Source organism: uncultured Methylovirgula sp., from assembly GCF_947646745.1.
In the GTDB taxonomy this organism is placed as follows: Bacteria; Pseudomonadota; Alphaproteobacteria; order Rhizobiales; family Beijerinckiaceae; genus Methylovirgula.
Genome location: NZ_CANSHK010000003.1, coordinates 1 through 112,252 on the forward strand (window position 1 = coordinate 1; position 112,252 = coordinate 112,252).

Sequence of the window (112,252 nt, forward strand, 5' to 3'; positions counted from 1 at the left end):
CCGGCCGCGTCAGCGCTGTCACCGCCGCGCATGTGCGCGAAGATTTCGCGGGCAGGATCGATGCGATCATCGAAGGCGCGGTCGATGTCGGCGTCGAGTCGACGATCATTGGCTGCCTGATGGAGACGCCGGTGCTCTTGCGTCCGGGCGGCGTGCCGCGCGAGGCCATCGAAGCCGTGCTTGGCGCGAGGCTCGAAGACGTGGCGCCCGATGCCGCCATTCGCGCGCCGGGCATGCTTGCCGCCCATTACGCGCCGCGGGCGAGACTGCGGCTCAACGCGGCGCGGCGCGAGCCGGGCGAAGCCGGGCTCGATTTCGGCGGCCACTTCACGCCAGGCGCCGATGTCCTCGATCTGTCGCCGCGCGGCGACCTCGTCGAAGCGGCGGCGCATTTGTTCGCCTATCTGCGCCGGCTCGATGCGGATCATGCGGCAATCGCGGTCGCGCCGATTCCTGACGCCGGTCTTGGCGAAGCGATCAACGACCGCCTCAAGCGCGCGGCGGTACGCTAGAGCGTCGGACATTTAAATTGAGTCGCTCGGCGCCCATAAGTCTTTCTCATCGCATCGGATTTGGCCGAAACCCGCTTCGCACTTTTCGGTCGATGCGCTAGACGACTTTACCCGGGTTCAAGATATTTCTGGGGTCGAGCGTTTTCTTCAGCGTGCGCATGAGGTCGAGCGCCACGGGGTCCTTGACGCCCGGCAAGAGGTCGCGCTTCAGCCGGCCGATGCCATGCTCGGCCGAGATCGCCCCGTGATATTTTGCGACAATGCCGTGCACGATCGCATTGACCTCATGCCAGCGCGCCAGGAACGCGGCTTTGTCGGCGCCGACCGGCTGCGAGACGTTGCAATGGATATTGCCGTCGCCGAGGTGGCCGAAGGCGACGAGCCGCGCCCCCGGGATACGCGCCGTCACCGCGGCCTCAACCTCGCGCAAAAAAGCCGGCACCGCGGCGATCGGCACGGAAATGTCGTGTTTGATCGAGCCGCCTTCATGCACCTGGACGTCCGGGATTTTGAGCCGGATATGCCAGAGCGCTTTGCGCGCCTCGGGCGTCACGCCGATCTTCGCCTCTGCGCTGATCGCGCGCGCCGATGCGGCTTCAAGCAAGGTTTGAACACGGTCAGCCAAACCAAGACTTTGGCTCGAAAATTCCAGCAAAGCGTAAAAGGCATGCGGGGCATTGAGCGGATCCGCCGCCGTCGCGTCATGCTTCAGCACGAAATCGAAAGCGATACGCGGCAAAAGCTCGAAGGTCTTGAGCTCGGTATCGACCTCTTCTTGCGCGAAATTCAATAAGCGCAATGCGCGATCAAGGTCGGCCAATCCGATGAGGGCGGTCACGGTCGATTGCGGCTTCGGATAAAGCTTCAAAACCGCTGCGGTGATGATCCCGAGCGTGCCTTCCGAGCCGATGAACAGGTTTTTCAGATCGTAGCCGGTGTTGTTCTTCTTGAGCTTCGAGAGGTCGTCGAGGATGCGCCCGTCGGCGAGCACGACTTCGAGACCGAGCACCAGATCGCGGGCGACGCCATAGGCAATGGCGGCCGAGCCGCCGGCATTGGTGGCAAGATTGCCGCCGATGGTGCAGGCCGGCGCGGCATTCAGCGCCAGCGGAAAAATACGCCCGGCTGCTTCGGCGGCGGCGCGCACGTCTTTCAAGGTCATGCCCGCTTCGGCGATGATCGTGTTCGACACACTGTCGATCTCGCGGAGCCGGTTGAGCCGCAAGAGCGAGAGGACGATCTCATCGCCCGCCTCGGATGGCGTCTGGCCGCCGACAAGGCCGGTATTGCCGCCCTGCGGGACGATTTTCGTCTCGGTCTGATGGCAAAGCGCGACGATCGCCGCAAGCTCGGCCGTCGAGCCCGGCTGGACGATGGCGCGCGCGCGGCCATGATAAAGGCTGCGCGGCTCGCGCAGATAGGCGGCCATGCGCGCGGGATCGGTGATGACATGCGCAATGCCGGTAATGGCCGCGAAGCGCGCAATGAGATCATCCGCGGGGCGCGAAACGGGTTTCAGGTTCATGCGGCGCATTAAAGCAGACCCGCGCGCCATCCGACAGGATAATCAGCCCAGCAGCCGGCGCGCGCGGCGGCTCTTGGCAGGGCGACGGAAAATCCCGACGATTTCGAGATGCGGCGAATAGCGGAACTGGTCGAATGGCGTCGCGCTTTCGAACTGATAGGAACCGCCCGCCAGGAGCACCGCATCGCGGGCGAAGCTCTGGACATTGCACGAGACCGCAACGATCAAGGGTACGGACGAAGCCGCGAGAGCACGCGCCTGTGCCTCAGCGCCGGCGCGCGGCGGATCGAAAACGACCGCATCGAAGGGGACGAGTTCCGCAGCGCTCAGCGGGCGTTGAAACAGATCGCGTGTTTCGACTGCCACGGGCTGCAGGCCGGGCGTCGCGCGCGCCGCTTTGGCCAAAGCTTCGAGTGCCGCGCTTTCGCTATCGACGGCTTGGACGCGCATTTTTTCGGCAAGGCGCAGGCTGAACGTGCCGAGCCCGGCGAAAAGATCGGCGGCGTGCCGCGCGCCGTCAAGCGCCGCGCACACCTTGTCCACCAGGGCCGCTTCGCCGGCCTCGGTCGCCTGCAAAAATGCCCCGGGCGGCGGCGCGACATCGGCGCGGCCCATACGCAGAAGCGGCGAGCGCCGCTCGATGACACGCAACCCATGATTGGAAAGGCGCGCGAGGTCATGCGCCGCGGCGAGACGGATCAACGCTTGCGTTTCATGCGGGCTGAGCGTTCCGTGGCCGCGAAGATCGACATCGAGGCCGGAGAGGGTCGCGGTGACGGCGATGTCGAGCGGCTTGGGTGCGGTGGCGAGCGCTGCGGCGATGGCATGCGCGACGGCCGGCGCGGCTTGCAGAGACGGCGCCAGGACGGGGCAGGCATCGAGATCGATGATTTCATGCGCTCGCGCCTGCATGAAGCCGACGCGCGGCTTGCCGGATGCCGCATAGCGCGCGTGGAACGTCGCCCGGCGTCGCCCCGCGCCATGGGCATCGACGAGCGAATCGACGCGTGGATCGACCGGCGGATGAAACCCGGCGTGCCTTAACGCGTCGATCAAAAGGCCGCGCTTCCAATCGGCGTAGGCCTGCGGCGCAAGCGCTTGTACCGCGCAACCGCCGCAGACGCCATAATGCGGACAGAAGGCGTCGATCCGCGCCGGGCTCGGCACGAGGATTTCGATGAGCCGGCCGCGGTCGCCGGAAACCTCGGCCTGCACCGTCTCGCCGGCGAGCGCATAGGGGACATAGACGGGGCCCGCGGGCGTATGGGCAATGCCTTCGCCGCGCTGGCCGAGCCGTTCGATGTGTAACACCTGCATTACGACAGCATCGCGCCGATGAGGAATTCGCGATTGCCGTCGCCGCCTTCGATCGGCGACGGGATCAGTCCGGCAATCTGCCAGCCCGCGTTGCGGATCAGAGTCTCGACGGCGTCGCAGGCGCGCTGCTGCGCGGCTTCGTCTTTGACGCGGCCTTTGATGACGAAAGCGGGGCCGACCTCGAATTGCGGCTTGATCAGGCAGACAAGCCGGGCGGGGCGCGCGGCGAGCTCGAAGATATGAGGCAGAACAAGCGACAAGGAAATAAAGCTTAGATCGCAGGTGAGGAAATTCGGCGCCTCCAGGACGTCGCTTTTTCTTAGACGCCGCGCGTCGACACCTTCGCGCGAAACGACGCGCGGATCGTCGCGCAACCGTGGGTGCAATTGGCCGTGGCCGACATCGATGGCATAGACTTTCGTTGCGCCGTGCGTCAGCAGCACATCGGTGAAGCCGCCGGTCGAGGCCCCAACGTCAAGGCAGATCGCACCGGCCGGATCGAAGCCGAAAGCATCGAGTGCGGCGGCAAGCTTGACGCCGCCGCGCGACACCCAAGGATAAAGCGGCAGGGCTTCGATTTCGGCGCCTTCCGCGATGGGCTCGGAGGCTTTGCCGAGAACGCGGCCGTCGATCCTCACATGGCCGGCGGCGATCGCCTCCTGCGCCTTGGCGCGGCTGGCAAAAAAACCGCGTTCGACAAGAGCGAGATCGGCGCGTCGTGAACTCATGGGCGGCGTTATTATCACCACCCTGGTTGGCCGTCATCCAGCCGTCAGAGTGGGAAGCAGCGCCCGAAGGCGAGGAGTAGCCGCGGCGGCCCTTTGAGGCGGATGCGCCGGGCGATGAGGGCGAAGGGAAGCTTGGCCTCCTTGCGCAGAAAGCGCAGCCATGTCTCGCTGTCGGCGGTCACGCTCAGATCGGGCGTGCCTTCGTGGCCTTCGGTGACGCGCAACGTCTTGTCGGCGATCACCACCGTCGCCTTCACCTCCTCGCGGCCGGTGAAGGTGAAATGGTAGGTTGCCTTCAAATCCTTGGCGCGGCCGCGTTGGAAGACGAGCGGCAGGGCCTGCAGAAAACCGCGCACCGACGTCTGGCGCGGCAGACCGCTTGGGACGCGTTTCACCGTCTTGTGCGGGAAATGGCGCGGCACATAGGTCTCGGCGTCGGAGTTCGGCGCCACATAGATCGTCTCCTGCTTGGCCCGCAGCGGCTCGACCACCGTCTTGCTGAAGACAACGCGGTCGGCAAGATATGGCCCGATGACGTCCTCGCCGGCCGGGCAGACCGACAGGCAATACGCGGCTTTATAGTTGGCGCCGAATGAGAGGCTTTGCCACATCGAGATCGTTTCGGGATCGGACACCTTGCCGCGATAGTCCTTGGCGCTGCGCGCGTCTGCAACCGACTCGACCCAATCGCCGAAGCCGCCCATGAACTCGCGATAATTATGCGTGTAGCAGGCCTGGAAATTGAAGGCGCCATCGGGGCTGATGGCGCCGGTGGGGCAGGCGGCGACGCAGAGCTTGCACGAGAGGCAGGGGTTATAATCCAGCGGCGCGTTGTAGGCCGTAACCTCGGCATCGACGAGGACTGTGCCAAGCAAAATGAAATTGCCGAACTTCGGGTGGATGACATTGCGGTGGATGCCCATGCGGCCAAGTCCTGCCGCGACGGCGATCGGCTTGTGGGAGACGACCCACATTTGGCCGGCGCCCCAGCGATCGGCTTCCATCGGAAAGCCGACCGGCGCGCCGTTGCGTGCGGCGATGCCCGCCTCCTGAAGCATCGCGACGATGTGGCGGGCCGTGTCATTGATTTCATCGCCGCTGCGATGGAATTCGACATTGGCGACGGAGCGGGCAGGCGTGCGGATGTTCTCCCGGTTCATCCGGCAGACGAAACTGACCGCGGTTTTCGTTCGGCCGAAAGCCGCGAGAATTTCAGCCTTCTGCGCGGCGATATAGGGGCTCTCGACAGAGACGAAGCCGACATCGTCCGCACCCGCTTCAAGGCAAAGGTTTTTGAGCCAGGCGGCGTCGATGACGCCGGGGGCTTCGGGTAAGGTCCCGGCCGCGGCGCGGGCTCGCATCGTCTGCACAGTCGGATGGTCCGCGAACGCTGCCATACATGCCTCCACCCTTTTGAGAGTCCATTCATGCAGAATACATGTATATACAGCCAATAAGGCTGGTCGGTCAAGCCGAGATGCCGCGCATCTGGCATCACTGCATATGCAGTGATATGACTTGAGCGAGAGCCGGAAGAATCGAAGCAGACAATGAGCAAATCCCTGGCTGCTCAGGAGATCGCCAATTGCACCTGCCTACGCCTGCGCAGGATAGCGCGCCGTGTCACCCAAATATACGACCGGATGTTGGAGCCAGCGGGGCTGACGCTCGCGCAGTTCAGCTTGATCGCACATCTCTACGCGGGCGAGGGACTCTCGATCGGCGATTTGGCAGGAGCTTTGGACACCGACCCCACAACGCTGACGCGTAATCTCAAGCCGCTTATCGAACGTCAGCTTCTGAAAGTTCACCAGGACGCGGATGACCGTCGCCGTCGGGTGGTGGAGCTGACGCCGGCGGGCAAGGCCCTGTTGCCCATTGCCCATCCTTTGTGGCGCAAGGCGCAGGCACATGTGGCGAAACTCTTGGGGGAGAGCGAAACGGCGCGGCTCAATGCGGTGCTGGACCGATCGCTGGCGCGGTTGACGGAGGAGCTTTGATCGGCATCGTCGGCGCCAAATCGAAACGTTGACCCCGCACGCATTTTGCGGCTTGCTGTGTCCCGGCTAACCGATCGGCTTGAGAAATTATGCTCCTCGTCACCGGCACGATCCGCATTGCGCCCGAGCGTCTGGCCGAGGCGCAGCCTGCCATGCAGAAGGTGATCGCTGCGAGCCGCAAGGAAGAAGGCTGCCTCGAATATTCCTATGCCGAGGATATTCTGGAGCCTGGCCTCGTTCACATCACGGAGCGCTGGGTCAGCCAAGCGGCCTTCGACGAGCATTTTGCGTCGAGCCATATCGCCGAATGGTGCGGCTCCTGGAAGAATCTCGGCATTGCCGAGCGCAGGCTGTCGATCTTCCACGTCGACGAGCCGCAGGCGATTCCGCTCCGCGCGCAAATCAAAATCGCCTGATCCTTGGAAGCCGAGCCCGGGGTGGGCTCGGCGATGCGGATGGAATTAGGCGATCAACGCGCGCGCCGCGTCGTCTTCGCGGCCGAGCGTCTCAAGCACTTTGGCGACGATGCCCTTCGCGTCGAGATGCGATTCGGCATACATCTTTTCTGGTTTGTCGTGCTCGAGGAAAACATCGGGCAGCACCATCGAGCGCAGTTTTAGCGGCCGGCGGCCGTCGAGCAGGCCCTTTTCGAGCAAAGCCTGCGTCACGAAGGAGCCGAAACCGCCGACCGAACCTTCCTCGATCGTGATCAGGACCTCGTGGTTGCGGGCGAGCCGGGCGACGAGATCGATATCGAGCGGCTTGGCGAAGCGCGCGTCGGCGACCGTCGCCGAGATGCCGTAGGTGCTCAGATCTTCCGCCGCCTTGAGGGCTTCGCCGAGCCGCGTGCCGAGCGACAGGATCGCGACCTTGCTGCCTTCGCGGACGATGCGGCCCTTGCCGATCGTCAGGACCTCGGGCTGCTCCGGCAATTCGATGCCGACGCCTTCGCCGCGCGGATAGCGGAAGGCGATCGGGCCTTCGCTATAGGCGACTGCGGTATGTACCATATGCACGAGTTCGGCCTCGTTCGCCGCCGCCATGATGACCATGCCGGGCAGGATGCCGAGATAGGACACATCGAAGGAGCCGGCATGCGTCGCGCCGTCGGCGCCGACGAGGCCGGCACGGTCGATGGCGAAGCGCACCGGCAGCTTCTGGATCGCCACATCATGCACGACCTGATCATAGGCGCGCTGCAGGAAAGTCGAATAGATCGCACAGAAGGGCTTGAAGCCTTCGGTCGCGAGACCCGCGGCAAAAGTCACCGCATGCTGCTCGGCAATGCCGACATCGAAGGTCCGGTCGGGGAAGGCCTTTTCGAACACGTCGAGGCCGGTGCCCGACGGCATGGCGGCGGTGATGGCGACGATCTTATCGTCTTGCTGCGCCTCTTTCACCAGCGCATCGGCGAAGACGCGCGTATAAGACGGCGCATTGGCCTTCGGCTTCACCTGCGTGCCGGTCAGGACGTCGAACGTGTTGACGGCGTGGTGCTTGTCCTTGGCAGCCTCGGCCGGGCCATAGCCTTTACCCTTTTGCGTCACGACATGGACGAGCACCGGGCCGCCTTCGGTATCGCGGACGTTTTTGAGAATCGGAAGCAGGTGATCGAGATTATGTCCGTCGATCGGGCCGACATAATAAAGGCCGAGCTCCTCGAACATCGTGCCGCCGGCCCAGAAGTTGCGGGCGAATTCCTCGGTCTTGCGGGCGCGGTCGTAGATGAATTTCGGCAAATGCCGGCCGAGTTGCTTGGCCGCCTCGCGCACGGTGCGATAGGTGCCCCCCGAGACGAGCCGGGCAAGATAGGACGAAAGCGCGCCGGCGGGCGGGGCGATCGACATTTCATTGTCGTTGAGGATGATGATCAGCCGCGAATGCATCGCGCCGGCATTGTTCATCGCTTCATAGGCCATGCCCGCCGACATGGCGCCGTCGCCGATGACGGCGACCACATTGGTCGGCTTGTCGGCAAGGGTCGCGGCAACCGCCATGCCGAGGCCGGCGGAGATCGAGGTCGAGGAATGGCCGGCGCCGAACGGGTCGTAGGGGCTTTCCGCGCGCCGGGTGAAGCCCGACAGGCCGTCGCCCTTGCGCAGGGTGCGAATACGATCGCGCCGCTCGGTCAGGATCTTGTGCGGATAGGCCTGGTGGCCGACGTCCCAGATGATGCGGTCGCGCGGGGTGTCGAAGACATAATGCAGCGCCACGGTCAGTTCGACGACGCCGAGGCCCGCGCCGAGATGACCGCCGGTCACGGAGACGGCGTCGATCGTCTCGGTGCGCAGTTCGTCGGCGACCCGGGCGAGATCGGTTTCCGGAAGCCGCCGCAAATCCGCCGGCGATTTGATCGCGTCGAGAAGCGGAGTCTTCGAAGATGTTGTCACAGCTACCTCATCACAAATTGGGCATAACAGCTTAAGCGTGGCTGTTTATGGTCAGGCTGAACTTACATCGAAAAGGTGCGGAACAGCAATTTTGCAGAAAAACCGAACAATCCTTCTATTGATAACAGGATTAACGACTCCGACAACGTGAGCGCCGTGCGTGAAGCGCGCCAGCGGAGGGTTCTTAAGCTGCTTCTGTGCTGGCTGTGTCTTTCCGGTTACTAATCCCGCGGGCCTCAGCCATAATGGAAAGGCCGAATCATCGCGAGCTGGGCCATTTGTGCTGCAAAAAACTGGCCGGGCTTCGCTTCGCCCTGGAAAGATGGGTGTCTCTGCAATATTTGCTGGCGGGGAGTCAGCCATGAGCTTGCCGACGAAGATTGCGCCATTCTCGAGCCTGCCGGCGGCAGGCGGCTGTGTCGAACAGCTCCGCCACCGCTGGGGCTGGTTCGTGGCGCTCGGCGCGCTCGTTGCGGCGATGGGCATTGCCGCCCTCGTTCTGGTCGTTTCCGCCACCGTCGCCTCCGTCTATATTATCGCTTTGTTCATGATCATCGCCGGTGGTGGCGAGATCGCCTTCGCTTTTGGCGCGCGCTCCTGGGCGCGTTTCTTCCTCTGGGTCGTCGCCGGCCTCGCTTATATTGTGGTCGCCGCCTTCGCGCTCGCCCAGCCTCTCATGGCCGCGGCCGTGTTCACTTTGCTTCTCGGCATTGCAATGTTCGTGACCGGGCTCATCCGTATCTATGTCGGGACCCAGCTCAATAAAGATGTCCGGACTGTTGTTATTCTTGCCGGCATTGTCACGTCTCTGGTCGGACTTGTCGTCCTCATCGGTTGGCCGGCCAATAGTTTCGTGGTTCTCGGCGTCCTGCTCGGCCTCGACCTTCTGTTCTGGGGCGGCAGTTGGATTACGCTCGGCCTGCGGATGAAGGCGCGCCTCCTCTCTTTGCCGCGGCGCGCCTGACAGCTTAGACGAAAAACCACGTTTCTCCGGCGCGCGCGCTGATCTATGGATCATCGGCGCCTCGGGCCGCGCCGGCCCAATTCGGGGACCTCGATGACGAAGTGGGTCTATACGTTCGGCAACGGTAGCGCCGAAGGCGGCAGCCAGATGCGCGCGCTTCTTGGCGGCAAGGGAGCCAATCTGGCCGAGATGGCCAATCTCGGCCTGCCGGTCCCGCCAGGGTTCACCATCACCACCGAGGTCTGCGCCTATTTTTACGATCACGGACAGAGCTATCCGCCGGAGCTCAAGGCCGAGGTCGATTCAGCGCTGAAACGGATCGAGGCCATTGCCGGGCGCAGTTTCGGCGACGCGCAGCGCCCGCTGCTCGTCTCGGTTCGGTCCGGCTCGCGCGCCTCGATGCCGGGCATGATGGACACGGTGCTGAACATCGGTCTCAACGATGCGACCGTCGAGGCGCTCGCCGCTGATGCCGGCGATTCGCGCTTTGCCTACGATTCCTACCGCCGTTTCATCCAGATGTATTCGAGCATCGTGCTCGGCGTCGGACACCATTATTTCGAAGAGATCATCGAGGACTTCAAGGAGGCTAAGGGCCTCGCGCTCGATACCGATCTTTCCGCCGCCGATTGGCAGCAGGTCATCGCCGGCTTCAAGGCGAAGATCGCGGATGTGCATGGCACAGCGTTTCCGCAGGCGCCGCAGGAGCAGCTCTGGGGCGCGATCGGCGCGGTCTTCGGCTCGTGGAACAATCCGCGCGCCAAAATTTACCGGCAATTGCACAACATTCCGGAATCCTGGGGCACGGCCGTCAACGTCCAGGCGATGGTCTTCGGCAATATGGGCGAGACCTCGGCGACGGGCGTCGCCTTCACCCGCAACCCCTCGACCGGCGCCAAAGAGCTTTACGGCGAATTCCTGATCAATGCGCAGGGCGAGGATGTCGTCGCCGGGGTGCGCACGCCGCAAAATATCACCGAGGCGGCGCGGCTAGCCGCCGGATCGAGCCAGCCCTCGATGGAAAAGGCGCTGCCGGATGTCTTCCGGCAGTTCGTCGCGGTCGCCGACCGGCTCGAACGGCATTATCGCGACATTCAGGACGTCGAATTCACCGTCGAGCGCGGCAAGCTTTGGATGCTACAGACGCGCACCGGCAAGCGCACCGCCAAAGCCGCTTTGCGGTCGGCCGTCGAAATGGTGCGGGAAGGGCTGATCGGCGAGCGCGAGGCGGTGCTGCGCATCGAACCCGGTTCGCTCGATCAATTGCTGCATCCGACCATCGCGCCGGAGGCCGAGCGCGACGTCATCGCCAGCGGCCTGCCGGCCTCGCCGGGCGCCGCAAGCGGCGAGATTGTCTTCAACGCCGACGAGGCGGAGCAATTGCGCAGCGCCGGGCGCAAAGTGATTCTCGTCCGCGTCGAGACGAGTCCCGAGGACATTCACGGCATGCATGCCTCCGAAGGCATCCTCACGACGCGCGGTGGCATGACCTCGCATGCGGCGGTCGTCGCGCGCGGCATGGGCAAGCCGTGCGTTTCCGGCGTCGGCGCGCTTCGCATCGATTCCGAACGCGGCGTCTTATCGGCCGGCCCGGTGACGCTGCGGCGCGGCGATATCCTGACCATCGACGGCACGACCGGCAAGGTGATGCAGGGCGCGATCGAGATGCAGCAGCCGGAGCTTTCCGGCGAATTCGGCATCATCATGCAATGGGCCGACACGTTGCGGCGCATGGGCGTGCGCGCCAATGCCGAGACGCCGGCCGATGCCGAGGCGGCGCGCCGCTTCGGCGCCGAGGGGATCGGCCTTTGCCGCACCGAGCATATGTTCTTCGATGCCGGCCGCATCGCGGCCATGCGCGAAATGATCCTCGCCGACGACGAGAAGGGACGGCGCGCGGCGCTCGCCAAATTGCTGCCGTTTCAGCGCAGCGATTTCGCCCGGCTGTTCGAGATCATGGCGGGCTTTCCGGTGACGATCCGGCTGCTCGATCCGCCGCTGCATGAATTTCTGCCGCACAGCGCGGAGGAGATTGCCGAAGTTGCCGCCGCGACCGGCGTGACGCCCGAACATCTCGAACATCGCGCCGCGGAATTGAAAGAATTCAATCCGATGCTCGGCTTCCGCGGCTGCCGCCTGGCGATCGCGTTTCCCGAAATCGCCGAAATGCAGGCGCGCGCCATTTTCGAAGGCGCGGTCGAGGCCAAGCGCAACACCGGCCAAGCGCCGGCGCCGGAAATCATGGTGCCGCTCGTCGCCATCAAGTCCGAGCTCGATGCGGTGAAGGCGATCATCGACAGGATCGCGGCCGCCGTCGCGCGCGAGAGCGGCGAGAGGATCGCCTATAGCGTCGGGACGATGATCGAACTGCCGCGCGCGGCGCTGAAAGCCGGCGAGATCGCCGAGACGGCCGAATTCTTTTCCTTCGGCACCAACGACCTCACCCAGACGGCGCTCGGCATTTCGCGCGACGATGCCGGTACGTTCCTCGGGGTCTATATCTCCAAAGGCCTGCTTGAACGCGATCCCTTTGCGACGATCGACCAGCAGGGCGTCGGCGAATTGGTCGAGATCGCCGTCGAGCGCGGCCGCAAGGCGCGGGCGGGGATCAAGCTCGGCATCTGCGGCGAGCATGGCGGCGATCCGACCTCGATCGGCTTCTTCGACAAGGCGGGGCTGGATTACGTGTCCTGCTCGCCGTTTCGCGTGCCGATCGCGCGGCTTGCCGCGGCTCAGGCGGCGATCGGCGGACTTTCCAGCGGCGAAGGTTCGTGAAATCCCGTCCGCCAATCTGCCTTATATTCGGCGTGGCGGACACTTCAACGAACGTCAGATTCCACGGGAGATCAGCCGCTCACTCAAGGGCCGGCGCCTCGCCGGGATGCCGCCCCGCGCGCTGCGGCAAAGCAATGATGCAAACGATGATAAAGAGCGCCAAAATCGCGGACGCGAGCGGCCGGCTGACGTCGAGGCCACCATCCTTCAGCGGCTTGTCGAGAAAATCGCCGACCGTCGCACCGAGCGGGCGCGTCAGAATAAAAGCGGCCCAGAACAAGAAGACGCGCGACGTGTTCGTCCAGAAATAGAGCGCCGCGAGGACGGCAAGGCCAGCGCCGAAAGCGAGCGCTCCGTATTCATAGCCAAGGCCGAGACCGCCTCGATCCGTGTCGGCCATCCAATCGCCAAGCGCCGTCCCGAGCGTTTGGGAGAAGGTGATCGTCACCCAATAGAAGACTTCCACTTTCGGGGTCGAAACGGTCTGGACATTTACAGAGCCGAGGGTGAAGTACCAAATCGCGAGCGAAGCTAGAACGCACGCCAATAAGATCGACGCGCCACCCGTGTAGCCGATTCCCAAGGAGCGGTCGAAAAGATCGGCCATAGCCGTCCCGATGGTCGTTGAGGCCACGATCGCCAGCCAATAGAACCAAGGGTTGAACTTTTTGGCGGAGATTTGGACAATCACCGCCGCCACGAACACGGCAAGAAATATCCCGGTGCCGATCAGATATCCCCCGTTGTGGGGATGGGTGTCGGCGTGCAGCCACGTCATTGTCACCGCATCGCCCCCTGTTTCACCGAGGGTCGTCGCGGCGATTTTGATGATCCAGAAGATCAGTGTGACTTCGGGAACTTTGCTCATCGTCTGATTCATGAAGTTGGATCCTTGGAAGTTCACGATGCTTTCACTTATGTCGAGCGGACAACCGCTCTGGTTCACTCCGAAAATGGAGAAGCACCGCCAATCCCGGTTTAGCGTCTTGGATCTCGACGGTAATCTCGTGAAGTTCGGCAATTGCCTTGACGAGACTCAGACCCAATCCGCTACCGGGCATTGAACGGCTCCGCTCCAGTCGATAGAATCTCTGGAAGAGCTGATGGCGTTCGTTTTCGGGAACACCGGGGCCATTATCCGCCACGCTCACAATGAAATCGCCGCGGCTGCCATAAAGTTTCGTCGCGATCGTGGTGCCCGCCGGTGTATGGCGAATGGCGTTCTCGACCAAGTTGGCCATCATCTGCGTTAGCAGTTCACGATCGCCAAAAACATGGGCGTCATTCGATATGTCTAAGACAAGGTTTTGGCCGCGATCCTCAGCCACTGGCGCAAAAGCCTCGACTACGGTGCTCAAGATGCCGCTCAGGTCGACATCCCGGAACCCCGCGCGGCGCGTGCCCGCCTCGACTTGTGCTATGCGTAGAAGCGCGCTGAACGTCGCGAGGATTTCGTCCACATCGGTGACGGCGGCGTCGATCTCCACGTTGAAGCCACCGGCACTTTGAGCTGCGCGTTCCAACCGCTGACGCAGGCGAGCAAGCGGTGTCTTAAGGTCATGAGCGATATGGGTCGAAACCTGCCGCAGGCTTTCCAGAAGCCCGGCGATGCGGTCGAGCATGTGATTGAGCGTTTGCGATAAACGGTCGAGATCGTCGCCATTTCCGCGAAAAGGAATGCGTTTTGACAAATCGCCGTCGCTGATTGCTTCGGCCGCAAGCCTGATCGCCTCAACGCGTCGCAGAAGCACAAAGCTTAGGGCCACGCCGCCCACAGTTCCGAGCAAAACGACTGCGAAGAAGGCTGACAAAAAGGTGTTGGCAATCGCGTCCTTTGCATCCTCTATCTGTTCAAGGTCAGCGGCAACCGCAATGTGAAATCCTCCCACCAGAGGCTTGAAAAGAACGCGGAGGCTGCCAACATCGTTGTCGCTTTCGTTTTCGATATAATCCGAATAGGACCAGCCATCGCGCTTCGGGACGACGGGAAGTTGTCCAGCGAGTGTTGCGCCATTTTGGTCAAGAACCAGATATAAAAGCGCGTTGCCGTGATGATCTTTCAGGCGTGCGTTTACCGTCGCCAGAAGACGAGGTAGCCCGCCGGCTTCATAGTCGTTCCGAAGAACGATCGAAGCATCCTCTATGCGGGCATCGACTGTATGGAGAAGCGCTACCGAGGTCGCGAAATAGGTCAAGAGACCCAAAATCACGACAGAAAGGGCAAACAGCACGACATAGGTGCCGGCGAGACGAAAGATCGTAGATTGGAAAATCCTAATCTTGGGCACGAAGGACATATCCTGAGCCGCGGACCGTATGAATCAATTCATGGTCAAACCCCCGATCTATTTTGGCGCGCAGGCGGCTGATGTGCGTTTCAACGATGTTGGTCTTGGGGTCGAAATGAAATTGCCACACCATTTCGAGAAGCATGGTCCGGGTTATGACCTTCCCGGCGTGCCGCATCAGACACTCTAGCAAGGTAAATTCGCGTGGCTGCAATTCGATCAATCGCCCGCGCCGAGAGACTGTCCGCTTGAGTAAATCCATTTCCAAGTCGCCGCAGCGCAGGAGCGTTTCGGTCGCGCAGATCGCCGGGCGCCGGGCTAGGGCATTGACTCGGGCAAGGAGCTCCGAAAAAGCGAAGGGCTTTGTGAGATAATCGTCGCCACCGGCGTCGAGGCCTTCGACGCGATCATCGATGCCACCGAGATTGGTGAGAAACAGGACCGGAGTGCCGACGCCTTCGTCACGAAGCTTCTTCACGAGCGTGAGACCGTCGAGGCCCGGCAGCATGCGGTCAACGATCGCCACGTCATAATGGTTCGCGCCCGCGAGGAAAAAGCCGTCTCGGCCGTTTGGCGCATGATCGACAACATGACCAAGTTCGGCGAGGCCCTTAGCGATGTAAGAGGCAGTTTCCGCGTCGTCCTCGATGACGAGCAGTCTCATGATCCTTGTCCTGCAAATATCTGCTTGATGTAGGTGACCGGCGCCTGATTGCACCGGTCACCTCCCGGTTTTATGGACTTAATCGGCGGGATTAGCGCCTTCGGGGCTGTTTTCCAGCACGCGGCCAGTCATCGCGTCGACACCGACCTCGCGCCATGTCTTGCCTTGACGCATATCAAAGGAGTAGCGCAGGCCACTCCCGCCGCGCTCGCGCTCAAGCTCTGATTTGATGATTTTGGCCGGGAAAGCCTTAAGGGCAATGGCGCGTGCCTCGCCCATGCTGATCTTCGGCGCCGGACGTTCTCGCGCTGCGGCAGGCATCAGCGGCGCTCCTGCCGCCGCGAAGCCGATCGCGAGAGCACCAAACAGACGGACACGGTGATATTGATTATTCATTTTTTTCCGACTCCATAGGCCCAAGAGCTGGGCAAAAAGCAGCGTTTCAGCGCCACCAGGCCCCCGTGGAGCGACTATGTGACAAGCCGGTATGCGTGCGCATTTCCGCATCTATACAAATTCCCAATGATCGGCCGCCGCGCGGGGCGCTGAAAGCCGGCGAGATTGCGGTCGAGCGCGGCCGTAAGGCGCGGGCGGAGATCAAGCTCGGTATCTGTGGCGAGCATGGCGGCGATCCTCGCCGTTTCGCGTGCCGATCGCGCGGCTCGCCGCGGCCCGGGCGGCGATCCGCGGACTTTCGAGTGGCGAATAGACCTAAGCGCTTATGGGACTCCCTCGACAGCGGGTCGTCTGAACCCCATGGCCACCCACGCACCGAGCAGCTTCAGCAAGAATTTTCCGGAGAAGCCGGAATGGTTCGCCATATCGTCGGGAAAAATCACGCCGTCCGGCCGGTCGGCGGTCATCATCCGCATGCTGGCCGGCGGGATATCGCCGGGAAGGCGAGGGCGATAGATGGCGAGCCAATGCCCCTTGGTGAAGTCGAGGAACATGGCCGTGTTGCAGCAGCGCGCATACATTCGCCGCGTCGGCGAATCGGGTTTCGGCCGCCGCTCCTCCAAAAGGTCGCCGCCCTGAACGCAGCGCACGCGATCCTTGCGATAAAGCACGTAGTCCGTGCCGCCATCCTCCGCCAAAACAAGCTCGGTGCCGGGGAGTGCTTGATACCGGCGACCGGCCTCTTGGCAACTCGCGCAATAACAAAGGCTCCGCAAAATCGGAGCCCCTTCGATCTGGAGCTCGACTTTGCCGCAGCGGCAGGGTGCCGAGATGCGCTCAATCGTCATTCTGCGTCTCCTTCATGGTCAGGGCCGCAAGCGGTTCTATCGACTGCCCGACGCCGATGGCGAGCCGTTGATATCGTCAAGTATGCCCGTAGAGGAAGCAGGGTAGAGTGCGATCTCCGGTACAATTCCGCCGATAGAGCTGTAAAGAAAGCCGAACGCAAACAGTCTTAGCGCCTTACGGGGCATCGCGGCCGATGGCGCAAAAACCGCTGCGCCGCGCTTTTTCGCCCCGTCGATCAGGGGGACCGTGCCAAGCCACAGATCGTTGTTTCCGTCGATAGCAATGCTCTTGGACACCACGGTTCTCGAAGCATCGGTTATATCGATCGTCTGAACCGGTTGGGCGGCTCCTTGAGCGCCTGCGGCGAAGATCGCGATCGTCGAGGGCCCTTGCGGCGTGGTGGAACCGTTTCGATTTGTGACGAAGTGCGACGCCATATTGAAGACATAAATTCGGCCGGCGCCGTCGACGGAAATGGCATCCGGATCGCTGAGCGGCGGCCACGCTTGGTCGTTGCTGCCAATGATGGCTGCGGGCGACGTGTCGCCGTTGCTGTCGGGCGCAAACTCAAGGACTGAATACTTATAGCCTAGCGCTTCGTTCAGCACGTAAATGCGCCCATCGCGACCAACGGCGAACGAACTCGGCAGTTGCAGGCCGGTCTGCGGACCTTTGATCACCGCCTCAGGTGTCGCATTGGAGCTTCGCACCGGGCCGGCATATCGCTCGATCGATGACTGACCGCTCCAGCGCAAGCGCAGGACGTAGAGATCGTCATGAGGGCCGACAGCGAGCGGCACCCGCCTGGCAGAATCGAGCGGGGTTGCATTTGGCGGGTCGACTGTTTCGAATGTGCCGACGAGAGACGCTTCATAAGGTTGTACGCCGCTGCGCGGCACGCAGATGGCGATCCGGCCATCATCCGCGCCCGCGAAAATGGTTCCGTGACTGTCGATCGCAATGGATTGCAGCACAGAGCCTTGAAGGCGACAGTTTGTGCGATAGCCAAGCGGCTTCCCGCCGACATTCAGGCCGACGAAAACTGTGTCCGTCCCGTCAGTGAAGTAAATTTCTCCTGCTGAACCCGGATTGCCGGATGGGTGGATCGCCAGACTTGCCGGGACCCACGGCAAAGTCTTTAGAACCTCCTTTCCTTTTGCAATCGATTCTAAAGGATCGGTACTGTCCCAAAAGTCTTCTCTGTTAGCCCCTTGTCCGGGGATCAGTCTGGCAGATGATCCGAATGGCAAGTTTCCATCCTGGTCGTCAGCGACTGCCAACGACAGAGGCGGTCCCGAGCGTGACGCAAAGCCCTGCTCGATGGATTGATAAAGCGTAGGTCCGGGAGGTGTCGCCGCGCTGCCGCTTTGAACAGGCTTTGTGCCGCTGGCAGTTTGAACAGGCTTTGTGCTGCTGGCACTTTGCGCGGGTTTTGTAGCGCCGGCACTTTGAGCAGGTTTTATGCTGCTGATACTTTGGGCAGGTTCTGTGCCGTCGGTAACGACGAGACGGCCGAAAGCCCATTGCGCCGGGCCTTGGCTCGTCGCCTCGGCCAAAAGACCGATCATGCCGCCATTGGATGGGGGCGTGCCGTCAATTTTACCCACTTGCGTTCCGTTGACGAAGACGTGCGCGGTTGCTCCCTTGGTGGTTACCTGAAGCGTGTTCCAGACGCCCGCGCCGGTCTTCAGCGCGCCGTTTTTTGTCCAGGGCATGAGGAGTTTCATCTTGCCATTAGCCATCTGCATGACTGTCAAGGCGCCTATGCCCGTCACGGCAAAGAAGTAGTAGTTGTGATTGTCCGCCGCCCAGAATACCACCCCGGCCGGATCGCCGCCGTTGGCGGCTCGAACGACCGCGGCAAGTACACAGAGATCGAAGTCGTGATACCGGCCGAGGTCATTGAGCGAACCGGCCATGCCGGCAGCGCGGGCGGTAACGATCAGCATATTGCGCTCGACCCGGATAGCAGGATCGCTGGTCCAACCTTGAAGGTTATCGAAATTGTCGGCGCGTAGGGTTTTCCCGGTACATGCCAGCGCATTTTGAAGGCCTGCCATCACGAAGAGGAGGATGATCGCCAAAAAGGCCGGTGCTCGTCTCATCAGGATTTCCTTAGCTAATAGCTTGGAATGCTGACAAAATTTAAAGGTGATGAAGCTATTCGCCGGTCGCGTCTGTCCTTGGCGCCGCTGGTTTCGAACCGGCAGGACATTCTTCGTGCGTCGCAGAGCCGATGCGCAGATTGCGAAACGATCTTTTTCGCGTCAAGGTCGAAATGACGAGCAAGCCTGCGATCTCCTGCACGGTCGGGCCGGTCGATGACATCGCGACCGAGCAAGCGCGGAACGTCCTCGGCGAGCGGCACGAACCTGCGAAAAGCCATGCGTGCGCATCATCCGACACCGGGCTCGTGAAGGGCGGCGTCTAAGGAGTCTCACCTGACCACACGGCATGGGTCTCATGTTTCGCAGCACGCGCAGGTTCAAGGACGCCGATGGCTCATCGAGGTAAAGTGGCGCGCAGAGCCTCAACCCGCTCGGCATGTCGTAGCCGCGATCATGCGCCTCGGCGACATCGAGGCCGCCCGTCATCTCTATGCGTATTGAAATCACCGCCGATGAGCGATTCCCGTGTCGCTATAGCTTCGCATTGAATTACGGATTTCGATATGCGGCCATCGCCGTTCGGTTGACATATATTCAACCGAATAGTTTAATGTCTTCGAGAGACGTCATTCAGCGAAAGCTCCGAAAGAAGAGCATCGCGCGACGCTTGCGGAGGAAATGATGAACGAATTGCTTCAGCCGGACGTGTTTTTCGGCGCGTGCCCGCACGATTGCCCGGACACGTGTTCGATGTTGTTCGAAGTCCGCGGTGGTATTCTTCAAAACGTACGCGGCAACCCGGACCATCCGATGACGCGCGGCGGTCTCTGCGTGAAGCTGAAGGATTATGAAAAGCGTCACTACCATCCGGATCGGCTGCTTTATCCGATGCGTCGCGTCGGTCCTAAGGGCAGCAAGCAGTTCGAGCGGATCACTTGGGACGAAGCGCTGGACGAGATCGTCTCGCGCTGGAACGGCATCATCGCTCAGCACGGGCCGCAGGCGATCATTCCCTACAGCTATCTCGGTCATCAGGGGTTGGTTCATGGTCTCAACGGCGGCGATGCGTTCTTCAACAGACTGGGCGCCACGGTCTGCGAACGCACGTTCTGCGGCGAGGGCTCGTGCACCGCATGGCTTCTGACGGTCGGCCCGACGGCGGGTCTCGATCCGGAAAGCTACATTCATTCGAAATACATCGTGATTTGGGCGTGCAATAGCGTCAGCACCAATCTGCATCACTGGGCCATCGTGCGCGACGCGCAGAAGCTCGGCGCCAAGGTGGTCGTGATCGACGCTTACGCATCGCGGACGGCGAAGGCTGCCGATTGGCATATTTGCCCGAAGCCCGGGACCGATGGCGCCCTTGCTATGGCCTTGATCAACTCGATCATTGCGCAGGGACTTGTCGATCAAGATTATGTCGAACAATACACGGTCGGTTTCGACGACCTCAAACAGCGCGCGCAGGCCCGCACGCCGGAGTGGGCGGAAGCAATCACCGGCGTTCCGGCGGCCGACATCCGTAAGCTCGCCTATGAATTGGCGACGCAACAGCCCGCCGCAATTCGTCTCGGTGTCGCGCTTGAGCGGCACTACGGCGGCGGCCAGACGATCCGCGCGGTGACCTCAATTCCGGCTCTGACCGGGGCGTGGCGCCACGTCGGCGGCGGTGTGACGCAATTTCCTGTCTGGGAGCATCCTTACAAGTTTGACGTGATCTGCCGGCCGGATCTGATTCCGGAAGGAACGCGCGTCGTAAACAATCTTCAGATCGGCCGTGCTTTGACCGGCGAGATGGCGCTCGATCCGCCGATCATGTCGATGATGTGCTGGAACTCAAATCCGGTCACGCAGGCCCCGGAAACGGACAAGATCGTCGCTGGATTGATGCGGGAAGATTTGTTCCTGGTCTCGGCTGAGCACTTCATTTCCGACACGGCGTCCTATGCCGACATTCTCTTGCCGGCCGCGATGGGTGCGGAAATGGAAGATATGATCCTGTCGTGGGGCCACCTCTATCTGACCTATAATGCGAAATGCGCCGAATCGCCCGGCGAAGCGATCCCCAATAACGAGATCTTCCGCCGCCTGGCCGCCCGTCTCGGCTTCGAGGAAGAAAACTTCAAATGGACCGATTCCGAATGCCTAGAGCATTATGTCGACTGGAACGCTCCGGCTTGCGAGGGGATCGACCTCGACTATCTGCGCGAACACGGCTTCGCGCGGTTGAAGGTGGGGACGCCGGATGATCGCGCACCGCACCGGGAAGGCAATTTCCCGACGGCGACAGGCAAGTGCAATTTCAGAATCGACGGCGCCAAGAATTTCGTCGCCGGGCCTTTCCGGCAGATGTACGAAGCCTTTCAACCGGGCGAGGATTTGGATCCGCTGCCGGATTATGTCGGGGCGCGTGAGTCGGCGGCGAACAACCCGGAACTTGCCCGGCGCTATCCGCTCAACATCGTCTCGCCGAAGAGCCACGGCTTTCTGAACTCCTGCTACGCGAACATGGAAGAAAAGCTTCGGGGGCAGGGCGAGCAATTCGTCATGATCAGCCAAGCCGACGCGGACGCGCGCGGGATCATCGACGGTGACCGCGTTCAGGTGATGAACACGCGCGGCGCCTTCAAGGGGGTGGCGCGCATTACGGATGATGTCAAATGCGGCGTGGTGGTCGCCACCCTTGGCTACTGGCGTCAGCTTAACGAGGGGACAGTCAACAGCATCAGTTCGGCTGCCTTCACGGATATGGGGCACGCACCGTCGTTCTCGGATAATTTGGTCGAGGTGACGCGCGCCAATTAGCTTATCAAGAGCCTGATGGATTTTGGGTCCGGCGGCGTTAGGGTCGCCGGGCAGTGCAACATTCTCGATCACCATCGAATGGTTCAGCAGTGAAGCGCGGTATTGAACAGCGCTTCACTGCCGCGCATGTCACGGAGTCAATACTTCGCCGCAATCGCAGGTTCGGAGGCCGCTGCTGGCTGGTCGAGGTAGATCGGTGCGTAGAGCCTAATCCAGCCGCGCGTGTCGTAGCCGGGATAATGTGCCTCGACGACATCGCGTGTCACCATGGCTTGGACTTTGAAGCGATCGAACTTGACACCGAAGAGCCCGCCGACGGCGAACTGTCGTTGCCGCAAATAAGACCGCGATGGCGAGTTCAGATCGGTTGACCCAAAGGCAACGGCGCCGAGCTCGAATTGTCCGAACGTCTTTGTGGCTGTGAGATCGAGATTGAGCCAATCAGGGTAGCGCGTGTTGCTTCCGAAGTCGCCATTTATGAGATCGGCAGTCAAATCCCAGCCATCGGCCGTATAGCTGACGGCGAAGCGTTGTTCAAAGGATGACAGCTGAAACGCTTGCGGCGCGCCCACGCCGACTCGCAGACCCGCCATATAGCTCGCGCCGAAACCATTCCCGAATGTATGGGCAAGCTGACCCGCCAACAGCGTGCTGTTCAAGAAAAATACATTGTTGGCCGAATTGTTCGTATAATTATTGAAGACGCTCGGCTGAAGAAAGATAAATTGAAGCCGGGTATCGTCGAAATAGACGGGCGTCGCGAGAACGAGCGACGACAGGTTAACGTTTTGTCCCATGACGGTGCTTGTGCGCTGCCCGTAGGAAGACGTGTCAATAAAGTAAAGTCCTCCCGGCAGTGGTGCACCCGCCGGCACGCCAATGGTGGCGCCGGGCTGCAAGACGCTTCCGGCATAGGCCATCGGCGCGAACGCAGCGAGGCTCGCGGCGCCGGCGCAGATCGCGAAAATTCCGTGCTTCATTTGTGAGGAGATGGTGAACTTTAGGCGCAGCAATAGTCTATTCGCGTAGAACATGATGCAAGGCATGAGCGTGACTTACCGATTCAGTGCTGAGCACTGCCGGGCCCCCGGAGTCGCGAACCGCCATCAGCCCGCTATGGAAGAGATGAGAGAGCCTGGCCGCCTTTAGACAGGCTCTTTTTGCAGCGAAAATTCTCGTGCCTTGTGTTTTTGGCAAAACCTGTGCCAGCCAGATCCACCGTGAATCACGCGTGGCCCGAGCGGCGAGGAAACGCTCAGGCACTGATCACTTGACTCATAAATTGTGCAGCGGACGAGCGGCCGGCGCTATCTTGCAGCCTGTTCCGGCAGCTCCCAGGCCATGATCGAAACCGGGAAATTGAACCCGATCCCCGTTGGGCTGCGCCATGCGCCGATTCCGATGCGGTCCCGCCCGCTTTCGATATCCGCCTCGACGAGTCCGTCAGGGCGGCATGGTCTCTCTATCGGCAAGGGCGTCGAGTTGCGCCGCAAGCCGGTATTCATCGATCAAAACTTCGCTCAGTCCGGCGTCGCTGCCCATTTATCGTGATTCAATCAACGATAATGCGCTGGTGTGGGAAGGATCGCGCAACTCGCCGGGGAACAGCCGGCGCAGTTTCGACACCGACATGTGTCGGTGGCAAAACGGGACGCGCCGGCGATCAAACCGAGTCCGCTTTAGAGAGCGAGCATTCTCACAGGGGCGGTTTTACCGCGCTCGCCATTCGTCTGGCTTGCGGCGATGGAAGCGAAGGGACCCGCCTCGCTGTTCAGCGGGTCACTCGCCCTCCGGTGGCAAGACGACGACCGTAACGCGTCAGCGGCTGCGGCCGGCGTCCCTCTGGCCGGTACCCTCGGCGCGCGATCCGGCGGCAGGATTGCGCTTCATCGCCCGGCGGCGCGGTTTCTGCCGGGGACCGCGTTGCGCTGGTTTGTTGGCATCAGGATGGGCCGCCGCAGCGTGCTCGCCACGCTGGCTGCGCCGATCGACGACCGGCATGGACTGGCGGGTGAGCCGTTCGATGGCACGCAGCAGACCGTATTCCCCCGCCTCGCATAAGGATACCGCCGTGCCCTCGCGCCCGGCGCGCGCCGTGCGGCCGATGCGGTGGACATAGGCTTCCGCGACGTCGGGCAGTTCGTAATTGACGACATGCGTCACATCGTCGACATCGATGCCGCGCGCGGCGATATCGGTTGCGACCAGGACGCCGGCTCGTCCGGATTTGAAGGAATCAAGCGCGCGTTGGCGCTGCCCTTGGCTCTTGTTGCCGTGGATGACCGCGGCCGGAATGGCGTGGGCGGCGAGATGGGCGGTGACTCGGTCTGCGCCGCGCTTGGTGCGGGTGAAGACGATGGTGCGGCGATAATCCGGCTGCGCAAGCAGCTCGACCAGGATGTTGCGCTTGGCCGTCTCGTCGACGAGGAAGACCTGTTGCGCGACGCGTTCGGCGGTCGTCGCGACCGGGGCGACCGAGACATGCACGGGATCGCGCAGCATCTCCTTGGTGAGGCCGGCAATCGCCGGCGGCATCGTGGCCGAAAAGAACAGGCTTTGGCGCGCCTTCGGCAGCTTGGCGACGATCTGGCGGATGGGCTTTACGAAGCCGAGGTCGAGCATATGGTCGGCCTCGTCGAGGACGACCATCTCCGTCGCGTCGAACTGCACATGACCCGCTTCGAGATGATCGAGCAGCCGGCCAGGGGTGGCGACGAGAACGTCAAGCCCGCGATTGAGCTGCTGGATCTGCGGGCCATAGCCGACGCCGCCGACGATTACGCCGACATTGATGCGCATGAACTTGCCATAGGCCCGGAACGACTGGGCGATCTGCGCCACCAGCTCGCGGGTCGGGGCCAGCACCAGCGCGCGGACGCTATGGGGCCGCGGCCGCCGCGGGGCACGCGCGATCCGGTCGAGAATGGGCAGGGCAAAGGCGGCCGTCTTGCCCGTGCCGGTCTGGGCGATGCCAAGCAGATCGCGGCCTTGCAGAACGGACGGAATGGATTGGGCTTGGATGGGGGTCGGAATCGTATAGCCTTCGGCCGCGAGGGCCCGAAGGAGGACCTCGGCGAGGCCGAGATCGGTGAATTGAGTCACGGTGCTTCTTTCAAATAAAACGGTGTGCGGGCGCTTCAGCTCTCGCTGCGCGGTGAGCCACCGGAACGGTTAAGGAGTCGGCCCGCGTATGAAGCCGTCATGGGTGCGAGATAAAGAGCGCTCGACAGATCGCCGGTCGAGGACCGGCTTACGCGACTGGAGCGCCTCATGCCGCAACGCGGCAAGCCCTCACATAGGCGACATCGCTCGCGCGGTCAATGGATTTGAGGAGCGGCGCCGCTCCGGGTGCCATATGGGCATCGGTCAAACCCGTGCCCGGTTGGCGAAGGCCGCCCCGGCTTCGCAAATGACCGCCTCGCGATCGGCGCGCCGGTGTTCGGGCCCGGTAAAGAATTATCCCCCACGCAGAAAGGTGAAGAGGGCGGCGATTGCGGCGCCCGACATGGCCATAAATGCCAGCCAAGTAAAGCCGATGGATAATTTTCTGCTGACGTAGTCACCCATGATCGCTTCGTTTCCCGATATGCGGATAATCAGAAAAATCAGGGGAACTGCAGCAACTCCGTTCAGCACAGACGTATAGACGAGCAGCTTGATCGGATCGATGCCGACGAAATTGATGGCGACTCCGACGAGCGTGGATGCCGTGATGACGCCGTAAAAACCGTGCGCGCGCGTGAATTTGAGATCCAACCCTTCGTCCCAGCCTAATGATTCCGCCAACGCATATCCCGCCGAGCCCGCGAGAACGGGAACGACGAGCAGACCGGCGCTCACGATGCCTATCGCGAATAGGAGCTTCGCCAAAAAGCCAGCGTAGGGAAATGAATGCACCAGCGGCTCCAGCGCCTTTGCGGCGTCGGCGGCCGTGTTCAGATTGGTCACTCCGTGTTGGTTCAGCACGGTCGCGGATACGACGATGATCGACCACGTGATCAATTGCGACGCGAACATGCCTATGGCGTTGTCCAGACGCATATTGTCGATGGCATCGCGAGAGATTGTAACTTTTCCGGTGATCCCGATTCGCCCCGCCGCTTTATCTTCTTCGACTTCCTGCGATGTCTCCCAGAAGAATAAGTAGGGCGCGATCGTGGTTCCGATATTGGCCAATATGATCAGGAGAAACGCAAAACTCAGCTCGATATGAGGAACGAAGGTCGCCTTGAGGATTCTCAGCCAAGGCTCTTTGACGATAAATGCGGTCAGCAAGTACACGAAAGCGACGGCCGACAGGCCTTTGAGGTATTTCGCATAGGTCCGGTAGGACGAGAATATCTCGAGTGACAGCGTGACGAATGCCGTACCGAGAACGAGAACGATAAAGGGAATCGGAACAAGAAGACGGATGGCTTCCGCCATTGCGCCGATATCCGCCCCGATATTTATCGTGTTCGTGACGACAATAATTGCGACGGAGGCGTAGAGGACGATTGGGCCGTAATGCTCTTTGATCAGCGCGGCGAGACCCTTGCCGGTTACCGCCCCGATCCTGGCGCAGGCTTCCTGAATCGCGATGAGCAAGGGAAGGGCGAACGGTGCCGTCCAGAGCTGGCCGTAGCCAAATTGAGCTCCGACCTGGGTATAGGTTGCAATCCCGGCAGGATCATTGTCAGCCGCACCGCTGACGAAGCCGGGCCCCAGAATGCGAATCAAATTGCCGAGAGAACGTTTCTTCATCGCCAGAATGCGCCGGGTGGAAGAGAACATTAGGCTCAATGCCGACCGAACCATCGCCTGCATACGGCCACGGTTGATCGGCCGCAATCATCGATCGGTGCAGTCTAGAGGAGTCCCAACATCGGAGTCGGTGCCGGCAGAAGCTGACACGGATCGTCAGTTATCGCGGCCGGACGCGGTCGGGAACAAGCAGTGCTTTACCGGAAGGCCGGCATTTCAATACTGGGGCTTTAAAATTTGCCTCAAATTGACACGATGCGATTCACCGCCTGCTAAACGCCTCTTCAAGCTTAAACCGCGATAACCATCGTCCGTGGCGCAATTTCCGTCGGCTGTGACTGGCGGAACACGCCAGAGCTTTTGCTTTTGACGCGTTTTCTTCCCGCGAGCCGGTCTTCACGTCGGGCGAAAACGCGTTGGGTCCTGTGGCGGGCGTATGAGTCTTCATGTCTCATGGGCGATGGGCGTCGTGGCGCCCTGGTGTTTGGGGGTCGGGCTGGTCGTTTCGATGGCCGCCGACGCCGGCCAGGATGCAGCGATCGGCGCCTCGGTCGCACCGCCTGCCGTACGCGCGGTCACCGAACCGGGGACCCTGATTCCCGTTGCCGTCACGGGGCCGGGTTTCGGCCTCGATCCGCAGAAGCCCGTGATCCAGCGCGACGCGCGGCTGATCCTCGGCGACAAGCCCGAATTCGAGCGGATGCCGGATGAAATCGAGCCGCGTGCGCTCCTCAAGCCGCACGCGCCAAGCCCGCCGAGCATCGACCGCGGCCGACGCGGCGATCCGGCCGTCGGCTTGCGTCCCACCTTCAGCTCGCAATTGGAGCACGCCGGCGGCCTTGCGGCCTTGCGGGCCCGGCACATGATCTTCGCCGAAGCGGAGACGTTCCAGAGCGACGCCTTCGCCCCGCGTGCCGCCACCGAACCGCGCGCCGAAACCTTTGCGCCCCAGCTCGATGCATCAAACCCGACGACGGCGCCATCGACCGCGCCGCTGCCACCGCAGCAGCGAGGCTCGATCGAGACCGTGCGGCCGGCCAATCTCGATAAACGGTTGATGCAGGGCGCGACCCCCGATGTCCCGCGGGCGGAAGCGCTCGAATCGGCAACGCCGGCGCCCGCCGATGCGACGCCCGTCGAAGTCGTGGCGCTGCCGACGATCCCCGGCGATGCGCCGGTCAATTTTTCAGCCATTCCCGCCGACCGGCCGGATTATGCGGCCCTGGTCGAAGCGGACCAATCGCGGCGCGAGCGGCGCTGCCTTGCCCAAGCGATCTATTTCGAGGCGCGCGGCGAGAGCGAAAAAGGGCAGGCGGCGGTCGCGCAGGTCGTGTTGAACCGCGTCTCCAGCGGGCTTTATCCTTCAACGATCTGCGGCGTCGTCTTCCAGAATCGGCAACATTATCATGCCTGCCAATTCTCCTTCGCCTGCGAAGGGCGGTCGCTGCGCATTACCGAACCCGAGGCTTGGCGGCGGGCGGAGCGCGTCGCCGCGGCGGTGACGAGCGGGCAAACCTATGTCGCCGATGTCGGCAGCGCGACTCATTATCATGCGCTCTATGTGCATCCCTATTGGGCGCGGCGGCTGCAGCGGACCGATCGGATCGGCCATCACGTCTTCTACAAGATGCGCGCCGGGCAGACGTAAAACGGCCATGTTCAGCGCCATGATTGGCGGCTCGGATCGGGGGCGTGCTCTTCGGTCGACGGTTCGGTCTTTGCATTTCCGGGCTTGCTGTTTCGGCCCATAGCTGGCACCGTGGCAGGCTCCGGCGTCCGGTCTTAGCGGGCCTGCAAAACTTGCTCTCGAAACGCTGACCTCCGCGCCCAAAATGAGAGTTTTCCGGAGGGTTTAGCTTGCCTTTGCACCGTTTCGCTTCGCGTGCGATCTTCTATTTTGCGTCGGCCGCTTGGGTCGCATCGGCGGGTTTTGCGCCGGCGGCGGCCAAGGTCAGCGAGAACCTCTCCGTTGCGACGCCCTTTGAAGTCGGCGACAGTCCCGCGGGCAATTATCTCGCCGCCGTCGTCGCCGGGGCCGACCGCGACACGGTTGCCGCCGCGACCTTTTTCCGCGAGGCCCTGCGCTTTGATCCGCGCAACAAGGATCTGGTCGAGCGCGCCTTCGTCGCGGCCCTCACCAACGGCGCCATGCCGGAAGCGTTCACGCTCGCGGACCGTCTGCTGCTGCTTGAGCCGGACAATGGCTTGGCGCATCTCGCGCTCGGTGTCCGGGCGCTGAAGGCGCATCAATATTCGACCGCGCGCTGGCAGTTCGGCCGCGGCGGCGGCAGTGAAGGCGGCGACTTGACGGCCACGTTGCTGACGGCCTGGGCCTATCAGGGCAGCGGGCAGACGCGCCGGGCGCTCGATCTCGTCGGTCACCTCGATGACGAAAATTTCGCGATCTTCCGCGCCTATCATCAGGCTCTGATCGCCGATGTGGCAGGCCGCAAGGATCAGGCGGCGCAATCCTTCCAAGCCGCCTATAATGCCGATAAATCGACCTTGCGGCTGGTCGATGCCTATGCCCGGTTCCTCAGCGAGACCGGCAAGAACGATCAGGCGACCGAGGTCTATACGGCCTTTTCGCAAATCGTGCCGGATCATCCCGAAGTTCGCGCGGCGCTGGCGGCTCTCAAGGCTGGCAAGACCTTGGCGCCGCTGGTTAAGGATGTCGATCAGGGCAGTGCGGAGGTGCTTTACGGCCTCGGCGCGGCGGGGGGCCGTCAGGGCGACGATCTCGCCGGGCTGATCTATCTGCGGCTGTCGCTTTACCTCGACCCGGACAATGCTTTGGCGCTGCTGACGCTCGGCGATCTCTACGAGCGCATCAACCAGAACGAACAGGCCCTCGACATCTATCAGGATGTGCCCGAAGCCGATCCGCTGCGCGAGACGGCCGATATCGAGATCAGCCAGGTTTTGGAAAATCTTGGCCGCAGCGATCAGGCGCTCAGCCATTTGCGCGATGTCGTCGACGATCATCCCTATGACGAGCAGGCTCTGTCGGCGCTCGGCAATTTGCAGCGCGCGCACGATCATTACGACGATGCCGTCGTCAGCTATACGCGGGCGCTTGCGGCATCCAAAAAACCCGAATCCGACAATTGGCCGCTCTATTATTTCCGCGGCATCGCCTACGAGCGCAGCAAGCAATGGCCGAAGGCGGAAGCCGATTTCAAGCATGCGCTGCAGCTCTTCCCCGACCAGCCGCTGGTGCTGAATTATCTCGGCTATAGCTGGGTCGATAAGGGCGTCAATCTCGGCGAGGCGTTTCCGATGCTGCGCCGCGCGGTCGAACTGCGGCCGACGGACGGCTATATCGTCGACAGCCTCGGCTGGGCCGAATATAAGCTTGGCCATTATCAAGAAGCCGTGACGGATCTCGAAAAGGCGATCGATCTGAAACCGGCTGATCCGGTCATCAACGATCATCTCGGCGATGCCTATTGGCACGTCGGCCGCAAGCTCGAAGCGCATTTCCAATGGAACCATGCGCGCGACATGGGTGCCGACCCGGCCGATCTGCCGCGCATCCTGCAGAAGATCAAATACGGCCTCGATGCGGTTCCGACCAAAGCCGGCGAAGCGAAGCCGATGATCGGCGAAAAGCCCACGGCCGCCGACGCCGGGCACAAGCAGAACGGCGGCTAGGCCGCCGGAAACTGTCCTTGCGAGCCGTTTGCGCGAGGCAATCCTTAACGGGTTGCCTCGCTTCGTTTGCGGTGGCAATTGTGCCCGCTCCGATCAATTCTTGACCCGATCCGCCCTTGTCCCAGCTTACCGACCGCGCGCCGGCAAAAATCAATCTGACGCTGCATGTGGTCGGCCGGCGTGCCGACGGCTATCACGAGCTCGAAAGCCTCGTCGCCTTCTCGCGCACGGGCGACCAGCTCGCTTTGGCGCCGGGCGCCTTGCAACTTCGCGTCACGGGGCCGACGGCGCAGGCTGCCGGCGATCCGGAAAAAAACCTCGTCATCAAAGCCGCGCGCCAATTGGCCGAACGGATTGCCGGTCTGCGCCTCGGTACGTTCACGCTGGTGAAGACTTTGCCGGTTGCGGCGGGGATCGGCGGCGGCTCGTCGGATGCGGCGGCGGCGCTGCGGCTTCTGGCACGCCTCAACGACCTCGCGCTCGACGATCCGCGCCTTTTCGAGGCGGCGCGCGCCACCGGTGCCGACGTCCCGGTCTGCCTTGCGGCGAAAGCCCGGATGATGAGTGGCATCGGCGAAAAGCTCGGGCCCTTGCTCGATCTGCCGCCGCTGCCGGCGCTGATCGTCAATCCGCGCCGGCCGCTGGAAACCAAGCCGGTTTTCGAATTCATGCGGATTGCACCCGGCAGCGAGACGCATTTCGGTCGGCATCCCGAGATCGCGTCCGGGATGCCTTACGACGCGCTGATCGCGGCGCTGCGCAAAGGCCGCAACGATATGGAAGATGCCGCCTCGGTTCTGGCGCCGATCATCGCCAAGGTTCTGGCGATCCTCACCGCCGCGCCAGGATGCCGCCTCGCGCGCATGTCGGGCTCTGGCGCGACCTGTTTCGCGCTGTTTGACAATTGCCGCGCGGTCGGCCGGGCGCGCAAGGCCATCGCCGAGGCGCATCCCGACTGGTGGGTGAAGGCGGCGCTCTTGAACTGACGCTTTATGTCTTTTTGATCGCATCGGATTTGTCCGAAAACCGCTGCGCACTTTTCGGTCCGATGCTCTAATAGAGCCAGGGCAGGAGCCGCCAGGTCCGCTGATAATAAGCCTCGTATTCGGCGCCGAAATGGCTGCGCAGCAAGGCTTCTTCCGAATCCATCCGTGCGATCAGCGGCACGAGATGGAGGAGGGCGAGGATCACGCCGACAAGCGAGCGGAAGGCAAGGGCCCAGCCGACAGCGCCGACGATGAGGCCGAGATAACTCGGGTTGCGGATCATGCTGTAGGGGCCCGTCGTCACCAGACGATGGCCCGGCTGGATGGCGACCAGTCCGCTGAATCGATTGCCGAGCACGAAGACCGGCCAAATCCGCAGCGCCCCGCCCAAGATCACGAGGCCGACCCCGATCCAGCGCGTCGTCTCGCCGTCGATGGTCCAGAAGCCGATGCGGTCCGTATAGGCCGGCACGAAGGCGAGCAGAAGGCCGAGCACGGCAATGGCCATGAAGATCCAGCGATTGCTGCGATCCTCGCGCTCGCCGCTGCTGAGATTGCCGCTCGAGAAGAACGAGATGATGAGGAAGGTCGCGGCGACAACGCAAAGCGCAATCAACGGCGGCTGAGACAAGAACCGGTCGAGGCTACCGAGCCCCCAAACGGCAAGGCCGAATTGCAGGAGGACCAGGGCGACGGAGAGGACGGCAAGCTTGGCTCTCATCGGTCCCGCCTTCGACGGCGTGGAGATTAATGCGCCCGCTCGATGCAGAAATCGACCACGTCTTTCAGCGCCGCTTTCCACGGCGAAGCCGGGAAAAGTTCGAGCGCATCATGCGCCATCGCGCCGTAATGACGCGCCCGCTCGACGGTGTCTTCGAGGCCGCGATGTTTGCGCATGATCGTAATTGCGGTCTCGAGATCGCCGTCGCTGATCTCGCCGGCTTCGAGCGTGCGGCGCCAGAAGCTGCGTTCGGCCTCGGTGCCGCGCCGGAATGACAGGACGACTGGCAAAGTGATCTTGCCCTCGCGGAAATCGTCGCCGACATTCTTGCCGAGCTTCGCCGATTTGCCGCCATAGTCGAGTGCGTCGTCGATGAGCTGGAAGGCGATGCCGAGATTAAGGCCGTAGCCGCGGCAGGCGGCAATCTCAGCCTTCGGCCGGCCGGCGAGGATCGGCCCGACCTCCGCGGCGGCGCCGAACAGCGCGGCCGTCTTGGCGCGAATCACGGCGAGATAATCGTCCTCGCTCGTTTGCGTATCCTTGGCGGCGGCCAATTGCATGACCTCGCCTTCGGCGATCACTACGGCAGCCGAGGAAAGCACTTCGAGCGCTTGCAGCGAGCCGACTTCGACCATCATCTTGAACGCTTGGCCAAGCAGGAAATCGCCAACGAGCACGGTGGCCTCGTTGCCCCATAGCATGCGCGCGGCGAGCTTGCCGCGCCGCATATTGCTCTCGTCGACGACATCATCGTGCAGCAAGGTCGCCGTGTGCATGAACTCGACCGCTGCGGCGAGCTTGATATGTCCGCTTCCGGCATAATCGCAGAGACCGGCGGTCGCCAAGGTCAGCATGGGCCGCAGCCGTTTGCCGCCCGACGTGATCAGATGATTGGCGATGTCGGGAATCATCGTCACATGCGATGCGGCATGGGACAGGATGACCTGATTGACCCGCTCCATACCCGGCGCGGCGAGCCGGTTCAGGGCCTCGATGCGGCCTTCACCCGCGGCTTCCTCAAGCGGAACGACAACGCCCAATTTTATTCTCCAATCGGAAGCGTGCCCGGTTCGGGCGGCGCCAAATTAGGCTGCCGCGCGGCGGCCCGCAAGCAAGCTGCCCGGACCTTAGAACACGGATGCGAGAGCCCGGCAAACTGGCGCAAAGGGGCCGGAAGGTCTAGTTTGCAGTCATCATCGATTGCTGTGGCGGAAGACCATGATCGAGCTTATCCGGACCAATGATCTCGTGTTGATCTCCGCCGTCGAAGCGCTTTTGGCGGGTCAAGGCATCGACGTCTTCGTCGCCGATCAATTTGCCAGCGCCATCGAGGGATCGCTCGGCTTCCTGCCGCGCCGCGTGCTGGTCCAGGCCGACGATGCCGCGCCGGCACGCCGGCTGCTGCGCGAGGCCGGTTTGTCGCAGGAACTCTCCGGTGGATGAGGCGATCGCGGCTGACCTCTTTCTGGGCGGCCAATTGCATCTGCGCCAATCGCCGCATGGGCATCGCGCCGGGACGGATGCGGTTCTGCTCGCGGCGGCGGCGCCGCGGGATGGCATGGGAATGGCGCTCGATATCGGCGCCGGCGTGGGCGCGGCAGGGCTCGCGCTAGCGCGGTTGCGGCCCCGGCTCCGCTTCGGCCTGGTCGAGAACGACCCTGAAACAGCGGCCCTCGCGCGGGAAAATCTCCGGCTGAACGGCTTCGAGGATCGCGGCGAACTCTATGAAGCGGACGTGTTGAGCGCCGCCAGCCGTCAGGCCGCGGGCCTTGCGGACGGTTCTGCCGCGCTGGTGATCACCAATCCGCCGTTTCTGGACCCGGCGCGGGTCCGGCTCTCGCCCGACCCCGGCAAACGCGCCGCCCATGCCATGCCGGCAGCAGGACCCGGCGCACTCGCCGATTGGCTTGCGGCCTGTCTCGCGCTGCTTGGCGACGGCGGTTTGCTGATCTTGATCCACCGCCCGGAGGCTCTGCCCGTCATTCTCGCTGCGCTCGATGGCCATGCAGCGCTGACGCTCATGCCTGTCCTGCCGCGCGCGGATCGCGCCGCGACGCGGATCCTGGTTCGCGCCCAAAAAGGCCGGCGCGCCCCGCTGACGATCGCGCCGTCGCTCGTCCTGCACGATGGCGGGCGTTTCAGCCCTCAAGCCGAGGCCCTGCATCGCGGGACGGCACTGATCGACTGGTGAGGAAAGAGAGGCCGATCCGCCGGCCTCCGATCGCGCTCACCAATAATAATAGGGATGCCCATAATAATAACGGTGCCAATAATGCCACCGGTGCCAGCAATGCCAACAGCGGTGCCAATAGTGCCAGCGATGCCAATGATGCCAGCAATGCCAGCAGCGGTGCCAATAGGCTTTTTGAATCATCGGCGCGGCGGCGGACGAGGCTTGGCTCGCAGCGACGCCCGGTGCCGCCTGACTCATGCCGGCAGCCGGCGCGGCCTGCGCGGCGTCGGGCAAAGCCTGGGCAAAGACCGAAAGACAGACAATCATCGCCAATTTGCGCAGAGTTTGCATCGGCATCCTCCTGTTTGACGAATAGAAACGCGTTCCTTTCTCGAATGCGCCTCTCGGCAGTCTAGCGCGCAAGAGATAGAGCACGACGGTGAACCCACCACCTTGCACGCCTCGATGATTTGATTAAAACCCGGTGATCAGGCGTGACAGTCCGGACAGTCTTCGCGCGCTTCGTCATGGAGCGAAACAGTCCTTCGAGCGTAACGACGGGTTCATGAGCGATCTCACGAAGGTGGATGTGACAGAGGGCGCCGATCCGAAGCGGTCATTTCAGGGTCTCATCCTGCGGTTGCAGGCCTTCTGGGCCGCGCAGGGATGCGCCATCCTGCAGCCTTATGACATGGAGGTCGGCGCCGGCACGTTCCATCCGGCGACGTTTTTGCGTGCGCTCGGGCCGCTGCCGTGGCGCGCGGCTTACGTCCAGCCGTCGCGCCGGCCGAAGGACGGCCGCTATGGCGACAATCCCAACCGGCTGCAGCATTATTATCAATTCCAGGTCATCCTGAAGCCGTCGCCGGAGAATTTGCAGGACCTCTATCTCGGCTCGCTGAAGGCAATCGGCATCGATCTCGCCTTGCACGATATCCGCTTCGTCGAGGACGATTGGGAAAGCCCGACGCTCGGCGCCTGGGGACTTGGCTGGGAATGCTGGTGCGATGGCATGGAAGTCTCGCAATTCACCTATTTCCAGCAGGTCGCTGGCATCGAATGCGCGCCGGTCGGGGGCGAACTGACCTATGGGCTTGAGCGGCTCGCCTGCTATCTACAGAACGTCGAAAGCATCATGGATCTCAACTTCAACGGCCGCGGCGGCGACGAGAAGCTGACCTATGCCGACGTGTTCAAACAGGCCGAGCAGGAATATTCGCGCTACAATTTCGAATATGCGGATACGGCGGTCCTGTTCCAGCACTTCGCCGATGCTGAGGCCGAGTGCAAAGCGCTGCTCGAACGAGGCGATCGCGGCGCGCGGCATCTTCTGGTGCTGCCGGCCTATGACCAGTGCATCAAGGCCTCGCACATTTTCAATCTGCTCGACGCCCGCGGCGTCATCTCGGTGACCGAGCGGCAGAGCTACATCCTGCGCGTGCGCGATTTGGCGAAGGCTTGCGGCGCCGCGTGGCTCAAGACGGCCGGCGGCGGGGCCGATCGCGTCACGCCGCAAATTCCCGCATGAGCAGCGCGACATCGGCCTGCGTCGGCAGGCCGGCTTCATTGCCGACATGGGTGATCTTGTAGGCCGCGGCGGCACGGGCAAAGCGGAAATGCGCCGCGAAACCTTTCTCCGGCGCCGCTAAATAGGACGCGATGTAGGCGCCGTGGAAGACATCGCCGGCACCCGATGTATCGACGATCTTTTCCGCCGGAACGGGTAGGGCGGGCAAGGACGAAACCGCGCCATCCTCATCGTACCAGAAGAGGCCGCGCTCGCCCTGTGTCACGCCGCCGATGCGGCAGCCTCTCGCCTTTAGATATTCGATCATCTGCTGCGGCGTGAGCTTCATCTGCTCGCACAGCCGTTCGGCGACGATCGCGACATCGATGAAGCCCAAGAGCGCATCGAGATTGCCGCGCACGCCGCCACCGTCGAGCGAGGTCAGGATGCCGCGTTCGCGGCAGAGCTTGGCATAATAAAGCGCCGCGTCGCCCTGATGGCCGTCGAGGTGCAGCGCCCGGCAGCCATCGAGATCGAGATGCGGAAAAGGGTGCAGAAACTTGTCGTCGCGGGCGCGAATGATGGCGCGCTTGCCGTTGTTGGGCAGGACGAAGGACAGCGACGAGCGTCCGACATGGCGCGGATGGACGCGGATCTTATAGTGCCGCGCCATGTCGAGGAACATGCGGCCGAGCCAATCGTCCGCCACCGTGGCAATGAGATCGGGAACATAGCCCAGTTTGGCGCAGGCGAACGCGGCGGTCACCGCATTGCCGCCGAAGGAGACGGCATAATCGCGCGCCACCGTCTTGTCGTCGCCGCTCGGAACGGCGTCGCAGAGCAGGGTGACATCGATATAGGTCTGCCCGATGAACAAAGCCCGCACGCGAATCGCCCCCTGCTGGGAAGAAAACGCCGCGGCGGGGCCGAAGGTTCAAAAGCTGGCGCCGCCGCTTCCGATCCTAGAGAGCATCCTTATGCCACATCTCTTCCGCGAAATTTCGTCTGATGCATGTTCCTGTTATGTTCTTGACGGTTTACGCCGCCCGCCTTAGTTTCGCGCCGAGGAGGCGCCGATGACACCGCCGCAACCGATACCGGGATTGGATTATTTCATCAGCGTCTTCTGGGCGGGCCGCGCGGAAACGCCCGAGGAGCTCGCCATGCGCTGGCTCAAACTGATCGCGCGCTTCCAAACGATCGATCCGATTTTTGCGCATTGGTATATATGGCCCGATATCCGTCACCCATTGCCCTTTGACACGGACGTCGCGACGCTCGCCGAAAAGATCGCCGCCAAGGTCGCGACAAGCGACACGGGAGAACCTCTGCCGATAGATGGCTACCAATTTTTTACGCGTAACAATATGGCTTCAAAGCGAGGACCGCGTAGTTTCCAAATCGACATGTTTGCCGGCTCTCCGATTAACTTTCCCTTGAACAGGATATCTCTCCGAACGGATTATGGGGTGGCGCCAGATTCCGATCTGACCACCTTTAGAATATTCAGAAGCGCGCTTCTTGCACTCGCGGAAACATTCGAAGCCACAATAGGCTTGGCCGCTCCTGCGAACATCACGGACCTCTGGCCAAAAGATTGGGACCTGCGGCGGAAGTTTCCGTTCGCCTGGATCACCTATGTCGCGCCACGGTTTGCCTCTTTGATTACACCGCCGGCTTCGGCCGTCGTCGAACGCCGGCCGGACGGGGGCCTTCTGATGGCCGCAACCGAGGAGACCTTTGACACGGCCAATCCGCAGCACGTGGCCGCCGCGCGACAAATCGAAGCCGCCGGGGCGCCCTTTAGTGCGCTGCCATATCCTTGGAGTCGATAACCCAAGCCAAGCTTCTCAGTCGAGCGAGAAGCTCGTCCCGCAGCCGCAGGAGGCTGTCGCCGCCGGATTGTCGATCTTGAAGGCGCGGCCCATGAGATCATCGACGAAATCGACCGTGCTGCCGCGCAGATAGTCGAGCGACACCGGGTCGATCGCGACCTTGGCGCCGGCGTCGCCAAGCACGAGGTCGCCGGCGACCGTGCTGGGCACGATCGCGTAAGTATACTGGAAGCCCGAGCAGCCGCCGCCTTCGACGGCAATGCGCAGCGCCGACCCCGCCGGCTCGCTTTTGAGGATTTCGGCGATGTGGCGCAGGGCATTGGCGGTCAGGTCGATCGGCGCCGCAACGGCAAGTTCGTTCATTGCAACCTCGGGGTGCGCAGCCGGCCGTCGTGCCGCTTGCATGGGAACCTGATAGGGAAGATAGGTCGCCTTTGGGCTGCCTGCAACGAGTCGCGCGCTGGCGCTGGCGTTACGGCAGTTTGGCTGGAGGATCAGGGCCTTGCCCGCACATTCCGACCGCATTCTGATACGCGAAAGGCCCGCCGCCTTCATGCCTTGGCGGGCGATCTATGCGGCGGATGCGAGCCGCAGCCGCGGCCGGTTGTTCCCGGAGCCAGCGTCGCCGACACGCAGCGAATTCCAGCGCGACCGCGACCGCATCTTGCATTCGACCGCCTTTCGGCGGCTCGCCCATAAGACGCAGGTCTTCATCCCGCATGAGGGCGATCATTACCGTACGCGGCTGACGCATTCGATCGAGGTCGGGCAGATCGCCCGTGCGCTCGCCCGGGCGCTCGGTCTCGACGATGATCTCGCCGAAGCCCTGGCTTTGGCACATGATCTTGGCCACACGCCGTTCGGCCATACCGGTGAAGATGCGCTTGACGAGGCCATGCGGCCCTATGGTGGCTTCGATCACAATGCACAGGCCTTGCGCATCGTCACCAAGCTTGAGCATCGCTATGCCACTTTCGACGGCCTGAACCTCTCCTGGGAAACGCTCGAAGGTCTCGTCAAGCACAATGGCCCGCTCACCGGGCCGGACGGGCGGCCGGCGGGCCATTATGCCGAGCGCGGCCTGCCGATCGCCATCACCGAATATGCGACGCTGCACGATCTGCGGCTCGATCTTTATGCCGGGGCGGAGGCGCAGGCGGCGGCGCTCGCCGATGACATCGCTTACAACGCGCATGACATCGACGACGGTCTGCGCGCCGGGCTCTTCGATTTCGCGCAATTGGCCGAGGTCGATTATCTGCGCCGGCGCATCGAGGGCATCGATGTGCTCTATCCGGGGCTCGAGCGCCAACGGCGCATTCATGAACTCGTCCGGCGCGTCATCACCGATTTCATCGAGGACGCGATTGCCGAAAGCGCGGCGCGGCTGCAATCGAGCCAGGTTGCAAGCGCCGACGACGTGCGTGCGTTGGGACGCACGGTCATCGGTTTCTCCGCGCCGATGGGCGAGGCCCAGGCGGCGATCAAGCGCTTTTTGTTTGCCAACATGTATCGCCATCCGACGATCAAGCGCATTCGCGTCGATGCGGCGCAGGTGGTGCGCGATCTCTTCGACGTTTTTTTCAAGGCGCCGGAACTGATGCCGCCGGAATGGGCCTCCTTCGCCATCACCCGCGGCGTCGAGGACGAGGCGAAAATGGCGCGCGTCGTCTGCGACTATATTGCCGGCATGACCGACCGCTATGCGCTTGCCGAACATCAGCGGCTTTTTGACCTGACGCCGGATTTGCGTTAGGGCGCGGGCTGAAACAAACCGAAAAAGTATGAACATCTATTCCGATTTTCACGCCCGTGTCGCCACGCTGCTTCAAAGCATGATCGCGCAGGGCCGGCTGCCGGCCGATCTCGATCTCACGCGTTTCGTGGTCGAGCCGCCGCGCGATCCCGCGCATGGCGACCTCTCGGTCAATGCGGCCATGGTCTATGCCAAAGAGGCCAAGGCGCATTTTGCCAATCCGCGCCAGCTGGCGACCGAGCTTGCCGTGGCGCTCGCCGATGACCCCGATGTCGATCAGGCGGAGGTCGCCGGGCCCGGATTCTTGAACATCCGGCTGAAGCCGCAGATTTTCGGCCGAATTTTGCGCGCCGTTTTGGCGCAGGGCCCGCGTTTCGGCGGCGCCACGGCGCCGGCGGCGGAAAAAATCAATGTCGAATACGTCTCGGCCAATCCGACCGGCCCCATGCATGTCGGCCACGGCCGCGGCGCCGTTTTCGGCGATGCTTTGGCCAATCTGCTGGCCTTTGCCGGCCATGATGTGACGCGCGAATATTACATCAACGACGCGGGCGCGCAGGTCGACGTGCTCGCCCGCTCGGCCTATCTGCGCTATCGCGAAGCACTCGGCGAGACGATCGCAATCCCCGAGGGGCTTTATCCCGGCGATTACCTGAAACCGCTCGGCGCTGCGCTGGCGGAAAAATATGGTCAGGCGCTTCTCGATCAGCCGGAGACTGTCTGGCTACCGCAGATGCGCGAAGCCGCCATCGCCGGGATGATGGAGATGATCCGCGACGATCTCGCGGCGCTCGCCATCACGCATGAAGTCTTCTTTTCCGAACGCAGCTTGACGCAGGGCGGGCGCGACGAAATCGCGAGCGCGATCGACGGTCTGCGCGCCGCAGGTCTCGTCTATGTCGGCCGCCTGCCGGCGCCGAAAGGCCAGCCGTCCGAGGATTGGGAAGATCGCGAGCAAGAGCTCTTCAAATCGACCGCCTTCGGCGATGATGTCGACCGGCCGCTGAAGAAATCCGACGGCAGCTACACCTATTTCGCCGCCGACATCGCCTATCACAAGACCAAGATCGATCGCGGTTTTCGCAATCTCATCGATATTTGGGGGGCCGACCATGGCGGCTATGTCAAGCGCATGCAGGCGGCGGTTGCGGCGCTTTCCGGCGGCAAGGCGCTGCTCGACGTGAAGCTCTGTCAGCTCGTCAAATTGATGCGCAACGGCGAGCCGGTGAAAATGTCGAAGCGCGCCGGCGATTTCGTCACCTTACGCGAGGTCGTCGACGAAGTCGGCGTCGATGCGGTGCGCTTCATGATGCTGTTTCGCAAGAATGATGCGCCGCTCGAATTCGATCTCGCCAAGGTCATCGAGCAATCGAAGGACAATCCGGTCTTCTACGTGCAATATGCCCATGCGCGCGGAAAATCGGCGCTACGGCAGGGGCAGGCGGCGTTTCCGGGCCTCGATCTTTCCGCCGCGGCGCTCGGCAACGCCGATTTCAGCCTGTTGAGCGATGCCGGCGAGATCGGCCTCATCAAGCTCATCGCGCAATATCCGCGGATGGTCGAAGCCGCCGCCAATGTTCATGAGCCGCACCGGATCGCGTTTTATCTGCACGAACTGGCGTCCGAACTTCACGCCCATTGGACGCGCGGCAAAGATCAGCCACAATTACGTTTTGTTAATGAAGAACATAGAGATTTAAGCATTGCCCGCTTGGCGCTGGTCTCGGCGGTGACTGCCGTCTTGACAAGCGGCCTTGCCGTTCTCGGGGTTCGTGCTCCGGATGAGATGCGCTGAAGGATCAAGGCGGGCATCGGTCTTGCCGGACCGGGAAAATGGGGTGGGGCCGGTTGGTTTTAGCAAACCAGGCGGCGCTAAAAAGCCCGATTTATCAGTCTATTTGACCGGAACGGCGCGGGGGCGAAGTTGAGGTTAAGGTGATGAGTGAGCCCGCAGCCAAGCATCGGCAGATGATCGATCTCGATGAATTCGAACGGCGGCTGAGCCGGTCTCCGGCGCCGGCGCGCGGCAACGATCCGCTGGCGGAGCTGGCACGTCTCGTCAACAATGGCGAAGATCGCTTCGAGAGCATGTTTCAAACCCGCCCGGCGCGGGCACGGGCGGCAGAGACGCCGTCGCAACCGGTCGAGCCGCATGTGCCCGATTGGCTGGTCGAGGAATCGCACCAGCATCAGCATGCGCAGCCGGAGGCGCCGAGGCGGGCAATCGATTTCGCCGCGATCGAGGCGGGCCTGCGCGGTTCGCTGCCGCCGGAATTTCAGAATTTTACCGATGCGGAAGATCGCTATCTGCACGCGTCGCATGCGAGCAACCAGCATCACACCGAGAACGAGGATTTTGCCGAAGAGTCGAATTGGCTTGATGCGCCCTATGTCGCGCCGCAGGAGCCGATCGGCGAGGCACCGCGCTCGCGGTTGCCGCTTTATGCCACGGCCGCGATCATTCTCGTCGGCATGGCCGGGATCGGCGGAACGTTTGCATTGAAGCGCACGCCTGCCGCGCCGCAGGAGATCGCGCTCATCAAGGCCTCGACCGTGCCGGTGAAAGTCGCCGTGCCAGGCGCGGATACGAGTGCAGCAGCCGACGGCGCGTCGATTTTGGACAAGACGCCGCAACCGGCGCCGATCGCGCTCGTCAGCCACAACGAGCAGCCGGTCGATGTCAATGCCGTCGGCAAGCCGGCACCGGACGCCGCGCCGGCGCAACAGGTTTCGGCCACGGCCCCCGCTACGGCCGTTCCGGTCCCGGCGCCCCCGGGCGGCGGCGACGCGACGCAGGACCTTGCCGATATGATGCAGCCGCATAAGGTCAAAACGGTTGCCGTGCGGCCGGATGGAAGCCTTGCCGATTCGCCTGATCCTGCTGCGCCGGCCGCAGCGAGCGCCGCGCCGCCGGTCAATCCGATCGCACCTCCGTCGATGGCAGCGGGCGGCGCCAGTTTGGCAAATCCCCCGCCGGAAATGACCAAGACGGCATCGGCTGGCGATGATCTGCCGTGGAGTCCGCAAGCGGCCCAACCGAGCCCTGCGGCGCCGGCTGCCGCTGCCGCGGAGCCGCCGGCACGGAAGCCCGTCGAAGTCGCCCGCACTGAAACCAGCGCCGATGATGCGGCCGAGGCCCCCGCGGGTGGAACCGGCTTTTCCGTCCAACTGGCAGCGCCCGGGAGCGAGGCAGAGGCACATGCCGCCTTGGTCCGGCTCAGCCGCACCTATGGCGCGGAATTGCATGGCTACCGGCTGAAATATCGGATGGCTAAGGTCAACGGCAAAACCGTCTACCGCGTGCGCGTCAACGGCTTATCGCACAAAGCGGCGATTTCGCTCTGCGAGAAATTGAAGGCGAAGGGCGCTTCGTGCTTTCCGGCAAAAGGCTGAGGCGCCGTTCGACGCGTCCGGACGGCTGAGATGAGCCGTGCCTTCGTCTGCGGCTGCCAGGGAAAAGCGCTGACGCCGGACGAGCGCGCCTTCCTGCGCGAAAGCGACCCCTTCGGTCTCATCCTGTTCAGGCGCAATGTCGAGACCCCGGCGCAAGTCCGCGGCTTGATCGCGGATTTTCGTGCCATCGTCGGCCGTGACGCTGCGGTGCTCGTCGATCAGGAAGGCGGGCGCGTGCAACGGCTCGGGCCGCCGCATTGGCGCGCCTATCCCGCCGCGGCACGGCTCGGCGCGCTCGACCTGCCACTGCCGCGCCGGGCCGACCTCGTGCGCCGCTGTGCGACGCTGCTCGGGCGGGATTTGCGCGACCTCGGCATCACCGTCGATTGTGCGCCAGTGCTCGACGTACCGGCTGCGGGCGCGCACGACGTCATCGGCGACCGGGCTTTTTCGCATCAGGCGGACGCCGTTGCGCAGCTTGGCCGCGCTGCGGCGCTGGGCCTCGCGGATGCCGGTGTCATGCCGGTCATCAAACATATTCCTGGCCATGGCCGGGCGAGGGTTGATAGCCACCTCGATCTGCCCGTTGTCGATACGCCGCTCGACCGGCTCTGGGACAGCGATTTTAAGCCTTTTGCGGCAAATAGAGACCTGCCTGCGGCCATGACCGCGCATGTCGTCTTTACGGCGCTCGATCCCGACCGGCCGGCGACCCAATCGGCCGCGGTGATCCGCTTTATCCGCGAGGCGATCGGCTTTGGCGGGCTGCTCGTCAGCGACGATCTGTCGATGCAGGCGCTGCGCGGTACGCTGCGGGCGCGGACCGAGGCGGCGTTTGCCGCGGGGGTCGATCTGGCGCTCCATTGCAATGGCGACCTGGCCGAGGCGGAGGCCGTGGCCGGCGCGGCGCCGGCCCTTGCCGGAGCGGCCTTGACACGCGCCGAGCGGGCGGCAACGTGGCGCGGCGAAGCCGGAGCGCCCTTCGATCCTGTGGAAGCCTGGGCCGAAATCGAAGCCTTGCTTGCGATCAGGGTCTGAACGGCCCAAGGTCTTACAGCTAGGCGCGAATCGTGGCTAGCTTAGGCGAAACCTTAGAAACCGAATGCAACCGTCTGAATCAGAGCAAAATCTGGCTTTCGAGCAGAATGCCGCGACGGGCGAGCCGGCGTTCTTCGTCGACGTCGATGGCTTCGAGGGGCCGCTCGATCTTCTGCTGGAATTGGCGCGGCGGCAAAAGGTCGATCTCGCCAAGATCTCGGTTCTGGCGCTTGCCGAGCAATATCTCGCCTTCATCGAAGCCGCGCGCAATCTACGCTTCGAGCTCGCCGCCGATTATCTCGTGATGGCGGCCTGGCTCGCCTATCTCAAATCGCGCCTGCTGCTGCCGCAGCAAGAGAAAGAGGAAGAGCCGCTGGCTGAGGATCTCGCCGCCGCCCTGGCTCTGCGGCTGCAACGGCTCGAGGCGATCCGCGCGGCGGCCGAGGCGCTGATGCTGCGGCCGCGGCTCGGCCGGGAGATTTTCATGCGGGGCCAGCCCGAGGGGGTCGAGATTTCACGCCGGCCGCAATGGCAGGCAAGCCTGCACGATCTGCTTGCGGCCTATGCGCGCCAGCGGCAGAAGCAGGCGTCGACGAAACTGCAATTGCGGCAGCGATTCACCTGGTCATTGGTCGAGGCGCGCGCGGCGCTCGAGCGGCTTATCGGCCAAGCGCCGGATTGGACGGTGCTCGACTCCTTCCTCAGCCATTATTTTACGACGCCGGAAGCGCGGCGCGCCGTGAAAGCCTCGTCGCTGGCGGCGGCGCTGGAAATGGTGCGTCAAGGTGCGATCAGCCTGCGCCAGGATCAGGCTTTCGCGCCGCTTTGGATCAAAAAGCGCGACGAGGCCGCAAGCCCCGCGCCATTGCAATAGGGAGCTGAACTTGGCCGAAGTCGCACGATTATTTGCCGAAGTGCTCGTCGATGAGGCCGAGAGTGAATCCATGCCGTCCGACGAAGCGATGATGGGCGAGGCGATGCGGATCGCGGAAGCCATGCTGTTTGCCGCGCCCGAGCCGCTGGAGGAATCCGAAATCGCCCGCCGGATGCCGGAGGGGCTCGCCGTCGGCGAGGTGCTTGCCCGTCTGAAACAGGATTATGCCGCCCGCGGCGTCAATCTGGTGCGCGTCGGCAAGAAATGGCTGTTCCGCACGGCGTCGGACCTCGGCTGGCTATTGTCGATCGATACGGTCGAGCCGAAGAAGCTTTCGAAGGCGGCGCTCGAAACGCTCGCCATCATCGCGTACCACCAGCCGGTGACGCGGGCCGAGATCGAAGACATCCGCGGCGTCGCCATTTCGAAAGGCACGCTCGACGTGCTGCTCGAAACCGGCTGGATAAGGCTGCGCGGCCGCCGCCGCACGCCCGGCCGGCCGTTGACCTATGGCACGAGTGAAGCCTTCCTGCTGCATTTCGGCCTCGAGGCGATCGGCGATCTGCCGGGGCTTGAGGAATTGAAGGGGGCCGGCATGTTCGAGGGCGTGCTGCCGTCGGGCTTCGCCGTGCCGCAGCCGCGCGACGATGCCGCGTTGATGGAAGACGAAGACCCGCTCGAAAGCGACGCGCAGGAAGAATTCATCGAGGTGGTGATCGAAGAGACGGAAGCGAGTTCCGAACCGGCGCACGCCGATGATGACCGCGACGTTCCCGAGGCGGACGAATAGACATGACAAGTGTCCGTGAGAAATTCGGTTCATGGACTGCGCCGGCACCCACTAATCGCTGATTATTCCCGCCATTTCCTGAATGGTGGCTAGCGCACGTCCCTTTACGAAAGCTGCGGGCCCGCCGGTGAGGCGGGTTTTTTGTTCCTGTCTTCCGGCATTTTACAGGAGACGGTAATGCCAACTCACGTACTCCATCGCGTCATCGACGCTGCCGATAAGGCTATCATGGCAGAAGACTTCGAAGCGGTGATGGACTTCTACGACGATCATGCGACTCTCGTCGTCAGGCCGGGGCTGAATGCTGTCGGCAAGGAGCAGATTCGCAAGGCCTTTGTCGCGATTGCCGATCACTTCAATCACGCCCTTAAAATCACGCAAGACAAGATGAAGATCATCGAGAGCGGGGACACAGCTCTTGTCATCGCGGAGGCGGTCTTGGACACGCAGGGAGCCGATGGCGCGTCAATGCCGTTGGTCCGCCGGGCAACTTACGTCTTTCGCAAGAACGCCGACGGAAAATGGCTTTGCCTGATAGATAATTCCTACGGAACGGATCTTTTGAACGAGGACTAGCTATTCCGCTGCGACTTGGGCGCGCGCGCCGGCGGAATCGCGCGGCCTATGCGCATAATTCGAGGCATTGGTGCGCCCGGCGCAGGCGTCGCGCGCGAACATCACAAGATGATGGATGCACACCGATGTCGCGATCAGGAATTCGATTTTGCCGCGCATGAGCCACGGCCAGCTATAGCGCCAGAAGGTGCGGCGATAGTCGGCGCGTACGCCCAATGTCCAGAAAATCTTCACCAGCATGACGAGCCCGCGGCGGATGTTTTTCGGCGAGAGCCGCGCCTTGCTTGCCGGGCGCCTGAGCCGATTGGCCCAAGTGTTTTCGAGCTGGTATTGATAGCGTGCATACAGCGCTTCGGGCTCGTAGGCCTCTTTCATGCAGTCTTTCCACATCCCCACGACGTCATCGTAGGGAAGCAGGAAGCGCACGTTCGACTCGCGGCGCTCGTCGTCGTCGAGCCGGTCGGCTTCCGCCAGCCGCTCCCAAAGCGGCGTCTGCGGCAGCGCCTGCAGCAGGTTGATGGTCAGCATCGGGATTTGCGACTGATCGATGAAATCGAGAATGCGCCGCCCGGTGTCCGGCGTGTCGCTGTCGAGGCCGAGGATGATTCCGGAGACGACTTGCATCCCGTACCGATTGATAGCGCGCACAGCCTCGAGAATCGGCAAAGCCAGATTTTGCTTCTTGTCCATCTCCCTCAAAGCGTCGGGTTCCGGCGTTTCGATGCCGCAGAAGATCGTCTCGAAGCCGGCCTCGCGCATCATGGCGAGAATGTCCGGCGTGCGGGCGATGTTGAGCGTCGCCTCGCAGGAGAGGCCGGTCGGATAGCCGCGCCGCTTCTGCCAGGCGATGAGATGCGGCAGAAGCGCGGCGACGGCCTTGCGATTGGCGATGAAATTGTCATCGACGAAATAGACCGAGCCGGCAACGCCGGCATCGACCAGTCCGTCGAGCTCGGCGATGATCTGCTGCGGCGTCTTGAGCCGCGGCACGCGGCCGTAAAGGCCGGGAATGTCGCAAAACTCGCATTTATATGGGCAACCGCTCGAAAACTGAATCGAGCCGAGCAGATAGCGATCGATCTTTGCGAGCTCGTAAGCCGGGGCGGGTAGGTCGGCGAGGTCGCGCCGGGTCTTTGTCTTGAGCAGAACCTGATGTTCAGGCCGCGTCACGTCGCGCGCCAAGATGGCAATAAGATCATCGGTTGCGTCACCGATCTCGCCGATATGAAGATAGTCGAAGCTCGGATAATAGTGCGGGCAAGAGGAAACGGACGGCCCGCCCAGCACCGTAACCTTATCGAAGCGATGGGCGCGCCGGCCGATGTCGTCGATCTGCCGCCGCTGGATGTGCATGCCGCTGACGAAAATCGCATCGGCCCAGGCAAAGTCGCGGTCGGTCGCCGGCTGCATATTCTCGTCGATAAAGCGCACCTGCCAATGCTTCGGCAGAGCTGCCGCGATCAGCAGAATCCCTTGCGGCGGCATGAACGCCTGGGTCCCCATAGTCAAACTGTAAGAATATTCAAACGTGCCGAACGAGGGCGTGTAGCGCGGGAAGACGCAGAGAATGCGCCGGGAATTCCTTCGCGGCATTGCGGACTGCGCTGCGCTGCAGAGCGGAAAGGCTTTTGGCAGAAGAGTCATTTTAGCGAAGCGTCTCGCCTTTCGCGATGGGTTTCAGGCTCGCAAGCGTCCGATCAAAGCCGATAAACGTTCGGCTGTATAGCGAGTTTCCCGACGCGAAAGCGAGGCGGCGACCGCAATTTTCAGCGGGAGGGGCACGTCGTCACCGCGCCGCGCCAGGGGCAGGCTTGCGGCGGAGAAATTGCGCTTGCAGACGTTTGCCTTTAGACGCAGGCAGGTTCCGCTCAACGAATCGGCGGCCCAAGGCATCGGCGCTATGAAAGAACATTGGCCACGGCAGGTGCCGGCCGTCGCTCTCGATTCTGCCGCGGTTGCGCAGCTGGTTCTGCCGCTATTTCCGGGCGATACGGTCCGCGGCTTTGCGCTCGTCGGAGGCGGTCTCACCAATACCAATTACAAAGTGAGGCTTGCGCGCCGCGAGGCGCCGCTGCTGTTGCGGCTCTATCAGCGCGGAGTCGCGCCGGCCGAGAAGGAGCGGGCGATCGATGCCTTGATCGCGCCGCGCGTGCCGGTCCTGCATTTCTTCGGCCTCGGCGAAGCCAATCCCATCACCGGCCATCCCTATGCCGTCCTCGATTGGATCGAAGGACCCGACCTGCAACATGCTCTGCGCGACATGGATCAGGATCGGCTGCTCGCCGTGGGCGCGAAGATCGGCCGCGCGCTTGCAGCGATCCACAGCTTCACCTTCGAGATTTTCGGCTTCTTCGACGCCGACCTCACAGTGAAGGGCCCGATCGATTTCGATCGCCAGGGGATGCTCGCCTATCTCGAGCAGAGCTTGATGCGCGGCCCCGGCGGCGAGAGGCTCGGCCGCGACCTGGCCCGCAGTCTTATCGCTTATGCCGCGACATACGGCGATAGTCTCGCTGGGTGGCTCAAGCAGCCTTGCCTTGTGCATGGCGACTTCAATGCGTCGAATATTCTCATCCGCCCAGAGCGCGACGACGAAATCGCCGCGATCATCGATTGGGAGTATGCGCTGAGCGCCTCGCCGGCCATGGATTTCGGCAATCTGCTGCGCCCGCCCTTCGACGGCAATGCCGCGTTTGCCGCAGCGCTCGCGCGCGCCTATACCGAAGCGGGCGGCTATCTGCCGAAGGACTGGCGGCGGATCGCCCGGCTCGCCGATATCTTTTCCTTCGCCGATATTTTGAGCCAGCCGCATATTGCCGACGTCGTCGTGCACGATGCACGGCGCGTCGTTGCCGCGTTGCTTATGACGCAAGATGATGATTAGGCTTGCTGAGCGGCAGGCAGGGGGCCGAGGACGGCGAAGGCTTCAACCGGCCGGCTAAAACCCTTGAGCGCAAGCGGCCGCAGGCGCTCGACTTCAAACAGCGTCTCGGCAATCGCAAAGACGTTGCGATCGACAAGAATCTGTCCGGATTTGGCTTCGTCGCAAAGTCGCGAGGCGAGATTGGTGACGCTGCCGATGGCGGCATAATCGAATCGGCGGTCGAAGCCGATCTTCCCCAAAGTCGCCGTGCCACGGGCGATGCCAATACCAAAGCCAAGTTCGTGGCCGCGCTGCCGCCAATCCCCCGACAAAGTCTCAAGCTGCGTGCGCATATCGACGGCGAGCCGCACCGCCCGCTCGGTATGGTCGCTACAGGGCAGGGGATCGTTGAACAGCGTCAGCAGCCCGTCGCCGGCGAAGCGTTCGAGCGTGCCTTCATAGCGGTGGATGAGATCGCCGAGCGCGGCGTGGAATTCGCTCAGCACTTTCATAACCTGATCGGGTTCCGCCGCTTCGGTAAAGGCGGTGAAGCCGCGCAGGTCGCAAAAAAGCACGGTGACCTCGGCGCTGTGGCTTGCCAACAGAGCGTCGGGATCGCCGGAGAGCGCGATCACATCGGCGACCTGCGGGGCAAGAAAGCGCTTCAGCCGGCTGATGCGCTCGATCTCGGCAACTTGTTCGGCGACGCGCGCTTCGAGGACGCGGTTCCACTCGGCGAGTTCCTCGGCCTGCAAGGCCAGTTGCCGCGCCTGATCCTGCACCTTGTCGTGCAGGGCCTTGATCCGCAGCATCGAACGCACGCGCGCAACCAGCGCCGCCTGGTCGAGCGGCTTCGTCAGATAATCATCCGCGCCCGCTTCGAGCCCGGCGACGACGTCGCTGCGATCGGCCTTGGCGGTCAAAAGCAAGATCGGAATAAAGCCAAGGCCAGGATCGGCCTTGAGTTCCTTCAGAACCGAAATGCCGTCGAGCTTCGGCATCATGATGTCGAGAAGGATGAGATCGGGCTTGTGTGCGCGGGCCTGATCGAGGGCTTCGACACCGTCGGTGGCGGTGATCACATTGTAACCGTTGGCCTCAAGCCGCAGGCAGACGATCTCGAGATTCTCGAAAACATCGTCGACAGCGAGGATGCAAGGGCGTTCGCGCAACCAATCAGCCTTTGTTCATGGCAGGAACTCACGGATTTTCGCAAGCAGCGCGCGCGGGCTGAAAGGCTTGGCGACATAGCCGCTACAGCCGACGGCGAGCGCTTTCTTCTCATCCTGTGACAAAGCATAGGACGTGACCGCGATGACGGGGATATGGCGCAGCGCCGGGTCGGCCTTGATGCGCCGCGTCGCTTCATAACCATCGACGATCGGAAGCTGAATGTCCATCAGCACCAGATCGGGGTGAAATTTGGCGGCCATCCGCACGCCTTCCTCGCCGTCACCGGCTTCGATCAGGTCGAACCCCGCATCGCTCAGCACGTCGCGCAGGATCTGCCGATTATCCTCGGTATCTTCGACGACGAGAATGCGCTTTGTCATGCCGCCTCCATCTGCCGATCGACACGCACCGGAATTTGCACCCTGAAGGTCGAGCCTTCGCCAAGCGTGGACGTGAGGCCGATGGTGCCGCCGTGCATCTCGATGAAACGCTTGCTGATGGAAAGGCCGAGGCCGGTGCCGCCCTTCTGTTTGGTGATCGTGCTGTCCACTTGATGGAATGCCTCGAAGATACGTGCCTGATCCTCCGGCGCAATGCCGGGCCCGGTGTCCTCGACAGAAAGCTTGAAATCGGTCCCCGATGCCTTGGCACGGATCATCACGCCACCCTTGTCAGTGAATTTGATGGCATTGCTGACGATGTTCAAGAGCACTTGGGTCAGCCGGCGCTCATCGCCGCGCCCGATCGGCAGGTCGGGCGCGACGTCGGTCGAAATGCGCAGTCCCTTGGCCTGTGCCAGCGATCCCGTCGCATTCACCACGGTTTCGATCACGGCACGCAGAGAATAATCGCCGAGCGACAGGGTGAGTTCGCCCGCCTCGATCTTCGAAATGTCGAGGACGTCGTTGATGAGGCTGAGCAGGTGCGCGCCGTTGGTTTGGATGCGCGCCAGCACCTGTTTGGCGCGGTCGGGGATCTCGCCATAGACGCCATCCTGCATGAGCTCCGTATAGCCGAGCACGGCGTTGAGCGGCGTGCGCAGCTCGTGGCTCATATTGGCGAAGAACAGCGATTTATGCTCGTTGGCGATGGCGAGCTGCTTGTTCTTTTCCTGAACCTGCTCGAACAATTTTGCGTTACTCATCGCCAGGACCGATTGGTTGGCGAGAGTCTTGATGAGCGCGACGGTATTGTCGGGAAAATAGCCGGACTCTCGCCGCTCGATGACCAGCACGCCGAGAAACTCGGCCGAGCCGATCAGCGGCGCGATCAAAGCCGATTGGAAGCCCGCGGCAAGCGTCGCACCGCGCAAGGGAAAATCGCGTGCGGCGGCGATATGCGGAATTTGGATCGGCACCTTTCGCTCGGCGACTTCGCTCAAGAGACCGTGCGGGCGGCGGATCTTCACCTCCCGGATCGCGGCGACAAAATCCGGATCGAGACCATAGGCTTCGGCGAGATTGAAGGCGCGGCGCTCGGGATCGAAGCTGTAGATGGCGCCGCCGTGGGCGCCGGTCACTTCGACCGAGCGCACGACGATCGTCGCCAGCACTTCGTTGAGATTGAGCGAAGCGGCGAGGGCGAGCCCCACCTCTTCGAGGGCGCGCAATTCGCTGACCGAGCGTTCGAGATCGTGGGTGCGCTCTTCGACCTTCTGTTCGAGCTTGGCGTAGGAATCCTGCAACTGGGCGGCCATCAGGTTGAAGTCGTCGGCAAGGTCCTCGATCTCGTCGCCGGTCCGCACCTCAAGCTTATGGCTGAAATTGCCTTCGGCGAGATGCGCGGCGCCGTCGCGCACTGCCTGGATCGGCACCGTCATCCAGCGCGCGAGGATCAATCCGGCGCCGATGCAGAGCACGAGCGCCAGAAGCAAGATGATGAACAGCCGGCCGAGCAGATCCGTCACCGGCGCGAAGGCGTCGGCAAGCGGCTGTTCGACGAAAAGCCACCATTGCATCGAGGGGATCGGCGCGGAAGCGGCAAGGACGGCTTGCCCGTCGAGGCTGCGGCCGACCGAAACGGCGCCTTCCGGATTTTTTGCGAGCGCGGCGACCTGCGGCAGCTTCAGCAAATCCGGCCGGTGCACCAGCATCGATGAATCGGTATGCGAGATAAGATCGCCATCGGCCTTCGTGATGTAGGCATACATGCCGGCGGCGGCCTGGATGCCATTCAGAATGTCTGACAGGAATCGGAGTTCGATCGTTGCGACGGCGACGCCCATTTGTTTGCCGGAGAGCGCCGCGGAAATCTGCATCGTCGGACCATGGCGCGTGAACGTCACCGGCCCGAGCCAGACGTTGGCGTTCGTGGCATGGAGAAATGCGGGCGATTTCGAGAAATCCTCGTGCGGATCAGGCGAGAGGCCGGCGCGGCCCAAGCGCAGGATTTCCCGACCCTTGGCGTCGAGCTCCGAAATCTGCGCCACGGCGGGCGTATGTTGCAGGATCAACGCATAGTCGGCGCGGCGCTGATCGAGGGTGACGGAACTGGCGCGGGTCGCCCAATTGATCTGGCGTTCGATCTCGGCGATGAACTGCTCGACGCGCTGCGCCGCGTCGTCGGCTTTTTCCATCTGTGTGCGCAGCAGTTCGGCCTTACGATCGCTATAGGTGAACCACATCTCGGTGGCGCCGCTGAGCGCCAGGATGGAAATGACCAGAGCGACGAAAGTGATGACATATTTGCCGAACAGACTTCTGCGGCCGAACCACCCCAAACGCGACGGCAAGTTTGCTCCTTCTTCCGCAGCGCGCCAAAACGCATAACGGAAGTCTGACATAAACGACGCCGGAGATGAAGGGCCGCGACCGTCCGTGCGGGCGCCTGGCAAGGTCTTCGATTGCGAACGGTTAGCGCTTATTTCACGCGCGACCATTCCTGGCCGCCGCAGATCATGCCGCCGATCAGGCAGCCTTCGACTTTGAGGGTGCGAGCGCCTTCCAGCGACATGCGGGCGGTATATTGTTCGCCGTCGACAACGTTAACGGCGGTGCCGAACCAAGCGTGGCCGTTCGGCTTCATATCGATGAGCACCTGCCGGCCGAGGTTTGCCGAGCTTTCCTTGGCCCAGGAGACGAAACCGCAAAGGTTGGCGCCGCACGGCCGGATCGCCACATTGGCCGTGCCATCGGCGATTTTCCATTCGCCGGTCGGATCGGGAGACGAAGAAACCATGGCCAATGCCGCCGCCGTCGCCAGAACTGTCGTCGCCCCCGTCAGCAACCAAGTTCTCATGACGTACCCTCTTCAATGACCGCAGAGCCAGAGCGCAAATCACAGCAACTTTACAATAAGTTTCCGGATTTCGCCTTTTCTAACTCTCTCGGCTGTCCCTCAAGGTGCGCTAGCGCACGTCGGGGTGTTTTCGAATACGCGTCTAACCCCCTGACAAAAAACGGATTTTATAGCGATGATCGAGATAAAGAGCGGTGCAACCTCGGCGAGCGTCGCTCTACAAGGCGCCGAGATTATGGCCTGGACCGTGGGCGGCCGGCCGCTGCTTTGGGAAGCGCGGCCCGAGGTTTGGGCGGAGACGGCGCCGCTGCTTTTTCCGGTCGTCGGCTGGACCCGCAACGGCGAAGTCCGGGTTGAGCGAAAAAGCTATCCGCTGGCGCTTCACGGCTTTGCTCGTCACCGCGCCTTTGCGCTCGATGCCCATGAGGACGACCGGGCAGTCTTCGTCCTTTCGAGTGACGACCAGACCCGCGCCCTCTATCCATTCGATTTTCGTTTCGCGATCGCCTACTGCGTCGGCGACGGGTCGCTTTCCAGCGAGATTACGGTGACCAATACGGGGGAGCGGCCGATGCCCTATGCCTGCGGCCTCCATCCCGGCTTCCGCTGGCCCTTTGCCAGCGGCGGCCCGGACGATTACCGGCTTTGCTTCGCCAAGGCCGAAAATCCTGAAGTGCCGCGGATCGCCCCCGGCGGGCTGATCGCGCGGCAGACGCGGCACCTGCCGCTCGAGGGCTCGGTTCTGCCGCTCGCCGCAGCCTTGTTCGACAATGACGCACTCTGCTTTCTCGATGCGGCGAGCCGCAGTGTCCGCTTCGAGGCGGCGGATGGCGCGTCGATTGCGATCGAAAGCGAGGATTTTCCGCATTTCGGCGTCTGGTGCCGGCCCGGCAATGGCTATCTCTGCATCGAACAATGGACCGGCTTCAGCGACCCGGAGGATTTCGCCGGCGATCTCTTCGCCAAGCCGTCGATGCGCGTCCTGCCGCCGGGCGGGACCGCCCGCCACGCGGCGCATTATCGCTATAAAGCCGCACCTGATCGCGGGCCGTATAGCTTGGCAGCCGGGCAGAAACCTGACAGATAAGCGGAAATTCCAACCAGGGAGGCGCTTAGACATGGCTTTGGCGACGGACGCGGCGGTTTTGGAGACGGGTATCCTGCGGCCTTCAGGCGACAAGGCGCTGCTGATCGACGGCAAGATTGCCTCGGAAGTGGTGCTGGCCGAGGTCGCGGCTGCGACCGCCGCCCGCGTGGGCAAGAAGGGCCAGCCCGGTCTCGCCGTCATCCTCGTCGGCGAAAATCCCGCGAGCCAGGTCTATGTCCGCTCCAAAGGCAAGGCAGCAAAGACGGTCGGCTTCCATTCCGTCCAATATGATTTGCCCGAGACGACGAGCGAAGACGAACTGCTCGGTCTTGTCGATCGCCTGAACGGCGATCCCAAGATCCACGGCATTCTGATCCAATTGCCGCTGCCGCCCGGCATCAATGCGACGCGCGTGCTCGAACGCGTCTCGCCGCTGAAGGATGTGGACGGCTTTCATCCGTTCAATGCCGGTCTCCTCTCGATCGGCGATCTCGACCGCGCGCTCGTGCCATGCACGCCGGCGGGTTCGATGGTGCTGCTCGAGAAAGCTGCCAAGGCGCTCGGCGTCAGCGTCGCCGGCGCCGATGCGGTGGTCGTCGGGCGTTCCAACATCGTCGGCAAGCCGATGGCGCAATTGCTGCTTTCGCAAAATGCGACGGTGACGATCGCACATTCGCGTAGCCGCGATCTGCCGGCGATTGTCGGACGGGCCGACATCGTCGTGGCCGCGGTCGGCCGGCCGGAGATGGTGCTTGGCGAATGGATCAAGCCCGGTGCCATCGTTATCGACGTCGGCATCAACCGCGTGCCGGGCGAGGGCGTCGATGCGCAGGGCAAGCCGAAGTCGCGTCTCGTCGGCGACGTCGCTTTCAAATCGGCGCTGCCGCGTGCCGGCGCGATCACGCCGGTGCCCGGCGGCGTCGGACCGATGACCATTGCCATGCTGATGTCGAATACATTGCGAGCAGCGAATTTAGCGCATGACTAAGGTTAAGCCGCGAATGGCATGGCTTCGGCACCGATCGCGGTTCCGCTGAGCGGCGGCGCTAACTAAACAAGGCGCCGGGCCATGTGCCTCGGCGTCGGGGGCCAAGACAATGCAAACCCTTGTCCGCGTTCCATTTTTTAAAGACGTCACGGATCTCGACTTTGACCGGTTCGACCGCCGCGTCTTCTGGCGGCGCTACGATGAGGGCGAGGTCGTCATCGATTACGAAGACGAGACCTCCGATGTCTATTTCATCATCGCCGGCGAGGTCCGTATCCTGATCCGGACGCAAGCGGGCAAGGAAGTGATCCTCGCCGAAATGCGTGCCGGCCAGTTCTTCGGCGAACTCTCGGCAATCGACAGCACCAAGCGGTCGGCCAATGTCACCGCGCTGACCCGCGCCGAGCTTTGCATCATGCCGGCCGCCGTCTTTCGCGAGGTGATTTTCGCCTCGCCGACGGTCTGCGATCGCGTGCTGCATCTTTTGACGGCGCGAGTACGCGAACTCAATGCGCGGCTGACCGAGCATTCGATCTTCGACTTGAAGCATCGTCTCTATTCCGAACTTCTGCGCATGGCTGGGCCGCGGCCGGGCAGGCCGGGCGAGCGCTCGGTCACGCCGCCGCCGTTCCATCATGTGCTCGCCGCGCGGATCGGCTGCCGGCGCGAACAGGTGACGCGCGAACTCTCGGCAATGGCTCAGGAAGGCTTGCTCGAAAAAACCCGCGGCGCGCTGGTGCTCTCAAAGCCGCATGTTCTCGAAGCGCGGCTCGCCGAAGCCCTGCGCGAAGACCATTGACCTGTTGCCGCGCATGAAACCGCGCGGGCGGCATTGCATTCGACAACAAAAACCTGGGGGAACGATCGTCCATGAACGAAGGCCATCGCCTCAAACGCGCGCATAATGGCGGAGCGCCGCGGCGCGACTGGCGGCGCATCCATCATTCGCCTTTATTCTGGCTCGGCGTTTTGATGTTTGCGGCCGCGATCGGGATTTATGTTTGGTCGGACGATCTCGCTTGGCGCCCGAAAATCGAACATCATTGAGAATCAATCACGCCCCTTTTGCCGAAGGCGATGCAACGGAGCCGCTCGGATCGGTGCTGGAGCGTGCGTTTTGACACATTCGCCGGACGGATTACGCGCTCTTTTGGCACCATCAATGGCGGGCCAAGTCCCCCCGGTCCTGTCATTAGACTGCCCCGCTGCGCATCCGCTCAGCGGGGCGTTCTTTTTCTAGCTCTAGTCTCGGCGCGCTTGGCGGCCCTGCGATGGCGACGCTCGGCCTTGCAGCCTCGCCCGATTCTCGTTTTCCTTCTGCGGAGAATGGCGGCCGCCGGTTGCGGCCCGAATTGCCTTGGAGTCGGGGATGAGAAAATTTCTGGCGACCCTGATTTTGCTCGGATCGTTAAGCGCGGCCTCGGCCGCGACCTATACAATTCAGAGCTGGCCGCAAGACCTCAACAAGGTTCCCTGCGATGCGTGGCGGCACAACAGCGATGGATCGTGGACGGAGGCCGCCACCATTGTCGTCGGAGGAAATGCCACGTCGGGGATGACGTTCAAGGATACGGACGAGGCGAAAATCTTGAATGACAAGTGCCCCCATTAAGGCGGCGCTCGGAAAACGGGTCATTCCTCTGCCGGCGGTGGCGGCATCGCGTCGGGCAGCAGGCTCTTTCGCTGCGAAGGCTTGGGCAGATTCAACTCCGCCGGCCCCTGATAGAAGCTTGGCGCCGACCACGCACCCTTGAGCTCGAATCGCGCGGGGATCGTGCGCGGCGTCTTGCCTGCCGTCTCGGCGATCTGCGCGAACGACAGAATGTCGAGCTGCTTGTGGGCGATGTCGATCGTGCCTGCGAGGCCGAGCTGCAGATTCGTCGCGCTCGCCTGACCGGCGTCGATGGTCGCAACGCCATGGGCGAGCGATAGATCCAGATGGAAACGATCGAAACTCGTCGTTCCAGCCACCGTGGCGAGTTTGGCGCCCGGTTTTTGCGAGATGCCATGCATCAGGGTCGCGGCGAGATCGGTGCCCGCAAAGGTGCCGTTGCTGGCCGAGAGCGTCGCCCGGCCGCCGAGCCCCCGCATGAGCGCTCCGATATCTTCTCCGGAACTGTGCAATTCGATCAAGGCGTCGAGCGATCCTGAGAGCGGATGTCGGCCATCGAAGCTCATTGGTTGCAGGTTCACGCCGTTGCCGTTGCCGCTGACACGCAGATTGAAGAATCTATCTTTTTCGGTGAGTTCGAAACGCCCGCGGATAGCACCGTTGTTCGACGTCGCCTCGGCCAAAGTGAAATCGATCAAGCCGGGCTTTGTCAAAAGCGACAAAGCCGCGTCTTGGACCTCCATGTCGTAGAGCCGCAGCCGTGCCGCGGAAACGCGCAGGTCGAGATTGGCAAGATCGAATTGACGAAGATCGAGGGGTTTGCGGTTCCACAGCCCGGTGGATACGGCAGGCTCGTGCGATCCCGTCAGGAACGGCGTTATGTCGAGGAAATCGCTGGCGAGCGTGCCGGACAAATGCGGCGTGCGCGTCAGATCCTGAATTTCGAGATTTCCCTGATAATCATTGCCGTCGAGATGCAAAGCGAGATTGGTGAAGGCGGCATCGTTGCCGTCAAAATTGACGTCACAGGCGAGATCCAAATTGGCGAACGTGCCGTGCTTTGAAAACGAATAGCCGGCGATCTCGGCGAGCGCGCGCAACGCGGGCGCGTTCGCGGTGATCGAACCGCTATAGTGCAGTCTCGCGCCGCCGGCGACGCGACCGGACGACCAGAAGGTCAAAAGGGGCGAGCGGAGCTGGAAGGCGCTGGCCGACTCGCCGCCGCGCAGAACGTCGAGCGGCTGTTCGAGCCAGCCGCGCAGATGCGCCGGCGTACCGCGAAAATTGAGATCGCCGCCAAAATCGGCCGAGGCGCCGAGCCGCGGCCAGTCAAAACGCATATTGACGGCGTCGAGAACGATGGGCGTGGCGCCCTTTTTCGTTTCGAAATGGGCTTCACCGTCGACGATGTCGATCATGCCGAGCCGCGTCTGCGAGGGCACGGCGTCGGCGCTCGGCGCCTTGATCGCCTGCTCGACGATCCCGCTATGCGTGAGCGGCGGGCGGTCGAAATCGGCGAAAAATTTCGGGCGATAAAGTACCGCCTGGCCGATCTCGAAACGGCCGACGAGAAGCGGCAGAAAGCGCAGATAGCCGTCGACCCGCGGCGCGTCGAGCCGCAGCGTACCGGCCGTATCTGTCATATGAATATTTTGGATAATGAGCCGCGGCCGCAGGAAAAACCGCAATTGCGTCGGCCCGTCGACCTTCACCGACAAGCCGGTCGAACGTTGAAGGCCGATGGCGACCTCGCGGCTTAAAAAATCGCCCGGCAGGAGGCGCTGCACGATCAGCAGCGCGGCGACGCCCAGCAACAACGCCGCCGCGACGATGACGGCGAGCTTGCCGGAGCTCTTTCGTGGCGAAGAGGCCGTTCGCGGGCCGGAGACGACATCAATCATCGGCTTCAATAGTCACGAGCCGGCCGGGCGCAGCGGCCGCATTGCCCGCTAAAATTGCGGGATATTGGCGTCACAGATCCGACCGCCATCATATCGTCTGCCTAAGTTATTGAAGTTAAAAGTCTTCCGCATAGGTGCGGCGAGGACACAGCGGGCAAGATTGCGCAAGCGGAACCACTTTCGCGCGTGTAACCCCCTTTGCCGGAATCTCACAGGCCTCTAGACTTATTGCAACACTATAAAAAATCCAATCGGCCGATGAGGTCGTTGAAGCGTTCGGGGGCGTGGCGTGCGAAGGGTCCTGCTTGGACTGGCGGTCGGCCTATGCGTGAGCGTCAGCTTTGCCGCACAAGCGGATGATCGCGGCCGCGACGCGCTGGCCGCCACTCAGGCCCGGCTTCTTGCCGCAACCCTGCGGGCGCCGACCAATTTCGATCTGACGTTCGAATACGTGCGCGTTTCGGCGGCGCTTGGCGACTTCGAGGCCGCGATCGGGGCCCTTGAGCGGCTGCTGACGTTCGCGCCTCATCTGGCGCGGGCCAATTTCGAACTGGCGACGCTGTATTTCCGCCTCGGCTCCTATGACAATGCCGTACACTATTTCAAGGCCGCCGCCGCGGCACCGGACCTCGATCCGCGCTTGCGGGCGCGCCTGACGGCCTATCTGCCGGAAGCCGAAAAAGCGCTTCAGCCGGTTCGCTGGAGCGGCTTCTTGCAGACCGGCCTCGGCTATCAATCCAACGTTTCGGCGCTCCCGGCCTCCGGCTTCATCAATATTTTCGGCCAAAACGCGCCCCAGGGGTCGGGCATTTCGCAAAAGGCTGACGGCCAAATCTTCGGTCTCGCCAAGGTCAGCAACATTGTCGATTTCGAAAACCAGCGCGGCGATCGGCTCGAAACCAATTTCATCGGCTATGGAACCGGCGAGTTCTCGCTGCGGCAGTTCGATCTCGGCTATGCCGAGGCGAGCATCGGGCCGCGGCTGGCGCTCGATCCGGTCAATTGGCCGGGCGTGACCGTCAAGCCTTACATTATCGGCAATCTCTCCTGGGTCGGCGGCGCGTCCTATCTGAATTCGGGCGGCGCCGGTGTTTCGCTCGGCATCGACACCGCCGCCAACTGGTCGATCGCGCCCGACGTCGAATGGCGGCATCTTTCGGTCAACACGCCCGGCGCGATCCCGATTACCGCATTGGGAACCGGCAATTATGTGTCTCTATCCGTTTCCGGCGTCTACCGATTCACCGATCTGATTTCGCTTCAGTTCGAGCCGATCTATGCGCGGGCGAGCGCGCTGAACGATTGGCAGAGTTTCAATCAGGGCGGGTTCCAGGCCGGCCTGCATGTCGAATTTGCGCCGCCATTCCCGCTGATTCCGCTGCAATGGACGGTCATGCCCTATGTGAGCGCGCTCTGGGATTCGTTCGATGCGCCGGACCCGGCGGTCAATCCCTACGTCCGTCGGTGCGATTTCGCCTATTACGGCGGCGTCGTGCTCGATATGCCCATCACGGCGACATTCGGCCTGTCAGGCATGGCGCAATATGCCCGGACGAATTCCAATCTGCCGAATTTCACCACCGACGATATCACGGTTCTGTTCGGGCCGACGGCGCGATTTTGAGGCGAGGCGCAGATGGGCAGGCGATCGAAAAGACCGATGACGCAAGCCGCGCTGGCAAGCGCGGCGGCGCTTGCCTTTTTATACGGCAAGGCGGCGGCGCAAGTCGTCGGCAATGTCGGCGCGGTCACACCCGCGTCTCTCGGCACCCCGCCGGGTGAAAAAGCCCGCAATCTCGTTCTCGGCGCGCGCATCATCGCCAATGAGCTGATCCACACGTCGGACCAGGGCACGACAAACATCACGTTTCTCGACCGCACGACCCTCTCGGTCGGCCGCAATTCAACGCTCGTGATCGACAAATACGTCTATGATCCCGCCACGGGTAAAGGCGTCCTGACCGCGACGATGGCGCAGGGCGTCATGCGGTTCATCGGCGGCCAGATCAGCCATACATCGGGGGTTCGGGTGCTGACGCCCGTCGCCACGATCGGCGTGCGCGGCGGCATGATGACGGTCAGCGTCGGCGCGGACGGCGTGACGGTGATGTCGCATTACGGCCATATCGATGTCGCCAACGCCCGCAACCACCAGCTTCTGTTGCGCTCCGGCTTCACCGTGCATGTAAGCGGCAGCCACGATTGGATCGCCGATCCGACGCAGACATCGCTCTCGGCGCTCGATCGAAACTATTGGTTTTTGTCAGGCGGCGGACAGCATCACCATTACGACAAGGACCTCAACGATTTCGCCGCAGGCCATTATGGTCTCGCCAATACGCCGCTGGCGAACGATCCGGATTCCATGCCTGGGCTCGATACGATCGGCGCGGTGAATCTCGGCCAGGATTTCGTCACCAATCGTTCGCAGCAGCAGCAATGGAACGGGGCGAGGGCCAATCTGTCGAGCCATACGCCGCCGCCGAGCCCGCCGTCTCCGCCACCCCCGCCGCCGCCGCCACCCCCGCCCCCTCCATCACCGCCACCGCCTCCACCGCCGCGATAGGCGGGCGCGCTGCGGCTAGGCTGCGGTGATGGTCAAGATTTTGGCGTAACGTCCGGAGAACCGAGGTGCGCTTCGAGCGCATTCGCCAGCTCTTCGAGCTGAAACGGCTTTTGCAGGACCGGCCGGTCGGCATAATTTTGTGGGATGCCGCGCGGTCCGTATCCCGTCGTGAAGATGAACGGGCGGCCGCGCGCGGCGAGAAGATCGGCGACCGGGTCTATTTTCTCGTCGCCGAGATTGACGTCGAGCAGAGCCAGATCGATGTCGGCCGAGGCAAGATAATTCTGCGCCTCGGTGACATGCGGAAAGGTTGCCGTAATCGCAAAACCGAGCTCTTCGAGCATATCGGCGAGCAGCATAGCGATGAACGGTTCGTCTTCGACGACGAGAATGCGGGGCTTTGGCGCGCTGCCGCCTGAACTGCCAGCCTGTTCGTTTCCCACGCCGCCCGCTTTGCAATTGTGAAGCGTTGACTCTGGCGATGCTTAAGCAATCTAGCGCGAGGCGTCAAATGCCTCTGCCGTGAGCTTGTCTTTGCCGCCGGCCGCCGCGTTATAGAGCGCGAGGAGCGCATCAAGATGCCGGTCGAGCGTCAGCGGGGCCGCCCAGTAAAGCTCATAGGCGGCCTGCGCCATTGTCCGTGCGACGCCCTCGTCGGAAAGTTCGACGAGGGCCGCGGCGAGCGAATCGGCATCCGCGGATTTGAACCAGCGGCCGTTGACGCCGTCTTTCACCGCCTCGCGCCCGGCGCAGACATCGCTGACGATCACCGGCGTGCCGAGCGCGAGCGATTCCAGCACCGTCAGCGGCTGGCCTTCGTACCAGACCGACGGAAAGACGAGCGCACGCGCGGCGCGCATCAAAGTCTTCACGTCGTCCGGCGATTTCCAGCCGAGGATGACAGCTTCCGGATAAGCCGATTGCAGCTCGGCCGCGGCGGGGCCGTCGCCGACGAAGATCGCCTTTTTGCCGGCGCGGCGCGCTGCCTCGGCAAAAATCTTGGCGCCCTTTTCCGCCGAGATGCGGCCGACGAAGACAAAATCGCCGAGCGGCGCCGGCGGCTTCGGCCCCAGGGGCGCGACATCGATCGGATTGCCGATCTCGTGGTAGCGCACTTTGGGCGGCAAATAAGGCTGCAAGACCTCGCGCTGCAGGCGGCTGATGGTGATGACGTCGCCAAGACTTTCGAGAAGTCCGCTTTGCAGCAGCAGCGCGTGACGCGCCACGCGCATCAGCTTACGCATGTAGTTACGCGAGTCACAATTATGCGCGATGCAGGCCACCGACATCGGCCTGCGGTGGCACGGCTGCGCGACCGGAAAATCGTAGAAGCCGCCGTTCGGGCAGGCGAGAAAATATTCGTGCATGGTGAAGATGCGCGGGATCGCCGTGCGCTTCAGCACCGGGCCGATGGAGGGCGACAAAGCCTTGGCCCATCCGTGGACGTGAATGATCGTCCTGGCTGGATCGCAGGCGCCGAGCACCTCGCCCAGGCGGCGCGGCGCTTCGACATTCCACAGCCATTGCGCGCCGAAGCGCATCAGTGAATTGGCCGACATGAGGTCCGGCTGGCCGAGCACGATCGTTTTGACACCGGCGGCGGTTAGGCCCGCGTCCGCCGGGCCGACGGCGGCGAAATAAACGACCTCATGGCCGCGCGCGGCGAGGCCCTTGGCGCTTTCGATCGCCACTTTGGCTTGGCCGCCGTTGATATGGGCGTGGTCGGCGATGATGACGATTTTCAAGGCTCAGGATCCTGGCGCCGAAAGGCCGGCATTGGCTTCATAGACCGTAAACGTATCCTTTCGGTAATTGCGCGCCGGGGGCCTCACGGGGCGCGTGCGTGGCGGAAAATCCCGACGGCACCGATGAGCCAGCCCAAAATCGTCAGCGTCCCGCCGATCGGCGCGGCGGCGACGAAGGGGCTGTGTGGAAGGAAGACATGGCTCGTCAGCTCGCCGGCGAAAAGCAATGTCCCGAGAAGCAGCACGGCAATGCCGATGCGCAGCATGCGGCTCGAGGCCGCCGCAGTCTCGGCGAAGGCGCAGAGCGCGATGATCGCCGCGGCATTGACGATCAGAAAGTTCGAGGCCGTTTTCAAAAGCGGATTCGAAACGCTATGCGCAGCGGCGGCGGCTTCCGCCACGCCAATGGCGCCGAGAAGCGCCGCGATACCGGCAAAAATCGCTGTCGTTCTACCCATAATCCGCCCTTGCCTCGATGCGTGGTGGCGGCGTCGCTGTGCGCTGGCGATTGCGCCACCGCACACGCGCGGCCTCGAATCCCCAGACCATCCCGAACAATAAATAGACCTGGCGCCAATGGTCGATGTCGATCTGGAATCCCTGCAATAGCGCCACGCAGAGCGTCGGCCAGACAATTTGTCCAAGTCTTCGGAAGGGGCTGCGCACAACCATCAAGCGAAAACCGACGACGCCCGTCAAGACCACGATCAAGATCCAGGTGAGGCCACCGAGCCAGCCATCATTGGCGAAAGCGCCGATATAGGATTCGTGCGGCTCGAGGCCGAAATAATCGCGAAACCGCAGCGGCCCGAAGCCCCAGGGAAGATCGAGCAGCATCGGCAGGGCATGTTCCTGATTGCCGAAGCGACCGGTCGACCCCTCATCATAGTCATGCGAGCCGATGCGCCACAGGAAGAATTCGCGGATACTATCCTGCGAGAGGATGATCACCAACATCAGAACAATGAGCGCGAGAAGGGCAAAGCCGGTGAAGAGGATGCGCCGCCGCGTCGCCGCATTGTCGGCGGTGAAGAAGCTCGCCACGCCGATCATCGTCAGGCAGACGATCGACGAGCCCCATGAGCCGCGCGAATAGGAAACGAAGGTGCCGATCAGCAGAAGCGCCAGCGGCAATACGAGGAGGATGCGCCGCGCGCTTGTGCCAAGGAGTAGTTTTTGCAGCAAAAAGGCTTGAGCGAGAATGAGGTAGGATCCGAACACGTTCGGATCTTTGAAAGTACCGGAGACGCGGCCTTCGACGGTGATGAGCTTCACGCCGAGGCCGGCGATATTGAAATAGCTCAAGAGGCTGAGGAAAGCTGAGAAGAGTGCCCCCCAGGTGAAGGCCTGCAAGCAGATTTCACTCCGGTGAAGCGTCCGTTCGCCGAAATACAAGGTAAAGGCGATCGTCGTCCCGACAAGATAAAGCTCTAGAAGTTGGAAAATCCGCGCCGAATCTTCGCCCCAATAGGGCACCAAGGCGACAAAACCGCAAAACAGGAAGATGAGCCAAAGAGCGGAGATCAGCACCTGGACGGCGTTGATCTTAAATCCTCCGAGGAACCACAACGGGATCGCGATGAGCGAGACGAGATCATAGGGCGACGGCTCGATGAATTCGACGCAGCCCACAAACATAAAGACGGCGAAGGCCGCATCGACCACATTCTCATAGGTCAAACGCCGGCGCCGCATGGCGACGGGCATCGCGCTTGATGTCGGGGCCGATGTCATGGGCGCAATCCCTCCGGCAGGACTTGCAGCCGCTGGCGCATCAAGAGGCGCGCGCCGGGCCGGCAATGCTCCGTCGCGATGACGACAAAGTAAAGAAATGCATCGCTGCCGAAATTATCGAAATTCCGGCCGGTCGAATCGTCGGCCAGGATAGACGGATAGGAGACCGCGTTGTTCATCGTACAAAGATCTGAGGAGATCGTCGGCCCGGCGCGCAGCAGTTTGGGCAGGCTCCAATGCAGGAGATCGCGCGCCGTCGCGTAATAAATGCCGTCGACGGGAAACATGTCTTCGTTGTGTTGCGCTTCGAAAACGGCGATCCACAGGCCATACTGTCGCGCGCGCACGACGGCGCCGACGGGAGAGGTGAACGGCGCGATCTGGGCGCAGGGCTTCACTGCGTCCGCCGATTGGCGATAGGGATCGACATAGCGGATGCTGAACGCATGGCCATCATAGGCGCGCCACGACGCGGAATCGAGCGGCGTCGCCGAGCGAAACAGGCAAGCGCCGAAGGGCTGTCCCTCCCAGCCTGTCGTCGCCGCGAAGAAATATTCATAACGGCCATCGGAAAAAATATTCGACGGATTGAAAAACCCGCGATGGCGGCCCTGTCCGACGTCCTGCGTGAACGGCGCAGCAGCGATGACAAAGGGCGTGGAGCGGATGAAATCCGCGCCGCCATCGGTCGAATGGTAGGCGAGGATCGTATTGTACCAGCAGCCGAGTGCATCGTTCACGCGGCAACGGCCAAAATCGTCGGCATGATATTCGTGGTGGACAAGCGCAGCGACATTGCGCCCGTCTTCAGTCCATGTCGCGGTGATGAAATTGCGATCGTTGTAATGGGCGGGATCGGGATCATTGCCGCTGTCCAGAACGACATGGCAATCGAGCTTCAGATGGGAAAGGTCGGGGCCGCGGAGCGTCCGATTGACCGAGTGAAGCGCGAAAAAGACAATCATGCCGCGGCTGTCGCGAAAGGCGCGCGGATTGACGTCAGGCATCACATCCGGCGGGTTGCAGCTTTGGCGATTCATGTCGAAGACGACGTCTGGCGTCCCGCCGAGCACGAGGTCGATCTGCGGCAAGCTCGCCGCCTCGGCGCCGCCGGCCATCAGACCGAGGATAAGCGCACCGAGCGCGATACGACGCCTGCAGTCAATAGACATTTCTGTTCTTGATCAACGCGAAGGGCGTCGCGAGCAGGATGTAGATGTCGAGCAGGATCGACCAGTTCTCGATATAATAGAGGTCGCATTCGACGCGGCCTTGAATTTTTTCCGGCGTATCGGTCTCGCCGCGCCAGCCATGGATCTGCGCCCAGCCGGTGATGCCGGGACTGACGCGGTGGCGGGCGAAATAGCCGTCGACGACCTCGTCATAGTGACGTTCCGCGGCCTTTGCATGCAGCGCGTGGGGTCGCGGTCCGACGAGCGAAAGATTGCCCTTGAATACGACGTTGAAGAGCTGCGGCAATTCATCGAGCGAGGTCTTGCGGATGAAGCGGCCGACGCGGGTGACGCGCGGATCGTCTTTGGTTACGAGCTTTGTCGCGTCGAAGTCGAGCATGTCGGTGCGCATCGAGCGGAACTTGAAGACTTCGACGACCTCATTGTTGAAGCCATAACGCTTTTGGCGGAACAGCGCCGGCCCCTTCGAATCGAGTTTCACCGCCAGCGCGACGATCGCCATCACCGGTAAAGAAATCAGAAGGCACAGACCGCCGACGATCTTGTCGAAGGCATATTTGAGAATGACGTCCCACCCGGCGATGGGTTTGTCGAAAATATCGATGAGCGGAACGCTGCCGATGTAGGAATAGGAATGCGGCCGGAAATGCAGCTTGTTCATATGCGCCGCAAGCCGGATATCGATCGGCAGTACCCAGAGTTTGCGCAGCATTTGGAGTATGCGCTGTTCTGCGGTGATCGGCAGGGTAAAGATGATCAGGTCGATGCGCGTGCTGCGGCTGAAGGCGAGAAGATCATCGACCGTTCCGAGCTTCGGGAAGCCCGCGACGACGGCCGGCGAACGTTCGTCCGTCCGGTCGTCGAATATGCCGAGAATTTGCAGATCGGGTTGCGGCTGCGCCGCCAACTGGTTGAGCAGCGCATCGGCCGCGTTGCCGCCGCCGACGAGCACCGTGCGACGGGCGAGGCGACCGGTGCGGATCATGCGATCGACGAGCAGGGCAAGCGCGGCGCGTTCGCCGGCAAGCGCGGCGAGGCTGCCGCCATACCAAGCGAGCATGAAGACGCGCGAGAAAACCGCATCGAGCTTCAAGAAAAAGATCAGCGCCAGGGCAATGGCGAAGACGACCGTTACCGCACCGGCGAGGCGCAGGCCATCGGCGGGAAAACGCCGGAAGGCGCTGATTTTGTAAAGCTCGGCGCTTTGCAGTGCGAGCACAGCGAAACCCGCAACCAGCGGCACGCCAAGGAGGTAGGGCTGACTAAAGCCCTCCGACCGGGCGATGTAGAAATAATAGATGGCAAAGCCGGTGGCGGTGATCAGCAGACATTCGACGAAGCGGACGAGACCTTCGAGAACCACCCGCGAAAAGCCCGGCACATTGGCGCCGCTCTGCATGGCGCGCGCCGCCGCGGCGAGGGCGTCGCTGCTCATGTCCGAATTGCTCGAAGCCGGCGCTGCGGGCTCGGTCTTTTGCAGATCGGAGAGCGAGAATTTTGCCATGTTCCGCTGTCTCACGAAGAGGGAAGGGCAAAGGATGTCGCGGCGGCGCCGCGGTTACGCCGATTGGCCATCGCTTCGACATAGCCGGCAAGGACGGAATCCGCCATGTCGCTGATCTTGAATTTGGTCTTCACGAAGCTTGCAAGGGCTTGGCTGTCCGCATCGGTTTCCGCAGCCGGGCGGGCGAGCATCTTTCGCATGATTTCCGCCAAGACATGCGGATCGTCGGGCGGGATCAGCCGGTCGCGGAAGGGACCAAAAATTTCGTTGATGCCGCCCACATCGGTGGCGACGATGGGCACTTGCGCGGCAGCCGCTTCCAGCACGACATAGGGCAAGGATTCGGCGCGGCTCGGTACGACGAGGATGCGGCCGAGCGGAAAGGCCTCATGCGCCGGCAGCAAGCCGGCAAAGGTGATCTGTCCGGCGACGCCGCGCGCCTGCGCCAATTCGGCCAGTTTGCTTTCGTCCGGGCCGCTACCGACAAGCACGAGGCGAGGCTTGACTTGCCCTTGCGAGAGAAGCGCGAGGGCGTCGATCAGCGTGTCGATCCCCTTGGCTGCGCGCAATTCGCCGACATAGAGAAATTCGGCCGCACCCGGCAGCGGGCGCACCGGCAGAAATTCGTTTGGAGCGAGGCCGTTATAAACGATGCGCGTCAGCTTCGTCGTCGGCCCCACCCTGCGGCGAAATTGCTGCGCGATATAGGAGCTTTCGAAGAGAAAGACATCGGTGCCCGCGACCATCAGGCGTTCGGCCGCCATATAGGCGCGCTCGACGAGCGGGGCGGAGCGATAATTGAAGCTGCCGCCGTGCGGCGTATAGGCGCGGACCGCGTTGCCCTTGAAGGGCAGGAGAGCGGGCAGCCGCGCATAGGCGCCGCCTTTCGATCCATGGCCGTGAATCACATCGACGTTCAAGCCGGCCGCATAATGCGCCACACGCCATACCGCGGGCAGATCGAGCAGATGCGCCGGCCTGCGCATGGGAATGCGCAAGAGGCCAAGCTCCAAAGCGGGCGCCAGCGCGCCAAGGACTTCATCGCCGCGGGCGCCCCCGGTAATAGAATCGGTAACGAGCCCGACAGAATGACCGCGGGCGATCTGCTCGCGCGTCAGATCGATGACGTGGCGAAACAGACCACCAATCGGCGCCCGCAGGACATGCAGGATGCGCAGCTTTTGCTCCGGCCCGGTCGACGGTTTCGACATCATGCTGACGCCTCGTCAGAAATAGCGTTCGCGGACGACGATCGTATCGCCGGGTCTTATCAGATGAAGGATCGGCACCGAAGCGGTAATCGGCCGTCCGTCGATGACGCGGGTGAGATCAACCATGTCCTTATAGGCTCTCGGCGTGAAGCCGCCGGCGATCGCAACGGCTGTCTCGGCGGTCATGCCATTGACATAGGGATATTGCCCGGGCGTCGTCACTTCACCCAAGACGAAGAAGGGGCGGAAGGCTTCGACCTCGATCGAAACATGCGGATCGCGGATAAAGCCGTCGCGCAACCGCGCTTCGATTTTGCGCGCCAATGTGCTCGTCGTATCGCCCGCGGCCGACACGATGCCGATCAGGGGCATCGCAATATGGCCAGTCCCATCAACGGCATAAGAGTTGCTGAGGCTGTCTTGCCCGAACACGATGATCCGCAGCCGGTCGCCGCTCGCAAGCGTATAGGGCGCATCGGGATTGGTATCGAGGAGGGCTGAATAGGTCGTTGTCGCGCAGGCGCCCAGCACAAGATATAAAACGAGCAGGCAGAGCGAAACGAAAGAGCGCCGCATGTCGATGGCCACCGCGTGAAGGTTTCACAGAGGAACTGAGATCGCGCGGCTTTTGTAATTTATTATGGTTAACAAAGCTTAACTCTCGCGTCGGGGCCGATGTTTGGAATTAACTTCGTTTCAACCATAATTGCGCTTGATGTTGCAGACGAAAATGACACGGCGCCGATCTGCGTGTCGCATTGCGGTCCCCGAGGCATCAGATGAGCAGGGTCTTCGAGCCGGACATGACGATTGACGAAGCCCCGAACGATTTGGAGATCGGCGCGATCGGAGCGGCGGTCTATGCCCGGAAATATTGGGTTCTGATTCCGACCTTGCTGGCGTTTCTTCTTGCCGCGGCCTATGTGACGGTCGCCAGGCCGAGATATACCGCCGACACCCAGGTGCTCCTCGAAAATCAGGAAAGCTATCTGACGCGCGCCCAACGCGGCGAGGGCGGCGCCGAAATGCCGCCGACCATCGATGAAAATTGGGTCGGCAGCCAGGTCTCGCTGATCACCTCGCGCGATGTGGCGCGCGATGTCATCGAAAGGCTCGGCCTCGTCGGCAATCCCGAGCTCGACCCGCTGTCGAAGGGCCTCGGCACCATCCAACGGACCCTGATCCTTTTCGGTCTCGCGCGCAATCCGATGCGGGTCTCGGCGGAAGATCGGGCCATCGACAATTTCGAGCAGAGACTAACCGCCTATTCGCCGCCGAAAACGCAGGTCGTGATGATCGACTTTTGGGCGCATGATCCGGTCTTTGCGGCACGGGTCGCGAACGAAGTCGCGTCCGTCTATCTGCAAAGGCAGGCCGACGCCAAGCGCATGGTGGCAAAGAACGCCGCCGGGGCGCTGGCCGGCCAGATCAAAGAGCTCCGGTCGCAAACGCTGCGCGCGGCAGACGACGTCGAACGCTACCGCGCGACCTCGGGATTGCTCGCCGGCAGCAACAATATGACCATCACCACGCAGCAGCTCGCCGATCTCAACACGGATCTGTCGCATGCGCGGACGGAACAAGCGGATAGCCAAGCTAAAGCCATGCTCATCCGGCAATTGCTGCGCCAGGGCCGGGTTGCCGAAATCCCCGACGTTGCCAACAACGATCTGATCCGCCGCATTGCCGAGCAGCGGGTGACCGCCAATGCACAGCTCGCGCTCGAATCGGGCACGTTGCTGCCGCACCATCCGCGGATCCTCGAATTGAAAGCCGAGATCAGAAATCTCGATGCGCAGTTACGGCTCGCTGGCGATAATATCGCGATCGCCCTGGAGAACGATTCCAAGATCGCCGCCGCGCGCGTCGCCAATCTCGAAGCCGCGATCGATCAGCAGAAACAGGCGGTCACGACCGCCGACGCCAATGCCGTGCGTCTGCATGAGCTTGAGCAGATCGCGCAGGGCTACCGCACGCAACTCGACAGTACGACCGCCAAGTATCAGGAGGCGCTCGCCCGCCAGTCCGCCGCGACGCCGGCCGACGCGCGCATCATTGCCGTAGCGGCGCCGCCCGACGAGCCATCCTTCCCCAAGAAGACGCAGATCATAACCCTCGCGACACTTGCCACCTTTGTTCTGTCTCTCGGCACCGTCATTGGCCGTGAGCTTTTGGCGGACCGGCCGATGCCGGTGCCAGCGCAAAGCTATCCGCCGCGGCCGGTCCCGAATGAGGATCGGCCCGCGGCGCCCGCCTCGGTGCTCGACCGGCTCAAGCGTTTTGGCAGCGCACGCGTGTCCGAGCCACATGACGAGGAGAGTGCCGAAACCGATGTGGGGGAAGCCCCGGGAAAGATTGCCGGCAAATCCATGTCCCCGCAGGGCTTGAATATCGTCGCAACGCGGCTCGACAAGAGCGAAGAAGCGACCGATGCGCTCATCGACTTTGCGCGAACGCTCGCCCGCGACGGCCGGCCGATCATCGTCGATCTCGATTCGCAGAACGGTCAGATGGCCAAGCTGATCGGGCCCCAGGAAGACGAAGAGGCGACGCTGGCGGGCCTCACCGATCTTCTCGACGGCAACGCCAGCTTTGCCGATGTCATCCATCGGGATAGCGCATCGCGCCTGCATTTCGTGCCGTTCGGTTCAAAAGACGATTTCAACCCCGACGATCTCGACATCATCCTCGACGCCTTGTCGAAAACCTATGATTTCGTCGTCCTGGCGGCGCCGCCGTTCCGCGGCAGTCCTATGACCAAAGCGCTGGCGCCTTACGCCGATTTTGTCGTCCTTGCGACGCCGGGCGAGCAGGACGACGCCACGACGCAGGCCGCACGCGACGAACTGAGCGCTGCCGGCGCGGCGGAAATCTTGCTCGTCGGCGGCGAAAAGCAAGCCGCGTAGCCGGCATCGTCATGCCGGCATTGGCGGCCTGATTTTGGCGTGACCTTGACCGTTATTTTTTCCGGCGGCGCTTTTATCTGCGACTCATTGGCCTGCGGTTGTCGACGCCGCGGCCGCGTCGCCTATATTCCGTGGCGGCGGATCGCAGCGCAAGATTTCGGGGTGGCATGGAGACTATCGAGACAGCGGGCCTCTCCGAGTCACAGGCGCAATTCGCCATTCCGGCCGTCCGCGAGCGTCGCACGCGGACCCTGAAGCATGGCGACACTTTCGCCATGTTCGACAACAATGGCGATGTCCTCTCCGCGCCGGGTAACCCGGAGGGAATTTTTCACCGCGATACGCGCCATCTTTCGCATCTGACGCTGTCGATCTGCGGGCAGCGGCCGATTCTCCTGAGTTCAACATTGCGTGACGACAACGGCGCGTTGATCTGCGATCTGACCAATCCCGATCTGCACGAGGCCAATCATCTTGCGCTCGAACACGATCTCATTCACCTGCGGCGGTTGAAATTCCTCTGGAAAAGCGCGAGCTTCGAGCGGCTTGCCGTGCGCAATTTTTCCGAACGGCGCGAGCGGGTCAAAATCCGCATCGATTTCGCCGCCGATTTCGCCGATCTCTTCGAGGTGCGCGGCAGTCGGCGCGCGCGGCGCGGCACGTATCATCCGACGCAGGTCAATACCGATTGCGTGGTGCTCGCCTATACCGGCCTCGATGCGCGCCGCCGCGAGACCCAATTGCGCTTTGCGCCGCAGCCGACGCGGCTCGAGCCGCATTGCGCGATCTTCGAGATCGATCTCGAGCCGCATGAACGCGCCTCAATTTTCATCGAGATTCGTTGTGAGCCGACCACGGTCAATGCGCCGCCGTGGAAGCTGTTTTTCTCGTCCTTGCGCGATGCCCGCCGCGATCTGCGCATCTCGACCGAACGCGCCGCGGCCGTTGAAACGTCGAACGATATTTTCAATGAGGTGATGCATCGGTCGATCGCCGATCTCTACATGCTGACCACGAATCTGCCGGAGGGGCCTTATCCTTATGCCGGCATCCCCTGGTTCAGTACCGTCTTCGGCCGGGACGCGCTCATCACCGCGCTGCAGACCCTCTGGTTCGATGCGGCGATCGCGCGCGGCGTCCTTTTCTATCTTGCCGCCAATCAGGCGACGGCGATCGATGCCGCGGCGGATGCCGAGCCGGGCAAGATTCTGCATGAGGCACGGCGCGGCGAGATGGCGGAGCTCGGCGAGGTGCCGTTCCGGCGTTATTACGGCAGCGTCGATTCGACACCGCTGTTTGTCATGCTTGCCGGCGCCTATCTGGAGCGCACCGGCGACATCGCAGCCCTTCGCGCGCTCTGGCCGCATGTCGAAGCGGCCTTGAATTGGATCGACGTCTATGGCGATCGCGATGGCGACGGCTTTGTCGAATATGGCCGCAAGACGGAAGATGGGCTCATCAATCAAGGCTGGAAGGACAGCCACGATTCCGTCTTTCATGCGGACGGCACGCTGGCGCAGGGGCCGATCGCGCTTGTCGAAGTGCAAGGCTACGTCTATGCCGCCAAGCGGGCGGCTGCGATGGTCGCGCGGCGTCTGGGTTTGGAGGATCGCGCCGTAAAACTCACCCACGACGCCGAAAAGCTGCAGACGCGGTTCGAAGCGAGTTTCTGGGACGAGGAGCTTGGCATTTACGTCCTCGCGCTCGATGGCGAAAAGCGGCCCTGCCGGGTCCGCACGTCGAACATGGGCCATGCGCTCTTCACGGGGATCGCGGCGCCGGCGCGTGCGGCGCGGATCGTGCGGGCATTGACCGGCAGCGCGGCTTTCTCGGGCTGGGGGATCAGAACCATCGCAGCCGGCGAAGCGCGCTACAATCCCATGAGCTATCACAACGGTTCGGTCTGGCCGCATGACAACGCGCTCGTCGCGCTGGGCTTCGCCCGCTATGGCTTCGGCGCAGAAGTGACCAAGATCCTGAAGGGTCTGTTCGAGGCCTCGATCTATATTGATCTGCGCCGACTGCCGGAATTGTTCTGCGGTTTTGCCCGCGTGCGCCGGCAGGGGCCGACCTTCTATCCCGTCGCCTGTTCGCCACAAGCCTGGGCGGCGACGGCGCCGCTGGCCCTGCTTGCGGCTTGTCTCGGCTTGAGTTTCGATCCGCGGAACCGCACCGTCATTTTCAACCGGCCGCATCTGCCGGAATTTCTCGAAGAGGTGACACTGTCCGGCCTGTCGCTCGGCGATGCGCGCATGGATATTCAATTGCGCCGCACGGGCACCGATGTCGCCGTCAACGTCCTTTCACGCAGCGGCGAAATCTGGGCGACGACGATCAGCTGAGCAACCGGGCCAAAACCCCTAAGCCGCTTTCATCAAGCATCGATGGCGAAGGTGCGGATCGGCGCGTCTTCGTGTCGGCGCCGGTCGCTCACCTTCTGGCGGATGGAATCCGTGTAGCGGCCGTTGGCGTCGATGAGTTCGCTGGGCGGCCCGTCATGGACGACCTCGCCATCGCGCAGAATAATGATGCGGTCGAAATTGCGCAGGGTCGTCAGGCGATGCGCGATCGCGATCACGGTGCGGCCGCGCATCAGCCGGGCGGAGGCTTCGCGGATGGCGTCTTCCGATTCATGATCGAGTGCCGAGGTTGCCTCGTCGAGCAACAGGATCGGAGAATCCTTCAGGAAGGCGCGCGCAAGCGCGATGCGTTGACGCTGACCGCCGGAGAGCTTGAGGCCGCGGTCGCCGACGATCGTGTCGAATCCCTCCGGCAAAGTCTTGATGAAATCGCAGTGCGCCGCTGCGGCGGCCTTGCGGACATCCTCGTCGGAGGCGTCCGGACGGCTATAGCGGATATTTTCGATCAGCGAGCGATGGAACAGGCTGATATCCTGCGGCACGACGGCAATGGCGGCGCGCAGGCTCTCCTGTGTGATCATCGCAATATCCTGACCGTCGATCAGAATGTGCCCGTTTTTGACGTCGTGCATCCGTTGCAGCAGCGCCAGTAAGGTGGATTTGCCGCCGCCGGAAGGGCCGATGAGGCCCAGGCGCTCGCCCGGCCGGATGCGAAGGTTCAAATTCTTGATGACGCGAGGGCCGCCCGGATAATGAAACGAAACGTCCTCGAAGCTGATGCCCGCGCCAGCACGGGCGAGCGGCACGGCGGCCGGATGATCGCCGAGCTCGTGTGGAACGAGCAAGGTGCGCAAAGCCTCGGCCAGCCGGGCCATGTGCTGCGTGACATCGACAAGCGCGACGGCGAGATCGCGCGTCGCGGCGAGGATTGAAACGCCGAGCGTGCAGACAAGAACGACCGTGCCCGTCGTCGCCGCATTGTGCTCCCAAAGCAGGATCGCCCAGGTCAGAAGGCCGGTGACCAGGAGCGCCGTGGTCACGGCGTGAAACAAGCGCAGTTTTTCGAGATAGAGCAGGCTGCGCCGCCGCGCCCCCATTTCCTGGCCGATCTTGTCCCTAAAGCGGCGGCGTTCATGCGCCAGGCCGCCAAAGGCTTTGACGAGCATGACGTTGCCGACGACATCGGTGATCTCGCCATCGACCGCCGCGGCCTTGTCAGCAAAATCGTGATGGATCGATTTGCCCTTCGCCGCTATCCGGAAGATCGCCACGACGACGATCGCCGCAATCAGGGCAAGGCAGGCCGCCATTTTGAGGCTCACGGTCGCAATGAAAGCGATCGCCGCCACGGTCGCGACGCAAGGAGGCAGCACGTTCCAGATGAACATGTTCTCGATCGTGAACGCGGCATTCGACGTGGCGGTGACCCGGCTCGTCAGCACACCGGGCAGGCGGTTCGAGAAATAGCTCGGCAAATGGCCCATCAAATGTTCGAAGAGCGCGCGCCGCAGATCGCCGGTGACGCGGACGAAGGCGCTCGCGGCGATCCAGCCTGCGACGCGCCAAAGCAGATTATCCGCGGCGATAAAGCCGGCGAGGAGGGCGAGCGCGGTCCAGGGACTTGTCTGTCCGGGCGTTCCCTTGGCGAGACAATCGACCAGAAATTTGATCGCATATTGGGTGCTGACGGAGAAGCCGACCGCAGCGAGCACGCAGATCAGGATGATGAGGTGCGAAACCGGCTGAAGCTTGACGTAACGGAGAAGAAAAGCGACGGGGCGGCGCGCATATCGACAAAGATCATCCATGCGGACTATTCCCCCCGCTTAAGTTGTGCATCGATTGGAATACTGGCCAGCGGTCGGACAGGGCGCGCTCCAAAACTCGGTCAGCAAACGCCAACGATAAACGCGGCAATAAGTTCCTGCCTCGGCTCGCGCAGCCTGATCACAATTGCTGCACTACGACTGCTTTGCATTGAACGATTTAACGCGTCCGGGCGTTGCCTTTGGCTTTTGCCGCGACACGAGTTTGCGGCCAACGATCGCGCCCTCGAAAGACAAGGACGTTGTTCATGCGTATCGCCCAGATAGCGCCTTTATACGAAGCGGTTCCGCCGCGCCTTTACGGCGGCACGGAGCGTGTGGTTTCCTGGCTCACGGAGGAATTGGTGGCGCAAGGCCACGATGTCACCTTATTCGCGAGCGGCGATTCACGCACTTCGGCAAAGCTTGAGCCGATGTGGCCCTGCGCCTTGCGGCTCGATGGCTCGGTGCGCGAACCCACCGCGCTTCACGTGGCGATGCTCGAACACATTTACCGGCGTTCAAACGAATTTGATCTGTTGCATTTTCATCTCGATTATTTTCCGTTCTCATTGTTTCTGCGCCAAACGACGCCCTTCGTGACCACCTTCCACGGCCGGCTCGACCTGCCGGAGTTGCAGCCGGTCTTCAGAACGTTCTCGTCGCTGCCGCTCGTCTCCATTTCGAATTCCCAGCGCCGCCCCGTGCCCTATGCTCGGTGGGTGCGCACCATTCATCACGGGATGCCGGAAACTTTGCTGGCGCCGGTGCCCGCCGAGCAGAATTATCTCGCCTTCCTTGGCCGCATATCGCCCGAAAAGCGCGTCGATCGCGCCATCGAGATCGCCGCGCGTTGCGGCATCAAGCTGAAGATCGCCGCCAAGATCGATCCCGCCGATCGCGATTATTTTGAAGAAAAAATCCGGCCGTTGATCGAGGCTAACGGCAATGTCGAATTCATCGGCGAGATCGGCGACGCCGAGAAGCCGGCCTTTCTCAGCGGCGCGCTGGCGCTGATCGTACCGATCGATTGGCCGGAGCCTTTCGGTATCGTGATGATTGAAGCCATGGCCTGCGGCACGCCGGTCATTGCGTTCAATCGCGGCTCGGTGCCGGAAGTGATCGAGGACGGTGTCACCGGCTTCATCGTCGAGGACGAAACCAGCGCCGTCGGCGCCGTGCGCCGCTTGCCGCAATTATCGCGGCCTTTGATCCGCAAGCGCTTCGAGGAGCGATTCACGTCGCGCCGCATGGCGCGCGACTACCTCGAGGTCTATGGCGAGCTGATGAAGACGGCGACGCCGCGGCCGCGTCTCGTCGCGCCGTGATCATCGACGCACCGATGCTTTAGCGCGGCCGCGTTTCCGGCATCGCGACGAGCACGAAGAGAAAGCCGAAGGTTGCTACGGCGGCGAGATCGAGAAAAGCGGTCTGGCTGCCGTAATGATCGCTGACGTAGCCGGCAAAAGTCGTGCTGACGGAAGCGCCGACGCCGACCGCGGTGCCGACGGCGCCTTGCGCCAGATTGAATCGTCCCGTGTCGCGGGCAATATCGGCGATGACGAGTGGGACGAGAACGCCGAGCACCGCCGCAGAGATGCCGTCCAATATCTGCTCGAAGACGACAAGGATCGGATCCGACACATAAGCGAAGAGCAGACAGCGCACCGGCAGCGCCGCAAAGCCGAGCAAAAGGAGCGGGCGCCGTCCCCATCGATCCGCCTGCCGCCCGATCCAGGGCGAAAGTGCGGCGACGACCAATTGCGGCACGATGATACAGGCGGCAATGAGCACCGTCGCCCAATTGGCCGAACGCATGGTCATGATGCTGCCCATCAGCGGTAACATGGCAGCATTGGCGAGCTGAAAGAGCGCATTGCAGGCCGCAAAAGCGAGCAGGGGCAGGCTCAGGGCCAGGCGCAAGAGGCCCACATCCGGACGGTCAACCGGTGTGACGCCGCTATGGGCGCGTACGGGATCGACTTCCCCGGCACGGATCTGCGACAGCGCGATCAGCGTCGGGACGAGCAGGAGGGCCGTGACGACGAAGACGGAGCGGCTCGAAAAGAAATAGCCGCAGGCGCCCATGCCTGCCGCAGCAAAGCCGGTGCCGAGCGATGCGAAGCGCGCATTGCGGCCGAGCCGCGGACCAATCATGGCGTGGCCGACGAGGCCAAGGCTGATGGCGCCGATCGCTGGCGCCAGCACGCAATTGGCGCTTGAACTCAGAATGGTGGCGATGAGGACCGGCGCGAAGGCCGGCCACGCCGCAAGGATCAAGGCACTCAGAGCGATGCCGACGACCGCAATGGCGGCGGCGTTGCGCTCCGAGCGGGCGGCATCGACGATGGCGCCGCCGGGCATGCGGCCGATGAGGCTGATGAAGCCGGTCACCGACAGGACGAAGCCGATGTCCTGCTGCGTCCATTGCGCCGCCGTCAGATAAACGGAGACGAACGGACCGAAGCCCGTCTGCACGTCGGCCAGGAAGAAAATAAACCAGTCGAGACCGGCAAGACTTCGGCGCGACGGCCGCGGCGCGTTCGTTTTCGTCTCCATGAATGGCATCACGGGTCCACATGCCCGCCACGCAGCGAAAGTCCGCGGAACGCAAGGGCCGCGATCCACATGCGCCGATAATGATTATTTCGACGGTGCGGTTGCCGCGGGCTTGGCATTCTGTTGCGCGTGCGGCGGCTTCGCTGCAGCCGGCGATGCCGGGCCGAGAACGACGATGGGCTCGCCATCCTTATATTCCGGCGCGACGCGGACTTGGTCGCGGGTCAAGGATAGGATGGCCCGATCTGGGCTGAATTGAATGGCGCGCCAATCGACCGCGATCTTGCGGGTACCGACGCCGAGAAAGCCGCCGAAATCAATGATCGCGGCGCGCGCATCGCCTTTGTGGTCGACGAGGACATCGACAATGCGGCCCATATCTTCGCCGGCGATGCTATAGATCTCGCGGCCGAGCACGGTTTCGACGTCCTTGTCGTCAAGGACTTCGGCCGGCGTCGCATCCTTGGGCGGAGCCGCCGGCGGGGCGGCGGCCGGCTTGGCTGGCTGCGTCGGTGCCGGCTGCGTGGGCGCCTGCTTGGGCATTTGTTGCGCAGCGGTCTGCGCGCGCGTGGAAGGGACCGCTGCGACAGCGATGGCGAGGCCGAGAATGCAGACGGCAGCGAATGTCTTGGCGGACGAACGGATGATGTGCTCTCCCGAGCCGGCGACGTGAAACATGCGATCTCCCCCGATCTCGCTCGGCCGCCTGCTGGAAGGATTGGCAAGTGCATCGAAGCTCAACCGGCGCAGCACATCCGCCCCGGCCGCACGCGGCCGATATGATTTAACTTAAAGCCGCGGATAAGGTTCCTTGCGCCCTTTGCCGCATGCGCGCGTCCCCTTAGACTGTGCGGTGCATGAAGGCCCGCCCGAAGTTCCGCGAGATCGTCACCGATCCAATTCTTGCGCTGATGCTGGCGCTCGGCTTTTCGTCCGGCCTTCCATTTCTGCTTGTCCTCGGCACGCAGGCGGCTCGGCTGGCGGAAGCCAAGGTTCCGATCGAGTCGATTGGCCTCGTGAGTTGGGTCGGGCTTTGCTATTCGCTGAAATTCCTCTGGGCGCCGGTCATCGACGAAGTCGATCTGCCTTATCTTGCAAAGCGCCTCGGCCGCCGCCGGGCTTGGCTGCTTGTGGCGCAGATTGGTGTTGCCGTCGGCCTCATCGCGCTTGCCTTTGCCGACCCCGAGCGCGCCTTCCTCGGGCTCATCCTTCGTGCGGCCTTCACGGCTTTTGCCGCAGCGACGCAGGATATTGTCATCGACGGCTGGCGTATCGATTCTGCGCCGCCCGAACGCCAGGGCGTGATGGCCGCGACCTATAATTTCGGCTATCGCCTCGGCCTTCTCGCGGCCGGGGCGGGGGCGCTCTATATCGCCGATTACGCCAATTGGCGCGCCGCTTATCTCGTCATGGCGTCGTTGATGCTCGTCGGCGTGACCGCCGGCCTGCTGTCGCCGCGGCTGCCGGACCGCACGCGCGAGAAGGGCGGCGCGTTCGCACTGAATTTCATTGAGCCGGTCGTCGATCTCGGACGGCGCTACGGTCCGCTGCTCGCCGCGATCCTGCTGCTGGTCGCGCTGTACCGGCTGCCGGATTTTTTGAGCGGCGTGATGGCCAATCCGCTCTATATCGGCCTCGGCTTTTCGAAGAGCCAGATCGCCACGATGTCGAAAATTTATGGCGTGTGGATTGGCATTGTCGGCGCGTTCGCCGGCGGTTTCGCCATCACCCGCATCGGCCTGATGCCGGCGCTGCTGATCGGCGGCATGGCCGCGGCGGCCTCGCATCTCTGCCTGGCGCTGCTCGCGGCGACAGGCAAGAGTCTGCCACTGCTCGCGTTGTCCGTCAGCGTCGAGAATTTCGCCGGTAATTTCGCTGGCGCCGCGCTCATCGCCTATATGTCGTCGCTCACATCGCCCGCCTATGCCGCGAGCCAATACGCGCTCTTAAGCTCGCTCTATGCACTGCTCGGCAAATTTTTCGGCGGGCTGTCGGGCTTTGCGGTGAAGCAGGTCGGCTTCGCCAAATTCTTCGCCTGCACATCGCTCATCGGCCTGCCGGTTGCGGTGCTGTGTGTTTTTTTGTGGGCGCGGCAAGGGCAGGCGAGGCGGCGCACTCCGCAAGCCGAGGAACCGGCCGCCTAGAGCGGGATACGAAAAAGTGTCAGCGGTTTTTCGCAAAAATCCCGCTCTAAACTCTGGGGATCGATCACGTTTATGATTTCGGGTCGATTCGATCCGAAATCATCGTGATCTAGCCCCGTCCTGGCCCAGCATGAATAACAAGACTGGACGTTTATGCGGGCCCAGTCCTGTTCCTAAAAATACCAATGATCAACGACCGCTCCGCCTGCTCATCGGGTGATCCGCCTGCGATGCTCGAGTTTTTCCTGAATGGGGCGGCGGTCGAAAGCATGCCGGGCGAAAGCGTTCTCGCCGCCTGCCAGCGGGCAGGGGTGGCGCTCGCCACCGTTTGCAAGGGCCGCGGCATTTGCGGTGCCTGCCGGGTGAGGGTGGAAGCGGGGCTCGATGCCTTGCCGCCGCCCTCGCTCAACGAGGCCCGGTTGCTGCACTATCTCGCTCGGGGAGAGGATGCGCTGACGCATCGGCTTGCCTGCCAGATCGCCATGGCGGAGGCCCTCACGGGACTGCGCCTTCAGGCCCATCCCATCGTTCCGAAATCGTGAAGCAGGAGATGTCAGCATGACCGAAGTCCTCGAAAAGCAGAGCCAGTTGGAAGCTGTCGGGCCGGCCTTCCTCAAAGACAAGATGCTTGAGATGCGGGCAAAGACCCGCGCCACGATCCATGCGATCGCGGCCGCCTGCAAACCAGGCATGGTCGAAGAAGATGCCGTCGCCATGGCCAAGGATCTCCTCGCCGTCGGCGATATGGTGCGCGGCTGGCACGATGTTTATGTCCGCTTCGGCAGCAATACGCTGAAGACGTTCGGCGCCGAGTCCGATCCCGGCATCGTGCTGAAAGAGAACGATATCTTCTTCATCGATATCGGCCCTGTCTGGGGTGAGTTCGAGGGCGACGGCGGCGATACGTTCACGGTTGGAAGCGCATCGGAGATGGCGCGATGCGCCACGGATGCCAAGAAACTCTTCCACATCGTCCGCAAGAAATGGGAAACGACGGGCATGAGCGGCCGCGAACTCTATGAATTCGCGACTGAGGAAGCCGAGGCGATGGGATGGGAGCTGAATTTGGATCTGTCCGGCCACCGGCTCTCGGATTTTCCGCATGCCGCGATTTATGACGGCCCGATGGCGGACGTCGATTTCAAACCCTCGCCGCTGTTGTGGGTTCTGGAAATTCACATCCGCCATCCGACGGACGGCTATGGCGCCTTCTTCGAGGACATGCTGCTCGACGACAGCTATTTCGCTTGATCGGGTTTATGAAAAGAGGCGCGCAGACGGGCTATTCCGCCTGCGAGGCCTTAGCGTCTGGCGAGACTCAAAAGCAGCAGCACGGCCAAAAGCGCGCAGAGCAATTGCCAGAAGAGCAAAGGGTTTCGTTCGATCAGCGGCGCGCGATGGCGCGGTGCGGTTTGAAGGTTTCCGTGCTCAAGCACGTAGATAAGCTCGTCGAGATCGGCGAAACGGTCGTCGCGATAGAGGGAAAGGGTCCGCATAACGGCATCGTTGAGCCAGTCGGGAACGTCGTTACGATAGGCCGACAGGGGCGGGATGGGGCCGAAATGCGGACGCTCCCCGGGCGGTGTTTCGCCGAGCGGATAGACGCCCGCAAGCATGCGGTAAATCGTGAGCCCCAACGCATATTGGTCCGATAGGGCATCGCCCCGGTTTTCGCGAAACAGCTCCGGCGCCATATAGTCGAGCGTGCCGGGCGTTGCGACTTCATCGGCATCGTCGATCCGCGGCAAGCGGGCGATGCCGAAGTCGATCAGCTTCACCTCGCCGTCGTCGAGCAACATGATATTCTGCGGTTTGATGTCGCGATGCGTCACGCCGGCGCGGTGAAGCGCGGAAAGGCCGCGGGCGGCTTTGATCGCGACGGCTGTCGCTTCCTTGACCTTCATCGGGCCACGCCGCAGCCGGTCTTCCAATGTCTCGCCCTTGTAATAGGGCATAGCGACATAAAGCCGGCTCTGACGCCCTTCGGCGAGGAACAGCGAAGCGCCGACATTGGGTTGTGTGATATGTTCTCCGATGAAAACTTCGCGCATGAAACGCGTGCGCTCGATGTCGCTGACCGTTGCCGGATTCGGGAATTTTAAAACCACCCATTCGCCGTCGTCTGTCGCCAGAAAGAGGCGCGCAAGTTTGCTCTCTGCGAGGACACGGACGAGGTTAAAGCCGTCCACCGTGTCGCCGACATTGGGCATCGGTCCGATCGGCATGGCTTCCAAGGCCGTGACGATCACATTGTAATCCGGCGCGGGCACGGAAAGGACGTCGATCACCAGCGCCGTCGCATCATCGTCTCCGCCGGCCTCAATCGCGGCGTTGACGATGGCCTCGGCGATGGCTTGCGGAGCGTCGCGCCGAGCAAGCCATCGCGCCAGCGCATCGGCCGAAAGAGAAGCGTGAACGCCCCTCGTCGTCAGAAGAAAACGATCTTGTTTCTCAAGCCGTTGTGTCTTGATGTCGAGGCGCAATGCCAGTTCGAGGCCGATGGCATGAAGGAGTGTCGGCCCGGCCTGTGCTTGCACACCGGTATGATCATCCGTCAACAGCGTCAAATTGCCGGCGCGCCAACGCCACGCCCGGCTGTCGCCGACGTGAAGGATCGTCACCATGCGGCCGAGGAGCACCGCTGCGGTGAAGGTCGTCGCGGCGCCGTGCAGCGCGGGGTCGGCGTGCGACTGGCCATTGAGCCAGAGATTGTAGGCGTCGAGGCATTTTATCGCGGCGGCGCCGACGCCATTGAGTTCCCGCAGCGAGCGATAGTCGTCGATAAAGGTCCGCACCGCGAGTTCGGAGGCGATGCGGCCGCCTTGCGGAGTTCCGCTGCCGTCTGCGATGGCGGCAATGCTTCCCTGCACGGCCTTTTGGGACGGCGTGCCGAGATCGATCGCGCAAAAATCCTGATCGTTTGAACGCTGGCCGGCGCGGGTGGCAAATCCCGCCGCGATCTCAAGCTGGGCTCGCGCGCTCACAATCACCACTCAAGCATATTGCGGAATCGTCAGCAAGACGATGGGCGCGCCGCGATCTCAGAGCAAGGTCATCTGTCCGTCGGTTTCGTCGGCTTCGTCCGAGAGCAAATTCGACAACGAGATGCCGAGAAGCCGGATGCCCTTCGGCGGCGGCAGCAAGGGCCGCAGCAAATCCAGGCTGATCGTCTCAAGATCGCTGCGGCCGCCGATGGCGTCCGGATTCGAGCGGCTGCGGGTGATGATCTGGAAGTCGGCGAATTTCACCTTCAAGGTCACGGTGCGGCCACGGATGCCCGCGCCTTCGCAATGCCGCCAAAGCTTGTCGAGAATCGGCTGAAGCGCCGCCTGCATGGCCTTGAAGTCGGTGAGGTCGTCGAAGAAAGTATTTTCCGCGCCGATCGATTTCCGGATGCGATCGGCGCGCACCGGGCGGTCGTCGACGCCGCGCGCAATCCCATAATAATAGGCGCCGGCCTTGCCGAAATGCCGCTGCAGGAACGCCAGCGGCTTCGCCTTTAAATCGGCGCCTGTCTCGATACCGAGGCTGTTCATCTTCGCATTGGTTGCCGGACCGACGCCGTGAAATTTGCCGACGGGCAAGGTCTCGACAAAGGCTGGCCCCATCTTGGGCGTGATGACGAAGAGTCCATCCGGCTTGCGATAGTCGGACGCGAGCTTAGCTAAAAACTTATTGTAGGATACGCCGGCCGAAGCCGTCAGCCCCGTCTCGGCTCTTATTTTGGCGCGGATGGCTTCGGCGATCCGCGTCGCCAGCGGGAGCCCCATCTTATTTTCGGTGACATCGAGATAGGCCTCGTCGAGCGAAAGCGGCTCGATCAGGTCGGTATAGTGCGCGAAGATGGAGCGGATTTGCAGCGAGACGGCGCGATAGGTGTCGAAGCGCGGCTTGACGAAGACGAGGTCCGGGCATTTGCGCAGGGCGGTGACGGAGGGCATGGCCGAGCGCACGCCATAGCGGCGCGCCTCGTAGCTTGCCGCGGCGACCACGCCACGCCGGCTGGCGCCGCCCACGGCGACGGGCTTGCCGCGCAAATCGGGATTGTCGCGCTGCTCGACCGACGCATAGAACGCGTCCATGTCGATATGAATGATCTTGCGCGGCGTCGCCGTGCGTTCGCCGCCCGCGTCGCGTTCAAAGGCAGAAGGGGCCGTCCTCGAATCGCCGACGTCCATGGCGCCGTCTGTCCCGGATCAATGCATCGGCTCGATCATAGCGATTTCTGCGGGAAGACGCCAATTAGGCCTCGCGCGGATAGACCGCAATCGAAAGATAGCTGGCGGGCGCTTTGCTCAGCTTTTCCGGGCCGTGGGGCGAAATCGCATCGAACAGCAAAGTGTCTCCCGCTTCCAGCGAATAGGTTTGATTGGCCCGCCGATAAACGAGCTTTCCGCCCAGCATGTGAATGAACGTCGATGCGATCCTCGGTGCGGAAAGCGGAAGGTTGGCGGATTCGAGCAGGGTCACGATGGAGACATCCACCGCATATTCGTCGATGATGGACGATCCAAGCTGGCAGGTCTGGTAACCTGCCTCCACGCCTTTACGCTCGATCAGTAAGCCGCCCCCGGATTTGACATAGGAACAATCGTATTTGGTTTGGGAGGCCGGGATGAACTCGGCGAGCGGCTGATTTAAGGCTCTCGCAATGCGTCGCAGGAGCGGCAGGGACGGAAAACTGTCGCCGCGTTCAATCTTCGAGAGCCGCGAAAAAGAGATCTGCGCGGCCTCAGCCAGCGCCGACAGGGTGAGCGCTATGCGTTTACGATGGGTGCCGATCCTCCCGCCAATGTATCTCCGCAACGACAATTCATCGCGTCTCGACTTACTTCCACCGTCCTCGAGATTTTCCTTTCGACTTGAATCGCGGCGCGGATTGCCGGCGTCCCGGAACGCCTTCGCTTGCCTCGTTTGTATTCCAAGCCGATGCATCTGCGGCCCTCTCGTCAAACCACCGTCATGATCACGCCATCGCGGCGTAAGTGGCATCGGGTCAGCCGGCCAGAATGCTTGGGTAACCGTCGGCCAAAGGCCCAAGCGAATTCCATTTTTGCGCGGTCGATCCGGAAAAGATCCTGCTCCGCCGAAAAGACACCGGAGGGGAACGACGATTTGGAGGAGACTTGGTCGGACACCCTCCGGTGTGAGTGGCGGGGAAGCGCCAGGGAGGTGGCACGAAAGCCAGGCTGTACCATCTCCCATGCGTTGTCTTAGTTGATCTCAAATCGAACGGACAATAGTGCCTGTTGGCATCAATATGTCCGAGACTGTACGCGCTATGCTTGGCTCGCCACAGGCACAATAAGAGGAAACGCTATGCGCAAGTTGTTATATGGTCTCGGCGCTCTGGCCTTGCTCTCGGCGCCCGCAATGGCGGCAGAGCTTGGCTCGAACGTCCATCCGCTGTCGTTCGGAAAAGACCAAACGATCATCGATGTATCAAAAGTGGTATGGGCGCCGCTCAACGTGGAAGGCCTGAAGAAAGGCGCAGACGTGGCGGTTCTGCGTGGCGACCTCAGCAAAGGGGATGCGGAGATTTTGCTCCGACTGCCACCGGGCTATATCGTTCCCAATCACAGCCATACCTCAGACGAGGTCTACGTATGGCTCAGCGGAGCGTTTACGCTGATCGCACATGACGGCACCCGCACGGAGTTCGCCGGTCCCGCCTATATTAGCTTCCCCGGAAGCGCACCGCCGCATGGGCTTGAATGCGGCAAGTCGGCGCCGTGCATTCTCTATCTCAGATATTCGCGTCCATTCGACATCAAATATTTTCCGGAGCCTCCGCCGAAGCGATAGCGGGATCGCTTTTCGGTTCTGAGGGTGCTGGAATGCAAGGTGAATCGTTTCGTCGGGGACCATTGTCGTGCTTCCGAGCTTCGCGAGACATGCCGCAATAGCCTGTCCGTTGATCTTTTGCGGTGCGGCCAGCGCAGCGGACGTGGTGCATGCGTTGGCCCCCGGACTCTATAAGATCGACGTATTTCGCGGCGATGCGGAAGGCAAAGCCCTTAGAACGGTAAAGCAAGTCGAAAGCTGCATCTCCGCCGCAATGATTGCTCACCATACGGTCTTCAAAATGCTGAGCGATCACCCGGTTTCGCAATGCCCCGAATACAACGTGTGTGGCGGAGAGTTTCGAACCGGCTTTGTCGCGCAGTGTATCGGAACCGACAGCCGCTCGGCGCTCGGAATGTTCGCGCTGGGCCCATCGGATTTTCGCGGCAGAATCGACATTAGAAATGGCGAAAGCAAAATCGTAGGGACGGAAATTCAATACGGCGAACGTGTAGGACGTTGCCCGGGGGACGGGCATTAATTTGGGCGAAGCCGTCGACTCCCTGTTGTCACAGATTCAGCGGCGATGGCTGTGCCCCGAAACAGTTCACGCGAGAAGAGTCCGGAGAGCAAGCGAGCGTGCATGCCGCAGCCGCCCTCCGGAGGTGGGCGCCAGGGACGACGAAGCGCCAGAGCCGCTTAAGTTGGCTCTTGCGCCGTAGATCATTTTGCCGCGCCACACAACTGTGACCACTGGCACCATACTGGCGATCGCGACGGCTTGGGTCGATTGCATTGGCGAAAGATCGGCCGCCATTTGCGATGAAGAACGTCGCCGCGGTTTTTGTCGGACCAAGCTGCTCACGGACAGCGAGCCGCGCGAAATGCCATCGTATGAGTTGCGTTAGTGCCATTGGTCACCATTGCCCCGCACTTTTGAAATCGTCTAACCGTCGTCGATAAGTCCACTGCATTCCGCAACCTCCCGAGCGCGCCAGCGCCGAGAATTGTTCGGACGCAGAACTTGTACGCACGGAAGCCGGCAGGCGGCTCTGCCTATGCCGGAAGCAGGAGGGAAGCGCGATGGCGGTCGATAACGGGCCTAAAGGCAAATTTGATATTTTGTTTGAGCCGATAACGATTGGCCCGAAGGTTCTGAAGAACCGCTTTTATCAGGTTCCCCATTGCATCGGTGCCGGGTCCGACCGGCCAGGCTTTCAGGCGGCGCACCGCTCGCTCAAGGCCGAGGGCGGATGGGCTGCAATGAATACGGAATATTGCTCCATTCATCCGGAATCCGATGACGTGCATCGTGTCTCGGCGCGGCTTTGGGACGAGGGTGATGTCCGCAATCTCTCGGCGATGACGCAAGAAATCCACAAATGGGGCGCGCTCGCCGGTGTCGAGCTTTGGTACGGCGGCGCTCATGCGCCGTGCATGGAAACACGCGCGACGGCGCGCGGCCCAAGCCAATATGCGAGCGAGTTCGAAACGCTGACATATTGTCACGAGATGGATCAGGCCGATATCAATCGTGTCCAGGAATTCTATGTCGAGGCGGCGCGGCGGGCGCGCGATGCGGGCTTCGATATCGTCTATTGCTACGGGGCGCATTCCTACCTGCCGCTGCAATTCCTGTCGCGCTATTATAACAAGCGGACCGACAAATACGGCGGCAGCTTCGAAAATCGCGCGCGCTTCTGGATCGAGACTCTGGAAAAGATGCGCAAAGCCGTCGGTAGCGATTGCGCGATTGCGACGCGTTTCGCCGTCGATACGCTGATCGGTGAGGACGGCGTCGAGATCGAACGTGACGGCGTGAAGTTCGTTCAGCTTGCCGATGATCTTGTCGATCTCTGGGACGTCAATGTCGGCGACATCGCCGAATGGGGCGAAGATGCGGGCCCGTCGCGATTCTACCGGCAAGGGCACCAGCTCACCTGGCAGAAATTCGTCAAGCAGATTTCCAAGAAATGCGTGCTGGGCGTCGGCCGCTTTACCGACCCGGAAAAGATGGTCGAGGTCATTCGCAACGGCGAGCTCGATGTCATCGGCGCGGCGCGCCCCTCGATTTCCGATCCGTTCCTGCCGCAGAAGATCCAAGAGGGGCGCCTCGACGATATCCGCACCTGCATCGGCTGCAATGTCTGCATTTCCCGTTGGGAGATCGGCGGCCCGCCGATGATCTGCACGCAAAATGCCACCGCGGGCGAAGAATTCCGCCGCGGCTGGCATCCGGAGAAATTTCCCAAGCGTGGGTCGGACGACAGCATATTGGTCGTCGGTGCGGGGCCGTCAGGTTCGGAATGCGCACGCGTTCTGATGGAGCGCGGCTATGTCGTGCATCTTGTCGATAGCGCGGAGAAGATCGGCGGCTATGTGAACGACGTTGCGACGCTGCCGGGCCTTGGCGAATGGAGCTACCATCGCGACTATCGCGAAGTTCAGCTCGCCAAGCTCATCAAAAAGAATCGCGACAGCCAGATCGCTCTCGGCGGCAAGCGCCTGAGCGCCGATGACATCCTCAAATACGGCGCCGACAAAGTCGTCATCGCCACAGGCGCGCATTGGAGCGCCGACGGGACGAACGCGCTGACGCATGCCGCTGTGCCTGGCCTTGAAGGCGCATCGCGCGCCAATGTCTTAACGCCGGAGGATATCTTCCGCGGCACCAAGAGCATTGGCAAGAAAGTCATGATCCTCAACGCCGACGCTTATTTTATGGCGCCAAGCCTGGCGCAGAAGCTTGCCCAGGACGGGCATGACGTGACGATCGCGTCAGGCGTCGAACTCGGACGCTATATGCACTTCACGCTCGAGTTCCCGAATATGCATCGCATGCTGCATGCCATGCACATCAACGTCATTCCGGATGTTTGGGCGAGCCGGGTCGAAGAGGGCCGCATCGAACTCTACAGCATCTGGGGCGACGGCTATCAGCGCCAATATCTTGGCCCCGGCAGAATGCCGCGCAAGGCTAACATGTCTCACGCGTGGCACGATTTCGATACGCTGGTGGTTGTCAGCGGCAGAGCCTCGGACGATGGGCTCTATCGTACCCTCAAGAACCGGCAGAACGAGTGGGCCACGCACGGAATCAAGGGCGTTTATGTCATTGGCGACGCCTGGGCGCCGAAGCTCATTGCCGACGCGACATTCGATGGTCACCGCCTTGCGCGCGAAATCGAGGAAAAAAATCCGCAAGAGGCGAAACCCTATCGGCGCGAAGCTGCGGTCTATGGAAGCCCCTATCAGCCGGGCGGATCGTATGAGATCCAATATTCGGTCTAATTCGCGGCTTCACCGTCGCCGCGACTGAACGGCGGCGCCTTGCGTCAGGCAAAACAGGGACGCAAGGCGCCTGCACCGATCTGCGCAGGGATTGCCGCGGCTACCGGCCGGGCTTGTGGACGCTGGTATGATTCCCATTGGCATCGAACAACACGCGGTCACCCGGATTCTGTTCCAGGATTTTGCTCCTTGGATGGTGATCGCTTTCTACGCTTACGCTTGCGCGGCTGTGGGCGTATTTGCGTGGGGCGTTTATGTCCAGCTGCGCAAATATCTAGCCGGGCGCCATGCGGGGCGCATCGATTGGGCGAAGATCGGCGGCAGGATCGCCGACACGCTGCGCATGGTCTTGTCGCAGCGCACTGTGAGACGCAGAGATGCCGCGGCCGGATGGCTTCATACCGGCATTTTTTACGGATTTGTGCTTCTCTTTATCGGCACGTCCACCATAACTTTGCAGGAAGATATTTTAGCTCCGCTATTCAATATTCATTTCTGGTACGGCGACTTTTATCTTCTCTTCAAACTGGTCTTGAACGTCGCCGGCTTCGCGCTTCTGGCCGGCGTCATTTACATGATGTATCGGCGCGGCTGGCTGCGGCCGCCGAAGCTGGATTATACGCGGCCCGATCGGCAGAAGACGGATAGCGACTGGAGCCGGGAGCGTTATCGGATCGAAGACTGGGCCTTCCTCTGGACGCTCAATCTCATCGGTCTCACCGGCTTTTTGCTGTCGGCGACGCGCATGGTGTGGCTCGAGCAAGACCCGGCGGTGTGGGATACGCGCTGGTGGGCGCCTGTCGCGGCGGCGATCGCTACACTTCTCAAGGCGGCGGGTCTTGATCCCGCCGGCGCGGCTGATTTGCGCATGCTGCTCTGGTGGGGCCACGGCATTCTGGCGCTGACATTCATCGCCCTCATTCCCTATACGAAGGCGAAGCATATCGTCACCGCCGTCGTTTCCTGGCTCATACGCGACCGCGCGCCGGTAGCACGTCTCCCGCTTGGCGATCTGGAAGGTCAAAGGATCGGCTTCAAAGAGGTCAAGGATGTCGACAGCCGTTATCTGCTGCAGGCCGACGCTTGTACGAAATGCGGACGCTGCCACGAGGCCTGTCCGGCGCGTGCCGCCGGATATCCGCTTTCGCCGCGCGATCTCGTCCTGACGCTTCGCGAGCACGCCAATCAGCAGCTCGGCGAAATAATCCCGCTCTCGACGAGCGCCGGCCCCATTTCGCTGATCGGCGATGGTGAAGCACAAATCCGGGCGGAGACCCTCTGGGCGTGCCGTCAATGCGGCGCCTGTACCGAGATATGCCCGGTTGCCGTCGAGCACGTGCCATTAATCAACATGCTGCGCCGGACGCTCGTGGACGAAGGGGAACTGGACCCCGCCTTGCAGAAAACGCTCGGCGCAGTCGCAAAGAGCGGCAATTCCTTCAATGAGAGCCGGCGCAAACGCGCCCGTTGGACCAAAGAGCTTCCCTTCGAGATCAAGGATGCGCGCAAAGAGCCGGTTGATATCTTGTGGTTCGTCGGCGATTACGCGAGCTTCGATCCACGCAGCCAAAAGGTCAGCCGCGCCTTCGCCAAGATCCTGCATGAGGCCGGCGTCGATTTCGGCATCCTTTACGATGACGAAACGACAGCCGGAAATGATATCCGGCGCGTCGGCGAAGAGGGGCTGTTCCAGCAGCTCGCTAACGGTGTCATTGAGACCTTGGGGCAATGCAAATTCGATCGCATCGTCACGACCGATCCGCATACGTTCAATACCTTGAAGAACGAATATCCGCAGCTAGGCGGGGTGTATAAGGTCGACCATGCGAGCGCTTACCTGCGCGAGCTCCTCGCCACCGGCAAGATCAAGCTTGCACGCAAACTTGATTATAGAGCGGCCTATCACGATCCGTGCCATTTGGGGCGGCTCAACAAGGAATACGAGGCGCCGCGGTCGGTCCTCGCCGAAACCGGCGCCACGCTGATCGAGCTTCGCCGAAACAAGGACAATTCGTTTTGCTGCGGCGGCGGCGGCGGCCGCGTTTGGGTCCCCGACCCGCCGGGCGTCTCGAAGGTGAGCGAGATTCGTGCCCGCGAGGTTGCGGAAATCGAGGGGCTCGATGCGCTGATCGTCAATTGTCCGAAATGCATGACCATGCTCGAAGATGCCGTGAAGACGACGGGCAATGAGGGCCGATTCCGCGTCCTCGAACTGACCGAGCTGCTGGCCGAGGCGATGGAGTTCACGCCGCGATCGGACACGCCAAATGTCGTCGAGGCGGTCTGACCGTGACGGCGCCGGGCAATGTCGAGGCGTTTCTGAGGGAATGCGTGAAACGCAACGATCCTTATCTGGCGCTTCCTGCTTATGATCTCGCCCAGGGTCACGCGCTGCAAGGCAAGGTCGAGGCCGTACTCCTGAAGTCATCGCGCCTGCGCATTGTATTCGGCAATTTGCCGTTCGCGCCGTCAAGTTTTCTCGCGCGGCTCGTCTTGGAGGCAAACGATGCGATTGATCTTCGCGTCGCGCGCAATCAAAACACCGACAGCGCAACGCTCGATCGTATAGACGCCAGAGCCGTGCGCGTCGACATCCGTCGTGCGCTCGCGAGCCACCCGCACGCCGGCGCGCGCCTTCTCGCCAAGCTCGAGGCCGCCGGCGATGATGCCATCCGCGCGCTCGTCGCGTCCAATGCGAACGCGTCCGCTGCGACGCTGAATGCGATCTTCGCGCGTGGGTCAAGGCGGGGATGGGGCATGATCGCGCGCCATCCGAACGCCGACCCAGAGCTTCTCAGAGCGATCTATGAGCAAGGGGATTTGCCGGCGCGAGCGGAAGCCGCCGGCAACGCCAACTGTCCAGCCGATTTGCTTGCGGACAATTGCGCAAGTCCATCTCCGTCCATACGGCGCAAATGCGCAGCGAACCCGGCTTTGCCGACGGGACTGCGATTGCAGTTGCTCGATGATCCCGATCCCGGAGTCAGGGCCGAAGCGCTTCGCGCGATGCCGGGGCCGCTGTCTCGCGAGCTTTGCGCCCGCGACGAGGACTCTTGCCAGGTGCGCCGCCGGCAGGCGCGCCGGACGGATATACATGTGACGCTGATCGAGCGCTTGGCGGCGGATGCCGATCCGTGGGTGCGCCGCTGGCTCGCACGCAATCCCTCGACGCCGCCGCTTATCCTCGATCGGCTGTCGCGCGATGACGATGCGGGGGTGCGCCGCTCGGTCGGCCGCAACGCGGCGTCGCCGGCGCCGTTGCTCGCAAGGCTCGCCGGGGACTGCGAGGCATGGGTGAGGGCGGGCGTCGCCGATCGCCCCGACCTTCCGGCCAAGGCGCGGCGGCTTCTGGAAGAGGATTCCTCAATTGACGTGCTGGCGGGCGTTGCGCGCAATCCTAAAGCACCGCGCAATGCTTTATCGCGGCTCGCATCGCATACGGATGCGAGTGTGCGCCGGGCCGTCATTTTCAACCCGTGGGCGCCTGCACCCGTCATACGCCGTCTTCTGAGCGACGATTACCCGTTAAACCGGGCGCTTGCCGTCGGTCATCATAAGCTTGCGGTCGACGTGTCCTGGAAATGTGCGGCCGATCCGGAGCCGCAAGTCCGCTTTGCTGCAAGCAAGCGCGTTGCCGCATCTCTATCGCCGCGTATCCCTGTTCATCGAAGCTACGAATCGTGAGGTGTGTCATATGAAAATTCTGGTGCCGATTAAGCGGGTCGCTTCGTTGGACGACGAATTCGAATTGTGCGACGACGGCCGCGATGTCGACCCGGACTTTTGCGAATATGATCTCAATGAATTCGATGAATATTCGCTCGAAGCCGCGGTCGAACTCAAGGAGCGCGCCGGCGAGGGCGTTGTGGAAGTCGTCGCGGTGACGGTCGATACGCAGGATGGCGATGAAATCCTGCGGAAGGCCTTGGCGAAAGGCGCTGACCGCGCAATTCGGATCTGGGATGAGTCTCTCGCGGAGAGCGATCAAGTTGCCGTCGCCCGAGTGATCGCCAAAGCCGTCGAACATGAAAAGCCGGGCCTCGTTTTTTGCGGCGCCCAATCGGCCGATCATGGTCATGCGCAAACCGGAATTGCGGTGGCTGGCTTGCTCGGCTGGGCTCATGCTGCCGTCGTCTCCGGCTTGAGCTATGAGCCCGGTGCGCCGGTGGCGACGATCGACCGGGAGCTCGAAGGCGGCTTGGTGCAGAAGCTTTCGATCGAGACGCCTGCGGTTTTGACAATTCAGCTCGGCATCAACAAGCCGCGTTATGCCTCGCTGCGTAGCATCAAACAGGCGAACGCCAAGCCGATCGAGGTTTTGTCGCCGGCGGAGATTGGGCTCGATCCCGCACAGACGGGGCTTGCCGGATCGTTGAGCCGTGTCCGGCGTATGTACATCCCCGAGAGGGGCCGCAGCGTGATGATCGAAGGCGCGCCCGCGGAACAGGCGGCACGTCTCCTGGAAATTGTCAAAGAGGTGAACGGCTGATGAGTGGCATATTGATCCTGGCGGAACATCGCCGCGGCGAGCTGCGGCCCGGCGTCATTGAGGCGATCGGTGCGGCGGAGCAGATCAAGTCGGGCGCCGGCGGCCCCGTGTCGGTTCTGGTTCTGGCGCCGGATCCCGGAAAATATCGCGCCGCGCTCAGTGTCGGCTGTGTCGACGAAGTCATCCTTGCGAACTCCGCCGCGGCGGAAGAATTCGAGCCGCATCTCTTTCAGGCGGCACTGCATCAACTCATCAGCGAACGCGCACCATCGGTCGTGCTGATCCCGCACAGCGTCGACGGATGCGGCGTGGCTCCGGCTCTCGCCAGCGCGCTCGATACAGGATTTGCCAGCGACGTCTTCGCGTTGCGCTACGATGGCGCGGAGCTTATTGCAACGCGCGCGGCCTATAAGGAGAAGGTATTCGTCGAGCTCGAGTTCCCCGGCAAGACCACGGTCATTCTCACGCTGCGCAGCGGCGCGTTTCCGGCCGCGACGGAACCCACGCAACCGCGCGAAACACTGATGCAGGTCGAGCCCACGGCTGGCCCACACAGCAAACATCTTGGTTGGAAAGATCCGCCGCCCAATGGAGGGATCGATATTCCCGGCGCAACTTTCATTCTCTCGATCGGCCGGGGCGTCGGAGACGAGGCCAATGTCGAGAAATTCCTCGAACTCGCCGACAGCCTTGGGGCGACGCTCGGGTGTTCACGCCCGATCGCCGATAACGGCTGGCTGCCCAAAGCGCGGCAGGTCGGCCAGTCCGGGCAGCTCGCCGCCAAGTGTAAGCTTTATATCGCCATGGGCATATCGGGATCGGTTCAGCACCAATGGGGAATGAAGCACGTCGAAACGATTGTCGCCGTCAACAAAGACCCCGAGGCATCGATATTCAGTGTCGCGAAATTTGGCATCGTTGGGGATATGCTCGAAATTGCCGACGAATTGCAGAAGCAGATCGTCGCCGCGAGCTGAAGCGCCGGCCTGAGGGCGTGTCTTCGCATTGATTTGCTTTGCCTTAGCGCCCCGGATCCGCGCGATCCGGGGCGCTTCTCTGCGCGTATCGTTTTCAACAAAGGCGCGGTGTCAGCGGCTTGTGCGGCGCCGTCGCCCGTGACCTTGAAATGAAATTCGAGGCCTGGCAGGCAGCGCCCTTGGTGCCAATAGGCACCATTGCGAGCCTATATGGAATATTTACAAATTTGACCAAGGACAATGACGAACAGGGAAGAATGACGATCGCGGAACGGGCATCGCGAGTCGCCGCGCTCAGGTGATGCTTTTGTGCGTTATAAGCGCATGTGCGACAAATTCGGGACATATCGAAAGATACCCCGAAAAGTTGGCAAAGGCGTCTCCGCTAGAGATTGGCGTGCAACGGCCATTCACTCCCCAAACTCGTCGGTCGTCCCTCGCAATCATGCGATCGCTTAACCGGATATCGACGTTAGCCGAGGGGGTAGGGAATGACGAGCGTAATTGACGCATCAATCGAGAGCGGAAGCTCTGAAGGCAAATTGCATCGATCGATTGACTGGACGGGAGCGTTCTGGGTTGCGAGCGGCGTTCCCGCGCTGGTTCTGTTTTCGATCGGTGGCATCGCCGGAACGACCGGGAAGCTGTCCTTTCTGATTTGGGGGCTGTCCATCTTCATGGGCTTCATCCAGTCGTTCACCTATGCAGAGATTGCCGGTCTGTTCCCGAATAAATCCGGCGGCGCATCGATTTATGGCGCCGCGGCTTGGGTGCGTTACGTCAAGCTCGTCGCGCCGCTCTCGGTTTGGTGCAATTGGTTTGCCTGGAGCCCCGTGCTGTCGCTCGGCTGCTCGATCGCCGCAGCCTATATCCTCAACGCGCTCGCGCCGGTTCCGCTGGCAAGCAGCCCGGAGGTCGCGCACTGGCTTGCCGCGCATGGCGCGAGCATCGCCGGATCGAGCGCCGACAAGGCAGCGGCAGCCGTTGCGGCGCTGACGCCTTCGATCAGAACCTGGACGGCTTTCCAACACACAATCGGCCCCGTGAGCGTCTCCTTCAACACCGCGTTCTTCGTCGGCGCGGCGCTGATGCTCATCGTCTTCGCGATCCAGCATAAGGGCATTCTGGGTACAGCGAATGTCCAAAAGTGGATTGGCCTCATCGTGATCGTTCCCATGGTCATTGTCGGGATCGTCCCGCTTCTGACCGGCAAGGTCGATTGGAGCAATTTCTCCCCCTTGGTTCCGCTCGCAGCGGCGTCGGCGCCGGCTCCGGGAAGCTGGAATGTCGCGGGCTGGACGCTCGTCCTGGGCGGCATGTTCATCGCCGCGTGGTCGACCTACGGCTTTGAGACTGCGGTCTGTTATACGAGTGAGTTCCGCAATCCGTCGAAGGATACGTTCAAGGCGATCTTCTATTCCGGACTCTTGTGCCTCGCGCTCTTCATTTTGGTGCCGTTTACGTTCCAAGGCGTTCTTGGTTTGAACGGCATGCTCGACCCGACCATCGTCGATGGCTCCGGTGTCGCGCAGGCGATGGCGCATATGGTCGGCGGCGGCAAGTTCATGGAGAGCATTCTTGTGATGCTCATGATCTTGGCGCTCATCCTTTCGATCATGACGGCGATGGCGGGTTCGTCGCGGACGCTCTACCAGGGCTCTGTCGACGGCTGGCTTCCGCGCTATCTGAGCTTCGTCAACAGTCACGGCGCGCCGACTCGCGCCATGTGGACGGATCTCTGCTTCAATCTCATCCTTCTCGCGATCGCCTGCGCCGACAGCACGAGCTTCTTCTTCGTGCTCGCCGTGTCGAACGTCGGTTACATCATCTTCAACTTCCTCAATCTCAACTCGGGTTGGATTCACCGGATTGACTCGGGCAATGTGCCGCGTCCGTTCCGTGCGCCGAATTGGATATTGGGTCTCGGCGCGATTTTTGGCTTCGTCAATGCCCTGTTCATGGGCGCCGGTGCCAAGACTTGGAACGCGTCCGCGCTTTGGGCCGGTCTGATCACCGCGGCGATGATCATCCCCGTGTTTGTCTTCCGTCATTACATCCAGGACGGCGGCAAGTTCCCGCATGAAACGTTCGAGGACCTGCAGGTCGGCGACAAGCCATCCACCCAAAAGCGCGCTGGCATATTGCCCTATCTCACGCTTGCCGGCGGCTTGGCTGTCGTTCTGCTCGCGAACTGGTTCTTCCAGATGTGAGGTCGCGGCGGGCGCAATGCGCCCGCCGTTTTCCCGGAAGCGGGATCGTATTTTGTAAATCATCGTAAGGAAGCGCAGTGATGAACGTGAAGGCTTATCTCCGTCAGTCCATTCTGAACGAGCGCCATCGCGCCTTGGGGACGAAATTCGAATCGTCGTGGAATGACATGCCTGTTCCGCAATATTACGCGACCGATCCCTATGTGGAGACGGTGGCGGTGCGTAACAGCGCTGGCCTCTTCGACGTCAGCTCGCTCCGGCTGATCGACGTTTCGGGGCCCGACGCGCTCTCGGTTCTCAACGATCTGCTGACGTCCGACATCGCCAAGATAAAGCCGGGGCAGTCGTCCATCAGCAACATCGTCGACGAGAACGGCTCGTTGATCGATGACGTTCTTGTCTATTGCGATGGCCCGGACAAGTATAGGCTATCGCATGGCGGCGGCTCGCTGGAGGATATCCTGCCGGTCGTGGCGGCAGGCAAGAACGTGCACGTCCACAAGGACAACGACACCCATATCCTGTCTCTGCAAGGCCCGAAGGCGCTGGACATTCTGAAGCCGCACACGCCGTTTGCGCTCGAAACGCTGCGCTATTTCGAGCACCAGCCGACGACGCTCTTCGGACGCGACGTGTCGATCGCCCGTGGCGGCTATTCCGGCGAAAGAGGCTACGAAGTCTTTTGCCACGCCGCCGATGCCGTCTTCCTCTGGGATTCCATTCTCGAGGCTGGAAAGCCCTATGGCGCGATGGCGGTCTCATGGGCCTGTCTCGATATCGTCCGCGTCGAGGCCGGTCTCTTGTTTTTCCCCTATGACATGCCCGAAGGCGACACGACGCCCTGGGAAGTCGGCGTCGACTGGACGGTGGATCTCGCGAAACCGGCGTTTCGCGGGAAGGAAGCGCTCGCTCGGCGTCGTTCAGAGATCCGCGTCGCTCAGGCGGGAATCGAGATCGATTACGATAAGGCAGTCGAGCCGGGGACGAAGCTCATCAAGGATGGCAAGGACGTCGGCGTCATCAACAGCACCACTTATAGCCAAGGCCTGATGCGCTCGCTCGCCCTGGTCCATGTCGATCCGCGCTACAAGGCCTATGGCACGGAGCTCGAACTCAACGTCGACGGCGGGACGCTGAAGGCGCGTGTCGTGAAGACGCCGTTCTACGATCCGCTTCGGCTGCGCACGCATCCCCTCGAGGAGCGCGGCGCGTCGAAGGCGGGATAATGGCGCGCCCTCTGGCGGCGTGTGAGGGGTGCGAGGAGGAGCGAACCGATGTTCGCTCCTGTTGCCTGTCAGGCGGGAAGGAGTAGAGTGTAATTAGAGAAGAATAAGTGGCCAAATGGCGCCGAAAAAGAGCGCCTAATCGTGCCGGAGGAGCCCAAATTTGCGAACACACGCTCTGTGCAGGCCGAGGTGCGAATCCGGCCGGCGTTTTCGCTCAAGCGAGGGATCTTGTTATCCCGCGACCTACTTCGCCCATTTCGTTGCGCGTGCCCGATTCGGAGACCTTGCCGAAATCGCGACGCTCGCGCTCAAACGATGGGGAAGCCGAAGGCTTCGTCACGTCGATTTTGGAACGAGATTTGCTACGCCTTCTCAAGGAAGCGACGAGCCGAGCGTCGGCCGTTTCTACATTTCGGCGACAGAGCAATGAAGATGTTATCTGAATCGGATCCGTCTACGGTTAGATGGCATTGCGAAATGCCCGAGGCAGGCAAGGAATTTCCGCTCGTTCGCTTGAACGACGAGCAATGGTTCCAGCTCAGCGGTCGTGTCGCCATGTCGATCGGTCATGATGGATTCCATCGGGAACTCGTCAATCTTTTCGGCGCGACGATCCCGCACGAATCCTGTTGGATCATCCGTTATTCCCGCGTCGCGCCGCCGGACGTTTTGTATACGCACAACGTCCCCGATGACATCGTGCAGTTCTATAACAAGGAATGTCTGAATATCGATCCGTTTTCGCAATACTGGAAGACATGGGAAAAACCCGGCGTTTTGACCTTGTCTGGCCTCGAAAACGCAAGCCTCGAATCCATCATCTATGCCAAGATATTTCGCGAGGCCGCGAAAATTTCCGATGAATTGGGCATGTTTTTCACGACCGTCGGGCATTGCTGCCTCGGTTTGTTTCTCGAGCGCGAGAAGGGCCGTTTCTCGCAAGCGGATGTTCGCCGCGCGGAGCTGATGTTTCCCGCGCTCGACGGCTATCATCGCGCCCATCTTGGTTGGCTCTTCAACGGGCTGCGGTATAAAAACGATGTCGAGGTCAAAGGATTCATCAAACGCCCCACGCTCATTCAGGATCGTTTTGGCGTCGAGGTTTACGCCAACGAATCCTGGAGCGACGCGATTGCGTCCGACGCGACGATCGAGCCGACGGTTCGTGCCGCCCGAGCCAGCGAGACGGTGCAGACATTCCTGCTCAAGGATTTCGTGCTGAAGCTCGAGAATCTCGACAGATATTTTCCACTTGCTCCCGCGGGACGGATGTTCGTGCTGGAGCCGCGTTCGTTCTCGAAAGAGGTGCCGGAGCACGTCAACCGCATCGCCGCGAGCTTGCAGAATTTTACCAAGCGCGAACGTGAAGTGCTCGCCCTGATCATGACGGGCCATAGCACCGGGCAAATCGCCCAGAGACTGCACATCAGCAAGGGCACGATCAAGAATTGCCGTTCGCGAATTTACCGGAAGGCGGACGTAATCTCCGAGCGCGCGCTGGTGAAAAAATTCATCCCGGTCTTCCAGGACGCGTGATTCTAAGGAAACGCGCTACGACGTCGCGCGGCGCCGTTGTTCATTGACGTGATTCTCCCGTTCGAGAGCGTCTGCGACGCTGCGGAAATGTTTCATCAGCAGAGCCGAGACGCCGGCGTCGATCTTCGTCTTCTCGATGGCGCGCGCCATGCACAAAAGCCAAGCATCCCGCTCGGCGGGGCCAACCTGAACATGCCGGTGCATTTCGCGAACGTTGGAATGCCCGTGTTTCTCGATATAGAGCTGCGGGCCGCCGAGGAATCCGGACAGGAAATTGAACTGCTCGATGCGCGAATGGGCGACGCCATGCCCGCGCAGATGCAGAAGGTTCAGGATTTCCGCCGCGGGATCGGTTTCGACCAAATCGTAGAAAATAGTGACGAGCCGATGCAGAACCGGCGCGCCGCCGATCCGCTCATAGAGGCTTTCGTTTGCCGTCATTGTGACCGTCCGCTTGCGCCTGGTTCAGCGGCAGGCGGTTCGCCGACCCGCTGCGAGGCCGCGCCGCCGCGTGAAGACCTTGAGCCCGTGCGCGAGAATGCGCCTTCGTTTGCCGAGAAAGGTTAAGTCTCAGCCAAGCGAGAAGTCCATGATGCCGATGGGTATCACGGCGCCGCACGATGCGTCCTTGAAGGGCCTCATCGCCGGTCGCGGCTGGCCGCTATGAGGGCTCGGGCGGACCCGGCCAGGCCTTCAGCGCTGTGTCGAGCCTTGTCCATTGGGCCTTGTCGCGAACGAACCAGTTCTCGACCGGCGCGGCGAGGTCGGGATTATCCAGCGTTCCGACCGTCACCCACACGGTTTCCGGCTCGGCATCGAAGACGAAGGTCAACGGGCTTCCGCACGAAGCGCAGTGCGAGCGGATCGCGTCGGCGGATGAGCGATAGGGTGCCAATTCGCCGCGCTCGATCTGAAAGGCGGCTCGATCGACAGCGGCATAGGTGAGGAAGGCGGCGCCGCTGTGCCGCCGGCACATGGAGCAATGGCAATTGACTGAAACTTTCGGTTCGGCGGTCAGGCGATACCGAACCGCGCCGCACAAGCATCCCCCCAACACGCTGCCTCTCTGACCCGGTGCACGAGCAAAGCTCCGCCCGTCGGCCATCATGACCGCCCGTGTGAGGAGGCTAATTGGGCGGGGGGAACGAGTCCATGATGCCTGCGGGCATCATGAAGAGGCAATCCTTCGTTGCCTCGTCTCTTCCATACTGTCGCGACGTCGTTCGCAGGCCCACAACCCCATTGATCTGCAATCAGGCCGGAACCGTGCTTTTCGCCTCAGCCGGCGCAGGCGCGTCGATCGGGGTCGCGATATCCTTGAACACCGCGAAACTGCTGGGCGTCGGCGCCATGACCGGGAAGGTGAAGCTGCATTTCGGGCAGGGCTCGGCGAGCGTCTTCTGCTCCTGATTGAGCTCAAACGCCTTGTCCTCCACGTGGCCGCAGCAGGGGCAAACGCGTAACAATCTTGTACCTTGAAGCTCGAAATTCGTGATGATGTCTTCCATGATCGCGCCGCGTGCGGCCCATTCCTTGGCGTGCTTATGATAGATGTTCATGTGCCAGTCGCGCAGCGATTGGCGATTGATCCAGAAGCTGACTTCGTTGAACCAGGTGGGGTCTTCCGGATGCACCCACCACGTCAGATGCAGAAAGCCCGGAAGCTTCATGAGATGATTGCGCGTGTCTGCGAAGATGACCTTGAACTTCTCATATCCATCCGCGCTTGAGAAGCGCACGCGCTGCATGCTGAGATAAATGGACATTGCGGACCTCTGCTCACGCAAACGCAGTCCAATTGACCGCGGAGCAAGCATTAGAAATAATGTGGTCTGCTGGTAGTGCCAGCATCGAGAAATATTATGGAGCCAGATTGCAAGGCTGACTTAAGCCGGATTTGAGGGCTGGCACTGCCTTTGCGAAGACGATGGCACGTCCGAGGTCCGTCCATGCAGTTGTTGATTTCCATCGATCGCAAGGATGAGCGGCCGCTGCAATTGCAGCTCTACGAAATCATCCGCCAAATGATCTTGAGCGCGACACTCAAGGCCGGAGAGCGATTGCCCTCGACGCGAAGCATCGCAGAGCAATTGCATGTGGCCAGAAATACCGTCGTTCTCGCCTACGAGCGTTTGATCGCCGAGGGCTATATTACCTCGCAGATCAAAGCCGGGACCTTCGTCAACGACAGGCTTCCCGACGCGAGCGTATTGGTGCGCAACGCCCATACGGCGGTTGTCCCGACCGGGAAGCGCATTCGGCTCGGCAAGATCCCGAGCTTCGTCGGTCGCTCGCCTGAACTTTGGCGCGAGCGATCGATGCGCCCGAAATTCGATTTTTTTGTCGGCCGGCCGCATCCCAAAAGCTTTCCCACCCATTTCTGGCAAAAGTCGCTCACGCAACATCTTACCTATGCGCGCGGCGCGATGACGGAATACGGCGATCCGCGCGGCCTTCGCGCCTTACGGGAAGCCATTGCCGATCATCTGCGCGCGACGCGCGGGATCGACGCGGTTCCTGATCAAATTATCATCACCGCTGGCATTCAAGGCGCGCTCAATCTATTGGCGCGGGTTTTCCTCAGCGGCACGGCGCAATCGGCCGTCGCGGTTGAAAATCCATCCTATCAGGGCGCGGCATTCTTATTCGGCAGCTATGGCGCGCAAATACATCCAATTCGTATCGACGAGAACGGCCTCGATGTTTCCGAGCTCGAAGGCTTTCTCGGCAATCTGATCTATGTCACGCCCTCGCATCAATTTCCGACCGGCTACACAATGAGTCTCGATCGCCGGCTGCACCTGCTGGATTGGGCCTATCGTACCGGCAGCTATATTATCGAAGATGATTACGACAGCGATTTCCGCTACGACGGGCCGCCCTTGGTGGCGCTCGCCGGCCTCGATCGACGCGGGCAGGTGATCTATCTCGGCACGTTTTCGAAGTCGATCGGCGCGGCGATTCGGATTGGCTATGTCGTCCTGCCGCATCATCTGGTCGACCAGGCGCGTATCGTCAAGGCGCTGCTCGACAATTGCTCGCCTTGGCTTGAGCAAGCCGTCATTGCCGATTTTCTCAACGAGGGTGCGTTCCTTCGTCATCTGCGGCGTATCCGGCGTTCCTATATGGCGGCGCGCGATGCCTTGGTGGAGGAAATCCACGACCGCTTCCCAGGAAGTCTTTTGTCCGGCACCGAAGGCGGAATGCATATGATGTGGATGGTCCCCCGAGATCTGCCGGATCCCGACGAAATCCAACGTCGCGCGCTCGCTTGCGAGGTCGGGCTCTACCCGCTGCTGGCGTCGGCGGCTTTCGAATACGGCAAGGCGAGACGTTTTCGCGACCGGGCGATCGTTCTCGGATATACATGTCTTTCGGCGGAAGACATCCGCGAAGCGATCAGCCGCGTTGCAGCCGCTCTCAAAACACGTCGGACCGCTCGGACAGGGCAATTGTCGAGGCACAACGGCGACCGCGAGGATAAAGCGGCGCGTCGAAATTAGGCGCGCTGGTCAAGAACCGCGCAACGACGTCAAATGCAGAGCCGCAGAAGGTAGCTGCGTCGATCGAGCGCATCTGCATAATCATTTATCATTTCTGCCGCCAAAGTAATCGAACGTGAGTTTTGTACATACAGAATCGCGCATGAAATGTGCGAAATCCTGGCCCCATCGGAATCGACGCAACAGGATCTAGGTATCCGTTGCGATGTCGTTCCAAACTCAACCTCATGGCACTGATCGAGGCATGCGACTTGCAATCCGCGAGACGGCCTCAAGAGAAGTGGTCTGAACTCTTGTCAGTATCGGCCGGGGTTGAATCGTGACGAATGCGACAGCGTGCAAAGTCTTCGAATGCTGCTGACGCATCGGATCATTCGACGCCGGATACCTGCAATGACTTTGGAATGAATAGGTGTCGAATGTCCGAACTTCGTCGAAACAATCTGTCTCTCGTCGAGGCGGTAGGCCAATCGGTCTGCAGTCTTTCCCCAACCTTTACGCCCGCCCTGGGTGTGGCGGTCGTCGGCGGCATGGCCGGCGCGAATTCCTGGCTCGTCTATCTCCTCGCGACGATCAGTGTCACGATCGTCGGGATTAACATTGCAAAACTCGCCAAACGCATTCCCGCCGCAGGCTCGTTCTTTCTTTATGTCTCGCGCACGCTTGGGCCGTCGTGGGGACTTCTCTCGGGCTGGGCGATGCTCGCCGCCTATCTCTTCACCGCGGTGGCGCTGACAGTGGCGACATCGATCTTCTTTAAAGACTTTTTCGGGGCCATCGGCGTGAAAATCATGCCGCCCGATTTCGTCATTTATATCGCCGTGTCGGCGTTGATCTTTGTCCTCGCCTATCGCGACGTGAAGCTCTCGACGCGCTTCGGCTTGACGCTGGAGGCGCTCTCGGTCGGTGCGATCATCGTCGTCTGTTTCCTGATTTGGAAATCCGTCGGCTTCAAGATCGACATGGCGCAAGTTCACCTCTCCGGCGCCTCGTTCGGTACGATCGCCCCGCCGATCGTATTTGCCATTTTCTCCTGGGTCGGCTTCGAGAGCGCTGCGACCTTGTCAAAGGAAATCCGCAATCCGGAGGTCGTGGTGCCACGCGCCATTGTCGCGACGGCGATCGTCGTCGGCGTTTTCTTCGTCGCTACCACGGTGATCATCGCCATGGGCTTCCACGACGACGCCGGCAAGCTTGGTGCCAGTGCGGCCCCGCTGTCCGACGTTGCCGCGGCGTCGAATCTCGGTGGTATGGTTGTCACCTTCATCTACTTTGCCGCGATGATCAGTTGCTTTGCCTGCTCGCTCGGCCAGCTCACGGCCTTCGCTCGGATGCTGTTCTCGCTCGGACGGTACGAATTCGTGCACCGGTCGATGGGCGCCGTCCATGAAAAGCACGCGACGCCGTATTTCGCGGTGGCCGTGGGCACCGTCTTGAATGCCGTGCTGTGCATCGCCTTCGCGCGGGCCGGGGAGACGAACCTCGTCGGCTATTTCGGCACGATTGCCACCTTCGGCTTCATCTTCGTCTATCTCCTGTGCTCGATCGCGGCGCCGGTGCTTCTCTATCGGGAAGGCAATCTCACGGCCGGCACGGTGATCCTGGGCGCCCTCGGCGCGGTGTCGATGGCGCTCGCCTTTTTCGGCAGCGTCTATCCGGTGCCGGCGGTGCCCTACAATTACTTCCCCTGGGGCTTCTTGGCCTACATGCTGGCCGGCGCCGTCTGGTTCTTCGTCCTGAAGACGCGGGCGCCGAAGGTCTTGCAGGGGATCGAGCACGATCTCGAATCCTTGGGCACGATCGAGGCGGCGACGACGCCGCTGAGCGCCTTGGGCGTCGGCGCCGAATAAGCGCCTTCAAAGGCGGGCCGCCTCGGCGGCCCGCTTTTGCTTGACCGGCGCAAAGCCGTGGCGATGGTTGAGGGGGCGGTTGACCCTCGGCAGCGGCGCCGCTACCGCAGATGACACGATAGACCCTCCATGGGGGCGGACCGCGTTTCGCGCCCCAGCCTCCTTCGTGTCCATCTCGGGGTTCGCGCTATGCCGATCCGCGGCGACGTCATCCATACGATCAATTTCTTCCAAGGCGCTTTCACCATCATCCTGGCGCTGGCGCTTGGCGAAGCGCTGAAATCCTTCGCCAGCGACGACCAGAGCCAGCCGCTGCGCTGGGAGCGCGCGCCGGCCTTGCTGGCCTTCATGATCATCTTCTTTCAATTCTTCGAGAGCATGGCCGAATATTTCTACTCGGCCTATCTCAGCCCGAAGACGGCGCTGACCTTCGTTCCCGGCTACCTGCTCTTCGACAGCATCATGTTCCTGCTGCAAGGCTGCTGCTTTTTCACCATGTCGCGGTCGCTGGCGCCGCACCGCTGGCAGCGCTTCTACGGATCGATCCTCGTGCTCATGCTGATCGACATCGCCTGGACGGCGGTCAACCAGGTCCGCGGCGTGCATGTCGGCGCCTGGCTCGCGATCGACATCGCGACCGTCGTCGTCATCTTGCTCATGATGGCATTCGAGCGCGCCAAGCCAGACTCGATGCGCCCGAGCTACATCGGGCTGGCGCTCATCATGATCACGTCCGTGCTTGCCTATTGGCTCGAACACGACATGTATTTTCCGGGGGCGTGAGGCAGAGTACGAATCGCATTCCGGCAGGCGCTCGGCAGTGACGGCGTTGCAATGATTCGAGCGTCGCGTTTGCCTCTGCTAGATTCGGCGTCGCGCCTCGGCCAGCGCCGATGCCCAGCGGGATTCGGACTCTTCTCCCTCGGGAACGGCAAAAAGGTTGCATAGCCAATCGACGGATTTCAACGCGCTTGCGTTCATCGGATGGCCGAGCGGAAATTTTTGCCCCGATAGATCGTCGACGTAATAAAGCTTGTACCCGCCGAGCAGGCTTGGAAACGCTTCCAAGGATTCGCCGCTTTGCGCGGCGGTCGATGGATTATATTCGAAGTGAATCGCCGGCCGGTCCGGCCGCGACAGCAATGTATCTGCGCCGCGCAAGACCGACTGTTCGCTCCCCTCGACATCGATCTTGATCAAAGCCGGGCGCGCGCCGGAACTTAATTGAAATTCATTCAAGGTGATCCCGACGGCATGGGTGAGATAGTCCCCGATGTTTTTGTTGAGCCCGTTCGGCGTAACCTGCGAGCAGAGCGATTTTTGTTTGGAATAGGTGAGTTGGGTCGGCCCGGCCTTATCCCGGACCGCGGCCGGAAAAGGAAAGACCTTTTCCTGCAAGCCGAGGCGGCCTACGGCGCTCGCGAGCGCGGCAAACGTCGTCGGCACGGCCTCGAAGGCATAGATCCGCACCGGCCGATCGGCGAGCATTTGGGCGAGCTGACAGGAAAAGAAGCCGCTGTTCGCGCCGACGTCATAGACGACGGCTTCGCTGCGCTCCTGCCGCAACCAGGCCGCGCAGAGCTCCAGCTCCTTTTGGTAGGCGTCGCGAATATAAAACGGATGTTCGGCGAGATCGCCGATCTGGCAGACGAACGGATAGCCGAGCCCGCTCTTGCTTACGATCTGCCGGATGCCGATGGCCTTGAGACAGCGCAGCCAGGCGAAGCGCAACCCCACCTTGACCAAGGAAATCTCTGCGAACCCCGCCGGATCAAGGTCGCCGGCCGATCCGAGAATCACACGGCCGCTGCGTTCGATGATCCATGCTTTCGCATCACCGGCATACTGGCTAAAACGCTTGGCCTTCGCCTCGGAATAGAGATCGCTCATGATCGCAGCTCATCCCGGAATGGCATGCCGGTCAAGCCTTTGATGCCATGCCGCGGCCGCAGTTCGCAGCCGCTATCCGGAAGCGCTCAACTTTTTGTCCTAAAAAGAAAAACGCCCCGAACTGAGTTCGAGGCCGATCCCGCGCATGTTGGCGCCTGGCTTGCGATCGGCATCGCCACGGTGATCTTGCTCATCATGGCGTTCGAGCGCGGCAAGGCCCGTCGATGCGTCCGAGATTGTCGGGCTTGCGCTGATCCTGATCACGTCGGTGCTCGCCTATTGGCTGGAGTACGACATGTATTTTCCACGGACGTGAGGCCTGATCTTGGGCGGCGTGTAATGTTCGGGGGCCCATCCGGAATCGGTGCCGTCAGTTCTAGCGGCGACCTCTCAAAGCAGTCCAACTCGGTTTCTTTGGATTGCGGGAGGGCATTTCCTGTCCCGTAATGATGACAGGCACGCGTCGCATAGCAATCGTCTGACCGGAGAGTTTGACGAAACAATCCATAAAATGGGTTCCTCGATAGGCTGAAGTTTCGCTCGCTTTCAATCCCTCCCTTTTTACATGCCCCAAATCATTCACCTGTTCGGCCTCTGGCCCTTCGTTCCGTACCATCCAAACGATTTTGCTATTTCGAGGCAGGTCAGGCGAATTAATAATCTCAAACTCGATATCGCAATTTTTTGGAATTGGCCCTATTCGGTTCATGTCTGTGAAAGGCTTGGCAAAAACGTTATTTCTCGACTTAGCAGTTACTTTGATTTGTGGCATTGTGACGGGAACAGGAAGATTCCTCGATTTTTCGAGAATAGTATTTGTATCCTCTGGTAACGGAAATAAATATTCAAAAGCTTCCTGCCAGATATCGGCTGCGTTCCACTCAGATTCGGCAGCGGCCGCGCGGTGAGCGATGTCCCAAAGGATATCAAGCTCTTTTTGAAATGCACTCATCTCTGCGGCGGAAAGCCGTACCAAATTTTCCGACGAGTTAATGGGATTGAGCACCACTTGATCGTTGTTCAATCGATCAATTATTGAATCAATGATGTCGCGTAGCGTCTCATCGTCTGCCCCGATATTCTCTGAGCCCAAAGACTCAGCCGCCTCGGCGACGAGAACGGTCAGCAAAATTGAGGACGGGCGCTTTTTGATATCTTGAAACTTCAAAGCAGCCCATACTTTCATATATCTTACCTGACGCCGTACTTTTGCTCTTGTTGCGTCATCAAACAAGTCCTTAAACCAAAGATAAATAGCCTTAGGATCGCTAGTTTCCCAGCCTTCCTCCGTCGCTAGTGCGCGGGCATCTTTCGAGTCGTCGAGATGGTAACTTGGGACATCGATGTGAAAGTTATTTTGGTAGCGGATTCGACCACATCGAGGCTTGGGGTCGCAAACCTCGATTACGTCCTCTGAATCATCGTTAGCGTAGGCTAAAAGGCTATCTTGGATAAAGGATTTCAGCGTAGCGGGGCTGTGTTTTCCGTCAACAGGTCTACCTTCCCACTGAAAGTAAATGCCAAGATCAATGTCAAATTCCTCGCCTTTTCGAACAGGCCTAATTTGCGTGCCGAACTTATATGAGCCCTGTAGCCAGCTTCGAAGCGCATATCCGCTACGCTCCTTCAAGTCTGTGATGAGATGCCTAGCAAGGGCGTTCCAGCGATCTTGTTGCTCGTCAAATTGGTCATTTGAAGGAGTGCTGCGGCGATGCAGAGTTTCTTTCTCGCTATCATTCGAACTGAAGAAAAGAGATGAAGCGGCGCCCATTGTCAGAGTCCGTTATTGAAAAACACAGGCGTAGCCGCGTTGTGTAGGAAGAAGCTTTGAAGTTGGGCGTTATTGATGTTTTCCTGGACGGTACTTGCCGCAAGTGCACGGACGGTTTTTTGTGCGTCCTTAGTCGCGACGTCAAGCGCGAGATGTCGTTCTTGCTCTTTGGATTGCGAAGCATCCAAACGCAAATAGCGATTTCCTAGTCGATGCCCCATCATGTAGTTTACGGAATGCTGTTGTGAGGCAATCATAACGTTCACTAGACGTTGATCGGTGAGCCAGCCCAATAAACCGAGTCGGCGCCCATGTGCGTGAGCAAACGAAAATTGCGATGTCGTGGTGCCGATACTGAGTACATGAATGTTTCCGACTTTCTGACTCAAAAAGTGCTCTGCCTCATGTAACGCTAGTAAGTCAGGAGAGTTCGCATACAGGCCGCCATCCGCAAACAGCTCATCGTTAATTTCCGCAATCGGGAAATAGGTTGGCGCTGCTGACGTAGCCAATGCAACATCGACCACGTTTCTTTTCGGATCGACGCGAAAATCCGGATGATGACCGGTTTTGAAAATCTGAGGAAGGCCTTTGGAGAGGTTGACCGCGGGGACTATTACAGGATGCTTCAAATCGGCCATTTTTGTTGTTACGCCAACGATTTCGGTGATGGTGTCATGTAGATTTCCATCGTCGTATTTAGGTCGGAGGGCGGACCTTCCAATATCCAATAGTGAATCGAAAAACGACGAAGGCGCGGCACGATTTGAGAAGATAGTGGCCCCATGTTTTTCAAAAGCCGCTTGGATGCGCTTTGCGGGAACTTCATTTGCCAAACCGAGAGCAATAATACCGCCGACCGAGGTTCCAGCTAATAATTCGAAGCTTTTCGCGATCGGCGCTTCGTAGATCTCTTCAAGCCTCGCGAGTACGGACACTGTGTACAGCCCGAGAAATCCACCTCCGCTAAGCGAAAGAATGTTGAATCTCTCGGGCATCGCCTAATCCTGAAGTGCCAGGCAATTATTTCGGGCGCGATTGATTGATCAAGTGAGTGATTCGTCTAGCTACACCCCGTCGTCGCGCCGCAGGTGTCGCATTTCAAGCATGTCCCGTTGCGAACCAAGGTGAAGTTGTTGCATTCGGGGCAGGCTTCGCCGGTATAGCCTTTCATCCGCGCCTCGCTGCGCCGGTCGGCAACGCTCGTCTGTTCGGTGGCGACCGACCAGTCGAGCGCGTCGAGTTCGGCCTCGATCTCGTTTTCGAGATTCTTCTTCAGCGCCGTCGCCGGCGCGCCGCCGGCCGATTGCACCAGCATCAGCTTGTCGGCCTTGTTGCGCACGAAGCCCTTCGAGACATAGCGCGAGCTTTCCGGCGCGCGGCTCTGCGCCTCGCCCTTGCCGATCACGTCATGGCCGATGTCGCTTTGGTCGATATGGGCGAGATCGTTGCGGCCGAGATAGGAGATGGCGAGTTCGCGGAACACATAGTCGATGATCGAGGTCGCGTTCTTGATCGCGTCATTGCCCTGCACGAGGCCCGCCGGCTCGAAGCGGGTGAAGGTGAAGGCATCGACATATTCTTCGAGCGGCACGCCATATTGCAGGCCGACGGAGATGGCGATGGCGAAATTGTTCATCAGCGAGCGGAAGGCGGCGCCTTCTTTATGCATGTCGATGAAGATTTCGCCGAGCCTTCCGTCGGCATATTCGCCGGTGCGCAGATAGACCTTGTGGCCGCCGACGACCGCCTTCTGCGTATAGCCCTTGCGCCGGTCGGGCAGGCGCTCGCGCTCGCGCAGGCGTTCGACCCGCTCGACGATGCGCTCGACGATCTTCTCCGCGACGGCGGTGGCGCGGGCCGGGACGTTGGCGGCGACGAGCGCCTCGACGGCCTCGTCCTCGTCTTCCTCCTCGTCGGCGATCAACTGGCTGTTGAGCGGCTGCGAAAGCTTCGAGCCGTCGCGATAGAGCGCATTGGCCTTCAGCGCCAGGCGCCAGGAGAGCATGTAAGCCTCCTTGCAATCCTCGACGGTGGCGTCGTTCGGCATGTTGATCGTCTTCGAGATCGCGCCGGTGATGAAGGGCTGCGCCGCCGCCATCATGCGGATATGGCTCTCGACCGAGAGGTAGCGCTTGCCAATCCGCCCGCAGGGATTGGCGCAATCGAAGACCGGATAATGCTCCGGCTTCAGATGCGGCGCGCCTTCGACCGTCATCGCGCCGCAGACGTGCAGATTGGCGGCTTCGATATCGGCCTTGGAGAAGCCGAGGAAGGTCAAAAGATCGAAGCTCGGATCGTCGAGCTTTTCTTCCGGCACATGCAGGGCGTTGACCAGGAAGTCGGCGCCGAGCGTCCATTTGTTGAAGACGAATTTGATGTCGAAGGCCGAGGCCAGGGCCTTTTCCACCGCCTCGATCTTGGCGTCGGTGAAGCCCCTGGCCTTGAGGCTCGTCGGATTGATCGCCGGCGCTTGGCGCAGCGACGCATGGCCGACGGCATAGACCTCGATTTCGGCGATCTCCGATTCGCGATAGCCGAGCGCACGCAGGCCTTCCGGCACGGCGCGGTTGATGATCTTGAAATAGCCGCCGCCGGCGAGCTTCTTGAATTTGACGAGGGCAAAGTCCGGCTCGATGCCGGTCGTGTCGCAATCCATGACGAGGCCGATCGTGCCGGTCGGCGCGACGACCGAGACCTGCGCATTGCGATAGCCGAATTGTTCACCGAGCGAGACGGCCTTGTCCCAGGCGGCGACGGCATGCTCGCCCAGCGCTGACTCGGGCAGGGCGCTGCGGTCGAGCGGTACCGGCGCGGTTGCGAGCTTTTCATAGCCCGCGGCCTCGCCCCGCGCGGCGCGGCGGTGGTTGCGCATGACGCGCAGCATCGGCTCGCGATTGTCGGCGAAATGGGCGAAGGCCCCCAATTCGCGCGCCATCTCGGCCGAGGTCGCGTAGGAAATGCCGGTCATGACCGCCGAGAGCGCGGCGCAGATGGCGCGGCCTTCGTCCGAATCATAGGCGATGCCGGAGGACATCAAGAGGCCGCCGATATTCGCGTAACCGAGGCCGAGCGTGCGGTATTCGTAAGAGAGGCGGGCGATTTCCTTCGACGGGAATTGCGCCATCAGCACCGAGATTTCGAGGACGACGGTCCACAGCCGCACCGCATGTTCGTAGGCTTCGATGTCGAAGACCTTCGTCTGCGGATCGCGGAACGGCAGCAGGTTCAACGACGCCAGATTGCAGGCGGTATCGTCGAGGAACATATATTCGGAGCAGGGGTTCGACGCGACGATCGGGCCGGCCGCCGGGCAGGTGTGCCAGTCGTTGATCGTCGTATGATATTGCAGGCCGGGATCGGCGGAGGCCCAGGCGGCATAGCCGATCTTCTCCCACAGATCGCGCGCCTTCAGCGTCTTGTGGGTCTTGCCGTCGGTGCGGCGGATCAAGGTCCAGTCGCCGTCGCGATCGACGGCGCGCAGGAAGTCGTCGGTGACGCGCACCGAATTGTTGGAGTTCTGGCCGGAGACGGTGAGATAGGCCTCGGAATCCCAATCGGTCGTATAGGTATCGAAGGCGATGTCCTTATAGCCCTGGCGCGCGAACTGGATGATCTTCTTGATCATGCCGTCCGGCACCGAGGCTTTGCGGGCGAGCTTGATCTCCCGCTTCAGCGCCGGGTTCTTCTCCGGCTCGAAGCAATCGCCGTTCGGGCCTTCGCAATTGACGCAGGCACGCAGGATGGCCTTCAGTGCCTTCTTGACC

General features: G+C 61.7%; 94 protein-coding genes. 48 read left to right on the forward strand and 46 right to left on the reverse strand.

Annotation, left to right across the window (positions count from 1 at the left end; all coding sequences use genetic code 11):
- The coding region (locus tag Q0025_RS01315; RefSeq protein ID WP_297295214.1) for a Sua5 family C-terminal domain-containing protein at positions 1–512 on the forward strand (512 nt) is incomplete at its 5' end.
- Between the two features lie 97 nt (positions 513–609).
- On the opposite strand, the gene Q0025_RS01320 is transcribed toward Q0025_RS01315, so the two are convergent.
- Genes Q0025_RS01320 through Q0025_RS01335 form a run of 4 tightly spaced genes read right to left on the reverse strand, consistent with a single transcriptional unit; the run spans position 610 to position 5,479 of the window.
- The gene (locus Q0025_RS01320) at positions 610–2,037 is read right to left on the reverse strand and encodes an FAD-binding oxidoreductase (protein ID WP_297295216.1); all 1,428 of its coding nucleotides are present in this window, start codon (positions 2,035–2,037) and stop codon (positions 610–612) included.
- Between the two features lie 42 nt (positions 2,038–2,079).
- Positions 2,080–3,354 carry an RNA methyltransferase gene (locus Q0025_RS01325; RefSeq protein ID WP_297295218.1) on the reverse strand — a complete coding sequence of 425 codons (1,275 nt, stop codon included), beginning with the start codon at positions 3,352–3,354 and terminating at the stop codon, positions 2,080–2,082.
- Entirely contained in the window at positions 3,354–4,082 is a 729-nt protein-coding gene (locus tag Q0025_RS01330; protein ID WP_297295220.1) for a TlyA family RNA methyltransferase, read from the reverse strand. Before Q0025_RS01330 ends, Q0025_RS01325 begins: the two co-directional genes overlap by 1 nt.
- A 44-nt stretch (positions 4,083–4,126) precedes the next feature.
- On the reverse strand, positions 4,127–5,479 hold the full coding sequence (locus Q0025_RS01335) for an SCP2 sterol-binding domain-containing protein (RefSeq protein ID WP_297295222.1): 1,353 nt from the start codon (positions 5,477–5,479) through the stop codon (positions 4,127–4,129).
- A 153-nt stretch (positions 5,480–5,632) separates the two neighbouring features.
- Here Q0025_RS01335 and Q0025_RS01340 point away from each other — a divergent pair, with 153 nt between their 5' ends.
- The gene (locus tag Q0025_RS01340; RefSeq protein WP_297295224.1) at positions 5,633–6,082 is read left to right on the forward strand and encodes a MarR family winged helix-turn-helix transcriptional regulator; all 450 of its coding nucleotides are present in this window, start codon (positions 5,633–5,635) and stop codon (positions 6,080–6,082) included.
- An 89-nt stretch (positions 6,083–6,171) separates the two neighbouring features.
- Positions 6,172–6,498 carry a putative quinol monooxygenase gene (locus Q0025_RS01345; RefSeq protein WP_297295226.1) on the forward strand — a complete coding sequence of 109 codons (327 nt, stop codon included), beginning with the start codon at positions 6,172–6,174 and terminating at the stop codon, positions 6,496–6,498.
- Between the two features lie 45 nt (positions 6,499–6,543).
- On the opposite strand, the gene dxs is transcribed toward Q0025_RS01345, so the two are convergent.
- The gene (gene dxs, locus Q0025_RS01350) at positions 6,544–8,472 is read right to left on the reverse strand and encodes a 1-deoxy-D-xylulose-5-phosphate synthase (RefSeq protein WP_297295228.1); all 1,929 of its coding nucleotides are present in this window, start codon (positions 8,470–8,472) and stop codon (positions 6,544–6,546) included.
- A 361-nt stretch (positions 8,473–8,833) separates the two neighbouring features.
- Here dxs and Q0025_RS01355 point away from each other — a divergent pair, with 361 nt between their 5' ends.
- A complete protein-coding gene (locus Q0025_RS01355; RefSeq protein ID WP_297295230.1) occupies positions 8,834–9,436 on the forward strand; it encodes an HdeD family acid-resistance protein in 603 nt (200 codons plus the stop codon).
- Positions 9,437–9,529: 93 nt separating this feature from the next.
- The gene (ppdK, locus tag Q0025_RS01360; RefSeq protein WP_297295232.1) at positions 9,530–12,211 is read left to right on the forward strand and encodes a pyruvate, phosphate dikinase; all 2,682 of its coding nucleotides are present in this window, start codon (positions 9,530–9,532) and stop codon (positions 12,209–12,211) included.
- A 79-nt stretch (positions 12,212–12,290) separates the two neighbouring features.
- Here ppdK and Q0025_RS01365 read toward each other — a convergent pair whose 3' ends face one another.
- The 6 genes from Q0025_RS01365 to Q0025_RS01390 all read right to left on the reverse strand — a co-directional run bounded on the left by Q0025_RS01365 (position 12,291) and on the right by Q0025_RS01390 (position 18,513).
- Complete coding sequence (locus Q0025_RS01365) at positions 12,291–13,091, reverse strand: hypothetical protein (protein ID WP_297295234.1); 801 nt, start codon at positions 13,089–13,091, stop codon at positions 12,291–12,293.
- A gap of 31 nt (positions 13,092–13,122) precedes the next feature.
- Complete coding sequence (locus Q0025_RS01370; protein WP_297295236.1) at positions 13,123–14,508, reverse strand: HAMP domain-containing sensor histidine kinase; 1,386 nt, start codon at positions 14,506–14,508, stop codon at positions 13,123–13,125.
- Positions 14,486–15,163, reverse strand: coding sequence for a response regulator transcription factor (locus tag Q0025_RS01375; RefSeq protein WP_297295389.1), 678 nt, complete (start codon positions 15,161–15,163; stop codon positions 14,486–14,488). Before Q0025_RS01375 ends, Q0025_RS01370 begins: the two co-directional genes overlap by 23 nt.
- Positions 15,164–15,241: 78 nt before the next feature.
- Entirely contained in the window at positions 15,242–15,559 is a 318-nt protein-coding gene (locus Q0025_RS01380; RefSeq protein WP_297295238.1) for a PepSY domain-containing protein, read from the reverse strand.
- Between the two features lie 323 nt (positions 15,560–15,882).
- Positions 15,883–16,257 carry a hypothetical protein gene (locus Q0025_RS01385; protein ID WP_297295240.1) on the reverse strand — a complete coding sequence of 125 codons (375 nt, stop codon included), beginning with the start codon at positions 16,255–16,257 and terminating at the stop codon, positions 15,883–15,885.
- A 186-nt stretch (positions 16,258–16,443) separates the two neighbouring features.
- Positions 16,444–18,513, reverse strand: coding sequence for a hypothetical protein (locus Q0025_RS01390; protein WP_297295242.1), 2,070 nt, complete (start codon positions 18,511–18,513; stop codon positions 16,444–16,446).
- Between the two features lie 131 nt (positions 18,514–18,644).
- On the opposite strand from Q0025_RS01390, the gene Q0025_RS01395 reads away from it, so the two are divergent.
- Complete coding sequence (locus tag Q0025_RS01395) at positions 18,645–18,839, forward strand: hypothetical protein (RefSeq protein WP_297295244.1); 195 nt, start codon at positions 18,645–18,647, stop codon at positions 18,837–18,839.
- A 358-nt stretch (positions 18,840–19,197) separates the two neighbouring features.
- Positions 19,198–21,324: a molybdopterin oxidoreductase family protein gene (locus Q0025_RS01400; protein ID WP_297295246.1), complete on the forward strand. Its 2,127-nt coding sequence runs from the start codon at positions 19,198–19,200 to the stop codon at positions 21,322–21,324.
- Between the two features lie 137 nt (positions 21,325–21,461).
- Here Q0025_RS01400 and Q0025_RS01405 read toward each other — a convergent pair whose 3' ends face one another.
- From Q0025_RS01405 to Q0025_RS01415, 3 genes are all read right to left on the reverse strand, one after another.
- On the reverse strand, positions 21,462–22,358 hold the full coding sequence (locus tag Q0025_RS01405) for a transporter (RefSeq protein ID WP_297295248.1): 897 nt from the start codon (positions 22,356–22,358) through the stop codon (positions 21,462–21,464).
- Between the two features lie 784 nt (positions 22,359–23,142).
- Entirely contained in the window at positions 23,143–24,426 is a 1,284-nt protein-coding gene (locus Q0025_RS01410; protein WP_297295250.1) for a DEAD/DEAH box helicase, read from the reverse strand.
- A gap of 354 nt (positions 24,427–24,780) precedes the next feature.
- The gene (locus Q0025_RS01415) at positions 24,781–26,154 is read right to left on the reverse strand and encodes an NRAMP family divalent metal transporter (protein ID WP_297295252.1); all 1,374 of its coding nucleotides are present in this window, start codon (positions 26,152–26,154) and stop codon (positions 24,781–24,783) included.
- A gap of 349 nt (positions 26,155–26,503) precedes the next feature.
- Between Q0025_RS01415 and Q0025_RS01420 the strand changes: the two genes are divergently transcribed.
- The 3 genes from Q0025_RS01420 (at position 26,504) to Q0025_RS01430 (ending at position 30,707) form a co-directional block, all read left to right on the forward strand.
- Entirely contained in the window at positions 26,504–27,715 is a 1,212-nt protein-coding gene (locus tag Q0025_RS01420) for a cell wall hydrolase (RefSeq protein ID WP_297295254.1), read from the forward strand.
- Positions 27,716–27,924: 209 nt separating this feature from the next.
- A complete protein-coding gene (locus Q0025_RS01425) occupies positions 27,925–29,721 on the forward strand; it encodes a tetratricopeptide repeat protein (protein ID WP_297295255.1) in 1,797 nt (598 codons plus the stop codon).
- A 116-nt stretch (positions 29,722–29,837) separates the two neighbouring features.
- Positions 29,838–30,707, forward strand: coding sequence for a 4-(cytidine 5'-diphospho)-2-C-methyl-D-erythritol kinase (locus Q0025_RS01430; protein WP_297295257.1), 870 nt, complete (start codon positions 29,838–29,840; stop codon positions 30,705–30,707).
- A gap of 67 nt (positions 30,708–30,774) precedes the next feature.
- On the opposite strand, the gene Q0025_RS01435 is transcribed toward Q0025_RS01430, so the two are convergent.
- Together Q0025_RS01435 and Q0025_RS01440 are read right to left on the reverse strand one after the other, a co-directional pair.
- Positions 30,775–31,428 carry an isoprenylcysteine carboxylmethyltransferase family protein gene (locus tag Q0025_RS01435; RefSeq protein ID WP_297295259.1) on the reverse strand — a complete coding sequence of 218 codons (654 nt, stop codon included), beginning with the start codon at positions 31,426–31,428 and terminating at the stop codon, positions 30,775–30,777.
- A 26-nt stretch (positions 31,429–31,454) separates the two neighbouring features.
- Entirely contained in the window at positions 31,455–32,468 is a 1,014-nt protein-coding gene (locus tag Q0025_RS01440) for a polyprenyl synthetase family protein (protein ID WP_297295261.1), read from the reverse strand.
- A gap of 178 nt (positions 32,469–32,646) precedes the next feature.
- Here Q0025_RS01440 and Q0025_RS01445 point away from each other — a divergent pair, with 178 nt between their 5' ends.
- Positions 32,647–32,871 carry a DUF2007 domain-containing protein gene (locus Q0025_RS01445; protein ID WP_297295263.1) on the forward strand — a complete coding sequence of 75 codons (225 nt, stop codon included), beginning with the start codon at positions 32,647–32,649 and terminating at the stop codon, positions 32,869–32,871.
- A complete protein-coding gene (locus Q0025_RS01450; protein WP_297295265.1) occupies positions 32,864–33,619 on the forward strand; it encodes a methyltransferase in 756 nt (251 codons plus the stop codon). The genes Q0025_RS01445 and Q0025_RS01450 overlap by 8 nt, the downstream gene beginning before the upstream one ends.
- A 36-nt stretch (positions 33,620–33,655) precedes the next feature.
- On the opposite strand, the gene Q0025_RS01455 is transcribed toward Q0025_RS01450, so the two are convergent.
- On the reverse strand, positions 33,656–33,952 hold the full coding sequence (locus tag Q0025_RS01455; protein WP_297295267.1) for a hypothetical protein: 297 nt from the start codon (positions 33,950–33,952) through the stop codon (positions 33,656–33,658).
- A gap of 214 nt (positions 33,953–34,166) precedes the next feature.
- Here Q0025_RS01455 and Q0025_RS01460 point away from each other — a divergent pair, with 214 nt between their 5' ends.
- A complete protein-coding gene (locus Q0025_RS01460; RefSeq protein ID WP_297295269.1) occupies positions 34,167–35,129 on the forward strand; it encodes a glycine--tRNA ligase subunit alpha in 963 nt (320 codons plus the stop codon).
- On the opposite strand, the gene Q0025_RS01465 is transcribed toward Q0025_RS01460, so the two are convergent.
- Entirely contained in the window at positions 35,107–35,994 is an 888-nt protein-coding gene (locus tag Q0025_RS01465) for a sugar kinase (RefSeq protein WP_297295271.1), read from the reverse strand. The two genes, Q0025_RS01460 and Q0025_RS01465, sit on opposite strands and share 23 nt — an antisense overlap.
- 190 nt (positions 35,995–36,184) lie before the next feature.
- Here Q0025_RS01465 and Q0025_RS01470 point away from each other — a divergent pair, with 190 nt between their 5' ends.
- Positions 36,185–36,943, forward strand: coding sequence for an Imm52 family immunity protein (locus Q0025_RS01470; protein ID WP_297295272.1), 759 nt, complete (start codon positions 36,185–36,187; stop codon positions 36,941–36,943).
- 15 nt (positions 36,944–36,958) lie between these two features.
- Here Q0025_RS01470 and Q0025_RS01475 read toward each other — a convergent pair whose 3' ends face one another.
- Complete coding sequence (locus Q0025_RS01475; RefSeq protein WP_297295274.1) at positions 36,959–37,306, reverse strand: iron-sulfur cluster assembly accessory protein; 348 nt, start codon at positions 37,304–37,306, stop codon at positions 36,959–36,961.
- Between the two features lie 190 nt (positions 37,307–37,496).
- Between Q0025_RS01475 and Q0025_RS01480 the strand changes: the two genes are divergently transcribed.
- From Q0025_RS01480 to Q0025_RS01510, 7 genes are all read left to right on the forward strand, one after another.
- A complete protein-coding gene (locus Q0025_RS01480; RefSeq protein WP_297295391.1) occupies positions 37,497–38,699 on the forward strand; it encodes a deoxyguanosinetriphosphate triphosphohydrolase in 1,203 nt (400 codons plus the stop codon).
- A gap of 28 nt (positions 38,700–38,727) precedes the next feature.
- Positions 38,728–40,494, forward strand: coding sequence for an arginine--tRNA ligase (gene argS, locus Q0025_RS01485; protein ID WP_297295276.1), 1,767 nt, complete (start codon positions 38,728–38,730; stop codon positions 40,492–40,494).
- A gap of 143 nt (positions 40,495–40,637) precedes the next feature.
- The gene (locus Q0025_RS01490) at positions 40,638–42,092 is read left to right on the forward strand and encodes an SPOR domain-containing protein (RefSeq protein WP_297295278.1); all 1,455 of its coding nucleotides are present in this window, start codon (positions 40,638–40,640) and stop codon (positions 42,090–42,092) included.
- Positions 42,093–42,122: 30 nt separating this feature from the next.
- Positions 42,123–43,130 carry a beta-N-acetylhexosaminidase gene (nagZ, locus tag Q0025_RS01495; protein ID WP_297295280.1) on the forward strand — a complete coding sequence of 336 codons (1,008 nt, stop codon included), beginning with the start codon at positions 42,123–42,125 and terminating at the stop codon, positions 43,128–43,130.
- A gap of 64 nt (positions 43,131–43,194) precedes the next feature.
- Entirely contained in the window at positions 43,195–44,004 is an 810-nt protein-coding gene (locus Q0025_RS01500; protein WP_297295282.1) for a ScpA family protein, read from the forward strand.
- Positions 44,005–44,074: 70 nt separating this feature from the next.
- A complete protein-coding gene (scpB, locus tag Q0025_RS01505; protein ID WP_297295393.1) occupies positions 44,075–44,794 on the forward strand; it encodes an SMC-Scp complex subunit ScpB in 720 nt (239 codons plus the stop codon).
- Between the two features lie 141 nt (positions 44,795–44,935).
- On the forward strand, positions 44,936–45,370 hold the full coding sequence (locus Q0025_RS01510) for an SgcJ/EcaC family oxidoreductase (protein WP_297295284.1): 435 nt from the start codon (positions 44,936–44,938) through the stop codon (positions 45,368–45,370).
- Here Q0025_RS01510 and Q0025_RS01515 read toward each other — a convergent pair whose 3' ends face one another.
- Complete coding sequence (locus tag Q0025_RS01515; RefSeq protein WP_297295286.1) at positions 45,371–46,963, reverse strand: radical SAM protein; 1,593 nt, start codon at positions 46,961–46,963, stop codon at positions 45,371–45,373.
- Between the two features lie 307 nt (positions 46,964–47,270).
- Between Q0025_RS01515 and Q0025_RS01520 the strand changes: the two genes are divergently transcribed.
- Positions 47,271–48,254: an aminoglycoside phosphotransferase family protein gene (locus Q0025_RS01520; protein WP_297295288.1), complete on the forward strand. Its 984-nt coding sequence runs from the start codon at positions 47,271–47,273 to the stop codon at positions 48,252–48,254.
- Here the strand turns inward: Q0025_RS01520 and Q0025_RS01525 are convergent.
- The 4 genes from Q0025_RS01525 to Q0025_RS01540 form a co-directional block, all read right to left on the reverse strand.
- The gene (locus tag Q0025_RS01525; protein ID WP_297295290.1) at positions 48,251–49,405 is read right to left on the reverse strand and encodes an adenylate/guanylate cyclase domain-containing response regulator; all 1,155 of its coding nucleotides are present in this window, start codon (positions 49,403–49,405) and stop codon (positions 48,251–48,253) included. The two genes, Q0025_RS01520 and Q0025_RS01525, sit on opposite strands and share 4 nt — an antisense overlap.
- 15 nt (positions 49,406–49,420) lie before the next feature.
- A complete protein-coding gene (locus Q0025_RS01530) occupies positions 49,421–49,786 on the reverse strand; it encodes a response regulator (protein WP_297295292.1) in 366 nt (121 codons plus the stop codon).
- Positions 49,783–52,137: an ATP-binding protein gene (locus tag Q0025_RS01535; RefSeq protein ID WP_297295294.1), complete on the reverse strand. Its 2,355-nt coding sequence runs from the start codon at positions 52,135–52,137 to the stop codon at positions 49,783–49,785. Before Q0025_RS01535 ends, Q0025_RS01530 begins: the two co-directional genes overlap by 4 nt.
- Before the next feature lie 128 nt (positions 52,138–52,265).
- Entirely contained in the window at positions 52,266–52,643 is a 378-nt protein-coding gene (locus tag Q0025_RS01540; RefSeq protein WP_297295296.1) for a DUF2147 domain-containing protein, read from the reverse strand.
- Between the two features lie 175 nt (positions 52,644–52,818).
- Here Q0025_RS01540 and Q0025_RS01545 point away from each other — a divergent pair, with 175 nt between their 5' ends.
- The 5 genes from Q0025_RS01545 to Q0025_RS01565 all read left to right on the forward strand — a co-directional run bounded on the left by Q0025_RS01545 (position 52,819) and on the right by Q0025_RS01565 (position 56,330).
- The gene (locus tag Q0025_RS01545; RefSeq protein ID WP_297295298.1) at positions 52,819–53,730 is read left to right on the forward strand and encodes an aldose 1-epimerase family protein; all 912 of its coding nucleotides are present in this window, start codon (positions 52,819–52,821) and stop codon (positions 53,728–53,730) included.
- Between the two features lie 31 nt (positions 53,731–53,761).
- On the forward strand, positions 53,762–54,718 hold the full coding sequence (gene folD / locus Q0025_RS01550; protein ID WP_297295299.1) for a bifunctional 5,10-methylenetetrahydrofolate dehydrogenase/5,10-methenyltetrahydrofolate cyclohydrolase: 957 nt from the start codon (positions 53,762–53,764) through the stop codon (positions 54,716–54,718).
- 109 nt (positions 54,719–54,827) lie between these two features.
- Complete coding sequence (locus Q0025_RS01555; protein WP_297295301.1) at positions 54,828–55,517, forward strand: Crp/Fnr family transcriptional regulator; 690 nt, start codon at positions 54,828–54,830, stop codon at positions 55,515–55,517.
- 71 nt (positions 55,518–55,588) lie between these two features.
- Positions 55,589–55,765, forward strand: coding sequence for a hypothetical protein (locus tag Q0025_RS01560; RefSeq protein WP_297295303.1), 177 nt, complete (start codon positions 55,589–55,591; stop codon positions 55,763–55,765).
- A 322-nt stretch (positions 55,766–56,087) separates the two neighbouring features.
- Positions 56,088–56,330, forward strand: coding sequence for a hypothetical protein (locus Q0025_RS01565; RefSeq protein WP_297295305.1), 243 nt, complete (start codon positions 56,088–56,090; stop codon positions 56,328–56,330).
- Positions 56,331–56,350: 20 nt separating this feature from the next.
- On the opposite strand, the gene Q0025_RS01570 is transcribed toward Q0025_RS01565, so the two are convergent.
- A complete protein-coding gene (locus tag Q0025_RS01570) occupies positions 56,351–58,231 on the reverse strand; it encodes an AsmA family protein (RefSeq protein WP_297295307.1) in 1,881 nt (626 codons plus the stop codon).
- A 289-nt stretch (positions 58,232–58,520) separates the two neighbouring features.
- On the opposite strand from Q0025_RS01570, the gene Q0025_RS01575 reads away from it, so the two are divergent.
- Both Q0025_RS01575 and Q0025_RS01580 read left to right on the forward strand, forming a co-directional pair.
- Positions 58,521–59,855 carry a lipopolysaccharide assembly protein LapB gene (locus Q0025_RS01575; protein ID WP_297295309.1) on the forward strand — a complete coding sequence of 445 codons (1,335 nt, stop codon included), beginning with the start codon at positions 58,521–58,523 and terminating at the stop codon, positions 59,853–59,855.
- A gap of 36 nt (positions 59,856–59,891) precedes the next feature.
- The gene (locus tag Q0025_RS01580) at positions 59,892–60,797 is read left to right on the forward strand and encodes a FecR domain-containing protein (protein ID WP_297295311.1); all 906 of its coding nucleotides are present in this window, start codon (positions 59,892–59,894) and stop codon (positions 60,795–60,797) included.
- Between the two features lie 32 nt (positions 60,798–60,829).
- Here the strand turns inward: Q0025_RS01580 and Q0025_RS01585 are convergent, their stop codons facing one another.
- From Q0025_RS01585 to Q0025_RS01620, 8 genes are all read right to left on the reverse strand, one after another.
- Positions 60,830–61,240: a response regulator gene (locus Q0025_RS01585; protein ID WP_297295313.1), complete on the reverse strand. Its 411-nt coding sequence runs from the start codon at positions 61,238–61,240 to the stop codon at positions 60,830–60,832.
- A gap of 51 nt (positions 61,241–61,291) precedes the next feature.
- A complete protein-coding gene (locus Q0025_RS01590) occupies positions 61,292–62,542 on the reverse strand; it encodes a glycosyltransferase family 4 protein (RefSeq protein WP_297295315.1) in 1,251 nt (416 codons plus the stop codon).
- A gap of 83 nt (positions 62,543–62,625) precedes the next feature.
- Positions 62,626–63,000 (reverse strand): DUF423 domain-containing protein, encoded by a 375-nt coding sequence (locus Q0025_RS01595; protein ID WP_297295317.1) that lies wholly within the window; start codon positions 62,998–63,000, stop codon positions 62,626–62,628.
- Positions 62,993–64,276: a hypothetical protein gene (locus Q0025_RS01600; protein ID WP_297295319.1), complete on the reverse strand. Its 1,284-nt coding sequence runs from the start codon at positions 64,274–64,276 to the stop codon at positions 62,993–62,995. The genes Q0025_RS01595 and Q0025_RS01600 overlap by 8 nt, the downstream gene beginning before the upstream one ends.
- Positions 64,273–65,448, reverse strand: a complete 1,176-nt coding sequence (locus Q0025_RS01605) for a hypothetical protein (RefSeq protein WP_297295321.1) — start codon at positions 65,446–65,448, stop codon at positions 64,273–64,275. Before Q0025_RS01605 ends, Q0025_RS01600 begins: the two co-directional genes overlap by 4 nt.
- Positions 65,438–66,973: an undecaprenyl-phosphate glucose phosphotransferase gene (locus tag Q0025_RS01610; RefSeq protein WP_297295323.1), complete on the reverse strand. Its 1,536-nt coding sequence runs from the start codon at positions 66,971–66,973 to the stop codon at positions 65,438–65,440. The genes Q0025_RS01605 and Q0025_RS01610 overlap by 11 nt, the downstream gene beginning before the upstream one ends.
- 11 nt (positions 66,974–66,984) lie before the next feature.
- Positions 66,985–68,187, reverse strand: a complete 1,203-nt coding sequence (locus Q0025_RS01615; RefSeq protein WP_297295324.1) for a glycosyltransferase family 4 protein — start codon at positions 68,185–68,187, stop codon at positions 66,985–66,987.
- 12 nt (positions 68,188–68,199) lie between these two features.
- Complete coding sequence (locus Q0025_RS01620) at positions 68,200–68,760, reverse strand: polysaccharide biosynthesis/export family protein (protein WP_297295326.1); 561 nt, start codon at positions 68,758–68,760, stop codon at positions 68,200–68,202.
- 203 nt (positions 68,761–68,963) lie between these two features.
- Between Q0025_RS01620 and Q0025_RS01625 the strand changes: the two genes are divergently transcribed.
- Together Q0025_RS01625 and Q0025_RS01630 are read left to right on the forward strand one after the other, a co-directional pair.
- The gene (locus Q0025_RS01625) at positions 68,964–71,090 is read left to right on the forward strand and encodes an exopolysaccharide transport family protein (RefSeq protein WP_297295328.1); all 2,127 of its coding nucleotides are present in this window, start codon (positions 68,964–68,966) and stop codon (positions 71,088–71,090) included.
- A gap of 167 nt (positions 71,091–71,257) precedes the next feature.
- Positions 71,258–73,432 carry an amylo-alpha-1,6-glucosidase gene (locus Q0025_RS01630; protein ID WP_297295330.1) on the forward strand — a complete coding sequence of 725 codons (2,175 nt, stop codon included), beginning with the start codon at positions 71,258–71,260 and terminating at the stop codon, positions 73,430–73,432.
- 32 nt (positions 73,433–73,464) lie between these two features.
- Here the strand turns inward: Q0025_RS01630 and Q0025_RS01635 are convergent, their stop codons facing one another.
- The gene (locus Q0025_RS01635; protein WP_297295332.1) at positions 73,465–75,258 is read right to left on the reverse strand and encodes an ABC transporter ATP-binding protein; all 1,794 of its coding nucleotides are present in this window, start codon (positions 75,256–75,258) and stop codon (positions 73,465–73,467) included.
- 266 nt (positions 75,259–75,524) lie between these two features.
- On the opposite strand from Q0025_RS01635, the gene Q0025_RS01640 reads away from it, so the two are divergent.
- Positions 75,525–76,583: a glycosyltransferase family 4 protein gene (locus Q0025_RS01640; protein ID WP_297295334.1), complete on the forward strand. Its 1,059-nt coding sequence runs from the start codon at positions 75,525–75,527 to the stop codon at positions 76,581–76,583.
- A gap of 19 nt (positions 76,584–76,602) precedes the next feature.
- Here the strand turns inward: Q0025_RS01640 and Q0025_RS01645 are convergent, their stop codons facing one another.
- Together Q0025_RS01645 and Q0025_RS01650 are read right to left on the reverse strand one after the other, a co-directional pair.
- The gene (locus Q0025_RS01645) at positions 76,603–77,814 is read right to left on the reverse strand and encodes an MFS transporter (protein WP_297295336.1); all 1,212 of its coding nucleotides are present in this window, start codon (positions 77,812–77,814) and stop codon (positions 76,603–76,605) included.
- A gap of 84 nt (positions 77,815–77,898) precedes the next feature.
- On the reverse strand, positions 77,899–78,492 hold the full coding sequence (locus Q0025_RS01650; protein WP_297295338.1) for a PRC-barrel domain-containing protein: 594 nt from the start codon (positions 78,490–78,492) through the stop codon (positions 77,899–77,901).
- 179 nt (positions 78,493–78,671) lie between these two features.
- On the opposite strand from Q0025_RS01650, the gene Q0025_RS01655 reads away from it, so the two are divergent.
- The 3 genes from Q0025_RS01655 (at position 78,672) to Q0025_RS01665 (ending at position 81,209) form a co-directional block, all read left to right on the forward strand.
- Positions 78,672–79,958, forward strand: coding sequence for an MFS transporter (locus Q0025_RS01655; RefSeq protein ID WP_297295340.1), 1,287 nt, complete (start codon positions 78,672–78,674; stop codon positions 79,956–79,958).
- Positions 79,959–80,143: 185 nt separating this feature from the next.
- Positions 80,144–80,500, forward strand: coding sequence for a 2Fe-2S iron-sulfur cluster-binding protein (locus tag Q0025_RS01660; RefSeq protein WP_297295342.1), 357 nt, complete (start codon positions 80,144–80,146; stop codon positions 80,498–80,500).
- Between the two features lie 16 nt (positions 80,501–80,516).
- Positions 80,517–81,209: a M24 family metallopeptidase gene (locus Q0025_RS01665; protein ID WP_297295344.1), complete on the forward strand. Its 693-nt coding sequence runs from the start codon at positions 80,517–80,519 to the stop codon at positions 81,207–81,209.
- 50 nt (positions 81,210–81,259) lie between these two features.
- On the opposite strand, the gene Q0025_RS01670 is transcribed toward Q0025_RS01665, so the two are convergent.
- The 3 genes from Q0025_RS01670 to Q0025_RS01680 form a co-directional block, all read right to left on the reverse strand.
- Positions 81,260–82,942: a bifunctional protein-serine/threonine kinase/phosphatase gene (locus tag Q0025_RS01670; protein ID WP_297295346.1), complete on the reverse strand. Its 1,683-nt coding sequence runs from the start codon at positions 82,940–82,942 to the stop codon at positions 81,260–81,262.
- A 57-nt stretch (positions 82,943–82,999) separates the two neighbouring features.
- Complete coding sequence (gene dinB, locus Q0025_RS01675) at positions 83,000–84,040, reverse strand: DNA polymerase IV (protein WP_297295395.1); 1,041 nt, start codon at positions 84,038–84,040, stop codon at positions 83,000–83,002.
- Positions 84,041–84,200: 160 nt separating this feature from the next.
- Positions 84,201–84,764 (reverse strand): XRE family transcriptional regulator, encoded by a 564-nt coding sequence (locus Q0025_RS01680; protein ID WP_297295348.1) that lies wholly within the window; start codon positions 84,762–84,764, stop codon positions 84,201–84,203.
- 567 nt (positions 84,765–85,331) lie between these two features.
- On the opposite strand from Q0025_RS01680, the gene Q0025_RS01685 reads away from it, so the two are divergent.
- The 10 genes from Q0025_RS01685 to Q0025_RS01730 all read left to right on the forward strand — a co-directional run bounded on the left by Q0025_RS01685 (position 85,332) and on the right by Q0025_RS01730 (position 99,471).
- Positions 85,332–85,763: a hypothetical protein gene (locus tag Q0025_RS01685; protein WP_297295350.1), complete on the forward strand. Its 432-nt coding sequence runs from the start codon at positions 85,332–85,334 to the stop codon at positions 85,761–85,763.
- A 142-nt stretch (positions 85,764–85,905) separates the two neighbouring features.
- Positions 85,906–86,283: a hypothetical protein gene (locus Q0025_RS01690; protein WP_297295352.1), complete on the forward strand. Its 378-nt coding sequence runs from the start codon at positions 85,906–85,908 to the stop codon at positions 86,281–86,283.
- Positions 86,284–86,825: 542 nt separating this feature from the next.
- Positions 86,826–89,033 (forward strand): NAD(P)-binding protein, encoded by a 2,208-nt coding sequence (locus tag Q0025_RS01695; RefSeq protein WP_297295354.1) that lies wholly within the window; start codon positions 86,826–86,828, stop codon positions 89,031–89,033.
- A gap of 127 nt (positions 89,034–89,160) precedes the next feature.
- On the forward strand, positions 89,161–91,320 hold the full coding sequence (locus Q0025_RS01700; RefSeq protein ID WP_297295356.1) for a heterodisulfide reductase-related iron-sulfur binding cluster: 2,160 nt from the start codon (positions 89,161–89,163) through the stop codon (positions 91,318–91,320).
- A gap of 2 nt (positions 91,321–91,322) precedes the next feature.
- Positions 91,323–92,717: a hypothetical protein gene (locus tag Q0025_RS01705; RefSeq protein WP_297295357.1), complete on the forward strand. Its 1,395-nt coding sequence runs from the start codon at positions 91,323–91,325 to the stop codon at positions 92,715–92,717.
- 46 nt (positions 92,718–92,763) lie between these two features.
- Positions 92,764–93,522, forward strand: coding sequence for an electron transfer flavoprotein subunit beta/FixA family protein (locus Q0025_RS01710; protein ID WP_297295359.1), 759 nt, complete (start codon positions 92,764–92,766; stop codon positions 93,520–93,522).
- On the forward strand, positions 93,522–94,499 hold the full coding sequence (locus Q0025_RS01715; RefSeq protein ID WP_297295361.1) for an electron transfer flavoprotein subunit alpha/FixB family protein: 978 nt from the start codon (positions 93,522–93,524) through the stop codon (positions 94,497–94,499). Before Q0025_RS01710 ends, Q0025_RS01715 begins: the two co-directional genes overlap by 1 nt.
- 491 nt (positions 94,500–94,990) lie before the next feature.
- On the forward strand, positions 94,991–96,709 hold the full coding sequence (locus tag Q0025_RS01720) for an APC family permease (protein ID WP_297295363.1): 1,719 nt from the start codon (positions 94,991–94,993) through the stop codon (positions 96,707–96,709).
- An 80-nt stretch (positions 96,710–96,789) separates the two neighbouring features.
- Positions 96,790–97,935: an aminomethyltransferase family protein gene (locus Q0025_RS01725; protein ID WP_297295365.1), complete on the forward strand. Its 1,146-nt coding sequence runs from the start codon at positions 96,790–96,792 to the stop codon at positions 97,933–97,935.
- 477 nt (positions 97,936–98,412) lie between these two features.
- Positions 98,413–99,471: a LuxR C-terminal-related transcriptional regulator gene (locus Q0025_RS01730; RefSeq protein ID WP_297295367.1), complete on the forward strand. Its 1,059-nt coding sequence runs from the start codon at positions 98,413–98,415 to the stop codon at positions 99,469–99,471.
- A gap of 15 nt (positions 99,472–99,486) precedes the next feature.
- Here the strand turns inward: Q0025_RS01730 and Q0025_RS01735 are convergent, their stop codons facing one another.
- The 3 genes from Q0025_RS01735 to Q0025_RS01745 form a co-directional block, all read right to left on the reverse strand.
- Entirely contained in the window at positions 99,487–99,912 is a 426-nt protein-coding gene (locus tag Q0025_RS01735; RefSeq protein WP_297295369.1) for a group II truncated hemoglobin, read from the reverse strand.
- Positions 99,913–100,132: 220 nt separating this feature from the next.
- Entirely contained in the window at positions 100,133–100,579 is a 447-nt protein-coding gene (locus tag Q0025_RS01740) for a GFA family protein (protein ID WP_297295371.1), read from the reverse strand.
- Positions 100,580–100,724: 145 nt separating this feature from the next.
- Complete coding sequence (locus Q0025_RS01745; protein ID WP_297295373.1) at positions 100,725–101,237, reverse strand: antibiotic biosynthesis monooxygenase; 513 nt, start codon at positions 101,235–101,237, stop codon at positions 100,725–100,727.
- Positions 101,238–101,420: 183 nt separating this feature from the next.
- Here Q0025_RS01745 and Q0025_RS01750 point away from each other — a divergent pair, with 183 nt between their 5' ends.
- The 3 genes from Q0025_RS01750 to Q0025_RS01760 all read left to right on the forward strand — a co-directional run bounded on the left by Q0025_RS01750 (position 101,421) and on the right by Q0025_RS01760 (position 105,607).
- Entirely contained in the window at positions 101,421–102,974 is a 1,554-nt protein-coding gene (locus Q0025_RS01750) for a PLP-dependent aminotransferase family protein (RefSeq protein WP_297295375.1), read from the forward strand.
- Between the two features lie 419 nt (positions 102,975–103,393).
- Entirely contained in the window at positions 103,394–104,824 is a 1,431-nt protein-coding gene (locus tag Q0025_RS01755) for an APC family permease (RefSeq protein WP_297295377.1), read from the forward strand.
- A 189-nt stretch (positions 104,825–105,013) separates the two neighbouring features.
- Positions 105,014–105,607 carry a hypothetical protein gene (locus Q0025_RS01760; protein WP_297295379.1) on the forward strand — a complete coding sequence of 198 codons (594 nt, stop codon included), beginning with the start codon at positions 105,014–105,016 and terminating at the stop codon, positions 105,605–105,607.
- Positions 105,608–105,685: 78 nt separating this feature from the next.
- Here Q0025_RS01760 and Q0025_RS01765 read toward each other — a convergent pair whose 3' ends face one another.
- The 4 genes from Q0025_RS01765 to Q0025_RS01780 all read right to left on the reverse strand — a co-directional run.
- On the reverse strand, positions 105,686–106,714 hold the full coding sequence (locus Q0025_RS01765) for an FkbM family methyltransferase (RefSeq protein WP_297295381.1): 1,029 nt from the start codon (positions 106,712–106,714) through the stop codon (positions 105,686–105,688).
- Positions 106,715–107,090: 376 nt separating this feature from the next.
- Positions 107,091–108,485 (reverse strand): CBASS cGAMP synthase, encoded by a 1,395-nt coding sequence (locus Q0025_RS01770; RefSeq protein WP_297295383.1) that lies wholly within the window; start codon positions 108,483–108,485, stop codon positions 107,091–107,093.
- Between the two features lie 2 nt (positions 108,486–108,487).
- A complete protein-coding gene (locus tag Q0025_RS01775; protein ID WP_297295385.1) occupies positions 108,488–109,483 on the reverse strand; it encodes a CBASS cGAMP-activated phospholipase in 996 nt (331 codons plus the stop codon).
- Positions 109,484–109,548: 65 nt separating this feature from the next.
- Positions 109,549–112,252 (reverse strand): vitamin B12-dependent ribonucleotide reductase (locus Q0025_RS01780; protein ID WP_297295387.1); only part of this gene is annotated, 2,704 nt, incomplete at its 5' end.

What these genes read in the sequence shown, in the direction of transcription:
- Q0025_RS01320 (WP_297295216.1), bottom strand. Translation starts at nt 2,037, where the DNA reads ATGAACCTGAAACCCGTTTCGCGCCCCGCGGATGATCTCATTGCGCGC.
- Q0025_RS01325 (WP_297295218.1), bottom strand. Translation starts at nt 3,354, where the DNA reads ATGCAGGTGTTACACATCGAACGGCTCGGCCAGCGCGGCGAAGGCATT.
- Q0025_RS01330 (WP_297295220.1), bottom strand. Translation starts at nt 4,082, where the DNA reads ATGAGTTCACGACGCGCCGATCTCGCTCTTGTCGAACGCGGTTTTTTT.
- Q0025_RS01335 (WP_297295222.1), bottom strand. Translation starts at nt 5,479, where the DNA reads ATGGCAGCGTTCGCGGACCATCCGACTGTGCAGACGATGCGAGCCCGC.
- Q0025_RS01340 (WP_297295224.1), top strand. Translation starts at nt 5,633, where the DNA reads ATGAGCAAATCCCTGGCTGCTCAGGAGATCGCCAATTGCACCTGCCTA.
- Q0025_RS01345 (WP_297295226.1), top strand. Translation starts at nt 6,172, where the DNA reads ATGCTCCTCGTCACCGGCACGATCCGCATTGCGCCCGAGCGTCTGGCC.
- Q0025_RS01355 (WP_297295230.1), top strand. Translation starts at nt 8,834, where the DNA reads ATGAGCTTGCCGACGAAGATTGCGCCATTCTCGAGCCTGCCGGCGGCA.
- ppdK (WP_297295232.1), top strand. Translation starts at nt 9,530, where the DNA reads ATGACGAAGTGGGTCTATACGTTCGGCAACGGTAGCGCCGAAGGCGGC.
- Q0025_RS01365 (WP_297295234.1), bottom strand. Translation starts at nt 13,091, where the DNA reads ATGAATCAGACGATGAGCAAAGTTCCCGAAGTCACACTGATCTTCTGG.
- Q0025_RS01370 (WP_297295236.1), bottom strand. Translation starts at nt 14,508, where the DNA reads ATGTCCTTCGTGCCCAAGATTAGGATTTTCCAATCTACGATCTTTCGT.
- Q0025_RS01375 (WP_297295389.1), bottom strand. Translation starts at nt 15,163, where the DNA reads ATGAGACTGCTCGTCATCGAGGACGACGCGGAAACTGCCTCTTACATC.
- Q0025_RS01380 (WP_297295238.1), bottom strand. Translation starts at nt 15,559, where the DNA reads ATGAATAATCAATATCACCGTGTCCGTCTGTTTGGTGCTCTCGCGATC.
- Q0025_RS01390 (WP_297295242.1), bottom strand. Translation starts at nt 18,513, where the DNA reads ATGAGACGAGCACCGGCCTTTTTGGCGATCATCCTCCTCTTCGTGATG.
- Q0025_RS01395 (WP_297295244.1), top strand. Translation starts at nt 18,645, where the DNA reads ATGCGCAGATTGCGAAACGATCTTTTTCGCGTCAAGGTCGAAATGACG.
- Q0025_RS01400 (WP_297295246.1), top strand. Translation starts at nt 19,198, where the DNA reads ATGAACGAATTGCTTCAGCCGGACGTGTTTTTCGGCGCGTGCCCGCAC.
- Q0025_RS01405 (WP_297295248.1), bottom strand. Translation starts at nt 22,358, where the DNA reads ATGTTCTACGCGAATAGACTATTGCTGCGCCTAAAGTTCACCATCTCC.
- Q0025_RS01420 (WP_297295254.1), top strand. Translation starts at nt 26,504, where the DNA reads ATGAGTCTTCATGTCTCATGGGCGATGGGCGTCGTGGCGCCCTGGTGT.
- Q0025_RS01435 (WP_297295259.1), bottom strand. Translation starts at nt 31,428, where the DNA reads ATGAGAGCCAAGCTTGCCGTCCTCTCCGTCGCCCTGGTCCTCCTGCAA.
- Q0025_RS01445 (WP_297295263.1), top strand. Translation starts at nt 32,647, where the DNA reads ATGATCGAGCTTATCCGGACCAATGATCTCGTGTTGATCTCCGCCGTC.
- Q0025_RS01455 (WP_297295267.1), bottom strand. Translation starts at nt 33,952, where the DNA reads ATGCAAACTCTGCGCAAATTGGCGATGATTGTCTGTCTTTCGGTCTTT.
- Q0025_RS01460 (WP_297295269.1), top strand. Translation starts at nt 34,167, where the DNA reads ATGAGCGATCTCACGAAGGTGGATGTGACAGAGGGCGCCGATCCGAAG.
- Q0025_RS01470 (WP_297295272.1), top strand. Translation starts at nt 36,185, where the DNA reads ATGACACCGCCGCAACCGATACCGGGATTGGATTATTTCATCAGCGTC.
- Q0025_RS01475 (WP_297295274.1), bottom strand. Translation starts at nt 37,306, where the DNA reads ATGAACGAACTTGCCGTTGCGGCGCCGATCGACCTGACCGCCAATGCC.
- Q0025_RS01480 (WP_297295391.1), top strand. Translation starts at nt 37,497, where the DNA reads ATGCCTTGGCGGGCGATCTATGCGGCGGATGCGAGCCGCAGCCGCGGC.
- argS (WP_297295276.1), top strand. Translation starts at nt 38,728, where the DNA reads ATGAACATCTATTCCGATTTTCACGCCCGTGTCGCCACGCTGCTTCAA.
- Q0025_RS01490 (WP_297295278.1), top strand. Translation starts at nt 40,638, where the DNA reads ATGAGTGAGCCCGCAGCCAAGCATCGGCAGATGATCGATCTCGATGAA.
- nagZ (WP_297295280.1), top strand. Translation starts at nt 42,123, where the DNA reads ATGAGCCGTGCCTTCGTCTGCGGCTGCCAGGGAAAAGCGCTGACGCCG.
- Q0025_RS01500 (WP_297295282.1), top strand. Translation starts at nt 43,195, where the DNA reads ATGCAACCGTCTGAATCAGAGCAAAATCTGGCTTTCGAGCAGAATGCC.
- scpB (WP_297295393.1), top strand. Translation starts at nt 44,075, where the DNA reads ATGCCGTCCGACGAAGCGATGATGGGCGAGGCGATGCGGATCGCGGAA.
- Q0025_RS01515 (WP_297295286.1), bottom strand. Translation starts at nt 46,963, where the DNA reads ATGCCGCGAAGGAATTCCCGGCGCATTCTCTGCGTCTTCCCGCGCTAC.
- Q0025_RS01520 (WP_297295288.1), top strand. Translation starts at nt 47,271, where the DNA reads ATGAAAGAACATTGGCCACGGCAGGTGCCGGCCGTCGCTCTCGATTCT.
- Q0025_RS01530 (WP_297295292.1), bottom strand. Translation starts at nt 49,786, where the DNA reads ATGACAAAGCGCATTCTCGTCGTCGAAGATACCGAGGATAATCGGCAG.
- Q0025_RS01540 (WP_297295296.1), bottom strand. Translation starts at nt 52,643, where the DNA reads ATGAGAACTTGGTTGCTGACGGGGGCGACGACAGTTCTGGCGACGGCG.
- Q0025_RS01545 (WP_297295298.1), top strand. Translation starts at nt 52,819, where the DNA reads ATGATCGAGATAAAGAGCGGTGCAACCTCGGCGAGCGTCGCTCTACAA.
- folD (WP_297295299.1), top strand. Translation starts at nt 53,762, where the DNA reads ATGGCTTTGGCGACGGACGCGGCGGTTTTGGAGACGGGTATCCTGCGG.
- Q0025_RS01555 (WP_297295301.1), top strand. Translation starts at nt 54,828, where the DNA reads ATGCAAACCCTTGTCCGCGTTCCATTTTTTAAAGACGTCACGGATCTC.
- Q0025_RS01560 (WP_297295303.1), top strand. Translation starts at nt 55,589, where the DNA reads ATGAACGAAGGCCATCGCCTCAAACGCGCGCATAATGGCGGAGCGCCG.
- Q0025_RS01565 (WP_297295305.1), top strand. Translation starts at nt 56,088, where the DNA reads ATGAGAAAATTTCTGGCGACCCTGATTTTGCTCGGATCGTTAAGCGCG.
- Q0025_RS01570 (WP_297295307.1), bottom strand. Translation starts at nt 58,231, where the DNA reads ATGATTGATGTCGTCTCCGGCCCGCGAACGGCCTCTTCGCCACGAAAG.
- Q0025_RS01580 (WP_297295311.1), top strand. Translation starts at nt 59,892, where the DNA reads ATGACGCAAGCCGCGCTGGCAAGCGCGGCGGCGCTTGCCTTTTTATAC.
- Q0025_RS01595 (WP_297295317.1), bottom strand. Translation starts at nt 63,000, where the DNA reads ATGGGTAGAACGACAGCGATTTTTGCCGGTATCGCGGCGCTTCTCGGC.
- Q0025_RS01600 (WP_297295319.1), bottom strand. Translation starts at nt 64,276, where the DNA reads ATGACATCGGCCCCGACATCAAGCGCGATGCCCGTCGCCATGCGGCGC.
- Q0025_RS01605 (WP_297295321.1), bottom strand. Translation starts at nt 65,448, where the DNA reads ATGTCTATTGACTGCAGGCGTCGTATCGCGCTCGGTGCGCTTATCCTC.
- Q0025_RS01610 (WP_297295323.1), bottom strand. Translation starts at nt 66,973, where the DNA reads ATGGCAAAATTCTCGCTCTCCGATCTGCAAAAGACCGAGCCCGCAGCG.
- Q0025_RS01615 (WP_297295324.1), bottom strand. Translation starts at nt 68,187, where the DNA reads ATGATGTCGAAACCGTCGACCGGGCCGGAGCAAAAGCTGCGCATCCTG.
- Q0025_RS01620 (WP_297295326.1), bottom strand. Translation starts at nt 68,760, where the DNA reads ATGCGGCGCTCTTTCGTTTCGCTCTGCCTGCTCGTTTTATATCTTGTG.
- Q0025_RS01625 (WP_297295328.1), top strand. Translation starts at nt 68,964, where the DNA reads ATGAGCAGGGTCTTCGAGCCGGACATGACGATTGACGAAGCCCCGAAC.
- Q0025_RS01630 (WP_297295330.1), top strand. Translation starts at nt 71,258, where the DNA reads ATGGAGACTATCGAGACAGCGGGCCTCTCCGAGTCACAGGCGCAATTC.
- Q0025_RS01635 (WP_297295332.1), bottom strand. Translation starts at nt 75,258, where the DNA reads ATGGATGATCTTTGTCGATATGCGCGCCGCCCCGTCGCTTTTCTTCTC.
- Q0025_RS01640 (WP_297295334.1), top strand. Translation starts at nt 75,525, where the DNA reads ATGCGTATCGCCCAGATAGCGCCTTTATACGAAGCGGTTCCGCCGCGC.
- Q0025_RS01645 (WP_297295336.1), bottom strand. Translation starts at nt 77,814, where the DNA reads ATGGAGACGAAAACGAACGCGCCGCGGCCGTCGCGCCGAAGTCTTGCC.
- Q0025_RS01650 (WP_297295338.1), bottom strand. Translation starts at nt 78,492, where the DNA reads ATGTTTCACGTCGCCGGCTCGGGAGAGCACATCATCCGTTCGTCCGCC.
- Q0025_RS01655 (WP_297295340.1), top strand. Translation starts at nt 78,672, where the DNA reads ATGAAGGCCCGCCCGAAGTTCCGCGAGATCGTCACCGATCCAATTCTT.
- Q0025_RS01660 (WP_297295342.1), top strand. Translation starts at nt 80,144, where the DNA reads ATGATCAACGACCGCTCCGCCTGCTCATCGGGTGATCCGCCTGCGATG.
- Q0025_RS01665 (WP_297295344.1), top strand. Translation starts at nt 80,517, where the DNA reads ATGACCGAAGTCCTCGAAAAGCAGAGCCAGTTGGAAGCTGTCGGGCCG.
- dinB (WP_297295395.1), bottom strand. Translation starts at nt 84,040, where the DNA reads ATGGACGCGTTCTATGCGTCGGTCGAGCAGCGCGACAATCCCGATTTG.
- Q0025_RS01685 (WP_297295350.1), top strand. Translation starts at nt 85,332, where the DNA reads ATGGCGGCAGAGCTTGGCTCGAACGTCCATCCGCTGTCGTTCGGAAAA.
- Q0025_RS01695 (WP_297295354.1), top strand. Translation starts at nt 86,826, where the DNA reads ATGGCGGTCGATAACGGGCCTAAAGGCAAATTTGATATTTTGTTTGAG.
- Q0025_RS01700 (WP_297295356.1), top strand. Translation starts at nt 89,161, where the DNA reads ATGATTCCCATTGGCATCGAACAACACGCGGTCACCCGGATTCTGTTC.
- Q0025_RS01715 (WP_297295361.1), top strand. Translation starts at nt 93,522, where the DNA reads ATGAGTGGCATATTGATCCTGGCGGAACATCGCCGCGGCGAGCTGCGG.
- Q0025_RS01720 (WP_297295363.1), top strand. Translation starts at nt 94,991, where the DNA reads ATGACGAGCGTAATTGACGCATCAATCGAGAGCGGAAGCTCTGAAGGC.
- Q0025_RS01725 (WP_297295365.1), top strand. Translation starts at nt 96,790, where the DNA reads ATGAACGTGAAGGCTTATCTCCGTCAGTCCATTCTGAACGAGCGCCAT.
- Q0025_RS01730 (WP_297295367.1), top strand. Translation starts at nt 98,413, where the DNA reads ATGCCCGAGGCAGGCAAGGAATTTCCGCTCGTTCGCTTGAACGACGAG.
- Q0025_RS01735 (WP_297295369.1), bottom strand. Translation starts at nt 99,912, where the DNA reads ATGACGGCAAACGAAAGCCTCTATGAGCGGATCGGCGGCGCGCCGGTT.
- Q0025_RS01740 (WP_297295371.1), bottom strand. Translation starts at nt 100,579, where the DNA reads ATGATGGCCGACGGGCGGAGCTTTGCTCGTGCACCGGGTCAGAGAGGC.
- Q0025_RS01745 (WP_297295373.1), bottom strand. Translation starts at nt 101,237, where the DNA reads ATGTCCATTTATCTCAGCATGCAGCGCGTGCGCTTCTCAAGCGCGGAT.
- Q0025_RS01750 (WP_297295375.1), top strand. Translation starts at nt 101,421, where the DNA reads ATGCAGTTGTTGATTTCCATCGATCGCAAGGATGAGCGGCCGCTGCAA.
- Q0025_RS01755 (WP_297295377.1), top strand. Translation starts at nt 103,394, where the DNA reads ATGTCCGAACTTCGTCGAAACAATCTGTCTCTCGTCGAGGCGGTAGGC.
- Q0025_RS01760 (WP_297295379.1), top strand. Translation starts at nt 105,014, where the DNA reads ATGCCGATCCGCGGCGACGTCATCCATACGATCAATTTCTTCCAAGGC.
- Q0025_RS01765 (WP_297295381.1), bottom strand. Translation starts at nt 106,714, where the DNA reads ATGAGCGATCTCTATTCCGAGGCGAAGGCCAAGCGTTTTAGCCAGTAT.
- Q0025_RS01770 (WP_297295383.1), bottom strand. Translation starts at nt 108,485, where the DNA reads ATGGGCGCCGCTTCATCTCTTTTCTTCAGTTCGAATGATAGCGAGAAA.
- Q0025_RS01775 (WP_297295385.1), bottom strand. Translation starts at nt 109,483, where the DNA reads ATGCCCGAGAGATTCAACATTCTTTCGCTTAGCGGAGGTGGATTTCTC.